Here is a 112,441-nt window from a genome sequence, read left to right as displayed (position 1 = left end):
CTGGCGGGGGCCTACGGCATCGCGGTGACGCTGACCATGCTGATCACCACGGTGCTGACCTTCTTCGTCATCCGCGACGGCTGGGGTCTGCCGGCGCCTCTGGCCGTGGCCGCCACCACCTTCTTCCTGGCGGTGGACGCCCTGCTCGTGGCCGGCTGCGCCATCAAGTTCTTCGATGGCGGCTGGTTGCCGCTCGCCCTGGGCCTGGCGCTGTTCGTGCTGATGAGCACCTGGGCGCGGGGCCGCAAGCTGCTGATGGCGAGCCTGCGCAGCGACGGCCTGGAGCTGCTTCCCTTCATCGAGAGCCTGGCGCCCGACGAGGCGCACCGCGCCCGGCGCACCGCGGTCTACGCCGTGGCCGACCCGACGCTGGTGCCCCAGGCGCTGCTGCACAACCTCAAGCACAACCAGGTGCTGCACGAGACCAACGTCATCCTCAATGTCGCCTTCCACGACCATCCGGTGGTGGACGAGGCGGAGCGCGTGGAGGTCACGGCCCTGTCGCCGGGGTTCTGGCGCGTGCTCGTCCACTACGGCTTCATGGAGGAGCCCGACGTGCCGGCGGCGCTGGCGCTGTGCGGGCCCAAGGGCCTGGCCGTCCAGCCCTTCGAGACCAGCTACTTCCTCAGCCGCGAGACGGTCGTGCCCACGCCGGGCGGCGGCATGGCCAACTGGCGCGAACGCCTGTTCTCGGCCCTGAGCCGCAACTCCAGCGGCGTGGCGGGCTTCTTCAAGCTGCCGGACAACGCCGTGGTGGAGCTGGGAACGCGCGTGCAGATCTGACGCTGGGGGCGCCCGCCCGCGTCAGGCGCCGTCGCCGCGGGCGGCGCGCAGGCGCTCGGCGACGGCGGCGAACAGGTCCTCGCTCTTGAAGGGCTTGGCCAGCACGCGGTGCTGCGGGAACTGCGAGGCCAGCAGGGCGCGGTCCGCGTAGGCGGTGATGAAGAGGATGGGCAGCTCGGGCCGCAGGTGGCAGGTGCGCCGGGCGAGCTCCAGGCCCGACATGCCGGGCATGCCGTTCCTGCTCGCTGCTCAGCTCGCCGTCCACGCGGTCCAGCAGCAGCCGGGTCAGCGCGAGGATGGAGTTCAGCGGCGTGCGGAACTCGTGGCTCATGTGCGAGAGGAAACGCGACTTCATGTCGCTGACGACGCGCAGCTGCTCGGCCTTTTTGGTCGAGCTCCGAGTAAAGGGCCACGACGCCGCGGTTGGTCTCCTCCAGCTCGCGGCTGAGGCGGTCGGCCTCGAGCTGGCGTTCCTGCAGCTCGGCGAGGTTGTCGAGGAGGGCGCGGTCCTGCTCGCGCAGCGCCGCCAGCGCGTCGCCGCCGCCGCGGTCGAGCACCTGGGCGATGGCCTGCTCCACCGAGGCGGGCAGGCGGGGCGAGGCTTGCCAGTGCTGGCGCTGGGCCAGGCGCACCGCCGTGCCCGAGGCGGCGGACTGGATGTGGAACTCGTCGACCAGCCGCCGCGCACTGGCCAGGCCGGCGCCGCGGCCCGGCGCGAAGCTGCGCTGCCCGCTGAGCACGGCCTCCAGGTCGGCAATGCCGGGGCCGCGGTCCTGCACGGTCACGACGAAGCGGCCGGGCAGGACGTCGTCGTCCAGCTCCAGCAGTACCTCGCCGCCGCCGGCGTGGTTGCAGGCGTTGCGGGCGATCTCGGACACCGCCGTGGCGATGCGTGTCTGCCCCTGGCTGTCCAGCCCCAGCAGCTCGGCCACGCGCATGATCTTCTGCCGCGCCGAGGCGACGTCCTCGCCCGAGGCGACCGCCAGCTGGCCGAGCCGGCGCTTCACGGCTGCTCCAGCCGGGTGCCGACGACGGTGGTGTCGTCGCGCCCGCGCGCCTGGTCGCGGTAGAGCACGCCGGCCACCAGGGCTGGGTGGGCGCGCGCCAGGCCGGGATAGCCTTGCAGGCTCCAGTGCCCGCCCATGCCGTCGGTGTGCATGACGAGCAGGGACTGCGGGCCGAAGGGGTAGTCGAAGGCCTGGATCTTGCGCGCGTTGTGGCCGGCCGTGCCGTTGTGCGACACCATGCGCCGGGCCGAGCCGTCCGGCGCCACCACGGCGGCGGCGATGTTGCCCAGGCCCGCGAAGGCGATGGTGTGGCTGGCCCACTGCACGCGGGCTACGGCGACGGCGCCGCCGCGCGTGTGGCGCAGACCCAGATGCAGGCGAGCCACCAGCTCGGCCGGTGGCTCGCCGCCCCATTTGGCGAACAGGGCCAGGGCCTCGCGGGCCGCGACGGCCGCCTCGGTGCCGTGGCCGAGGCCGTCGACCATCATCAGCGTGCGCTGGGCGGCGCCTTCGTGGAGGGCCCAGCCGTCGCCGCAGGCGACCTCGCCGGGCTTGGTCACCATCACCGCGGCGGTCGTGTCGTCGGCCGCGTCGTCGGGGCCGACGTGGGCCTGCACGGCGCTGCCGCGGCCAGGCCAGCTGGCGATCTCGAAGCGCGAGGACAGGCGCCGTGCCGCGCCCAGGCCGTTGCCGGCCGTGCCGGCCGTCGAATAGCCGTCGGCCATGCAGGCCGCCACGTCGGGCATGCCTTTGCCGGTGTCCAGCGCCAGCAGGTCGACGCCGCTGCCGCTGGCCGACAGCAGCAGCCTCCCGCCGCCGCCGTGCTTGACGAGGTTGGACGCCAGCTCGGAGGCCACCAGCGCCACCTGGCCGGCGCCGACCTCGTCCATGCCCAGTCGGGCAGCCAGGGCCGCGGCCTCGCGCCGGGCGAGCGACACGGCGCTCGGGTCGGGCACGAGGACTTCGATGGAGTTAATTTCCAGCGCGCGATCATGATGCGCGTGCCCTGGCCCGGCGCGGAGTCGATGGCGAATTCGCTGGACAGCCGCTTGGCGCCGCCCAGGCCCAGGCCGTTGCCGGTGGTGAAGCCGTCGCGCAGCGCCTCGTCGATGTTGGGAATGCCCGGGCCGTTGTCGACGAAGGTCAGGCGCACGCCGCGACGCGGCGGCGGCATCAGCTCCGCCACCACATGGCCGCCGCCGCCGTAGTCCAGCGTGTTGCGGGCGATCTCGCTGGCCGCCGTGACGATCTTGGTCTGGTCGACCAGGCTCAGCCCGGCCTCGACGGCCAGGGTGCGCACCCGCTGCCGGACGCGCACCACGTCTTCCGAGGTCCGGATGGCGAGCTGTTCAGTCACCGTCGTCGTCGCCGGCAATCAGCTGCGGCCGGATCAGCGCCATGCCGCGGTCGACGTTCAGGGCCGTCTTGACGCCGTTGAGCGACAGGCCGAGTTCCACCAGCGTGATGGCCACGGCCGGCCGCATGCCGACGACGACCGTGTCGGCGTCGAGGATGCGGGAGACCGCCGCGATGTTGTCCAGCATGCGGCCCATGAAGCTGTCGACGATCTCCAGCGCCGAGATGTCGATCAGCACACCGCGGGCGTTGCATTCGACGATGCGGGAGGTGAGGTCTTCTTCCAGCGCGGTGGCGAGCTGGTCGTGCATGTCGACCTGGATGGTGACGAGCAGGGCGTTGCCCAGCTTGAGGATGGGAATGCGGTCCACGGCGTCAGGCCCGCGGCGTGGCGTCGGCCGCCTTGATGCGGGTCACGGTGCGGCCCTGCTTGGACAGGGCCAGCGCGAAGGCGTCCGCGAGCGTCGCCTTGGACACCACGGTCAGCTCCACGCCCAGGTGCACCATGGTCTGCGCGATCTGGGGGCGGATGCCGCTGATGATGCAGTCCGCCCCCATCAGCCGCGCGGCCGACACCGTCTTGAGCAGGTGCTGCGCCGTCAGCGTGTCCACGGTAGGCACGCCGGTGATGTCGATGATGGCGGTGGCCGCGCTCTGCTGCACGATGGCCTCGAGCAGGCTCTCCATGACGACCTGGGTGCGCTGGCTGTCCAGCGTGCCGATCAGCGGCAGGGCCAGGATGCCGTCCCAGAGCTTGATGACCGGCGTGGAGAGCTCGGCGATCTCCTGCTGCTGGCGCACGATGAGGCTTTCGCGCGTGCGCTGGTAGGCCTCCATCGTGAACAGGCCCAGGCTGTCGAGCAGCAGGCCGATGGCCAAGTCCGCCTCCAGCGCGTTGCCACCGGCCGGGGCGTGGCGCTGCAGCACGTCGAACAAGGGCTGCTTCAGCGAGAACACGAACACCGCCGTCTCGCGCGGCGAGAAGCCCTGGGTGGCGCGGCTGGCGGAAAGATCCTCCAGCTGCTCGCGCAGGCTGGCGAAGGCGGCGGAGTCGATCGTCGCCGCGCCGGCTTCCAGCGCGCCGCGCAGCTCCTTCAGGAAGCGGGTGCACTGGCCCTGCAGCTCGCCCTCGCGCAGGCGGTCGCCGGAAAATCCGACATCCGGGCGCAAGCGCTGCAGCCACTCTTTCAGGACTTCGGGTTCGTGGGCGGCAAGCACGGGAAGGATGACCTGGGTGGCGGCATCGGCCATGAGCGGATCCTTGCGGGGAGGGGTGGCCATTCAGGCACGCGACTAACCCGTTAGGTCCTTGCTGCCGGCTGCGTGAACCTAGGGGGTGGAACGCCGTTTGCCCCAATGGAGGCCCACGATCAACTTTGGGGGCAAGGAGGCGAGCATGGCAGACGTTGTGGACGTTCTGGTGGTGGATGACGACCCCGATGTGAGGGAGGTTTTGGGCCTGCTGCTGGAGGCCGACGGCTACCGCGTGCGGCGCGCCGCAGACGCGCAATCGGCGCTGGCTGCCATCGACGAGCAGCCGGCGATGTGCGTGCTGCTCGACCTGGAGATGCCCGGCATGCATGGCGTGGAGCTCGCCCGCGAGCTGCGGGCCCGCGAGGGTGCCAGCCTCGTGCTCATCTCCGTGACCGGCTGGCAGGACGCCAAGCAGCACGAGGCCGCCGAGCGCGCCGGCGTGGACTTCGTGCTCACCAAGCCCCTGGACCCGGCCAAGCTGCGCCTGATGCTTCCGCCTTTGGGCCCGGCTCCCGCGGCCAACGGGCGGGCCCCTGAAGCCTGACGCCCCGGTCGGCGGGCACAAGGCGCGGCGGGGTCGCGCGCAGCGGTGAGAATCGGCGCCTCATCGAATCGACCGGCGCAGCCGGCTCTGCGGAGACCCCGAATGAAGTCCTTGCGAATCGGCCTGGCCCTGGTATGCCTGGCCGCCGCGTTGGCGCCCGCCCAGGCGCAGACCGTCCACGCCCGCGCCGCCACCAAGGCCGCGCCGCGCCCGGCCCAGGTGGCGGCCGCCCCCGCCCGCCCCGTCGCCGTCCGCGCCCTGGGCGGCATCGAGGAGTACCGGCTGCCCAACGGCCTGCAGGTGCTGCTCTTTCCCGACTCAACGCAGACGACCACCACCGTCAACATCACCTACCGCGTCGGCAGCCGCCACGAGTCGCCGGGCGAATACGGCATGGCCCATCTGCTGGAGCACATGCTCTTCAAGGGCACGCCGCGGCAGACCGACATCCCCGGCGCGATGGCGCAGCGCGGCGTGCGCTTCAACGGCTCGACGACGGTGGACCGCACCAACTACTTCGCCTCGTTCAACGCCAACGCCGACACCCTGGCCTTCCTGCTCGACCTCGAGGCCGACCGGATGGTGAACAGCCGCGTCGCCAAGGCCGACCTCGACACCGAGATGACCGTCGTGCGCAACGAGTTCGAACGCGGCGAGAACCAGCCCTTCGCGGTGCTGGCCCAGCGCGTCAACGCCGCGGCCTTTGCCTGGCATCCCTATGGCCACGCCACCATCGGCCCGAAGAGCGACATCGAGAACGTGCCCATCGAGAAGCTGCAGGCCTTCTACAAGCGCTACTACCGGCCCGACAACGCCACGCTGCTGATCGCCGGCGCCTTCGACAAGGCCGCGGCCCTCGACCTGATCGCCAAGGACTTCGGCCCCGTGGCGCGGCCGGCCGAGCCCATGCCCCAGCCCTACACCGTCGAGCCGGCGCAGGACGGCGAGCGCACGGTCGTCGTGCGCCGCGTCGGCGGCCAGCCCATCCTGCTGGCGGCCTACCACGTGCCCGCCGTGACCCACCCGGACACGCCGGCCCTGATGGTCTACGGCCTCTTGATGAGCCTGCAGCCCAGCGGCCAGCTCTACAAGCAGCTGGTCGAGCCCAAGCTCGCCGTGGCGGCGGGCATCGGGGGCCTGGGCGGCGCCGACCCCGGCACCGCCAGCGCCTTCGCGGCCCTGCCACCGGGGGCCGACGTGGCCAAGGTCGAGACCCTGCTGCTGGACCTGGCCGAGGGCCGCGGCGCCAAGCCCTTCGACGAGAGCGAACTCGTGCGCGTGCGCGACATCGCCGTCAACAGCTATCGCCAGCAGATGAAGAACCCCGAGGCGCTGATCCAGCAGATCTCCGGCCTCATCGCCGCGGGCGACTGGCGGCTGCTCTTCCAGCTGATGGAGGACATCCCCAAGGTGACGCTGGCCGACGTGGAGCGGGTGCGCGCGGCCTATTTCCGGCCCGCCAACCGCACGCTGGGCCGCTACCTGCCTGCCGACGCCGTCGAGCGGGTCGCCATCCCGGCCGCACCGCCGCTGGATCAGCGGCTGGCCGGGCTGAAGGGCCCGCCGCAGGTGGAGGAGGGCGAGCAGCTGGAACCGGTGCCGGCGGTGCTGGAGTCGCGCATGAGCCGCACCACCCTGCCCAGCGGCATCTCGCTGCACACACTGCGCCGGCAGACGCGCGGCAACTCGGTGGTGATGCAGATGCAGCTGCGCTGGGGCGAGCGCGACGCCACCTTCGCCCGCAATGGCACCGGCATGGTCGGCCAACTGATGAGCGAGGGCAGCGCGGGCTACGACAAGCAGCAGCTGCAGGACGCTCTCATCAAGCTGCGGGCGGGGCTCAACATCGTCAGCTACGACCAGGGCGCCACCATCTTCCTCAGTGCCGAGCGCGACACCCTGCTGCCGGCCCTGCGCGTGGTGGCCGACACGCTGCGCCGGCCGCAGCTGCCCCAGGACGCCTTCGAGCGCGAGATCAAGGCGGCGATCGCCGGCATCGAGGCGTCGCGCCAGGAGCCGTCGGTGCTGCGCCAGGAGGCCACGCGCGGCCACTACAACCGCGCCCGCGGCGTGAGCCTGGGCCACCCGGACTACGTCATGGGCGTGGACGAGCGCATCGCCAACCTCAAGGCGACGACGCTCGACGACGTGCGGCGCTTCCATGCGGACTACTGGAGCGCCAACGACGCGCAGCTCAGCGTCGTGGGCGCCTTGCCGGACGGCCTGGGCGCCGAGGTCGAGAAGCTCTTCGGCGACTGGAAGAAGCCCTCGGCCCCGGCCTATGTGCGCTACATCCCCCACCACGTCGACATCCCGCCGGCGCGCTTCGACGCCATCGCCCGCGACAAGGCCAACGCCATCCTGCGCCTGCACGAGGCCCTGCCGCTGAACAGCGAGGACGCCGACTACCCCGCCCTGGAGCTGGCCGTACACATCTTCGGCGGCGGCGGGCTGGAGAGCCGGTTGTCCGAGCGCGTGCGCCAGAAGGAGGGCCTGACCTACGGCATCGGCGCCAGCCTGTCGGCCGGCTTCTGGGGCGACGACGGCAACTTCGCCATCCAGGCCAGCTATGCGCCCGACCGGCGCGAGCGCGTCATCGCCGTCGTCAAGGAGGAGCTGGCCCGCATGTCGGCCGAGGGTGTGACGGCCGCGGAGCTGGCGCGGGCCAAGAAAGACATCCTCGAAGGCCGCAAGCAGGGCCGCGCCGACCCCGGCGCCCTGGCCGGCGGCCTCAGCACCCTGGCCGAGCGCGGCGAGACCTGGGCCGCCGCCCAGGCACGTGACGACAAGCTCGCCGCCGTCACCGTCGAGCAGGCCAACGCCGCCTGGCGCCGGCACATCGATCCGGGGCGCTTCGTCATCTCGACGGCAGGGGATTTCAAGACACCTTGACGCGCCGCGGCGCTAGAGTCGTCCATCGTCCATCGCCCTTCGATCAGGAGACCCGCATGAAGATCGAGCCCTACCTCTTCTTCGACGGCCGTTGCGAGGAGGCCATCGGCTTCTACAGCCGGGCCCTCGGCGCCAAGGTGGAGTTCATGATGCGCTACGCCGAAAGCCCCGAGCCGCCGCCCCCCGGCATGCTGCCGCCCGGCTCGGAGCAGAAGATCATGCATGCCTCGCTGCACATCGGCGGCGCCCTGGTGATGATGTCCGACGGCATGTGCGGCGGCGACACCGCCTTCAAGGGCTTCTCGCTGTCGCTGGACTGCCCGGACGCGGACATCGCCCGCGAGGCCTTCGCCGCGCTGTCCGTGGGCGGCCAGGTGACCATGCCCCTGGGCAAGACCTTCTGGGCGCCCCTGTTCGGCATGGTGACCGACCGTTTCGGCGTGGGCTGGATGGTGGGCGTGTCGGCCGACGCGGCGTGACCGGCGCGCCGCGCCTGCCCGCGCACCTGCGGGCCGACTGCTCGGCCTGCGTGGCGCTGTGCTGCGTCACGCCGCCCTTCGACGCCGTGCAGGGCTTCGGCTTCGACAAGCCGGCCGAGACGCCCTGCCGCCACCTCTGCGCTGACCACCGCTGCGGCGTCCATGCCGACCTGATCGGACTCGGTTTTGCCGGCTGCGTCGCCTTCGACTGCCTCGGCGCGGGCCAGCGCCTGACCGCGCAGGCGGTCGAGCGCTTCGGCAGCGCCGACTGGCGCGGGCGGCCGGAGGTGGCGCGCTGGCTGTTCGCGGCCTATCCGCGGGTGCGGCTGGCCCAGGAGTGGCTGGCCCGTTTGACTCTGGCCGCCGACCTGACGGACGCAGCGCCGCTGCGGGCGCTGGCCGCCGAGCTGGAAGCCTCGGCCCCGCACTGGCCCGAGTGGACGGCGGCGGAGCAGGGCGCCTGGCAAGCCCGTGTCGGCGCGGCCCTGGCGCCGCTGGCCGAGAATCGGGCCTCGACGAATTGACGAAAGACCTGGAATGAGTGAGAGGGCGTCCTCCATGCTGGCGACCGCCGGCTCCGCGGCCATGCCGCGCCGCCGGCTGCGGGCCATCCATGGGGTGGCCGTGCTGGCTGCCTTGGTGGCCGCGGGCAGCGTGTTCGGCCTGTTCAACCGCTTCGGCGTCGTCGACGGCCCCGGCCGTGCGGAGCGGCAGCTGATCGCCACCGTGGATCTGCGCATCGGCAACCCGGCCGTCGCCGCCGAGCGGGGCGAGGCCAAGGCCCGCGCCGACCTCGAGGCCGGCCTGCTGCAAGTGCGGTCCTTCGCTGCCGAGGCGCCCAAGGACGCGGACGTGGCGGCCCGCCTCAAGCGCTGGAAGCAGCGCTACGGCATCGAATGGGTCGTCAAGACCGACGAGGCGACGCCCCTGGCCCAGGCCTTCGCCGACGGCTACAACCGCGTCATGCGCGCGGAGATCGAACGCCGCCATGGCCACGAAGTGGCGCAGCGCCTGCAGCGCGAACTGGACGAAGCCTCGGCACGGGCGGCCAGCCTGGCCAGCTCCAAGGAGACCTCATGAAACTCATCGGCATGCTCGACTCGCCCTATGTGCGCCGCGTCGCCATCACGATGCGCGTGCTCGGCCTGCCCTTCGAGCACGCGGCGATCTCGGTCTTCCGCGGCTTCGACGAATTCCGGCGCATCAATCCCGTCGTCAAGGCGCCGACCCTGGTCTGCGACGACGGCACGCGGCTGATGGACTCCAGCCTGATGCTGCAGTACGTGGAGGCGCTCGCCGGCCGCAGCCTGCTGCCAAGCGAGCCGGCCGCGCTGCTGCACGAACTGCGCCTCATGGGCCTGGCCCTGGCGGCCTGCGAGAAGACGGCCCAGATCGTCTACGAGCGCGGCCTGCGGCCCGCCGAGAAGCGCCACGAGCCCTGGGTCCAGCGCGTCAGCGGCCAGCTCGACGCGGCCTACCGCGAATTGGACGACGAGCTGGCAGCCCGGCCGCTGGAGGTGTCCGAGACCCGCCTCGGCCAGGCCGCCATCACCGTGGGCGTGGCCTGGACCTTCACGCAGCTGCTGCTGCCCGAGGTGGTGGCGGCGGACGGCTTCCCGCGGCTCGTCGCCCATGCCGCGGCGACCGAGGCCCTGCCGGTCTTCCGCGCCATCCCCTGCGACGACGGCGTGCAACTGGGCTGATGGCCAAGCACCCTCCCCAGACCGTCTACGTCTTCCAGGGCGGCGGGGCCCTGGGCGCCTATCAGGGCGGCTTCGTCGAGGCCCTTCAGGATGCCGAGCTGCCGCCCGACTGGCTGGTCGGCACCTCCATCGGCGCCATCAACGCGACGCTGATGGCCGGCAATGCGCCGGCCGAGCGCGTGGCGGCCCTGCGCGAGTTCTGGCGCCGCGTGACCCGGCCGAGCTGGTCATCCCAAGTCCCGGCCAGCCCCTGGACCGCTTGGTGGCAGCAGGGCCTGCAGACCTGGCAGACGCTGACCGCCGGCGTGCCGGGCTTCTTCAAGCCGCGCGGCCCGCAGTCCTGGGACATGAACCGCCGGGCGCCCGTCGGCGAACTCGGCTTCTACGACACCACGCCGCTGGCCGACACGCTGCGTGAGTTGGTCGACTTCGACCGCATCGCCGCCGGCCAGACGCGGCTGACGCTGTGCGCCGTCAACGTGAGCTCGGGGGCGCTGGCCCTCTTCGACAACCGCGACGGCCACACCCGCATCGGCCCCGAGCACGTGATGGCCAGCGGCGCCCTGCCGCCCGGCTTCGCGCCCGTGGTCATCGGCGGCGAGGCCTACTGGGATGGCGGCATCTACTCCAACACGCCGCTGGACGTGGTGCTGGACGACGCCGAACGCAAGGACACCCTGTGCTTCATGGTCGATCTCTGGGACGCCAGCGAGAGCGCGCCCCACACCATGGCCCAGGCGCTGACGCGCTACAAGGACATCCAGTACGCCAGCCGCATCTTCGAGCACCTGGACGACCACGAGCGGCTGCAGAACGTGCGCCGCGCCGTGCGCCTGCTCGGCCGCCGCCTGGATGAGAAGACGGCCGCCGACCCGGCCGTGAAGGCCCTGCTGGCCCTGGGCTGCGACTCGCGCATCGACATCGTCCACCTCGTCATGCAGGCCCTGCCGGGCGAGGACTCCTGGCGCGACATCGACTTCAGCGACACCCGGCTGCGGGCGCGCTGGGCGGCGGGCCTGCGCGATGGCCGCCGCGTGCTCGAGCGCGCGGCCTGGCGCGACCCCATGCACGAGCGCGTCGGCATGCGGGTGCACACGCTGGAGGGCCAGGCCTGATGGACGTGATCCGCGCGCTGCGGGACTACAACGCCGGCCGCGACCCCGAGCGGCTGCACATGAAGTTCGCCAAGATGCGCAGGAGCCCCTTCGTCTTCCTGCGCGGGGCGGCCCATCTCTTCCATGCCCGGCTCAGGCGCGGAGCCCTCAAGCCGGCCCCCGTGGCCTGGTGCTGCGGCGACATGCACCTGGAGAACTTCGGCAGCTATCAGGGCGCCAACGGCCTGGCCTATTTCGACATCAACGACTTCGACGAGTCCGCCCTCGCGCCGGCCAGCGCCGACCCCCTGCACCTGCTGACCAGCCTGTGGCTGGCGGCCGACGAACTGGGCCTGGACGAGGGCGATGCCCAGGGCTTCGCCCGCGCGACGCTGGACGCCTATGCCGACGCCATGGCCGGCGGCAAGGCCTACTGGCTGGAGCGCGATACGGCCGATGGCCCGGTGCGCCTGCTGCTCGACCAGGTCGCCACGCGCGAGCAGGCCGGCCTGCTGGAGCGCCGCTGCCAGGGCCGGGGCCGGCGGCTGCGCCTGCGCGTGGACGGCCGCCACGCCCTGCCGGCCAGCGCCGTGCAGCAGGACAGCGTGCGCGCCTTCATGGCCGAGTTCGCCGCCGCTCGGCAGGACGAAACCGGCTTCTTCGAGGTGCTGGATGCGGCCCGCCGCGTGGCTGGCACCGGCAGCCTGGGCCTGGACCGTTATGTGGTGCTGGTGCGTGGCGACGGCGGCGCGGGCGGCGCCCATCTGCTGGACCTCAAGCCGGCGCGGGCCTCGACGCTGGCGCCCATCGCCGGCTGCCGCCAGCCGCCGCTGGGCGACGAGGCCCAGCGCGAGGTGGCCGTGCAGCAGCGCATGCAGGCCGTCAGCATGGGCTTGCTGCAGCCGGTGCGCTGGGCGGGCCGGCCCTATGTGCTGCGCGCCCTGCAGCCCGGCGAGGACCGGCTGGACCTCGGCGCGCTGGACCGGCGCGCCGGCGGCAGCCTGGCCCACAGCCTGCTGACCATGGGGCGGCTGATGGCCTGGGCGCAGCTGCGTTCGGCGGGGCGGCAGGGTTCGGAGCCGGCCGATGCGCTGATCGACTTCGGCCGCCGCGGCCAGGGCCCGGGCAAATGGCGCGACCGCCTCGTGCAGGCCTCGCGCGACATGGCCGGCCAGGTGCGGAAGGACGCCGCCGTGTTCAACGAGGCCTGGGATGACGGTGTGCTGGCGGCCTGAAGTGCAAGCCAAACAAAGCCACAGAGGCACAGAGACACAGAGGCAGCGGGATGCAGGTCTCTCTGTGTCTCTGTGCCTCTGTGGCTGTGTTCTCTTGTCGCACGTCGCTTCGTGTTTCATGCGCCCTGAGTGCCGCATCAGCGGCATGGGCCACTGAAGGAATGATGCGCGCCGACCTGGCCGCCGGACTGTGCGTGGCCGGCCTGCTGTTGCCCGAGGCCGTGGCCTATGCCGGGCTGGCCGGTGCGCCCGTGTCGCACGGCTTCGCCGCCGTGCTCGTCGGCCTCGCCGCCTATGCGCTGCTGGGCCGCAGCCGGGACGCCATCGTGGCGCCCACCTCCTCCAGCGCCAGCCTGGCCGCGGCGGCCGCGGCCGGCCTGGCCGGCATCGGCCATGCGGACGCCCTGATCGCACTGACCCTGGCCACCGGCGCCGTGCTGCTGGTGCTGGCGGCGGCGCGCCAGGGCCAGCTGTCGGCCTTCGTCTCGCGGCCGGTGCTGCGGGGCTTCGCCTTCGCCCTGGCGCTGACCATCGTGATCCGCCAGCTGCCCGACGTGCTGGGCCTGCCGCCGCCACCGGCCCTCGACCCGCTGCGGCTGCTCGGCTGGGTGCTTGCCCGCGCGGATGACTGGCAGGGCCTGAGCCTGCTGGTGGCCGGGGCCAGCGGCGCGTTGATCGCGCTGCTGCGGCGCCGGCCCGCCTGGCCCGCCTCGCTGATTGCGCTGGCCGTGGCCATCGCCGCGACGCGCTGGCTGGACCTGCCGGCCCGCGGCCTGGCCGTCGTCGGTGCCGTGGTGCCGCCGTCGTTCTCGCCCCACCTGCCCAGCCTGTCGAGGGACGCCTGGCTGCGGGTGGCGGAGTTGTCCGTCGGCCTCGTGGTGCTGCTGTTCGCCGAGTCCTGGGGCAGCATGCGCTCCCTGGCCCTCAGGCGCGGCGATGCGCTGAATGCCGACCGCGAGCTGTTCGCGCTCGGTGCCGCCAACCTGGCCAGCGGCCTGCTGCAGGGCATGCCGGTGGGCGCGGGCTTCTCGGCGAGCGCCGCCAACCACGGCGCCGGGGCGCAGAGCCGGCGTGCGGGGCTGGTGGCCTGCCTGGTCGTCGCCCTGGCGATCGCCGTGGCCTTGCCGGCCTTGCAGTGGCTGCCGCGGCCGGTGCTGGGCGTGGCGGTCATCGCGGCGCTGTGGCATGCGCTCTCGCCGCGCCCGCTGGCGGCGACGTGGCGGCTGGGGCGCGACCGCCTCCTCGTCGTGGGCGCCGTGGTGGCGGTGCTGGCCCTGGGCCTGCTGCACGGCATGCTGGCGGCGGTGGCGCTGTCCATCGTCGAGGCGCTGAGGCGCTTCAGCCAGCCGGTGCTGCACGAGCTGGCCGCGTTGCCGGGCACGCGCAACTTCGTCAACCGCATCGACCATCCCGAGGCCGAGGTGGTGGCCGGCGCCCTCATCCTGCGCCCGCAGGAGCCGCTGTTCTTCGCCAGTGCCGAGCGTGTGGTGGCCGAGGCCGCGGCAAGGCTGTCCGCCAGCGGCGCCGGCACGCTGGTGCTGAGCCTGGAGGAGAGTGGCGACCTGGACAGCACGGCCTTCGAATGTCTGCTGGAGCTGGACCTGCGCCTGGCCGGGCGCGGTCAGCGGCTGCTGCTGGCCCGCGTCAAGGAGCCGGTCCGCGCCTTGTTGCAGGCCAGCGCTCCCGCGGGCCTGGGCCGCGAGGAGAGGCTGTTCTGGAGCGTCGCGGACGCCGCCGCCGCCGTCACTTCGACGCCAGCGCGTTGAGCTTCTCGACCGTCGCCCAGTTGCGCGTGGTGCCGCCGTCGCCCAGCTTCTTGAGCAGTTGCACGCCGGCCTTGCTCTCCAGGATGCCCTGGGCGCACCAGAGGTAGGCCGCGTGCGGGGTGACGACGAAGCGCTCGCCGCCCGCCGTGACGATGCCCTCGGCGGCCTTGAGCGTGGCCGCATCGGCGGCGACCGCGACGAGCAGGCGGCTCGGGTCGTCGGCCTCGGGGACGGGCTGCTCGGCGGCGATGGCGGCCCATTCCTCGGCCGTCTTGAGCACGACGCCGGCGTCGACGCCGAGGCGCTCGGCGACGGCCCGGCGGAGCTTGTCGGCGGAGAGCTTCCTGCCGACGTCGAAGACGGCGTTGCCGCTGTTCAGCAGCGTGGACACGTTGGTCGCGCCGAGTTCGGCGAGCAGGGCCTTGAGGTCGGCCATGGCGATGCGCTTGGCCTTGCCGACGTTGATGCCGCGCCAGAGGGCGATGAGGCGCATGGTCAGGGCTCCTGGGGACGGGTGTGGACGAGGCGCCCGCCCACCCAGGTCTGCAGCACCCGGGTCTTGAGCAGGGCGGCGGGCGAGGAGGTGAGCGGGTCGCGGTCGACGAGGATGAAATCGGCCCGATGGCCGGGCGTGAGCGAGCCGACGTCCTGCTCGGCATGGCCCGCGTAGGCGGCGCCGCGGGTGAAGCAGTCCAGGGCCTGCACCGGCGTGAGGGCCTGCTGGCGATACCAGCCGCCCACCGGCCGGCCCTCGGCGTCCTCGCGCGTGACGGCCGCATACAGGCCCGCCCAGGGACTGGGCTCCTCGACGGGGAAGTCCGAGCCGCAAGCCAGGCGCGCGCCGCTCCGGAGCAGCCGCTGCCAGGCGTAGGCGCCCTGGATGCGCTGGGGGCCGACGCGGTCCTCGGCCATGTTCATGTCCGAGGTGGCGTGCGTGGGCTGCACGGAGGCGATGACGCCGTCGCGAGCCAGGCGGGGGATGTCCGCCAGCGCGATCACCTGGGCATGCTCGATGCGGTGGCGCAGCTCCGTGCTGCGCGCGCCCATTTCGCGGCGCAGCGCCTCGAAGCCGGCCAGCACCTGGCGGTTGGCCGCGTCGCCGATGGCATGCACGTTGACCTGGAAGCCCGCCCGAGCGGCGGCGCGCATCTGGGCCTGCAGTTCGGCGTCGCCGTGGAAGAGCAGGCCGCGGGTGGCCGGCGCGTCGCTGTAGGGGTCGATCAGGGCGGCGCCGCGGCTGCCCAGGGCGCCGTCGGCGAACAGCTTGACCGCGCGCAGGCTGTAGTGGCCGGGTTCCGGCCCGGCGGCATCCTTCAGCGGGCCTTCGGCGCGCAGCCGCGCCATGAAGGCGGCATCGCTGCCGCGGGCCATGCCGTAGAGGCGGATCTTGAGCTGGCCGGCCGCGACGCGCCGGCGCAGCAGTTGATCGGCGGCGGCCGAGATGCCGGCATCGTGCACGCTGGTGAGGCCCAGGGCGAGCAGCTCGGCTTCGGCGGTGTCGAGATTGGCGGCCATCTCGGCCGCGTCCTCGGCCGGCACCAGGCGCTCGACCAGGTCCATGGCCGCGTCGACGAGCACGCCGGTGGGCTCGCCCGCCGCATCGCGCTCGATGCGACCGCCGCCGGGGTCGGGCGTGTCGCGCGTGATGCCGGCCAGCCGCAGGGCGCGGCTGTTGGCCCAGCCGGCATGGCCGTCGACGCGGCTGAGCCAGACGGGGCGCGCGCTTTCGGCCGAGTCGAGTTCGGCGGCGGTCGGGAAGCGGCCGAGCTTCCACGCGGCCTGGTTCCAGCCGCCGCCCGTGATCCACGCCGCATCGGGGCGGGCGGCGGCGTGGGCCTTGACGGCGGCCAGCGCCGCGGCGAGGTCGGGGGTGTCGCGCAACTGCAGGCTGCGCCGCGCCGCGCCCAGGGCGAGCACGTGGCCGTGGGCGTCGATGAGGCCGGGCATCAGCACCTGCCCACCCGCGTCGACGCGCCGCGCGTCGCCGGCCTTGGCCGCGACCTCGGCCATGCGGCCGATGGCCTGCACGCGGCCGTCGGAACCGACGCTCATGGCGTCGAAGCGCAGGACGCGGCCCCTCTCGTCGAGCGTCAGGCCACGTGCGTTGTGGACGAGCAGGGCCTCGGCGGAAACGGCGCCGCCGCCGAGGGCGAGCAGGACGATGGCAATGAGTCTTGGCGTTCGCATGCCGGCAGTCTCGGGCATGGGGCCTCGTCGCGCATCCGTTGCTACACGGGGAGGCCGACCTATCGGCGGGTCTCGGATTCACCCGGCGGCGCCCCTCGAGGGGGCCGGCGAAGCCGGTACGGGGTGGGCTATTCCGTCATGCCCTGATGGCGCAGCAGGGCGTCAATGGTCGGCTCCCGGCCGCGGAAGGCCTTGAAGTTGTCGATGGCGTCGCGCGCGCCGCCTTGCTCCAGCACCTCGCGCAGGAAGCGCCGGCCGGTCTCGGGGTTGAACACGCCTTCCTCCTCGAAGGCGCTCCAGGCGTCGGCGCTGAGCAGCTCCGCCCACTTGTAGCTGTAGTAGCCGGCCGCATAGCCGCCCGCGAAGATGTGCGAGAAGCTGTGCTGGAAGCGGTTGAAGGCCGGCGGGATGAGCACCGCCACCTCGGCGCGCACGTCGTCCAGCAGGCGCTGCACCTCGGCCTCGGTGCCGGGCTCGCCGTGCAGCCGCATGTCGAAGAGCGCGAACTCGATCTGGCGCAGCGTCATCAGCCCGCTCTGGAAGTTCTTGGCCGCCGTCATCTTGTCGAAGAGGTCGCGGGGGAGGGGCGCGCCGCCGTCGACGTGGCCGCTGAGCTGCTGCAGCACCTCCCACTCCCAGCAGAAGTTCTCCATGAACTGGCTGGGCAGTTCGACGGCATCCCATTCGACGCCCGAGATGCCCGAGACGCCGAGGTCGTCCACCTGGGTGAGCATGTGGTGCAGGCCGTGGCCGAACTCGTGGAAGAGGGTGATGACGTCGTCGTGGGTGAGCAGGGCGGGTTTGTCGCCCACGGGGCTCGCGAAGTTGCAGGTCAGCAGGGCGACCGGGGTCTGGTGTTCGCCGGTGGGCCGCAGCCAGCGGCTGCGCACCTCGTCCATCCAGGCGCCGGGGCGCTTACCCGGGCGGGCGTAGAGGTCGAGGTAGAACTGCGCCACCAGCCGGCCGTCGCGCCGGAGTTCGTAGAACTTCACCGTGTCGTGCCAGACCGAGGCGCCGGCCTCGTGGATGGACACGTCGAAGAGGCGCTCGATGATGGAGAAGAGGCCGGCGACGACCCTGGGCGCGGTGAAGTACTGCTTCACGGTCTGGTCGCTGAAGGCGTAGCGGGCTTCCTTGAGCTTCTCGCTCCAGTAGGACACGTCCCAGGCTTCCAGCGGCGCGCCGCCGGCGAACTCGCGCAGTTCGGCGAGGTCCTTCTCGGCGAAGGGGCGGGCGCGGCGGGCGAGGTCACGCAGGAAGGCCGTGACTTCCGCCGGGCCGGAGGCCATCTTGGGCGTGAGCGAGACGTCGGCGAAGTTGGCGTAGCCGAGCAGCTGGGCCTCCTCCTGCCGCAGCGCGACGATCTCGCGCATGGCGGCGGTGTTGTCCCACTCGGGCTTGCCGTGCTCGCTGGCGCGCGTGACGTAGGCGCGGTAGAGGGCCTCGCGCAGGGCGCGGTTCTCGGCGTACTGCATGACGGGCAGGTAGACCGGGAAGTGCAGGGTCAGCTTGTGCCGGCCATCGTCCTGGCGCGTGGCGTCGAGCACGTCCTGGGGCACGCCGGCCAGCTCCTGCGCCGTGGCGAAGTGGCTCCAGCCGTCGGTGGCGTCGAGCACGTGTTCGCTGAACTGCTGCTGCAGCTCGGCGCTGCGCTCCTGGATGGCGGCATAACGCTCCCGTGCCGCGCCCTGCAGTTCGGCGCCCGACAGCACGAAGTCGCGGATGGCGTGCTTGAGCAGCTGGCGGCGCGGCGCGCTCAGGCTCTCGCCCTGGGCCGCCATGACGGCCTTGTACTTGGCGAACAGGGCCTCGTTGGCGCCCATGGCCGTGTAGAACTCGGTCACGGCCGGCAGCATGGCGTTGTAGGCCTCGCGCAGGGCCGGCGTGTCGGCCACGGCATTGAGGTGGCCGACGGCGTGCCAGGCCGTGCCCAGGCGCTCGGTGGCAGTGTCGAGGATGCGCGAGAGCGCGTCGTAGTCGGCCGGCGTCTCGGGTTTCACCGCCTCGTCGAGGGCCGTCTTGGCGGCGGCCAGAAGCTCGGTGATGGCCGGCTGGACGTGCTCGGGGCGGATGGCCGCGAAGTCAGGCAGGGCGGCGGTGGAGAGCAGGGGATTGGTCATGGCGGTGTTCAGAGGCGGAAGCTCAGCTGGCGCTGATGTTTGAACGCGAGCAGGACGACACGGTCGTCGCTGTGGGCATAGAGCAGCACATAGGGCTTGATGACGAGTTCCCGAAGGCCGGCCAGGCCGACGGCCCGCGCCTGCGACTGTGCGCGATCGGCAAGTGCCCGGCCCTGGAAGGAGCGGGCCTGGAGGAAGCGGGCGGGGCGGCCGGCATGGGGGTTCCAGCGGAGCAGTTCGCGTGCCTGGCCGAGCTCGGCGAGCAGCCGTGCGTAACGACCTTCGGCGCTGAGGGCATCCTGCTCGCGCATGAATTCACCGCAGGCTCGTACGTCCCGGACGAAGGACTGGGCGGCCTGCAGCCGTGCCTGCGCCGGCAAGGCCATGGCCGCTCAGCCCTTCGGCAAGGCGAGCGCGGCATCGATGGCCGCGTCGTCGATCAGGCGCTCCGCCGCAGCGTCGGCCAGGCCTTCCAGCACGCCCTGGGCCAGCACGAGATGGCCGTGCTCGGCCTCCAGCTCGTGGTAGTAGTCGAGCTTGCGGGCGTCGACGAGGGCGACGTAGCTGCTGCCGTTCTTGGTGAGCACCTTCTCATGGCCGCGGACGACGACATCCTCGGCCAGTTCGGTCAAGCGGGCGCGGGCATCGCTGATGGGCACGACGTCCTGGGTTCGCACGGTCATGACGGTTCCATTAATGAATTCGTGGCGGGATCGTGCAATGCCGGCCGGCAGCGGTCAACCCCGTTCAGCGGATTCCAGCGTATTGACGAGCAGCATGGCAATCGTCATCGGCCCGACCCCACCGGGCACGGGGGTGATCCAGCCGGCCACCTCCTTGACGCCGTCGAAGTCGACGTCGCCGCAGAGCTTGCCCTCGTCGTTGCGGTTCATGCCCACGTCGATGACGACGGCGCCGGGCTTGACCATGTCGGCGGTCAGCACCTTGCGCTTGCCGACGGCCGCGACGACGACGTCGGCCTGGCGGGTCATGGCGCCGAGGTCGGCCGTGCCGCTGTGGCAGACCGTGACGGTGGCGTTGGCGGCCAGCAGCATCAGGGCCATGGGCTTGCCGACGATGTTGCTGCGGCCGATGACGACGGCGTGCTTGCCCTTGAGGTCCTTCATGCCGATGCTCTCGAGCATCTTCATGCAGCCGTAGGGCGTGCAGGCCTTGAAGCCGGGCTCGCCCACCACCAGGGCGCCGGCGCTGGCGACGTGGAAGCCGTCGACGTCCTTGGCGGGTGAGATGGCCTCGATGACCTTGTGGTCGTCGATGTGGCGGGGCAGGGGCAGCTGGACGAGGATGCCGTGGATGGTGGGGTCGTTGTTCAGCGCCTCGACGCGGGCCAGCAGCTCGGCCTCGGTCATGGTGGCGTCGTACTTCTCCAGCACCGAGCGGATGCCGGCCTCCTCGCAGGCCTTGACCTTGTTGCGCACGTAGACCTGGCTGGCCGGGTTGTCGCCGACGAGGATGACCGCCAGGCCGGGCTGGCGGCCCTGGGCGGTGAGGGCGGCGGCGCGGGCGGCGACTTCGGCGCGGGTTTGCTTGGAAAGCACGAGGCCGTCGATCAGTTGGGCGGTCATGATGGGGTTCCCGTAAAGCTGAAGAAACAAAGCCACAGAGGCACGGAGGCACAGAGAAGGTGGTGATCTCTCTGTGTCTCTGTGCCTCTGTGGCTGTGTTCCAAGATCAGAAAGCAAAAAGCCGCTGAGGGTTCAGCGGCCTTTTGGCGGAACGTGGAAATCAAGCCTTGGCGGTCGCGCCCAAGGCAATCTTGAGCAGGTCCGCCACCGTGTTGGCGTTGAGCTTTTCCATGATGTTGGCGCGGTGGGCCTCGACCGTCTTGATGCTGATGCCGAGGTCGTCGGCGATCTGCTTGTTCAGGCGGCCGGCCACGATGCGCTCCAGCACCTGGGCTTCGCGGGTCGTCAGCCGGGCCAGCAGGGCGTCGCGGCTGGCGGCTTCCTGGTGGCTGGAGAAGGCGTCGCGGGCCTGGTCGAGCATGCGTTCCACCAGGGCCAGCAGTTCTTCTTCCTTGAAGGGCTTCTCGATGAAGTCCATCGCGCCCTTCTTCATGGTCTGCACGGCCATGGGCACGTCGCCGTGGCCGGTGATGAAGACGATGGGCAGCGGGCTCTTGCGCTCGATCAGGCGGTCCTGGAGTTCCAGGCCCGTCATGCCTTCCATGCGGATGTCGGCGATGAGGCAGGCGACCTCGCGGGGGTCGTAGCGGGCGAGGAAGGATTCGGCGGAGTCAAAGCATTTGACCCGGTAGTCCTTGCCTTCGAGCAGCCATTGCAGGGAGTCGCGAACGGCTTCGTCGTCATCGACGACATAGACGTTGCCCTTCTTCGGGATCAAGCTCATGGTGTGGTGGGTTCGGTTCTCTGAGCGCTGCCGGCGGCGTCGGTCCGCAGGTGTTCTGAGGTGATGGTGACCGGAATCGTGAATGCGAAACGGCACCCTACGACCAGAGAGCCATTGTAGAGGTTCTCCGCTTTTATCCGGCCCTGGTGGGACTCGACGATGGACCGGCATAACCCTAATCCGATGCCCATGCCGTCGGCCTTGGTCGAGAAGAAGGCCTCGTACATGCGCGACAGCACCTCGTCGGGCAGGCCGGGGCCCATGTCGGTCACCGAGAACTCGATCTGCCCCCCCATCTCGGCGGTGTGCTTGGGCACGACACGCAGTTCGATATGGCGGCGCGAGGTGGGCAGCGAGGCGTTGTCGATGGCCTCGGCGGCGTTCTTGAGCAGGTTCATCAGCACCTGCTCGATGAGGATGGGGTCGACCATCAGCTGGGGCAGCCGCTGGGCGACGTAGGTGTGGATGGCCACGCTGCGCCGGCGTAGCTCGATGCCGGCGAGTTCCACCGCGTCCTCGACGATGTCGGCTGCGTGGGCCGGCTGGCGCTGGGGCTCGCTGCGTTTCACGAAGTTGCGGATGCGGTGGATGATCTGTCCGGCCCGCTGGGCCTGCTTGGCCGTCTTCTCCAGGGCCGCCATCAAGGCGTCCTTGTCGATGCTGTCGTTGCGCACGCGGCTGACCATGCCGTTGCAGTAGTTGGTGATGGCGGTCAGCGGCTGGTTGAGTTCGTGGGCGACGCTGGAGGCCATCTCGCCCATGGTCATCAGGCGGCTCGTCACCTGGGCCTTCTCGGCCTGCAGGGCGGCCTGGGCCTCGGCGTGGCGGCGCATGGTGATGTCGGTGGCGATCAGCATCTGCGCCAGGCGCCCGTCGGTCCATTGCAGGTAGCGGGCGCGCACGTCGAACCACATGGCGAGCGACTCGACGTAGACCTCGCGCGGGTCTGAGCCGATGTCGGTGAGGGCTTCGGCCGGCAGGCCCGAGTAGTCGTCCACCTCGTCGGCGCCGTCGTCCAGGCCGCCGCGGCGGCTCGTCGTGCCGATGAGCTGGCCGCCCGCCAGCAGGGCGTGGCCTGCAGGGTCGGCGCCGAACCAGAGCCGGTAGCTGCGGTTGGCGAAGAGCAGCTCGGGCGGCTGCACCGACAGCACCGACACGGCGGCGTCCAGCCCCTCCAGCACGGTGGTGAAGCGCTCGTGCGAGGCCGAGAGCTGGTCGCGCACGCGCTTGGCCTCGGTGATGTTGGTCATCGAGGTCATCCAGCCGGTCTGCTTGCCCTTGGTGTCCACCAGGGGCGAGACGTAGACGCGGGCGTCGAACTGGCTGCCGTCCTTGCGCTGAATCTTGACCTCGACGCCGCCCGAGGGGCTGCGGCCCTGCAGTTCCTGCTGCAGCAGCCGCGCGTTCTCCTCGCGCCGGTCCGTGGGCCAGAAGGGGTAGGGCGGCGTGCGCCCGACGAGGTCGGCCTCCGAGAAGCCCGTCATCGCGCAGAAGGCGGGGTTCACGTAGGTGATGCGCGTGTCCATGTCCATGGCGCGCATGCCGGTCAGCATGGAGTTCTCCATGGCGCGGCGGAAGTTGGTCTCCAGCGTGAGCGCGTTCTGGATCTGGGTGCGGCGACGCATGTGACGCCAGGTGCCCAGCAGCATCCACACGGTCATGCCGGCCAGGGCCAACACCAGCCAGAACAGGGCGTTGTTGATCAGGCCGATGGAGGTCCGCCAGCCCTGGCCGCGCAGCACCAGGCCGTTGAGGGCGGGGGCCAGCGGCACGTCGTGCAACAGGGCGGCGCGGCGCAGCACCTGGCCGGGCATGGGCGTGACGGTGCTGCTGACCACCTGGTCGCGCGCATCCAGCACGGCGATGCTGTGGCGCGTGGCCACCTCGGTGGGCACGTAGTAGCGCAGCAGCGCCTCGACGGTGTATTCGGCGATCAGCACGCCGGCGAAGCCGCCGCGGTCGATCAGCGGGATGTGCAGCTGGAAGACGGTGGTGCCGTTGGCGTCGGCGAAGGGCGGCGAGTAGACGGGCTGGCGGCGCTCCTTGGCGGCCTCGAAGGCGATCTCCGCGGCGTTGTTCTGGTTGGGCATGGGCATGGAGGGGTCGTCGCCCTCCACGGTCATGAGCCCGTCGGCCTGGAAGCCGGAAGAGCCCACGCTGCTGCGGCGCTCGCGCTTGGGGCCAAGCCAGGTGACGTGGGTCAGCTCGGGCCGCTCGCGGGCGAAGGCCTGGGCCTGGGCCGAGAACTCGTGGGCGTCGATCTGGCGCGTGACCACCTCGCGGGCGATGCGCACGAGCTGCTCCTGGTTCTCGATCAGGCGCAGGCGGATCTGCTGCTGGGCGATCTCGGTGTCGCGCTTGACGGATTCGGTCTCGCGCTCGATCTCCTCGTTGCGCAGATACCAGAAGGCCGAAATGATGGCCGCCAGGAAGAGCAGCACCGACACCAGCGGGCCCAGCGTGGCCAGGCGGTCCTGGCGCGAGGGCGACTGGCGGAACCACCAGGTCGCGATCAGGCGGCGCAGCGGCGCCAGCAGGCGTTGGCCGCGGCTGCGGAGCTCGGGGGCGGGGCGATCGGGGGACATCGACGGATTATCCGGGGGGCTCGGCGATGCAGCTTTTCGCATTAAGAAATTGAATCGCACCATTTGGGAAATGCCCGGCCTTGTGAGACACTCCGCCCGCCCGCAGGCTTGGGGCCTGCGTCTTGCCCCCTGTTAGAACAGCCAACTTCCGCCCGACAGAGGCGGAATTCATCAGTAGGAGACCGGCCATGTCCGCCCAGCCGCAAGAGTTTCTCGGCGCCGCCGCGAACGACAACGATCCGCAGGAAACCCGGGAGTGGCTGGATGCCCTCTCGGCCGTCGTCGGCGAGGAGGGCGGTGACCGCGCCCACTTCCTGCTTGAGACCCTGATCGACCACGCCCGCCAGGCCGGCATCGACGTGCCGTTCTCGGCCACGACGGCCTACGTCAACACCATCCCGCCCGAGCAGGAGGCCCGCTGCCCGGGCAACATCGACATCGAGGAGCGGCTGCGCGCCTACATGCGCTGGAACGCGATGGCGATGGTGGTGCGCGCCAACAAGCACAACCCCGAGGACGGCGGCGACCTGGGCGGCCACATCAGCTCCTTCGCGTCGCTCGCGACCATGCTGGGCTGCGGCTTCAACCACTTCTGGCACGCCGACGACGGCGAGCACGGCGGCGACCTGCTCTACATCCAGGGCCACAGCGCGCCCGGCATCTACGCCCGCGCCTTCCTGGAAGGCCGCATCAGCGAGGAGCAACTGCTCAACTTCCGCCAGGAAGTCGACGGCAAGGGTCTGTCCAGCTACCCCCACCCCAAGCTGATGCCGGAGTTCTGGCAGTTCCCGACCGTCTCGATGGGCCTGGGCCCCTTGATGGCCATCTACCAGGCGCGCTTCCTGAAGTACCTGCACGCCCGCGGCATCGCCGACACGAGCAAGCGCAAGGTCTGGGTCTTCCTGGGTGACGGCGAGATGGACGAGCCCGAGAGCCTGGGCGCCATCGGCCTGGCCGCGCGCGAGAAGCTCGACAACCTCATCTTCGTCGTCAACTGCAACCTGCAGCGCCTGGACGGCCCGGTGCGCGGCAACGGCAAGATCATCCAGGAGCTCGAAGGCGAGTTCCGCGGTGCCGGCTGGAACGTCATCAAGCTGATCTGGGGCTCCTACTGGGACCCGCTGCTCGCCCGCGACAAGGACGAGCTGCTGCGCAAGGTGATGATGGACACCGTCGACGGCGACTACCAGGCCTACAAGGCCAATGACGGCGCCTTCGTGCGCAAGCACTTCTTCGGCAAGCATCCCAAGCTGCTGGAGATGGTGTCCCACATGAGCGACGAGGACATCTGGCGCCTGCAGCGCGGCGGCCACGACCCGCAGAAGGTCTACGCGGCCTACCACAAGGCCGTCAACACCGTCGGCCAGCCCAGCGTGCTGCTCGTGAAGACCGTCAAGGGCTTCGGCATGGGCAAGATCGGCGAAGGCAAGAACACCGCCCACCAGACCAAGAAGCTGCAGGACGACGACATCCGCGCCTTCCGCGACCGCTTCAACATCCCGGTGTCCGACGCCGACCTGCCCAAGCTGCCCTTCTACAAGCCGGCCGACGACACGCCGGAGATGCAATACCTGCAGGCCCGCCGCCAGGCCCTGGGCGGCTACCTGCCCAAGCGCCGCCCGCGCGCCGACGAGCAGCTCAAGGTGCCCGAGCTCTCGGCCTTCCAGGCCGTGCTCGACCCCACCGCCGAGGGCCGCGAGATCTCGACGACCCAGGCCTACGTCCGCTTCCTGACCACGCTGCTGCGCGACAAGGAACTGGGCCCCCGCACCGTGCCCATCCTCGTCGACGAGGCGCGCACCTTCGGCATGGAAGGCCTGTTCCGCCAGATCGGCATCTACAACCCTGCGGGCCAGCAGTACACCCCGGTCGACAAGGACCAGGTCATGTACTACCGCGAGGACAAGGCCGGCCAGATCCTGCAGGAAGGCATCAACGAAGCCGGCGGCATGGCCAGCTGGATCGCCGCGGCGACGTCGTACTCGACGAACAACCGCGTGATGGTTCCGTTCTTCGTCTACTACTCGATGTTCGGCTTCCAGCGCATCGGCGACCTGGCCTGGGCCGCCGGCGACATGCAGGCCCGCGGCTTCCTGCTGGGCGGCACGTCCGGCCGCACGACGCTCAACGGCGAGGGCCTGCAGCACGAGGACGGCCACAGCCACATCCTGGCCGGCACCATCCCGAACTGCGTCAGCTACGACCCGACCTTCGCCCATGAAGTCGCCGTCATCATGCAGCGCGGCCTGAAGCGCATGGTGGAAGACCAGGAGAACGTCTTCTACTACATCACCCTGCTCAACGAGAACTACCCCATGCCCGGCCTCAAGCCCGGCACCGAGGACCAGATCCTCAAGGGCATGTACCTGCTGGAAGAGGCCGACGCGAGCAAGCCCGTCAGCGTCAACCTGCTGGGCTCGGGCACCATCCTGCGCGAGAGCCAGGTCGCCAAGATGCTGCTGGAAGAGGAGTGGGGCGTGGGCGCCAACGTCTGGAGCTGCCCGAGCTTCAACGAGCTGGCCCGCGACGGCCAGAACGCCGAGCGCTGGAACCTGCTGCACCCGACCGAGCTGGCCTGCGTGCCCTTCGTCACCCAGCAGCTCGGCCGCACCCAGGGTCCGGTCATCGCCTCGACCGACTACATGAAGAACTACGCGGAACAGATCCGCGCCTTCATCCCCAAGGGCCGGTCCTACAAGGTGCTGGGCACCGACGGCTTCGGCCGCAGCGATTTCCGCTCCAAGCTGCGCCAGCACTTCGAGGTCAACCGCCACTACATCGTCGTGGCCGCGCTGAAGGCCCTGGCCGATGACGGCGCGATCCCCGTCGAGAAGGTGGCCGAAGCCATTGCGAAGTACGGCATCGACACCAACAAGATCAACCCGCTCTACGCCTGAGCCCCGGGGGAGACAGAACATGGCATTGGTTGAAGTCAAGGTTCCCGACATCGGCGATTTCGACGAGGTCGGCGTCATCGAGGTGCTCGTCAAGGTGGGCGATCGCATCAAGGTCGAGCAGAGCCTGGTGACGGTGGAGAGCGACAAGGCGTCCATGGAGATCCCGTCGTCCACCGCCGGCGTGGTCAAGGAACTCAAGGTCGCCGTGGGCGACAAGGTCAGCGAAGGCAGCGTGCTCGTGGTGGTCGACAGCGAAGGTGCCGCCGAAGCCGCGCCGGCTGCGCAGGCCGCAGCGGCTCCCGCTCCTGCCCCTGCTGCCGCCGCGCAACCCGCGACGGCACCGGCGCCGGCTCCCGCAGCCGCAGCGCCGGCCCAGGGCGGCAGCGTCACCGTCGAGGTGCCGGACATCGGCGATTTCGACGAGGTCGCCGTCATCGAGCTGCTGGTCAAGGTTGGCGACACCGTCAAGCTGGAGCAGAGCCTCGTCACCGTCGAGAGCGACAAGGCCTCGATGGAGATCCCGTCGTCCACGGCCGGCGTCGTCGAGGAACTGCTCGTCAAGGTCGGCGACAAGGTCAGCAAGGGCTCGCCCCTGGCCCGCGTGAAGGCCGCCGGCGGCGCCGCCAGCGCTGCGCCGGCCGCTCCGGCCGCCACGGCGGCAGCCGCGGCTCCCGCCCCGGCCCAGGCCGCCGTGCCTGCCGAGCCCCGCCCCGCGCCGACCGCGGCGCTGCCGCCCCACCAGCCCACGGCGCCGACCGGCAAGCTGCCTCACGCCTCGCCCAGCATCCGCAAGCTGGCGCGCGAGCTGGGCGTGCCCCTGGCCGAGGTCAAGGGCAGCGGCGCCAAGGGCCGCATCACCGAGGCGGACGTGCAGGGCTTCGTCAAGGCCGTGATGTCCGGCAGCGTGCAGACCGCCGCGCAAGAGGCCGCCGCTCCGGCGCCGGCCGCCGGTGGTGGCGGTGGTACAGGCCTGAACCTGCTGGCCTGGCCCAAGGTGGACTTCGAGAAGTTCGGCCCGGTCGAGCGCAAGGAACTCTCCCGCATCAAGAAGATCTCGGGTGCCAACCTGCATCGCAACTGGGTCGTCATCCCGCACGTCACCAACCACGACGATGCCGACATCACCGAGCTCGAGGCCTTCCGTGTCCAGCTCAACAAGGAGAACGAGAAGGCCGGCATCAAGGTCACCATGCTCGCCTTCATGATCAAGGCGGCGGTCGCGGCGCTGAAGAAGTTCCCCGAGTTCAACAGCTCGCTGGACGGCGACACCCTGGTGCTGAAGAACTACTTCCACATCGGCTTCGCGGCCGACACGCCCAACGGCCTCGTCGTGCCCGTCATCAAGGACGCCGACAAGAAGGGCATCTTCCAGATCAGCCAGGAAATGTCCGAACTGGCCAAGAAGGCGCGCGACGGCAAGCTGGGCCCGGCCGACATGAGCGGCGGCTGCTTCTCCATCTCGTCGCTCGGCGGCATCGGCGGCAAGTACTTCACGCCCATCATCAATGCGCCCGAAGTGGCCATCATGGGCGTGTGCAAGAGCTCGATGGAGCCGGTGTGGGACGGCAAGGCTTTCGTGCCCCGCCTGATCCTGCCGCTGTCGCTGTCGTGGGACCACCGCGTCATCGACGGCGCCGCCGCGGCCCGCTTCAACGTCTACTTCGCGTCGCTGCTGGCGGACTTCCGTCGGATCGCGCTGTAAGAGGGAGCTGAACTCATGGCACTCATTGAAGTTCAAGTTCCCGACATCGGCGATTTCGACGAAGTCGGCGTCATCGAGGTGCTGGTCAAGGCCGGCGACACCGTCAAGGTCGAGCAGAGCCTGATCACCGTCGAGAGCGACAAGGCCTCGATGGAAATTCCCTCGTCGGCCGCGGGCGTGGTCAAGGAGCTCAAGGTCAAGGTCGGCGACAAGGTCAGCAAGGGCTCGGTGATCCTGAGCCTGGAATCCGAAGGCGCCGCCGCGCCCGCCCCGGCACCTGTGGCACCGGCCCCTGCGCCGGCCGCAGCCGCCCCGGCAACGGCGCCCGCCGCGGCCACCTACACCGGCAGCGCCGACCAGGCCTTCGACCTCGTCGTCCTCGGCGGCGGCCCCGGCGGCTACTCGGCCGCCTTCCGCGCCGCCGACCTGGGCCTGAAGGTGGCGCTGGTCGAGCGCTACGCCACGCTCGGCGGCGTCTGCCTCAACGTGGGTTGCATCCCGTCCAAGGCGCTGCTGCACGTGGCGGCCGTCATGGACGAGGTCAGCCACATGGCCGACCTGGGCGTCGCCTTCGGCGAACCGACGGTCGACATCGACAAGCTGCGCGCCCACAAGAACAAGGTGACGGGCAAGCTGACCGGCGGCCTGGCGGCGATGGCCAAGATGCGCAAGGTCACCGTACTGCGCGGTTATGGCACGCTGCTTGATGCCCAGCACCTGAAGGTCGAAGCCACCGAGGGCACCGGCCAGGCCAGGACGGGTGCCGCGCAGACGGTGGCCTTCAAGCGCCTCATCATCGCGGCCGGCTCGCAGGCCGTGCGCCTGCCCTTCCTCCCGGACGACCCGCGCATCGTCGACTCCACCGGTGCGCTCGAAATGGGCGTCAGGCCGCAGAAGATGCTCATCGTCGGCGGCGGCATCATCGGCCTGGAGATGGGCACGGTTTACTCCACGCTGGGCGCGCGGCTCGACGTCGTCGAGATGCTGCCCACGCTGATGACCGGCGCCGACCGCGACCTCGTCAAGGTCTGGCAGAAGTTCAACCAGGGCCGCTTCGACAACATCATGTTGAACACCAAGACGGTGGCGGCCGAGGCCCGGCCCGACGGCATCTACGTGAGCTTCGAAGGCGAGGGCGCCCCCAAGGAGCCCCAGCGCTACGACCTCGTGCTGCAGGCCGTGGGCCGCACGCCCAACGGCAAGAAGATCGGCGCGGAGAACGCCGGCGTCATCGTCGGCGACCGCGGCTTCATCCCGGTCGACGTGCAGATGCGCACCAACGTCGCCGGCATCTTCGCCATCGGCGACATCGTCGGCCAGCCCATGCTGGCCCACAAGGCGGTGCACGAGGGCCACGTGGCGGCCGAAGTCTGCGCGGGCGAGCTGCTGGGCGACGAGAAGCTGACCAGGAGCCAGTTCGACGCCCGCGTGATCCCGAGCGTGGCCTACACCGACCCCGAGGTCGCCTGGGTGGGCATGACCGAGGACGAGGCCAAGGCCAAGGGCGTCAAGGTCACCAAGGGCCTCTTCCCCTGGACGGCCTCGGGCCGCGCCATCGCCAACGGCCGCGACGAGGGCTTCACCAAGCTGCTCTTCGACGAGGAGAGCCACCGCATCATCGGCGGCGGCATCGTCGGCACCCATGCCGGCGACATGATCGGCGAGATCGCCCTGGCCATCGAGATGGGCGCGGACGCCGTGGACATCGGCAAGACCATCCACCCGCACCCGACGCTGGGCGAGAGCCTCGGCATGGCGGCCGAGGTGGCGCACGGCTCCTGCACGGACGTGCCGCCCGCGCGCAAGCGCTGACGCGGCCTGCCGTGTGAGAAGGCCCCGCCCCGGTTCGCCGGGCCGGGGCCTTCGTCGTCATGACGGCCGGGTCAGCGGGTCTCGTCGCCGTGGTGTTCGCGGCGCTCCTCGTCAGGGCGCGACGGCTTGCGAGGCGTCTCGGGCCCCTCGTGCCGCGCTGGCGCCGGCGCGTGCTGCGCAGGCTGCGGGTGGACCTGGGGTTGAGCCTGGGCGTGGGGGGCTTCGTGCGGCGGCTGCTGAGGCGGCTGCTTCGCTGCAGCCGGATGGGCCTCGCCCTCGTGCGGGGGCATGGCGGCACGGGCGGCCGGAAGCATGGCGTGCTCCATCGGCGGCGCGGCGTGCGGGGCTGGCATCGGCGGCGGCGTGGAGCTGGCCGCCATCGCAGCCGGCGGTCGCGCTGGTGCCGGGGGCGGGGGCTCCGCGACGCGTACCGGCGGCGGCGCCACGTGCGCGTCCTGGGCGCCGGCATGCGGCAGCACCGCAGGCGCGGCCTGTGCGGTCGGCTCCAGGCGCACCGGCTGCGCCGGCGGCAGGGCCGGGCGGGCCTGGCGTGGGCTGAAGGTGGGCAACGCGGCCGTGCTGGCCGGGCGTGGCGCCTCGGCGTGCACGACGGCTGGCAGGGCCGCCGCCAGATGCGCCTGGGCCGGCACCTCGTGCTGGTAGGCCTGGCCGTTGGCGGTCGCGCCGGGCGGCGCCACGACGGTCACCTGGGTGATGCGGGTCACGTTGGTGATGTTGTTGATCGTCGTGACGTTGTGGCTGTCGATCTGGGTGACGTTGTTGTTCGTCACCCGCATGCCCACCTTCACCACCGGCGGTGCGCTCACCACCACGGCCGGCGGCGTGCCGATGGGCGCGGGCACGATCAGCCCCGGCCGCGATCCCGGCGGCGGCGGGATGAACACCCCCGGGGGGCCGACTGGCGGTTCGCCGCCTCCGATGGACACCTGCAGCGACAGGTGCAGGCCCGGTGCCGGCGGCGCGAACGCCATGCCGGCGGCGGCCCAGTGGCCCGCCACGTAGACCACGGCGCCGTCGCGGTGCTCGTAGTAGGGCTGAGCCCAGTGATAGCCGGGTTCGGGCGGGCGCAGCCAGCGGCCCGCGCACCAGACCCACTGGCCTTGCCAGCCCCAGTAGCCGCCCACCCAGACGGCCTCGGGCCAGGGCGGCGGCGGCGGCGCTTCCACCAGCATGGGCGGCGGTGCCACGTTCACGAGCACCGGCTCCGGCTGCGCGAGCGGCGGCTCGACGTAGACGCTGATGGCCGGTGGCGGGGGTGGCGGCACCCAGGCACGAACCGGCGCATCGAAGCCGACCTCGGCCCGCACGTCGGCATGGTGCGGGGGCTGGGCACAGCCCGCCAGCAGCGCGGCGGCCAGGCCGGCCGCCAGGGGCAGTAAGCGGAACTTCACGAACGACATGGCTAACCTCGCAGCCGTGGAGAGGCCTGCACAATGCCGCGGCGCCGTGGCGGGTTGACGAGGCGGCCCGCCGTGACGGCGAGCAGCAAGCCAGTAACCAAACATTCGCAGGCCTCGGCGCGCCGGGTTTACCCGCCGTGACGAATCGCCGGGCGGCATGGCCGGTGCGCCAATGGCCGCATGGCGGCAAGCGCTTCGCGATGGCAAAGGCTGGTGATGCTGCGTCCCGGCGAGGGACGGGCGCTGCTGTGGGCCGCCGGCTACTTCTTCTGCCTGCTGCTCGCGCTCTACCTGCTGCGGCCGGTGCGCGAGGCGATGGGCATCGCCCGCGGCGCGGACAAGCTGCCCTGGCTGATGACGACCACCCTGGTCGTCATGCTGGTGGCCAACCCGCTCTACGCCGCGCTGGTGTCGCATCTGCGGCGGCGGCGCTTCATCCCGCTCGTCTCGCACTTCTTCGCCGCCAACCTGCTGGTGTTTGCCGCGCTGTTCTTCTCCCTGCCCGAGCACGGCGGCAGCAGCCTGGGCTATGCCTTCTACGTCTGGCTGAGCGTCTTCAACCTCTTCGTCGTCTCGGTGTTCTGGAGCCTGATGGCCGACGTCTTCAGCGAAGACCAGGGCAAGCGCCTCTTCGGCATGGTGTCGATGGGCGGTTCGCTGGGAGCGGTCGTCGGCGCGGCGGTCACGGAGGGCGTCAGCAGCGGCCGCTGGGGGATCAAGGTCGAGCCCGCGGGGCTGATGCTGCTGGCCGCCCTGGGCCTGGAGCTGGCGGTGTTGTGCATGCTGCGGCTGGCCGCCCGCTTCGGACTGTCGTCGTCGGGCGAGGGCCAGCGCTCGCGCGAGCCCGGGCCGGACTTCAAGGCCGGCCTGCGCGAGATCGGGCGTTCGCGCTACCTGCAGCTGATCTGCGCCTACATGCTGCTGTTCACGATCACGTCGACCTTCCTGTACCTGATGCAGGGAGACATCGTGGCGACGAGCTTCGCCAGCGGCGCCGAGCGCACGGCGGCCTTCGCCCGGCTGGACTTCTGGACCAACGTGCTGACGCTCAGCGTGCAGTTGCTGCTGACGAGCCGGCTCATCGGCGCGGTCGGGGTGTCGGGCGTGCTGCTGGTGCTGCCGCTGCTGACGACGGCTGGCTTCGGCGCGCTCGCGCTGTGGCCGGGCTTCGCGGTGCTGGCTCTGGTGCAGGTGCTGCGCCGCGGCTTGCACTACGCTGTGGACCGGCCGGCCCGCGAGATCCTCTACATCCCGCTGGGGCCCGAGGAGCGCTACAAGTCCAAGGCCTTCATCGACACCTTCGTGTTCCGCGGCGGCGATTTCCTCGGCGTCTGGGCGCCGGCCTTCTTCAGCGCCCTGGCCGTGCCGGTGACACTCGCGGCGCTGGGCTGCTCGGCCGCGTGGCTCGCCGTGGCGGGCTGGCTCGGCCAGCTCGTGAAGCGCAGCCACGCCCCCGCCGCCGACCGGCCGCCGCATGGCGCGCCGCCCCTGTCCCGATGGAGCCAGAAGGAGATCCCATGAACCACCGCCTCTCGCGCCGCCACGTCCTGCAGATGGGCGCGGCCCTCCTGCCCGCCTGCGCCTGGGCCGCCGAGCCCAAGCGCATCCTCATCCTCGGCGGCACGGGCTTCCTCGGCCCGGCCATCGTCGAGGCGGCCCGGGCGCGCGGCCACACACTGACTCTGTTCAACCGCGGGCGCACGCGGCCCGGCCTCTTCCCCGACATCGAGAAGCGCCAGGGCGACCGCGACCCGCTCAAGGGCGAGGGCCTGAAGTCGCTCGAGACCGGCGAGTGGGATGCCGTCATCGACGACTCGGGCTACTACCCACGCATGGTCGGCGCCTCGGCGCAGCTGCTGGCGCCGCGGGTCAGGCAGTACATCTACATCTCCAGCGTCAGCGCCTACAAGGAGCCCAACCCCGTGCACGGCGACGAGGACGCCCCGCTGGCGGTGCTGGCCGACCCCAAGGTCGAGGAGATGGGCAAGGGCTTCGCCAACTACGGCGGCCTCAAGGCGGCCTGCGAGGCGGCGGCCGAGGCGGCGATGCCGGGCCGCACGACGGTGGTCCGCCCGGGCTACATCGTCGGCCCCGACGACCCGACCGGCCGCTTCACCTACTGGCCCGTGCGCTTCGACCGGGGCGGCGAGGTGGTGGTGCCCGGCGCGCCGACCGACCCCTTGCAGCTCATCGACGTGCGCGACCTCGCGGAGTGGCTGGTCCTGCTCGTCGAGCAGCGCACGACCGGCCGCTTCAACGCCGTGGGGCCCGACAAGCCCATGAGCTGGGGCCGCGTCGTCGCGGCCTGCCAGAAGGCCACCGCCACGCCGAGCACCGTCACCTGGGTGCCCGGCGAGTTCGTCGCCAAGCAGGAAGACATCGACTTCCCCATCTGGGCGCCCTACGTCGGCGACACCCAGGGCTTCCACACCTGGCGCAACCAGCGGGCGGTGCAGGCCGGCCTGCGTTTCCGCCCCGTCGAGCAGACGGCCACCGACACCCTCGCCTGGTACAAGGGGCAGCTCAAGGAGGAGAAGGGCCGCACCAAGCTCGCCTTCACGCCGGAGCAGGAGGCCGAGGTGCTCAAGCGCTGGAAGGCTGCCAGGCCGGGATGACCCCGGGCTTGCCGCAGTCCTGGCCGGCCGCGGTCATGGCCACAATGCCGGCATGACGGTCTTCTACTGGTTCATGGTGGTGGTGATGCTCGCCACCCTGCTGCCCTCGGCGCTCTACATGGGCATCTACGTCTTCACCGGCGAGGACGAGGCCCTGCAGCGGGCGCGCAAGATGTGGAACTTCCTGCGCGTGTTCACGCTGCTGGGCTTCAACATCACGCTGTGGGGCCACGTCGTCGTCGGCTTCTGGCAGCTCGTCCGCTAGCTGCGCTACAGGTCCGACGGATACATGCGAGGGCAGTCGGCCGTGCCGAAGCGGTCCACCGGCACGCGAAAGCGCATGCCCGGGCGCAATTGCTTCCAACGCTCCAGGTCGACCCGGCAGGTCCAGGTGCGGTCCTTGCGGTCGCGCAGCTCGATCTCGTAGTAGGCCTCGCGGCGCCCCAGTCGTTCGCTGCCCGGCTGGCCGGGCGGTGCCACCCGCAGCGGTGGCCGCGGCCAGTCGGGCGTCGTCTCGGGGCCGCCCTCGCTGCGGGCGATCCACTGGCGGCGCCAGACCAGGGCGGTGTAGCGGCAGTGCTCGGCCGGCTCGGCGCGCCGCCCGGTGGGGTCGGCCGCGACGCGGCGGCTGATGTCGTAGGCGCCCGGCGGCAGTTCGTCGCACCAGTCCGAGCCGGTTTCGGGCTTGAGCCGCTCCACGACGATCTCCATGCGCCAGCTGCGCCGTGTCAGCTCGACGAAGACGCCAGGCGGCCCGAAGATCCACCAGCCCACGGTCGCTAGGGAGGCCACGATCATGGCCACCAGCACCAGGACGCGCAGGCGCGGCAGCCGCATGGCGGGCTCAGTCCGCTTCGAACTGCGCGATGACGGCCTCTTCCCAGTGCGCCAGTTCGTCCCAGCCGATGTGCAGCCAGTCCATGGCCGCCTGGTGGTGGGCGGCCCAGTCGGCATCCTCGGGCAAGCCCTCGTGGCGGCGCATCAGGTGGTCGGCGATCAGCCCGGCGGCCACCAGGGTGTGGACCTCGGGTTCGATGTCGGCATGGCCCAGGGCGGCAAAGTCGTGGTGCAGGCGGATGGCCGCCATCAGCACCGGCGGCAGGTTCCACACCCGCACCACCAGGGCGCCTACGACGGCATGGTCGGTCTTGTGGTTGGCGTTCTCGGTGGCGATGTAGGGGCGATCGATGCGGGCGGCGGCCTCCACCATGGTGGCCCCATAGCCGCGCACGCTCTGCAGCAGCACCGGCATGCCGACGTGCAGGAACAGGCCGAAGGTGTGGGCCAGGTCGGGCGACAGCCCGGGCAACTGCTGGGCGACGGTGGCCATGGCGACGGCGCGCTTGGTGCTGCGCTCCCAGAAGCGCGCCAGCTGCGGCGCGTTGACGGGGATGGCATGCCGGGCCAGGAAGCCGGTCATGACGGCCACGCTCTCGCGCAGCCCGATGCGGTTCATCGCCTGGCCGACGTTGGTGCAGGGCTGGCCGACGGGCTTGAAGAGCGGCCCGTTGGCGATACGCAGCAGCGTGGCGGACATGGCCACGTCCGCGGAGGCGATGCGCGCCACGGCGTTCAGGTCCGGCTCGGGCTGCGCCATGGCCTGCTGCAGCTGGGCCAGCAGCTCGGGGCAGGGCGGGATCTGGATGTGCTGCAGCGGCCCGCGGCGGCGCGACTGGTCGAGATCGTCGCGGATCTGCTGCGTGCGCGAGCCTTGGGCGTGAGAGGAGACCGGGTTCTGCATGATCCGAAAATCTTAGGCGGGCTGGCGCCGGGTACAGTGAATCGAATCCTTGAGCGCCGTCAATCTTGCCCACTTCGCCCAGTCAAGTCGTTCGGATCGCACGCTCGCGCGGGTGGTGGCTGGTGGCCGTGCTGGCCGCCTTGCCCTGGCTGGCGCTGGCGGCCTACGACGCGGCCCGGGTGCTGGAGGTGGCGGCTGGCCGTGGCCCGCGCGTGGCCGAGCAGGCCCAGGCCCTGGTGCAGCAGATCGAGCGCAGCAGCGCCCTGGACGAGCCCCAGCGGCTGCGCGAGGTCAACGACTTCTTCAACCGGCGCCTGGCCTTCAAGGACGACAGCGTGACCTGGGGCGTGCCGGACTACTGGGCCACGCCCCTCGAAAGCCTGGAAAAGCGCGCCGGCGACTGCGAGGACTACGCCATCGCCAAGTACTTCAGCCTAGCGGCCTCGGGCGTGCCGACGGCGCGGCTGCGCATGGTCTACGTGCGGGCGCGCCTGGGCGGCCAGTCGCTGGCCCACATGGTGCTGGCCTACTATGCCCAGCCGGACGCCGAGCCGCTGATCCTGGACAACCTGCGCCCCGAGGTGCTGCCCGCCTCGCAGCGGCCCGACCTGACGCCGGTGTTCAGTTTCAATACCGAGGGGCTGTGGCAGGGCGTGGGGCCGGTGACGGCGGGCGACCCGCTGGCGCGGTTGTCGCTGTGGCGCGAGCTGGTGGCCAAGGCCAGGGCTGAAGGATTCTTGTGAGCCCCTCGTCCAAGGAGTACCTTGGCCGGTCCCCCGAGGGGACGGCGATGCTTCCCGGCTCGACCGGCAAGCACATCGCCGGAGCGGGCCGGCTTGGGAGCGGCCCGGCGCTCGGTCCGCGAGCTGTCATGGGTGTGGCATAGGGCAATTGATATGAGGAACCTGACATGTCGTTGATGCGGCAGATCGCCTGGCTGGTGCTGGGGGTGGTGCTGGCGGCGCTGGTGGGCGCGGTCGGCCTGTCCACGCTGTCGGCCCGCCAACTGATGCTCACCCAGCTGGAGCTCAAGAACGCCGACAACGCCCAGGCCCTGGCCCTGGCCTTGTCGCAGCAAAAGGGCGACGGCGAGTTGATCCGGCTGCTGGTGTCGGCCCAGTTCGACACCGGCGCCTACCAGTTCGTGCGCTGGCGCGGCGCTGGCGGCGAGACCCTGTTCGAGCGCGCCGAGGCGCCTCGGCCCGGCCAGGCGCCGGACTGGTTCCGCGCCCTCGTGCCCATCGAGGTGGCGCCGGGCGTGGCCCAGGTGTCCAACGGCTGGAATGCCATCGGCTCCGTCGAGTTGAAGAGCCATGCCAGCTACGCCCACGACGCGCTGTGGCTGGCCACGCGGCGGCTGATCGCCTGGCTGCTGGTCGTCGGCATCGGCGCGGCGGTGGTGGCGTGGGCGGGGCTGCGCCGCATCCGCCGCCCGCTGGATGCCGCCGTGTCCCAGGCCGAGGGCGTGCTGGCGGGGCGCTACGGCCAGGTCATCGAGCCGCGCGTGCCCGAGCTGCAGCGCCTGACCCGTGCGATGAACGCCATGGTGCAGCGGGTGAAGGAGCTGTTCGAGGCCCAGGCCGGCCAGCTGCTCGTGCTGCGCGAGCAGGTCCATCACGATTCCCTGACGGGGGTTTCCACGCGCCGCCATTTCCTGGCCGAGCTGGATGCCGCCCTGCAGCGCGATGACGGCCCGGTCATCGCCGGCCTCGTCCTGGTGCGGCTGCGCGATCTGGCCGGCCTGAATGCGCGCCTGGGGCGTGCGGCGGTCGACGACGTGTTGATGACCGTGGTCACGGCGCTTCAGGCCTACCCCGAGTCGGTCCCCGGCTGCCGGGTCGGCCGGCTCAACGGCGGGGACTTCGCGCTGTGGCTGCCCGCCGAGGGCGTGGCTGCCGAGACGGCCCATGCCCTGGCCGACGCCTTGCGCGCCAGCCTGCCGGCCTTCGGTCCGGGCGTGCAGGTGGCGCTGGGTGCCGTGGAGCTGCCGCGCGAACGGCCCGGCAATGTCTGGCTCGGCGAGGCCGATGCGGCCCTGGCCAGGGCCGAGCACCTCAGCGAGGCCCGCGGCGGCATCGCCGTCGAGGTCGTCGCGGACCCGGGCGTGGGCCGCGAGCAGGGCGAGGCGCTGTGGCGGGCCCAGCTGCAGCAGGCCGTGGCCGAGCGGCGCGGTCGCCTCGTCGAGTACCCGGTGCGGGACCGTGCCGGCCAGCTGCTTCACCTGGAGTGCCCGCTGCAGCTGCGGCTGGACGAGGAGTTCCTGCCGGCGGCCAGCTGGCTGCCCCTGGCGGCGCGGGCGCGCATGACGGCGCAGGTCGACCTGTTCGCCGTCGAGCTGGCGCTGAAGGCCATCGCCGCCGACGGCCAGGCGCGTTGCATCAACATCGCCCCGGTGTCGCTGGGCGACGCCGGCTTCCTGCCGCAGCTGCGCGAGCTGCTGGGCCATTCGCCACGAGAGGCGCAGGCGGTGCTGCTCGACTTGTCCGAGATCGCGGCGACCGAGCACTTCGAGCGCCTGCTGGAGCTCGGCCGCCAGCTGCGGCCCCTGGGCGTGAAGCTGGGGCTGGAGCATGCGGGGGCCGGCCTGGCCCATGTGGAGAGGCTCTATCAGGCGGGCCTGGACTACGTGAAGTTGGACGCCTCCGTCCTGCTCGGCGTGGCCAGCGACGCCGGCCGCGCGGCCTTCGTGCGCGGCATGGTCATCATGCTGCGCAGCCTGTCGCTCAAGGTCTACGGCGAAGGGGTGGTGGATGCCATGGATGCGCAGGCCTTGTGGGACTGCGAGCTGGATGGGTTGACGGGGCCGTGGGTGACGGCGAGTCAGAAGGGGTGAGGTTGCGTTTGGCGTGAGCCTTTCGACTCGGTGCTTTTGTGTTGGGTTGCTTTTGCGTCGAGCCTTTTCCACTCTCTGCACCGCCGCGGGAATCCGCCCCGCGAGGGCGGGTAACTTTCTTCTGTCGCGCCAGAAGAAAGTCACCAAAGAAGAGGCGCTATAAACCCAGCGCCTTGATGCGTTGAACGCCAAGAAACGCCCCGAGGCGACCCGCTTCGCTCTCGCTGCTGTCCCTATCCAGACCACCAAGCATCGGACCTTCATGCCGGTTAACGCCGGCTGCACGCCGGGCTCACCAATGAAGGCACCACACCCCACGACGCGCCGCCCGAGCGGCGCTTGGCTTGCTTGGTTTTCGACTCGTGAGCACGGCGTGCAGCCGCGCGTTAGGGAAGGTCTGCATAAACCCCGGGCAAGTCTGCTACCGGGAGGGCTGAGCGGCGGAGATGATGGAGGCCATGAAGCAGACGAGTCTGGGGCTGGGCCAATCGAGCAAACGCACGCGTCGGCGGATGTTCCTGGAAGAGATGGACGCCGTGGTGCCCTGGCCGGAGCTGGTGGCGCTGATCAGCCCGTTCATGCCCGAGGGCCGACGCGGCCGCCCACCATTCGCGGTGGAGGTGATGCTGCGGGTTCACTTCATGCAGCAGTGGTTCAACCTGAGCGACCCGGCGATGGAAGAGGCGCTGCACGACATGGCGTTGTTCCGCGACTTCGCAGGCCTGGGCGGCTGGGATGAGCGTGTGCCCGACGAGAGCACCATCCTGCGCTTCCGTCGCGTGCTGGAGAAGCACAAGCTGGCGCCGCAGATCCTGCAGACCATCAACGACTTGCTGCGCGGCAAGGGGCTGATGCTGCGAGCCGGCACGGTGGTGGATGCCACGCTGATCGCCGCGCCCAGTTCGACCAAGAACGCCAGTGGCGAGCGCGACCCCGAGATGAAGCAGAGCAAGAAGGGCAATCAATGGTTCTTCGGCATGAAGGCCCACATCGGCGTGGACGCCGAGTCGGGCCTGGTGCACACGGTGCGGGGCACGGCCGGCAGCGTCAATGACGTGACCGAGGCCAACGCGCTGCTGCATGGTGAAGAGACCGAGGCCTTTGGCGATGCGGGCTATCAGGGCGCAGGCAAACGCCCTGACGCCAAGCCCGAGGTGCGCTGGAACATCGCCATGCGCCCCGGCAAGCGCCGCGCGCTGGACAAGACGTGGGAGTCGAACCGGTTGATCGACGAGCTGGAGCGCTTGAAGGCCAGCATTCGGGCCAAGGTGGAGCACCCGTTCCGGGTGATCAAGCGCCAGTTCGGCCACGTCAAGGTTCGCTATCGCGGGCTGGACAAGAACACGGCGCAGCTGCACACGCTGTTCGCGCTGTCCAACCTGTGGATGGTGCGTCGGCAGCTGGGTGCGGTGCAGGCATGAGTACGCCTGCAAAGCACGACATGCGCCGTGACGGCGGCAAAGATGCCGCCAAACGAGGCAATACCCCACGCCGATAAGAGCATCGGCCTCAACACCACACCTCAGGTCGAGGTCAGTACGACGAATGGGCGTGCTTTGTGCAGACCTTCCTTAGGCGGCCATGCGGTGCGATGGATGGTGCTCGGCATAAGGACAGCAGCGAGAGCGAAGCGGGTCGCCTGTAGCCCAGTTCGAGTGGTCAGCGAACGAGCGGGCTCGCTTTAAAGCGCCTCTTCTTTGGTGACTTTCTTCTGGCGCCGACAGAAGAAAGTTACCCGCCCTCGCGGGGCGGATTCCCGCGGCGGTGCACCGAGTCGAAAGGCTCGACGCAAAAGCCCCCTACGACACAACGCACCGAGTCAAAACGCTCTGAGCAAAAGCAGCCCGCCCAAAACCCAATCTCAAATCTTCATCTCGCACCGCACCTGCCACTGCGTATAGCTCGGCCCCCCACTGCGCGAAGTGATGACCGCCTTGTCGGTCGTGATGACGCTGCCGGTGAAGTAGTCCAGCGGCGCCAGGTTGGCCGCCGACACCCGCACCCCCAGCGTCGGGCTGAACGTCCACAGCGCGAACGCGTCGGCGACGCGCTTCTTGTCCAGCTCGGTCAGTTGCAACTCCGTCTGTTGGATCTGGTAGGCGGGCGTGTAGTTGAGGTCGCCGCCCAGCGTCAGCGGCAGGCTGCGCAGCCGGTAGTCGAAACCCAGGTTGGCCGTGCCGCGAGGCTGCTGGTCCAGCGTGTTGTGAGGGCCGGGGATGCGGTCGACACGGGAATGGAACAGGCTCAGGTTGGAGCGCACGTTGACCGGCAGCGCGCCGGCCATGAACTGGTCGAGGCGGAACTTGGCTTCCAGCTCGACGCCATAGGTCGTCGCCCCGCCGATGTTGCGCGGGCGGGCAACCCAGCGCGGCACGCTGGCCCAGCTCACCGTCTCCAGCTCGGTCTCCACGCGGATCAGGTCCTGGATGCGGCGGTAGAAGGCATTGACGCTCAGGATGCCGCCCAGGCTCAGGTAGTTCTCGTAGGCCAGCTCCAGGCCGCGGGCCACTTCGGGCTTGAGGTCGGGGTTGCCCATGCGGTCCGGGTAGTTGATGAGGTTGGCGCCGCAGGGAGCGTTGTCAGGGCAGGCGTACTGGGAGTTGATGCTGGGCCGCGCGATCAGGTCCTGCAGGTTGGGACTGCGGTAGGAACGGGTCAGGCTGGCGCGGATCTGGTCGCGGCTGGCCTCGTTGAACTTCCAGACCGCATGCAGCAGCGGCGTCCAGACCGAGGAGCGGTTGCGCACGGGGTTGCCGGCGCTGCTGCCGGAGGTCTCGATGCTCTCGCCGCGCAGCCCGGCGTAGAAGCTCCAGCGCTTGCCCACGCTCCATTCGTCCTGGGCGTAGTAGGCATAACGGCGCGTCGAGGCGGACAGGTTGTCGCCGAAGTCCTGCAGGGCCGGCAGCGGCCGGCCGTTCTGCAGCGTCACGCGTGTCTGGTCGAGGTCCTGGCCCTCGGCTTCCAGGCCGCCGACCAGGCTGTGCTCGCTCGCCATCTGGTGGGACAGCTTGGCCGCCGCGCTCCAGGAGTCGTGGTGGCTGTCGGTCGTGTCGTCCTGGGTGCGGTAGACGGCGCCGTGCATGCTCTCCTCGCGCTCGCTGTGGCCGTGGGCGTTCATGCGGCCCAGGGCACCGCGCAGCTCGAGCCGCGTGCCCTCGCCGAGGCGGTGCTGCCACTGCCCGTGCAGCCGGCCCATGGCCGAGCGGTTGCGGCTGCCGGTGTCGGCGTGGTCGTAGTTCAGGCAGCGGATCTGGCTGGCGGGGTCGCTGCTGCAGGCGCTCTGCGTCTGGGCGAAGACGTTGTCGCCCGAGCTGCGGCTCACGACGATGAAGGGCTGCAACGAGAAGCTGTCGCCATCGGGCTCGCGCCATTGAAGGCGCGCATTCAGGTTCAGCGATTCGTTGGACGCGTTGTTGCGGCCGTGGTTGATGACGGTGCTGTCCTGGCCGGTGGCCAGCAGATGCGTGGTGCTGGTGCTGTTGAAGTCGTCGATGCGCGCGTTGCGCGTGGCGTTCAGCGTGATGTTGTAGGCCCCTGCTTGGCCGAGCTTGTCGTTGCGCGTCCAGCCGATGTTGGGCCGCAGCTTGCCGCGCTCCTCGGACAGCTGCAGCCGCAGGTCGTTGACGCGCTTTTGCAGGGCCTCACGCAGCACGATGTTGATGGTGCCGGCGATGGCGCGGGCCCCGTATTCGGCGGTGGGCGCGCGCAGCACCTCGATGCGCTCGACCTGGTCGGGCGGCAGCTGGTCGAGCGAGAAGCCGGGCGGCATGCGCTCGCCGTTGACGAGCACCTGGGTATAGCCGCCGCCCATGCCGCGCATGCGGATGTCGCCGCCGCGGCCGGGCCGGCCGCCCGTGGTCACGCCCGGCAGGCGCTTGATGACTTCGCCGATCGTGGAATCGCCGTAGCGGTCGATCTCCTCGCGGGTGATGACGATCTTGCTGGCGGTGGAGGCGCGGCGCATGGATTCGTCGCTGGCCCGGCCGTCGACCTCCACGCGGTGGAGCTGCTCCTTCCGCGCTCGGCCCGCGGGGTCGTCGGCCGGCCGGGCCGGGCGCGCAGGGGCGGAGGCGGCGGCATCTGGCGCCGCGGGTTGGGCCTGGGCGAAGGCGGCGGACGCGGACAAGCCGCCGCAGGCCACCAGCGCGGCGGCCGCAGGGACACGGAGGAGTTGCATGGCCGTCAGCTTGCCATGTGCGCTGCGCCCGCCTGTGGCTGGTCGGTCAACGCAAATCTTCTTTACCCGGGCGGGGCCAATCAATCACCGGCGTGACGATTTCGCGGGTCACGCGCAGGAACGCTAAAGCGCGAGTTGCACGGACAGGTAGCCGCCCGTCTGGCGCCTGGGCTGCACGCCCGGGGCGATGCGCCCCAGGTCCACCCAGGCGGCCGTCAGCGAGACATGCTTGTTGGGCGCCCAGGCGACGAAGACGTCCTTCCAGTCGTCTTCCTTCAGCGCGCCGTGGCCGAGGACGGAGTCGGCGAGGTTGTCGGGCTTGGCGCGGTATTCGAGGCCGACGGCCAGGTCCCTGCGCAGCAGCCGGGCCAGCGACAGCTCGGGCTCGAGCCTGCGTCCGCCGCCCTGGGCGCCGCCGAAACCCAGCAGGCCGTTCTGGTTGGCGCGGGTGACCCGCAGCGTCAGGTTGGCGAGCAGGCCCTGGGCCAGCCACAGCTTGGTGGCGCTGATGTAGGCGTCGTGGCCCGACGCGCGGGCGCCGAGCGGGCCGAAGAGGGTGGGACCGAGCGCGCCAGCATGGGTCTTCTTGTGCTGCAGGCCGATGGCGACCTGGGGCATGAACCGGTCGCTGTCGAGGATGGCCTCGCCCGCGACGCGGAGCTTGAGGCCGACGATGTCTTGGCGCAGGTGCAGGCCGGCCAGGCCGAGGGGCGCCAGGTTGGCGCCGGTGTCGAGGTCCTGGCGGGCGAGGCTGAGCTCCAGGCGGTCCCAGGCCGAGACGGCCAGGCCCTGGTCCGTCAGCCCGTAGTCGCCGGTCCGCACCCGCGTGGCGAAGGCCGTGACGCCGACTTCGCCGGTCGTCGCGTAGCTGCCGGTCAGGGCCCAGGGCGTCAGGCCGCCTCCGGCTGCGCCGTCGATGCTGGAGACGCCGCCGGTCAGCAGCAGCTTGCCGTCGCCGGCCCGGGCGGCGCCCATGGCCGCCACGCCCAGCAGGGCGGCGGTGGCGAACAGCAGGGCAGGGCGCGGCATGCAGGGCGTCTCCGGCGAGTGGATCGGCGCACTCTACGCACAAACCTTTCAACTACCTGCCATGCAGCCGGCCGCTAGACTGCCCGCTTCGTCTCCCCGTGAACTCCTGCCTGCCATGACCGCCATCACCGAAGCCCAGCTTCAACCCCTGCTGCAAGCCGTCGTCGACCCCGGCAGCGGCCGAACGCTGGGCGAGGCCAGGGCGATCAATTCGGTCAAGGTCGAGGGCGCCGACGTGGCCATCGACGTCGAGCTGGGCTATCCGGCCGCCAGCCTGCATCCGGCCCTGCGGGCGGCCCTGGTGGCCGCGGCCCGCGGCGTGCCCGGCGTGGGCAACGTCAGCGTCGCCATCGCCACCCGGGTCGTCGCCCATGCCGTGCAGCGCGGCGTGCAGCTGCTGCCCGGCGTGAAGAACATCATCGCCGTCGCTTCCGGCAAGGGCGGCGTGGGCAAGAGCACCACGGCCGCCAACCTCGCCCTGGCCCTGGCTGCCGAAGGGGCGCGCGTCGGCGTGCTCGACGCCGACGTCTACGGTCCCAGCCAGCCGCTGATGCTGGGCGCCAGCGGCCGGCCGGAGACCCTGGACGGCCAGACCATGGAGCCCCACGTCGCCCACGGCCTGCAGGTCAACTCCATCGGCTTCCTGGTGGACGACGACCAGGCCATGATCTGGCGCGGCCCCATGGCCACCCAGGCGCTGGAGCAACTGCTGCGCCAGACCCGCTGGCAGGAGCTGGACTACCTCATCGTCGACATGCCCCCGGGCACCGGCGACATCCAGCTGACGCTGTCGCAGCGCGTGCCCGTGACCGGGGCCGTCATCGTGACGACGCCGCAGGACATCGCCCTCATCGATGCCAAGAAGGGCCTGAAGATGTTCGAGAAGGTGGGCGTGCCCATCCTCGGCATCGTCGAGAACATGGCCGTGCACATCTGCTCCAACTGCGGCCACGTCGAGCACATCTTCGGCGCCGAGGGCGGCCAGAAGATGGCGGCCCAGTACGGCACCGAGCTGCTGGCCTCGCTGCCCCTGGCCATGAGCATCCGCGCCCAGGCCGACTCCGGCACGCCCACCGTGGCGGCCGAGCCCGACGGCGAGGTGGCTGCGCTCTACAAGGCGCTGGCCCGCAAGGTGGCCGCCAAGATCGCCGCGCAAGGCAAGGACTATTCGTCCAAGTTCCCCAGTATCTCCATCTCCAAGTCCACCTGACGCCGCGTCTGCCTGACGCGGAACTGACGGTTCCACATGTCCGAGCGGTTTGGTCCCCCGGATTGCCCTCAATGGACAAGGCGGCGTCTTTGTGAAGAAATCGCGGGGCGGCGGCCATCGAGGGTCGCAGGCTTCTTTTCTTCCACGAGCGGGCGAGGGTCCGCAGGAGACAGCCGAATGGACATGAACCGGAGGCAATTCTTCCGGGTGAGCGGTGCGGGGCTGGCGGCGTCCAGCCTGGTGGCCCTAGGGTTCTCGCCGACGGCGGCCCTGGCGGAGGCGCGCAACTTCAAGCTCTCCCGGGCGACCGAGACCCGCAACACCTGCCCCTATTGCTCGGTGGGCTGCGGCATCATCATGTACAGCCTGGGCGACAAGGCCAAGAACGTCGCCTCCAGCATCATCCACATCGAGGGCGACCCCGACCACCCGGTCAACCGCGGCACCCTCTGCCCCAAGGGCGCCGGCCTGCTGGACTTCGTCCACAGCCCCAACCGCCTGAAGTACCCCGAGATCCGCGAGCCCGGCGCCAAGGAGTGGAAGCGCGTCAGCTGGGACGAGGCGCTGAACCGCGTCGTCAAGCTCATGAAGGCCGACCGCGACGCCAACTTCCAAGCCACCAACGCCGACGGCAAGACCGTCAACCGCTGGCTCACCACCGGCATGCTCTGCGCGAGCGCATCCTCCAACGAAGCGGGCTACATCACCCACAAGGCGATGCGCTCGATGGGGCTGCTGGCATTCGACAACCAGGCACGTGTCTGACACGGCCCGACGGTGGCCAGTCTGGCCCCGACGTTCGGCCGCGGCGCGATGACCAACCACTGGGTGGACATCAAGAACGCAGACCTTGTCCTGATCATGGGCGGCAATGCCGCCGAGGCCCACCCCTGCGGGTTCAAGTGGGTCATCGAAGCCAAGCAGCACAACAAGGCCAAGCTGCTCGTCGTCGACCCGCGCTTCACGCGCTCGGCGGCCATGAGCGACTACTACGCGCCCATCCGCGCGGGGTCGGACATCGCCTTCCTGGGCGGCGTCATCAACTACCTGCTGACGCACAACAAGATCCAGACCGAGTACGTCAAGAACTACACCAACGCCAGCTTCATCGTCGGCGAGGACTACAAGTTCCAGGACGGCATCTTCAGCGGCTACGACGAAGCCAAGCGCCGCTACGACAACAAGAGCTGGGGCTACGAGCTCGACGACAAGGGCTTCGCCAAGGTCGACCCGACGCTGGAACACCCGCGCTGCGTGCTCAACGTGATGAAGGCGCACTACTCGCGCTACACGCCCGAGCAGGTCAGCAAGATCACCGGCACGCCGCAGGACAAGTTCCTGAAGGTGTGCGAAATGATCGCGGAGACCTCGCGGCCGGACAAGGTGATGACCATCATGTACGCCCTGGGCTGGACGCAGCACAGCTACGGCTCGCAGATGATCCGCACCGGCGCCATCATGCAGCTGCTGCTGGGCAACATCGGCCTTCCGGGTGGCGGCATGAACGCGCTGCGCGGCCACTCCAACATCCAGGGCCTGACCGACCTGGGCCTGCTGTCCACGTCGCTGACGGGTTATATGAGCCTGGCCCGCGACGGCGAGCAGGACCTCGACACCTACTACAAGACCCGCGCCCTCAAGCCCCTGCGGCCGGGGCAGATGAGCTTCTGGCAGAACTACCCCAAGTTCTTCGTGAGCCAGCAGAAGGCCTGGTGGGGCAAGGCCGCGACGGCCGAGAACGAGTGGGCCTTCCACTACCTGCCCAAGTGGGACAAGGGCTACGACGTCCTGCAGACCTTCGAGCTGATGAACCAGGGCAAGCTCAACGGCTACATCTGCCAGGGCTTCAACCCGGTGGGCAGCTTCCCGAACAAGAAGAAGGTCGTCGACGGGCTGTCCAAACTGAAGTTCCTCGTCGTCATCGACCCGCTCAACACCGAGACTGCCGAGTTCTGGAAGAACCACGGCGAGCACCATGACGTGAAGAGCGAGGAGATCCAGACGACGGTCATCCGCTTCCCGAGCACCTGCTTCGCCGAGGAGGACGGCTCGCTCACCAACTCCGGCCGCTGGCTGCAGTGGCACTGGAAGGGCGCCGAGCCCCCGGGCGAGGCCAAGGGCGACCCGGAGATCATCGCCCAGCTGTTCACCCGCATGCGGGCCGCCTACGCCAAGGAAGGCGGCGCCTTCCCCGATCCCATCCTCAACCTCACCTGGCCCTACCTGCAGCCCACCAACCCCTCGGCCGAGGAGCTGGCCAAGGAGTACAACGGCAAGGCCCTGGCCGACGTCACCGACCCCAAGGACCCGACCAAGGTGCTGGTCAAGGCCGGCGAGCAGCTCGCCGGCTTCGGCCAGTTGCGCGACGACGGCTCCACGTCCTGCGGCTGCTGGATCTACTCCGGCGCCTGGACCCAGGCCGGCAACCAGATGGCCCGCCGCGACAACGCCGACCCCTACGGCATCGGCCAGACGCTGAACTGGGCCTGGGCCTGGCCGGCGAACCGGCGCGTGCTCTACAACGCGGCCTCCTGCGACCCCACTGGCAAGCCCTGGAACGCCAAGCGCCGGCTGGTGGCCTGGAACGGCGAGAAGTGGGGCGGCTCCGACGTGCCCGACATCCGGCCCGATGCCAACCCGACGGACGCCGATGCCGTGCGGCCCTTCATCATGACCTCGGAAGGCGTGGCCCGCCTCTTCGCGCCGAGCGGCATGGTGGACGGCCCGCTGCCCGAGCACTACGAGCCCTTCGAGTCGCCGCTGCCGGCCAACCCCATGCACCCGAACAACGCCAAGGCCAAGTCCAACCCGGCCGCGCGCGTCTTCAAGAGCGACATGGAGGCCTTCGGCAAGCCCAAGGACTTCCCCTACGTGGCCACCAGCTACCGGCTGACCGAGCACTTCCACTACTGGACCAAGAACGTGCGCACCTCGGCCATCGTGCAGCCGCAGCAGTTCGTCGAGATCGGCGAGGAGCTGGCCAAGGAGAAGGGCGTGGCCAACGGCGACTGGGTCAAGGTGACGAGCAACCGCGGCTTCATCAAGGCCGTGGCCGTCGTCACCAAGCGCATCGCCTCGCTGGACGTCGACGGCAAGCGCGTGCACACCGTGGGCCTGCCCAACCACTGGGGCTTCGTCGGTGTGGCCAAGCCCGGCTACCTGGTCAATACGCTGACCCCCTTCGTGGGCGACGCGAACACCCAGACGCCGGAGTTCAAGGCCTTCACAGTGAACCTGGAAAAAGCCTGAGGAGGGACGATGTCATCACTTCAATCCCTCGACATCGCCGCGCGCTCGGCGACCACGACCCAGCCGCCTGAGGCGCGCCGCCACGTCGCCGAGGTCGCCAAGCTCATCGACGTGTCCTCCTGCATCGGCTGCAAGGCCTGCCAGGTGGCCTGCATGCAGTGGAACGACCTGCGCGACGAGGTCGGCGAGAACCACGGCACCTACGACAACCCGCGCGACCTGACGCCGCAGAGCTGGACGGTCATGCGCTTCTCGGAGGTGGAGGTCGAGAAGGACCGCCTCGAGTGGCTGATCCGCAAGGACGGCTGCATGCACTGCGAGGACCCGGGCTGCCTCAAGAGCTGCCCGGCGCCCGGCGCCATCGTGAAGTACACGAACGGCATCGTCGACTTCATCTCCGAGCACTGCATCGGCTGCGGCAACTGCGTCACCGGCTGCCCCTTCGACGTGCCGCGCCTGTCCCAGGTCGACAACAAGGCCTACAAGTGCAGCCTGTGCTCCGACCGTGTCGGCGTCGGCCTGGAGCCGGCCTGCGCCAAGGCCTGCCCGACGGGCGCCATCCGCTTCGGCACCAAGGACGACATGCTCGACTTCGGTGCCGGCCGCGTGGCCGACCTGAAGGAGCGCGGCTATGCCAACGCGGGCGTCTACGACCCCCAGGGCGTCGGCGGCACCCACGTCGTCTACGTGCTGCAGCATGCCGACAAGCCCGAGCTTTACCATGGCCTGCCGGCCGATCCCAAGATCAGCCCGCTGGTGTCCTTGTGGAAGGGCGCCGCCAAGCCCCTGGCCGTCGCGGCCATGATCGGCGCGGCGGTGGCCGGCTTCTTCCACTACATGAAGGTCGGCCCCGTCGAGGACCCGGACGGGGCGGACGCCAAGGCCACCGACGAGGCCGACCAGGCCGACGCCTGAAGGAGGGCACGATGGCAACCCGTTTCCTGCAGCGCTACAGCGACAGCGAGCGCATGAACCACTGGTTCATCGCCCTGCTGTTCTTCCTCGCCGCCCTGTCGGGGCTGGCCTTCTTCCACCCCAGCCTGTTCTTCTTCAGCGGCCTGTTCGGTGGCGGCGTCTGGACGCGCATCCTGCACCCCTTCTTCGGGGTGGCCATGGTGCTGGCCTTCGCCGTGATGTTCTTCCGCCTGTGGCGCCAGAACGTCCTCGTCCCGGTGGACCGCGAGTGGGTGGCCCACAGCGCCGACATGCTTCGCGGCAACAAGGCCGCCATGCCGCCGGTGGGCAAGTACAACGCCGGCCAGAAGGGCGTGTTCTGGCTGATGAGCGTCTGCCTGCTGCTGCTGCTCGTCACCGGCTTCATGTTCTGGCAGCCCTGGTTCGCCAACGCCTTCCCCATCCTGCTGCGCCGCATCGCCGTGCTCGTGCATGCCGCCAGTGCCTTCGCCCTGGTGCTCGGCGTCATCATGCACGTCTACGCGGCCATCTGGGTCAAGGGCACCGTCCGGGCCATGACGCGCGGAACGGTGACCGAAGGCTGGGCGCGCCAGAATCACGCTCTTTGGCACCGCGAGATGACAGGAAAGCAGTGACCGCGAGCCCCTCCCAGAAACTCCTCAGCCCCGAAGAGATCGCCGTCCGTGCCGGCGAGCAACTGAGCTTCCTGCACCTGCCCGAGCCCGGCGTCTTCGCCGAGCGCGCCCTGCGCCTGCGCGCCCTCGCCGAGGGGCATGCGATGCGCGACTTCCTGCTCTTCGTGGCCGAGCTGGCGGACGCCCAGCACCGTGCCCTGTCGGCCGGCGTCAACCTGCCCCTGCCCACGCCGGACGACGTCGAGGCCGCGGCCCGCGCCGGCCTGCCGCTGCTGCCGGCCGACGGCCCCGCGCCCTGGCCGCGCGCCGCCGTGTGGCGCGACGCCCTGCGCGGCCTGCTCGCCGACCTCGCCCGTCACGTCGCCCCCGGCCCGGCCCAGGAGACGGCCCGTCAGCTCGCAGCGGCAAGCGACGAGCATCTCGAGACTCAGGCCGGCCGCCTGCTGTCCGGCGTCATGCTGGGGCTGGACCTGGCCGCCGCACCGCTGATCGCCGCCGGCCTGCAACTGCACTGGGTGCGCCTCGTCCAGCAGGCGGCCAAGGCCCACGCCCAGGGCCCCATCGCGCCCTTCGGCCGCACCGATGATCCCACGCTCTGCCCCTGCTGTGGTTCGCGGCCCGTGGCCTCGGTGGAGAGGCTGGGCGGGGAGGGCGCCCGCTACCTGGCCTGCGGCCTGTGCGCGGCCCAGTGGCACTACGTGCGCGTCAAGTGCACGCACTGCCAGGGCACCAAGGGCATCTCGCTGCAAAGCCTGGTGGCGCAGGACGAGGCCGTGGCCAACACCCAGCCCGCCGTGCAGGCCGAGTGCTGCGGTGAATGCGGCCACTACCTCAAGCTCATGCACCCGGCGCGCGACAACGGCCTGGAGCCCGTGGCCGACGACCTCGCCACCGTGACGCTCGACCTGCTCGTCAGCGAGTCGGGCCTGCAGCGCCACGGCGTCAACCTGCTGCTGCTCTTCGGCGAACCCGACGAGGCTCCGCCTCCCGGACGGGAGCACTGATGACGGCGCCTGACGAATCCGTGGTCCACGGTTCCAAGGCCCAGGACAAGGCGGCCCCCAAAGACCTGCCGGCCCTCGACCGGCTGTTGCGCGACTGCGCGCCGCTGGTGGTCGAGCACGGGCACACGCTGGTGGCCGCGGAGGGCCGGGCCCTGCTCGACGCGCTGCGCACCCGGGCCCTCGCCGGCCAGCTCCCTCTCGCCGAAGTCGCCACGCTGCCGGCGGCCCTGGCGGCGAGGGTGGCGGCCCGGCTGCAGCCCTCGATGCGCGCCGTGGTCAACCTGACCGGCACCGTCATCCACACCAACCTCGGCCGCGCCCTGCTGGCCGATGCCGCCCTGCAGCAGGTGCTGGCCCTGATGGGCTCGCCCAACAACCTCGAGTTCGACCTCGCCACGGGCAGCCGTGGCGACCGCGACGAGCTCATCGAAGGCCTGCTCTGCGAGCTGACCGGCGCCGAGGCCGCCACGGTCGTCAACAACAACGCCGCTGCCGTGCTGCTCGGCATCGCGGCCCTGGCCCGCGGCAAGGAAGCCATCGTCTCGCGCGGCGAACTGGTCGAGATCGGCGGCGCCTTCCGCATGCCCGACGTGATGGCCGCGGCCGGCGCCACCCTCGTCGAAGTGGGCACCACCAACCGCACCCATCCACGCGACTACGAGCAGGCCATCACACCGCGCACGGGCCTGGTCGTCAAGGTGCACACCAGCAACTACCAGGTGCAGGGCTTCACGGCCTCGGTGGACGAGGCCACGCTCGCCCCCATCGCCCACCGCGCCGGCCTGCCGCTGATGACCGATCTCGGCAGCGGTGCCCTCGTCGACCTGTCGAAGTGGGGCCTGCCGCCCGAGCCTCTGCCGCAGGCCATGCTCAAGGCCGGCTGCGACGTAGTGACCTTCAGCGGCGACAAGCTGCTGGGCGGCCCGCAGGCCGGCCTCATCGTCGGCAGCCGCGAGGCCGTCGGCCGCATCCGCAAGTTCCCGATGAAGCGGGCGCTGCGCCTGTCCAAGCTGCCCTTCGCGGCGCTGGAAGCCACGCTGCGCCTGTACCTGCGGCCCGAGCGCCTGGTGCAGGACCTGCCGACGCTGCGCCTGCTCACGCGCCCTGCCGAGCAGATCGCGGCGCTTGCCCGGCAACTGCTGCCCGAGGTGGCGGCGGCCGTGTCGCCGCGCTTCGCCGTCGAGGCCGTGGCCTTGCAGAGCCAGATCGGCTCGGGCTCGCTGCCGGTCGAGCGCCTGCCTTCGGCCGGCCTGGCCCTGACCGCCGCCGACGGGCGTGGCCGCACGCTCGAAGCGCTCGCCACCGCGCTGCGCGAACTGCCTCGGCCGGTCATCGGCCGCATCCAGGACGACCGCCTGCTGCTCGACCTGCGCTGCCTGGAAGAGCCGACGCTGCTGACGTCACAGCTGGGCGTGTTGAAGGAGGCGCTGGCGTGATTAGCAGCCATCGCATTCAACACGGCCACAGAGGCACAGAGACACGGAGGCGCTCGGATGAAGCGCAGCCTCTCTGTGCCTCTGTGCCTCTGTGGCCGTGTTCATCGCCCCTGGAGGCAGCACCGTGATCGTCGGTACCGCCGGCCACATCGACCACGGCAAGACCACGCTCGTGCACGCCCTCACCGGCGTCGACACCGACCGCCTGCCCGAGGAGAAGGCCCGCGGCATCAGCATCGAGCTGGGCTATGCCTACCTTGACGTGCCCATGCTGGACGAGCGACCTGGCGCCCGGCCGCCCGAAGCCGGGGCGCTGCCCCCTCGGGGGGCGGACGGTATTCCCGCCCGGGGACTTGATCGAATCGGCTTCATCGACGTGCCGGGTCACGAGAAGCTCGTCCACACCATGCTGGCCGGCGCTAGCGGCATCGACTTCGCCTTGCTGCTCGTGGCCGCCGACGACGGCGTCATGCCCCAGACGCGCGAGCACCTGGCCGTGCTCAGCCTGCTCGGCATCACCCGGGGCGCCGTCGTCATCACCAAGGCCGACCGTGCCGAGCCCGGCCGCATCGATGCGCTCAGGCAGGAGGTCAGGGCGCTGCTGGCCGGCTCGGGCCTGGAGGCCGCGCCGGTGCTCGTCGTGTCGGCGCCGACAGGGCAGGGTGTGCGCGAACTGCGCGAGCTGCTGTTCGCCGCCGCCCGCCAGCAGCCGCCGCGCGCCTCGGAGGGGCTGGCCGCCCGCCTGGCCGTGGACCGGGCCTTCAGCCTCGCCGGCGTGGGCACCGTCGTCACCGGCACCCTGCACGCGGGCGAGATCGCCATCGGCGACGAACTCGCGCTGCAGGGCCGGCGGGCGCGAGTGAAAAGCCTGCACGCCCAGAACCGCGCCGTCGAGCGGGCCCGGGCCGGGCAGCGCTGCGCCGTGGCCCTGGCTGGCATCGACCGCGACGAGGCCCCGCGCGGCCAGTGGCTGACGGCGCCCGCCGCGGCCCTGGCCACCGACCGCTTCGACGCGCAGCTGCGCCTGTGGCCGGGCGAGGCCCGCGCACTGCGCTCGGGTGCGCGCGTGCACCTCCACCTCGGGGCGCAGTCGGTCATGGCCAGCGTGGCCGTGCTGTCCGAGGGCGACGCCATCGAGCCCGGCGGCAGCGGCCTCGTGCAGATGGTCTGCCAGGCAACCGTCGGCGCCTGGCGCGGCGACCGCCTCGTGCTGCGCGATGCCGGCGCCACCCGGACGCTCGCCGGCGGCGTGGTGCTCGACCCCTTCGCGCCGGCCCGCTACCGCCGCACGCCCGAGCGCCTGGCCGAACTCGCGGCCTGCCAGTTGCCCACGCTGGCCCGGCGCCGCGAGCGCCTGCTGACGCTGTCGCCGCTGGGCCTGGACCTGGCCCGCTTTGCCCAGGCCGAGGGCTTGGCCGAGCCGCTGCAGGGCTGGGCCCTCGGCGAGGCGCCGCGCGCGGCGCTGACGGCCCGACTGCTGGCCACGCTGGCCGATTTCCATGCCCGTTCGCCCGACGAACTCGGCCCCGAAGCAGGCCGGCTGCGCCGCCTCGTCGCGCCGCGCCTGGCCGAGCCGCTGTGGCGCGATCTGCTGGACGAGGCGCGCGCGGGCGGCCGGGTGGTGATGCGCGGCGGCTTCGTCCACCTGCCCGAGCATGGCGTGCAGCTCTCCGCGGTCGAGCAGCGCATCGCGCAGAAGATCGCCCCCCGCCTGGCTGCCGCCGGAGCCGAAGGCGCCTGGGCGCGCGACCTCGCCAAGGACTGCGGCGAGCCCGAGCCGCTGGTGCGCGCCACCCTGGCGCGGCTTGCGCGGCAGGGCGAACTGCATCAGGTCGTGAAGGACCTCTACTGCGACAAGGCGACGATGAACCTGCTGGCCGCCATCGCGCGGCGGCTCGCCGACGAGCACGCCACGGTCACCGCCGCGGCTTTTCGCGACGCGACCGGCCTGGGCCGCAAGCGCGCCATCCAACATCTGGAACACTTCGACCGTGTCGGCCTGCTGCGGCGGGTCGGCGACGAACATCGGCTGCGCGCCGACAGCGCGCTCTTCGCCGAGAACTCGTCATGAATACCTGGAGGGGCAACGACACCGGTGTGTCGGCCGGGCTTCAAACCCGGTGGGTGATGCCACGCATCGCTGGGTGGGTTCGACTCCCACGCCCCTCCGCCGTTGGGCATTCAATCGGCTGCTGCGCGGCCACATCTGGGTCCTGCAGTGCTCGCCGTACGGGAGTACGGCCGCGCGCTTCGAACCCACCTGAGGCCGCTCGCGACGCCGACTGAACGCCCAACGTGGCGATACTGGAGCTGACCCCTCAACCCTTGGAGAACTGCATGAACCTGTCTCGAATCGTCGCCAGTCTGGCGCGTGGTGTGATGTTGTCGCTGGCCATCGCCGGTGCCGCCCAGGCGCAGCAGGTGCTGCGCGTGACCGCCATCCCCGACGAGTCGCCCACCGAGCTGGCCCGCAAGTTCGCGCCGCTGGGCCAGTACCTGGAGAGCAAGCTCGGCATGAAGGTCGAGTGGACGCCGGTGACCGACTACGCCGCTGCGGTGGAGACCGTGGTCAACAAGAAGATCGACCTGGCCTGGTTCGGCGGCTTCACCTTCGTGCAGGCCAATGCGCGTTCCGGCGGCAAGATCATCCCGCTCGTGCAGCGCGAGGAGGACGAGAAGTTCCGCTCCGTCTTCATCACCGAGGCCAGGAGCGGCATCCACAAGCTCGAAGACCTCAAGGGCCGCACCCTGTCCTTCGGCTCGCAGAGCAGCACCTCGGGCCACCTGATGCCGCGCAGCTACCTGCTGGCCGCCAAGATCAACCCCGACACCGACCTCAAGCGCGTGGCCTTCAGCGGCGCGCACGACGCCACCATCGCCGCGGTGGCCAGCGGCAAGGTCGACGCCGGTGCGCTCAACATCTCGGTCTGGGAGAAGTTCCTGGCCGAGAAGAAGGTGGACCCGGCCCAGGTCAAGGTCTTCTACACGACGCCCACCTACTACGACTACAACTGGAGCGTCCACGCCGACATGCCCGAGGCCCTGCGCGAGAAGATCAAGGCCGCCTTCCTGGCGCTGGACCCGAACACGCCCCAGGGCAAGGAGATCCTCGGCCTGCAGCGCGCCACGCGCTTCATCCCCACCAAGCCCGAGAACTACACCGGCATCAAGGCCGCCGCCGAGAACGCGGGCCTGTTGAAGTGAAATCAAAGGCAACCACAGAGACACGGAGGCACAGAGCAAACACCGAGAAGACTCCTCTCCGTGGCTCTGTGCCTCTGTGGTTGCATTTCCGCATTCGTTTCATCCGCTGCGGGTGCCGCGCGGCTCTGGAGAACTGAAGTGCACCCCTCAAGCCTCGACGCCCTGCTGACGCGCTATTCGGTCGGCCCCAAATACCTCGTCGAGCCCGGGCCGAGCGACGCCCAGCTCGCGCTGATGGCCGAGGCCGCCCTGCGCGCGCCCGACCACGCCGAACTGGTGCCCTACCGCTTCAAGCTGGTGCGTGGCGCGGCGAAAGAGGGCATGGCCGCCCTGTTTGCCGACGCCGCCCGCGCGGCCGGCAAGGGCGAGGAGGGCGCCGCCCTCGATGCGGAACGGGCCCTCAAGCCGCCCCTGACCGTCGCCGTCGTGGCCCGCATCGACCTGGGCCATCCGCAGGTGCCGGCCCACGAGCAATGGGCGGCCCTGGGCGGCGCCCTCGCCAGCTTCATGACGGCGGCCCACGCCCTGGGCTTCGGCGGCAAGATGCTCAGCGGCGCCAAGGTGCGCAACCCGCAGATCTCGGCGGCCTTCTGCGAGCCGGGCGAGACCCTGGTGGGCTGGATCGCCCTGGGCACGCCGGCCCGCACGCCCACCGGCCCTTCGCGCAAGCCGGCTGCGGCTGACGTGCTGGTCGACTGGCATCCCCCTTGCAAAGCCTGAAGCCATGGAACTCTCTCCCCGAGAACGAGACAAGCTGCTGCTCTTCACCGCCGCCTTGTTGGCCGAACGCCGCCGTGCGCGGGGCCTGAAGCTCAACTACCCCGAGGCCGTGGCCTTCATCAGCGCCGCCATCCTCGAGGGCGCGCGCGACGGCAAGACCGTCGCCCAGCTGATGAGCGAGGGCCGCGAGATCCTGGCCCGGGCCGACGTGATGGACGGCGTGCCCGAGATGATCCCGGAGATCCAGGTCGAGGCCACCTTCCCCGACGGCACCAAGCTCGTCACCGTCCACCAACCGATCCCATGAGGTCCGCCATGCGCACGATGCTGCTGCTCCTGCCCCTGATCGCCTGCGCCTCCGCCCTGGCCCACGACGGCCACGGTGCGCCGGCCCTGCACCTGCATGGCTGGGATGGCACGGCCCTCTCGGCCCTGGCGGCGGTGGCCGGCCTGGCCCTGTGGTGGCTGGTGAAGGGACGCAAGTGATGATTCCCGGCGAACTCCTCACCGCGGACGGCGAGATCGAGCTCAACCCCGGCCGCCGCACGCTCACCCTCAAGGTGGCCAACGCCGGTACGCGGCCCATCCAGGTCGGCTCCCACTACCACTTCGCCGAGACCAACGCCGCGCTCGCCTTCGACCGCGAGGCCGCGCGCGGCATGCGGCTGAATATCTGCAGCGGCACGGCCGTGCGCTTCGAGCCCGGGCAGACGCGCACCGTCGAGCTCGTCGACCTGGCCGGCGACCGCACGGTCTACGGCTTTCGCGGTTTGGTCCAAGGCAAGCTATGAAGATCTCCCGCAGGGCCTATGCCGAGATGCTCGGCCCCACCGTCGGCGACAGGCTGCGCCTGGCCGACACCGCCCTCGTCATCGAGATCGAACAGGACCTGACGCTGCGTTCGGGCGGCTACGGCGAGGAGGTGAAGTTCGGCGGCGGCAAGACCGTGCGTGACGGCATGGGCCAGTCCCAGCGCCCCAACGGCCCGGGCGCGGGCGACGCGGTGGACACCGTCATCACCAACGCCGTCATCCTCGACCACTGGGGCATCGTCAAGGCCGACATCGGCCTGCGCGGCTGCCGCATCGCCGCCATCGGCAAGGCCGGCAACCCCGACGTGCAGCCGGGCGTGGACATCGTCATCGGCCCCGGCACCGAGATCATCGCGGGCGAGGGCTACATCGTGACGCCCGGCGCCATCGACACCCACATCCACTTCATCTGCCCGCAGCAGATCGAAGAGGCGCTGATGAGCGGCGTGACGACGATGATCGGCGGTGGCACTGGCCCCGCCACCGGCACGCTGGCCACCACCTGCACGCCGGGGCCCAGCCACATCGCCACCATGCTCAAGGCCGCCGAGGCCTTCCCGATGAACCTGGGCTTCATGGGCAAGGGCAACGCGAGCCGGCCCGAAGGCCTGATGCAGCAGGTCGAGGCCGGCGCCATCGGCCTGAAGCTGCACGAGGACTGGGGCACCACGCCGGCCGCCATCGACAACTGCCTGGCCGTGGCCGAGGCGACCGACGTGCAGGTCGCCATCCACACCGACACCCTCAACGAGAGCGGTTTCGTCGAGGACACGATCGCCGCCTTCAAGGGCCGCACCATCCACAGCTTCCACACCGAGGGTGCGGGCGGCGGCCATGCACCGGACATCATGAAGGTGGTGGGCTTGCCAGAAGTGCTGCCCAGCTCCACCAACCCGACGCGCCCGTTCACCGTCAACACGCTGGACGAGCACCTCGACATGCTCATGGTGTGCCACCACCTGGACGCCGGCATCGCCGAGGACCTGGCCTTCGCCGAGAGCCGCATCCGCCGCGAGACCATCGCGGCCGAGGACATCCTGCACGACCTCGGCGCCATCAGCATGTTCTCGTCCGACAGCCAGGCCATGGGCCGCGTTGGCGAGGTGTCCCTGCGCTGCTGGCAGACGGCGCACAAGATGAAGGTCCAGCGTGGCGCCTTGCCCGGCGACGGCGACGGCAACGACAACGCGCGGGTCAAGCGCTACCTCGCCAAGCTCGCCATCAATCCGGCCCTGGCCCACGGCATCAGCCACGAGGTGGGCAGCATCGAGGTGGGCAAGTGGGCCGACCTCGTGCTCTGGAAGCCGGCCTTCTTCGGCGTGAAGCCCGCGCTGATCCTGAAGGGCGGCTTCATCGCCGCCGCGGCCATGGGCGACCCCAACGCCTCCATCCCCACGCCCCAGCCGGTGCACTACCGCCCGATGTTCGGCGCCTTCGGCGGCGCGCTGGCCCAGGGCTCGCTCACCTTCGTCAGCCAGGCGGGGCAGGGCGCTGCTGCCAAGCTGGGCCTGGCCAAGACCCTGGTGCCGGTGAAGGGCTGCCGCTCGGTCAGGAAGGCCGACATGGTGCACAACCACTACCTGCCGACCATGGACATCGACGCCCAGACCTACGAGGTGAGGGCCGACGGCGTGCTGCTGACCTGCGAGCCGGCCAAGGAGTTGCCAATGGCGCAGAGGTATTTCTTGTTCTGAGCGTGCGCATTCGCAAGGTGGGGGGAGCCGGCTAACCCCGACGTTTGACGGCCGCAGCCCGTTGGGGTTCACTGCGTTCACCGCAACCTGCCGGGCTCCCTCCGATGCGAGCGCTTCAGCAAACCCTCATCCCCCTCATGGTCACCCTGGCCCTGGCCGCCACGGGCCCGGCCGTGGCCGAAGAATCCATGCCTCGGGGCTGCCCCACCGCGGGAGCGCCGGCCCAAACCCAATCCAGCATGAGCCGTCACCCCACAGCATCGGCGGACTCGCCGGACCAGCAGGCGATCCGGAAAACCATCGAGGAATACCTGCGCGGCCATGCGCAGGCGTCCGCGGCAGCGATGCGCAATGCCTTCCTGCCAACCGCCCACGTCGAGGGCAACCGCCAGGGCAAGTTCACGTCGTGGACGCTGGACGACTACGCGGGCCTCTTCACCGGGGCCGTGGCGGCGGACGAGGCGTCGCGGGTACGGACCATTGACTGGATCGATGTCCAAGGCGATGCCGCCGCGGCCAAGGCCACGCTGGTTCATGGCCCCACCACGTTCACGGACTATTTCGTGCTGCTCAAGGTGAACGGCGAATGGCGGATCGCCAACAAGGTCTATCACGGCGGGCCCACGCTGCAGCAGTGACCGTGGTGCTGCTTGGCCTTTCGTGCGCCGTTCAGGCAGGGTCGGGGGCTGACTCGGAGAACAACCCAGCCTCCGGCCAGGCGATGGAGCCCAGGCGCCGCGTCGAGATGCTCTTGGCTTCGTCGGGAGGCAGGCCGAGAGCGCGCAGCGCCGCCGCCGCGGTCTGCTCGGCGAAGTCCTTCTCGCAATCGTCGTAGAGCATGCAGCGTGAGGCGCCGAGCACGGCGCCGGCGGTGATGTTCAGGGCCAGCGTGATGGGCATGCGCACGAACCGCCGCTGGCGAATCCCGGCGGCGAGGTCTCGCCGCACGAAGTCCAGCAGCATGTCGGGCCCCCGCACGTCGGGCCAGCCCAGCCTCACGAGAAAGGCCGCCACCGCCGGCCGCTCGACCGCGGCCCGCGACACCAGCCGGATGCCGCCGGCGACGCGCTCGGCCGGGTCGTCGAACTGCTGAACCACGGGCTCGGCCAAGCGGATGATTTCGTTGGCGATCTGCGTCGCCACCTCGGTGAGCAGTGCATCGATGGACGGGAAGTACTTGTAGAAGCTGCCCCGGGCGACCTCCGCGCCCACCACGATGTCGTCGATGGTGAGCGCGGCCGGGCCCTTCTCGGCGCCGATGCGCACCGCCGTGCCGAGCAGCCGCATCCGCATCCGCTCCCGCCGCTCGGCGGCGACCCGCGGGCGGTGATCTTCCATGGACATCGTTCTTGCCTTTCGCGTCTCGGGCCGGAGGGTCGGCCCCGTTCATTGTGACGCCGCCGTCATCGTGACAACTCGTCGACATGACGCCCCGTGCCAGACGCGGTGGCCTAGGGTAAGCCCGGAACACGCAAAGCGAACGTCAATGTCATGATGACAATATCGTCATTTTGACGAGGATCAAGCGGCATCCAAAGAGATGCCAGCTCACGACACACCGGAGACAACATGCCCCACCGACCCTTCCCGATCTCTGCCGTCCTGGCCGGCGCCCTGTGCCTGCCGGGCGCGGCGTTGGCCATCAACGGCGCCCAGCTCGGAGGCAATGGCGTCCGAAACGCCTCGATGGGCGGTGCGTCCATCGCGCTGCCGCTGGATGCGAACGCCGCGGCGAACAATCCGGCCGGCATGGCCTTCGTGCCGACCTCGGCCACGCTGGACCTGCAGGTCTTCCGCGGGCACTCGACGGCCGACTACGTGTTGCCGGGCAACCGGCTCGAGAACCGGCAGACCATCGCCGGCCCTCAAGGCGGCCTGAACTGGCAGCTGTCGTCCGGCCTGGCGGTGGGCTTCAGCGTTTCGGGCGGCGGCTCGGGGTCGGACTACCGCCAGGCGGCGCTGCCCGTGCCCGGCGCCGGCAAGGCCAGCTCCACGCTGCGTGTCGCCGAGTTCGTCCCCACGCTGGCCTGGAAGCCCGCTCCAGGCCTCGCCGTCGGCTTCGGCCTGACGCTGGCCCGCCAGCAATTCGAGGCCGATGGCGTGATCGTGCCGGCACCGGTGCCGGGCGGCCTGCTGCCGCTGCAAGGGCATGGCTCGCAGAGCTCCACCGGCGCGGGCTGGCGCGTCGGCGCCCTGTGGAAGCCCGTCGAAGCGGTGACGTTGGGCGCCAACTACAAGGCCCGCACCCGCATGGGCAAGCTGGATGGCTACGACGCCGACCTGCTCGCCTACAGCGCCGGTCGGCTCGATGTACCCGAGCAATACGGCGTCGGCGTCGCATGGCAGGCCAGCCCGGGCGTGACGATCGCCGCGGACTGGCTGCGCATCCTCTGGGGACAACTCAAGGTCATGCAGGACCCCAACGGCTTCGGCTGGCGCAACCAGCCGGTGCTGCGCATCGGCGTCTCCTGGCAGGCCGACGAGCGCCTTACCTTGCGCGCCGGCTTCAGCCGCAACCACGCTCAGATCGACAGTTCGCGCGCCACGCAGAACCTGCTCGTGCCCGCCATCCATGACAAGGCCTTCACCGTGGGCCTGTCCTGGGCGCTCGACCCGAAGTCCGAGCTGAGCCTGGGCTACGAGTTCAACCCGCGCACCACGCTCACCGGCACTGGCGCCAGCACGGGTACCAATCTCACCAGCCAGGTACAGATGTTCATGGCCGGCTGGCAACAACGCTTCTGATCGGGAGGTCCGATGAGTTCCATCCACCGCGCGGTGCTGCGCCAAGCCGAGGCGACCCCGGAAAGCCGCCTGCCGCCAGGCATCCAGCCACTGCCCCGGCCGCCGGCGATGGGCCGCGCCGTCGAACTGGCCTTCCTGCGCTGGGAGAAGCGCGACCTGGTCTCGACGGAGAACTTCTGGCGGGACTTCGGCCTGCACATCGTGAGCCGGTCGGCTGACGCCCTGGTCGCGCGGGGCACGGGCACCTCGGCCTGCATCTCGATCGCCACGAAGGGGAGGGTGAACCGCTTCGTCGGCCCGGCCTTTCGCATGTCAGACGGCACCGACCTCGAGCGCTTCGTGCGTGACATGGGCGCGAGGCCCATCCCGCCCGATCGCATTCCCGGCGGCGGGAGGGGCGTCGAATTGGCCGACCCGGCGGGCCGCAGCGTCTGGCTCCTGCAAGGCCAGACCCCGGTGGACGCGTTGCCCGTCCGCGAGCCCCTCGTCGCGGACATGAACACGGCCTTCTTCGCGCCACGGGTCAATCGCACCATCCGCGCGCCCCTCGAGCCCGCGCAGGTCGTCAGGCTGGGCCATGTGGTGATGCAGACCGTGGACTTCCCGCGCCTGGCGGACTGGTACCAGCGGGTGCTGGCCATCATCCCCACCGACGTGCAATACCTGGCCGACGGCAGCCCGGCCCTGGCCTTCTTCCGCCTCGATCTCGGCGACCAGCCGGCCGACCATCACACCGTCGTGATCGTCGGCGGCATCGAGGAGAAATACGAGCACAGCGCCTACGAAGTCGTCGACCTGGACGCCCTGGGCCAGGGGCAGCAGGTGCTGCGCGCGCAAGGGCACCGGCACATGTGGGGCATAGGCCGCCACGTCCTCGGCAGCCAGCTGTTCGACTACTGGATCGACCCCGACGGCTTCGAGTACGAGCACTACACCGACGGCGACCTGTTCACCGCCGACTTCGAGACGGCGTACTCGCCGCTGGAGTTCGGCGGGATCTGGGCCTGGGGCGACGACGCACCCGCCTCCATGAAGCCCAGGAAGACCGTCGGCACCCTGCTGCGGGTGCTCGGCCTGCTGCGCCGTAAGGCCATCACGCCGCAGCGACTGAAGCTGCTCGGCGAGGCACTCGACGCCCCCGCCCGACCCTGGGCCTGAACTCCTCCACACGACGCCATGCCACGCACCCTCATCCGCTACACCGCCAACGACGACGCCAGCGCCACGCCCGCCTGGGGCGTGTCCTTCGGCAGCGCCATCGCGCCCCTCGGCGTGGGCGATCTTTCCACCGGGCGCCTGCTCACCGACCACTGGGACCGGATCTGGTCTCTGCCTCCCGCGCAGGCGAGCCTGCCGCGCGCCCGCGTCCGCCTGCTGGCGCCGGTCACGACGGACCAGCAGTTCATCTGCCAGGGCATCAACTACCGCAGCCACGTCGAGGAGTCGGGGCTGCAGCTGTCGCAGTTCCCGTTCAACACCCTCTTCACCAAGGCCCCGTCGTGCATCACGGCTGCTGACGCCCCGGTCGTGCGGCCCGCGCACGTCCGGTTGCTGGACTACGAGATCGAACTCGGCCTGGTGCTGCGGCGCAGCCTACCGGCCGGTGCCCGCGTGAGCGCCGACGACCTCGGCCAGTGGCTGGGCGGCGTGACCATCGTCAACGACCTGTCCGCCCGGGACGTGCAGCTGCCCCAGGGGCAGTTCTACAAGGGCAAGAGCTACCGCGGTTTCGGCCCGGTCGGCCCGGGGCTGGTGCTGCTGACGCCCGAGGAGTGGCGCCGCTGGCCCGAGCTGCACATGCGCCTGGCGGTCAACGGACAGACGCGCCAGCAGGCCTATTGCCGCGAAATGATCCACCCGCCGGCGGCCACGTTGACGGAGCTGGCCGGCCTGCACGACGTCCATGCGGGCGACCTGATCGCCACCGGCACGCCGGCGGGCTGCGCCGCGCGCGCACCCGGCCGGGCCGCCATGTTCCTGGCCCGCCACCTGCTGAGCGATGCGCGCAAGTGGCAGCTCTTCATCCGCAAGGGCCTGTCCAACCCGGCCTACCTTCGCCCCGGCGACCGCCTGCACCTGTCGATCCGCACCGATGACGGCGCCATCGACCTGGGCGAGCAGACCACGGTCATCACCGGCCCCTGACTCCGCCTACCGAGGTTCCTCATGTCTTTTCGATCCACGTCCCTGCCGGCCTCCTCGGCGGCGGGCAGCGTCGACACCGACGTCATCGTCGTCGGCCTGGGGCCGGTGGGTGCGGCCCTGGCCGTGCTGCTCGGCCGTTATGGCGTGCGCGTGCTGGCCATCGACAAGGCCACCGACATCTTCACCAAGCCGCGCGCGATCGCCCTCGACAACGAGGCCCTGCGCATCCTGCAGCTGGTGGGGCTGCAGGACGGCGAGCTGTCGACGGTGGCCATCCCGCAGGTGCAATACCACTCGCCGCTGTTCGGGCGCTTCGCCCGCGTCGGCACGGCCGGCATCATCGACGGCCACCCCATGCTGGTGACCTTCTACCAGCCCGAGCTGGAGCGGCTGCTGCGCGCCAGGCTCGCGGCCAGCGCCAGCGTGGAGATGCGCCTGGGCGTGGAGATGGAGGGCCTGGCCGACGACGGGCGGCAGGTGCAGGCCAGCCTGCGGGACGCCGACGGTCGCGCCTGGCAGGCGCGGGCGCGCTTCCTCGTCGGCGCCGACGGCGCCAACTCGCTGGTGCGCCGACTGCTCGGGCTGGAGTTCGAAGGCCGCACCTTCGCGCAGGACTGGCTGATCGTCGACGCCCTCGACGTGCCTGAGCCGATCGATCACATCGAATTCATCTGCGACCCGCGGCGGCCGACGCCCCGCATGGTGGCGCCGGGTGGCCGGCAGCGCTGGGAGTTCATGCTCCACCCCGGCGAAGACGCCCAGGCGATGGAGCGTCCGGAGTCGGTGCGCCGGCTGCTCGCCCCCTGGTGCGACGTCGACAAGGTCCGCATCGAGCGCACGGCGGTCTACCGCTTCCACGCCCGCGAGGCCAGGGCCTTCTCCAAGGGGCGGTGCTTCCTGGCCGGCGACGCGGCGCACATCACCCCGCCCTTCGCCGGGCAGGGCCTTGTCGCCGGGCTGCGGGACGTGGCCAACCTGGCCTGGAAACTGGCCTGGGTGGTCAAGGAGCGTGCCGACGACCGCATCCTCGACAGCTACGACGCCGAGCGCCGGCCGCATGCCCGCAAGATCATCAACCTGGCGCGCTTCCTGGGCGCCCTGGTGATGCCGGGCAACCGAGCCGCCGCCTTCCTGATGCACGGGCTGATCCGCACCCTGCGGCTGCTGCCCAAGGGCAGGGCGCTGTTCGACGACCTGAAGATCAAGCCGGAGAACACCTTCGACACGGGGCTGTTCTGGCGTGACCGCCGCCACGAGCGCCTGCGTGCCGGCTCGACGCTGCCGCAAGGCTGGGTGCGCCCCGCCGGCGGCGCTCCGGTGTTGAGCGACGACGCCTTCGGCCTGCATTGGGCCCTCGTGGGCGTGGGCGTGGACCCCACCCCCCGGCTGCGGCCCGATCAACTGCACAGTTGGCAGCGGGCCGGCGGCAAGGTCTGGCAATGGTGCCAGCGCGCACAGGCCCAGCACCTGGCGGCCACGGACCAGCGCCTGGAGGCGCTGGACGAGACGCTGCTGCCCCGTCGCGTGCCGCTCGGTTGGGTCGTCATCGTGCGCCCGGACCGCTGCGTGATGGCCGAGGGGCCCGTGGAGCGCGTGCGGGAGATGCTCGACGAGGCCCTGCGCCGCGTCACCCCCGAGGCCGGTCGGCAGCCCGAGCAGGGCGCTTCGCTGAGCCCGCGAGGCGCCTAGGATGCGACGCGAACTGGTCTGCCTGCGGCCCTCGGTGCCCGCAGCGCTGCAGGTGCGGCAGACGCCCCTGCCCGAGCCTGGGCACGGCGAGGTGCGCGTGCGGGTCCAGGCCACCTCGGTCAATCCCATCGACGCCAGGCGCGCCAGCGGCTACGGGCAGCGGCTGCTTTCCCTCAAGGGCGCCGGCCGCTTCCCGCTGGTGCTCGGCAACGACCTGGTCGGGCATGTCCAAGCCCTGGGCGCGGGCGCCACCGGATTCGCCGTGGGCGAGCGCGTGTTCGGCCTCGTCGGCACCGGCCGCAGGGGCGGCGCGCATGCCTCCCACGTCGTCGTGCCTGAAGCCTGGCTCAGGCCTGCGCCGGCCGGCATGGCTGCCGCCGCGCTGGCGGTGCTGCCGTATGCCTTCACGACGATGTGGCAGGCGGTGCGCGCCGCCGGCCTCCACCCTGGCAACGCCGCCGGCCGGAAGGTGCTGGTCCTCGGCGCCGCCGGGGCGCTGGGGCGCCTGTCGCTGCAACTGTTGTCGTCCTGGGGGTGCTCCGTCACGGCCGTAGCCTCGGCCGGCTCGGCCGCGGAGTGCCAGGCCCTCGGCGCGAGCATGGCCCTGGAACGAGGGCCGGCCGTCCTCGGCCAGTTGCCCGACGATTTCGACGTGGCCCTGAACTTCGCGAGCTGGGACGAGGACATCGCACTCGCTTCCCGCCTGGGCACCACGGCCCTCGGCCAGGCCACCACGGTGCATCCGCTGCTGGGCCACTTCGACCGCCTCGGCTGGCTGAAAGGGGCGCTCGCCTGCCAGCATGACAAGCAGCAGGTCCAGGCTGTGGTTCGCCAGCGCTGCCCCACGGCCCGCTACGCCTGGACAATCTTCAAGCCCGATGCCCAAGCGCTGGACGAGCTGGCGACGCGCGTGGCCGCGACACGCATCTCCCTTCCCGTGGGCCTCTGCACGGGCCTGGAGCAGGCGGATAGCGCCTTCGCCCACGTCGCAGCGGGCCGGCCGGGTCGTGCCGTGCTCATTCCGTGACCGCCATGCGCGTGCGTCCTGCATTTCAAGACCGGTGACCCCGATGCCCCAAGTTGCCCCTTCTCAAACCGCCCAGCCGCACGGCTTCGCCGGCGTCCGCCAGCTGCGAGACGTGCTGGCCATCGAAGCCGACGTGCCCGACCCCGTCGGGGTGCTGCGCAACACCTACGAGCTGCTGCAGCGCGGCGCCGCCCTCGACCCCGAGGCGCCGGCGCTCAGCTTCTTCCTGCGCACGGAGGACCAGGACAGGCCCTTCGTCTGGACGCACCGCGAGTGGATGGCCCGCATCACGCAGGCGGCCAACGCCTTCCGGCAACTGGGCGTGGAGCGCGACGACGTCATCGCCTTCATCCTGCCCAACCTGCCCGAAACCCACTGGACCATCTGGGGCGGCGAGGCGGCCGGCATCGTCTTCGCCATCAACCCGCTGCTGGAACCTGCCTTGATGACTGAGCTGATGAACGCCGCGCGGCCCAAGGTGCTGGTCACGCTGGCCCCAACGCCCGGCGCCGACGTCTGGCAGAAGGCCTCGCAGGCGGCCCGCGGCGTCGCCAGCCTTCGGCACGTGCTCACGGTCAGCCCGCTCTCCTACCTCCGCCATCCACTGGCACCCGTGTTGCGCGGGATCTCGCGCCTGAAGACGCCGCGCCGGCTGGCGCAGGCCCGGGTGAGGCCCCTCGCTCCGCTGCTCGACGCCGCGCCCGCGCAGGCCCTGGCCTTTGCGCCGCCTTCGCTGGACGACCGGGCGTCGTACTTCTGCACTGGCGGTACCACCGGCCTGCCCAAGATCGCGGTGCGAACCCACCGCACGGAGGTGGCCAATGCCCTCGAACTGGCGGCCACCTTCGGCCCCGAGATCGAGGGCCGCGGGCGCACGCTCTTCTGCGGCCTGCCGCTGTTCCACGTCAACGCCCAGATCGGCACGGGGCTGACGCCCTGGTCCGTCGGCGCCCATGTCGTGCTGGGCACGCCCCAGGGCTACCGCGCACCGGGTCTGATCCCCCGCTTCTGGGACATCGCCGCCCACCATCGCATCCTGTTCTTCTCGGGCGTGCCCACGGTGTACTCGGCCCTGCTGCAGCATCCGCCCAGGGGCCAGGACCTGAGTCAGCTCAAGTACGGCGTCTGCGGGGCGGCGCCCATGCCGGTGGAGCTCTTCCACCGCTTCCAGCAGGAGACCGGCGTCAAGATCCTGGAGGGCTATGGCCTGACGGAGGGCGGCTGCGTCTCCAGCATCAACCCGCCGCACGGCGAGGTGCGGCTGGGCTCGATCGGCATTCGCCTGCCCTGGCAGCAGATGATGGCCTTCGTCCTCGACGAGCAGGGGCGCTGGCAGCGGGACGCCGCCTGCGACGAGGTCGGCGTGCTGGGCATCCGCGGCCCCAACCTGTTCGAGGGCTATCTGCACGCCTCCCACAACGAGGGCCTGTGGATCGAACGGCCCGATGCGCACGGCGAGATGCAGCGCTGGCTCAACACCGGCGACCTCGGGCGGCAGGATGCGCAGGGCTACTTCTGGCTCACCGGCCGCAAGAAGGAACTGATCATCCGCGGCGGCCACAACATCGACCCCAAGCTCATCGAGGAGGCGCTGCACGCGCACCCCGCCGTGGCCCTCGCGGCGGCCGTGGGGCGGCCCGACGCGCACGCCGGCGAAGTGCCCGTGGTCTATGTGCAGCTGCGCGAGGACCGGACCGCGACCGAGGCAGCCTTGATGCAGCATGCGCAGGCGCAGGTGGCCGAGCGGGCCGCGTGGCCCAGGCACATCCACGTCGTCGAATCGCTGCCCACCACGGCCATCGGCAAGATCTTCAAGCCGGCGCTGACGCTCAGGGAACTGGAGTCCGTCGTGCGCGAGGAAGCCAGGGCCGTCGGCGCCGAACTGGCCAACTGCGAGGCCGTGCAGGACCCGGGAGCCGGCATCCTGGTGCGGTGGCGGGCCACCGAGAAGGGCGAGGAGCTGGGCGCCCGGCTGGCGCGGTATACCTTCAAGCAGGAGCGGGTGGACTGAGTCGGCCACCTCTTGCTGTCGTCGCGTCGAGCGCCTCGCCGAGCCGTGGTCCGACAAAGTCGATGAAGGCCCGCACTGCCGGCGAGGAACGGGCGCTGCTGGCATAGAGCGCGAAGACGCCGATGTCCGGCGTGACGCGCCAGCCTGGCAGCACGTGGCGCAGCTGCCCCGTGGCCAGCGCGTCCTGGACGAGGAAGGCGGGCAGCACCGTGAAGCCCAGGCCGTCAACGGCGGCGCGCATCAGCAGGTCGCCGTTGTTGGAGCACACCGGCCCGCGCACGGGCACGCTGACGGGCCGAGTCTCGGCCCCCTCGGCCGGCTCGAAATGCCAGAGCGAGGTGGAGGCCGCCTCACCGTAGTGCAGGCAGGCGCGGCTGGTCAATTGTTCGGGCTCACTGGGCTCGTCCCCCGCCGCCAGATGACCCGGCGAGGCCACCAGCCAGCGCGGCGCGACGGCGATCGGGCGTGCCACCAGGTCCAGCTGTTCGGGAAGGTGGGCGATGCGCAGCGTCACGTCGGCACCGCTCCTGACGGGGTCCACGAAGCTGTCGTCCAGGTCCAGGCGCAGGTACACCTCGGGGTAGGCGGCGTGGAAGGCCGCGATCAACGGCGCCAGGTAGCGTTGGCCGAAGCTCATCGGCGCGTTCACGCGCAGCGGGCCGCGCGGCGCCTGGCTCAGGCCGCGCACCTCGCCGAGGGCCTCGTCCACCATGGCGACGATGGCCTCGGCCCGCCCGAGCAGGGCTTGGCCGGCGCTGCTGAGCGTGACGTTGCGGGTGCTGCGTGCGAACAGCGGAGAGCCGACCTCGGCTTCCAGCGCGGCGATCTGCTTGGAGGCCTGGTCGCGCGTGAGGCCCAGCTTGCGGGCGGCGGCCGAGAAGCTCGCCAGGCGCGCAGCCTCGACGAACAGGCGGAGGTGGCTGATTCGGTCCATGGCGGCGCATTGTCTGCAACTCGGCGACACCGAGTTGCCCGCTGGCCGTCTACCCGGGGCGGCGCGGCCTGCAAAGAATGCGGGGCATCCCCACCCCTCCCCGGAGCCACCCGTGAACAAGTCCAAACTCGAAGTGCTGACCCCGCAGAACTCGCAGCTGATCTTCATCGACCAGCAGCCCCAGATGGCCTTCGGCGTGCAGTCCATCGACCGCCAGGCGCTGAAGAACAACGTCGCCGCCCTGGCCAAGGCCGGCAAGGCCTTCGGCATCCCGACGACGATCACCACCGTCGAGACCCTGGGCTTCTCCGGCCCCACCTTCCCCGAGTTGCTGGCCGTCTTCCCCGAGGCGCCGCTGCTGGAGCGCACCTCCATGAACTCCTGGGACGACCAGAAGGTGCGCGACGCGCTGGCCCGCCACGCCGCACAGGGCCGCAAGAAGGTCGTCGTCTCGGGCCTGTGGACCGAGGTCTGCAACCTGAGCTTCGCGCTGTCGGCCATGCACGACACCGACTACGAGATCTACATGGTGGCCGACGCCAGCGGCGGCACCAGCAAGGACGCACATGACTACGCCATGCAGCGCATGATCCAGGCGGGCGTCGTGCCGGTGACCTGGCAGCAGGTGCTGCTGGAGTGGCAGCGCGACTGGGCCCGCAAGGACACCTACGAGGCCACCACCACCATCGTGCGCGAGCACAGCGGCGCCTACGGCATGGGCATCGACTACGCGGTCACCATGGTCCACAAGGGCCCCGAGCGTGCGGCCCACGGGCCCACGCTGCCGCCCCAGGCCGCGCGCTGAGGGGGGAGACGGTCATGAAGGTCTACCTGCTGTCGCTGGGGGCGGGCATCCTCGTCGGCGTCATCTACGCCCTGCTGCAGGTGCGCTCGCCCGCGCCGCCGGTCATCGCCTTGCTGGGCCTCCTGGGTATGCTGGTCGGCGAGCAGGTGGTGCCGCTGGCGCGCCGCGCACTCAGCGACGAGCCGCTCACCCTCGGCTGGTTCCATCAGGAATGCACGCCGAAGATCACTGGCGTGATGCCCTCGCGCAAGGACGACGCATGACCACCGCCGCTGTTGCCGACCTCATCATCCACAACGCCCGCATCACGACACTGGACCCGAGCCGGCCCGAGGCCAGCGCCGTGGCCGTCAAGGACGGCCGCTTCACCGCGGTCACCTCCGATGTCGAGCGGCTGATGGCGGGCCGGGGTCCCCGCACCCGCGTCATCGACGCACGCGGCCGGCGCCTCGTCCCCGGCCTCATCGACAGCCACACGCACCTGATCCGCGGTGGCCTGAACTTCAACCTGGAACTGCGCTGGGAGGGCGTGCCCACGCTGGCCGACGCCATGGCCATGCTGAAGGAGCAGGTCGGCCGCACGCCGCCGCCGCAGTGGGTGCGCGTGGTGGGCGGCTTCACGGAGCAGCAGTTCGCCGAGAAGCGCCTGCCCACGCTGGACGAGCTCAACGCCGCAGCTCCGCACACGCCGGTCTTCATCCTGCACCTCTATGACCGCGCCCTGCTGAACGCAGCCGCCCTGCGCGCCGTGGGCTACGGCAAGGACACCCCCAACCCACCCGGCGGCGAGATCCAGCGCGACGCCGCGGGGAACCCGACGGGACTTCTGCTGGCCCGGCCCAACGCCTTCCTGCTCTACGCCGCGCTGGCCCAGGGCCCCAGGCTCTCGCCCGACGACCAGATCAACAGCACGCGGCTTTTCATGCGCGAGCTCAACCGTCTTGGCATCACCAGCGTCATCGACGCCGGCGGCGGATTCCAGAACTACCCCGACGACTACCGGATCATCGACCGGCTGGCGCGCGACGGCGAACTGACGGTGCGCATCGCCTACAACCTGTTCACGCAGAACAAGGGCGCCGAGCTGGGCGACTTCCAGCGCTGGACCGACCTGCTCGCCCCGCTGGCCGGCAGCGAGACCTACCGCCACAACGGCGCGGGTGAGATGCTGGTCTTCAGCGGCGCCGACTTCGAGGATTTCCGCGAGCCCCGACCCGACCTGCCACCCGGCATGGAGCCCGACCTGGAGGCCGTCGTGCGCCTCCTCGTCACCAAGCGCTGGCCCTTCCGCATGCATGCCACCTACGAGGAGACCATCAGCCGCGCGCTGGACGTCTTCGAGAAGGTGGACCGCGAGATCCCCTTCGCCGGCCTGCACTGGTGGTTCGACCATGCCGAGACGGTGAGCCTGCGCTCCATCGACCGCATCAAGGCCCTGGGTGGCGGCATCGCCGTGCAGCACCGCATGGCCTTCCAGGGCGAGTACTTCGCCGCCCGCTACGGCGCCCAGGCTGCCGAGCAGACGCCGCCCATCCGCCGCATGCTGGACGCCGGCCTGCCCGTGGGCGCCGGCACCGACGCCACCCGCGTTGCCAGCTACAACCCCTGGACGAGCCTTGCCTGGCTCGTCACCGGCAAGACCGTGGGCGGCATGCGGATGTACGGCGAGGCCAACCTGCGGGACCGCCACACCGCACTGCGCCTGTGGACCCAGGCCAACACCTGGTTCAGCCACGACGAAGGCCGCAAGGGCCAGATCGCGGCGGGCCAGTTCGCCGACCTGGCGCTGCTCAGCCGCGACTACTTCGCCGTGCCTGAAGACGAGATCGGCGAGCTGTACGCTGAACTCACCGTCATGGGGGGCCGCATCGTGCACGCCGCCGGCGACTTCGCCGACCAGGCGCCGCCGCTGCCGCCAGCCTCGCCGGACTGGTCGCCCGTCAACCGCTTCGGCGGCCACTGGCATCGCAACCCGGCGGCCGGCTTGTTCACGCGGCCGGGCGGCGCCTCTCTGGCTGCCGCCTGCTGCGCCGCGCCCTGCGGCGTGCATGGCCACGGCCATGCGCAGGCGCTGGCCTCCTCGGTGCCGGCCGACGGGGCCGGCTTCTGGGGGGCGCTCGGCTGCGCCTGCTGGGCCTTCTGAGAATGCCATGACCACTTCCCTGACGCTGCGCCCCTGGCGCACCCTCGCGCTGCTGGCCCTGCTGCTGCCCTATCTCATCAGCGGCGCGCTCAAGCTGCTGGACTTCAACGGCGCGCGCGCCGAGGTGGGCGGGCTGAGCGGCCTGGCCGCACCCGCCCTCGTCACCATGCTGGCCGCCGCGGTCGTCGTCACGCAACTGGGCGGCAGCCTGCTGCTGCTCAGGGGCGGCCGCTGGGCGCCGCTGGGCGGGCTGGCGCTGGCGGGCTTCACGCTCATCGCCACCTTCCTGGCGCACACCTGGTGGGCGCTGCCGCAGGGGGCGGAGCGGGTCCAGGCCTTCAATGGCTTCTGGGAGCACATCGCCCTGGCCGGCGCGCTGGGCTTCGCGGCCGCAGTCGCCCACGGCGAGGCCGGCCGATGACGCCGCGCCGCCGCGCCGCCCTGCTGGCCCTGGCCGCAGCCTATGTGGACACCTGCGGCTTCATTGGCCTGTTCGGCCTCTTCACGGCCCACGTGACCGGCAACTTCGTGCTGATCGGCGCCGAGCTCGTGAGCCGGCACGACGCGATCCTCACCAAGCTGCTGGCGCTGCCCGTCTTCCTCGCCAGCGTGCTGCTGACGGCCCAGGCCGAGGTCGGGCTGCAGCGCCGCAGCCGTGCGGCGGCAGCCTGGCTGCTGGGCATGGAAGCGGTCCTCCTCGGCGTGGCGGCGCTGGCCGCCTGGCGCCTTCCCGCGCCGGGCCATGCCGACGACGCGTCGACGATGACCATTGGCTTCCTGCTGATCGCTGCCATGGGCGTGCAGAACGCGCTGATGCGCACCAGCCTGGCCGGCCCGGTGCAGACGACGGTGATGACGGGCAACGTCACCCAGATCGCCATCGACCTGCTGGCCCGCGCCACCGGCCGTGCCGACGCAACGACGCGCACCCGCATTGCCAACGCCTGGCCCGCCATCCTCGCCTTTGCGGCCGGCTCGGCCCTGGGTGCGGCGGGCTATGCCTGGCTGGGCTTTGATTGCCTGTGGGCGGCAGTAGCTCTCGCGCTGGCCGCCGCGTTCGCGGTGCGTTAGCGCATCGGTGGGCCGCCACGGCCTCACCGCCGCGCACACCGCCTGCGCGTCAACATCACCGGCAGTCCCACCGCCAACATCCACGCCGCCGGCATCTCCGGCACGGTGGTCACGCTCAGCAGCCCGTCGCTTGCGAGCTGGCGGGTGTCCCAGGCCAGGCCTGCGGGCAGCGGGGCAGCGTGGCTGTCCAGGGCCAGGAACCGGCCCGTGATGGCGCCGCCGTTGGCGAGGGTGGGAGTGAAGAGCCGGTACTGTTGGCCCACGGCGGGGCGGAAGCCGTCCAGGCCGACGAGTTCGAGGGTGCCGTCCAGGTGCAGTTCCTTGCCCAGGGCCAGTTGGTCGGCCGCGCCGCTCGCGCCCAACTCCAGGCGCAGGCGGCTCGACGCACCCAGGAGCAGCCGCCCTTCGAATTCGAACTTCGCCAGCCCCGCGCCGGTGGCGAAGCTGCCCTGGGCGATCAGGTCGCCCGGGCCGGACAGTTGCGCCGCGGCGTCGACGACCATCGCGCCGGCCACGGTGATGCTCGACACCAGGTCGATGCGGGTCGTGGACCCCGCGGCAAAGGTCGCGTCGCCACCGACCCGCAGGCTGCCCATGCGTTCCAGCGTCAGGCTGCCGCCTTGCTGCAGCGTGGTGGCCGCCCCGGTCCCGCCGTCGAGCTTGATGAGGCCCTGGTTGTCGACGGCGCCGAGCTCGGCGAGACTGGCGAAGCTGGCGCTGCCGCGGTTGACCAGGCCTTCGTACAGGGACAGGTGCTGGTAGGCCCCGCGCACGAAATTGCGCCCGGCGCCGATGCGCAGCGTGTCCAGCGCCACTGCGTTGCCGTTGAGCGCCAGGCTGCCGGACTGCCAGTCCAGCGTGCCGCGCCCGCCGCCGTTGACGACCGAGCCCACCACCGTCAGCGAGCCGCCGTTGACGACCATCTCACCCTCGCCGAGCGTGAGATTGCCGTTCACGTACATCGTGCCGCCGCGGGCCTGCACGTGGGCGCCGTGGTCGAGCATCAGCTGCGTGCCCACGCTGACCTGGCCGCCGCCCTGCACGAACTGCCCGCCGTCCACCGACAGCACGCCCGTCGTGGCGATGCGGCCGGCCGACTGCGAGAGCAGGGCCTGGTCCACCACCGAGACGCTGTACGTCTGTGTGAGCGCATCGCCCACCCTCAGCTCGCTTTGGCCGCCGGCCTGCAGGATCAGGCCCTGCACGGTGGTGCCGCCCTGCAGCGACAGCAGCCCGCGATTGCCCACGGCCATCACGCGGGCGTTCACGGTCGTCCCCTGGTTGAGCACCAGCTGCATGTTGCTGCCCGCGGCCACCGCGACGCGAAGCGTGTCCAGCGTCATGTCGCCATGGGGGAGGAAGCTGCCGCCATCGAGCTGCAGCTCCAGCGGGCTGCTGTTGATCAGCCCCAGTTCGAGGGTGCCCCCGGCGAGCCGGTAGACCGGCAGGTGGTAGTCGCCCGGCGCCTGCCGGCCGCCGAGGCCACCGGTGATGCGGACCTGGCCGCCCGACTGCGTCAGGCTGGCACCGTCCAGCAGCATGTCGCCGACCTGCGCGTCGAGCCCGGCGTGGAAGGTCCAGTACGCGGCGGGGTCGCTGCCACTGATCACGAGCCGGCCCACCTGCTGGATGCTCGGCGTCTTGAGGACGGCCGAGGGGCCGATGCGCACTTCGGACAGGCCCGCGCCACCCACGATGCCGGCCGGCGCGAAGAGTTCGCCGCCCTGGAGGTCCAGCGTGCCCGATCCGCCGCCCAGCTGGCCCAGCATCAGCGGCTGGTTGACCGTGGCCTTGCCGCCCGTCATCGTCCATCGGCCGGTGCCGCCCATGCCCACCACCACGCCCGTCAGGTTGGCCTGCCCGCCGGCCGTCGTCAGCTCGCCGTGGCTGCCCGTCACCTCGGCCAGCGTCAGGCCCTGGCCGGTGGTCAGCGTGCCGCCTTGCTGCGTGTAGCTCGCCCGGCCCAACACGCCCAGGGTCAGCGTGCCGTCGAAGCCAACCTGCTGGCCGGCCGACTGCGCGAAGCTCACCGCTGCCCCGCCGTTGGCGCCGAAGCTGGCGCTGTGCAGGTAGGACTGCGCGCCCAGCGCGAGGCTGCCGCCGTCCCACTCCAGCAGGCTGTTGCCTCGGGCGGAGGTGCTGCCGGTCACCGTCAGGCTGCCCGACTGCAGCTGGTAGCGCGAGATGGCGGCGTCGGTGAGGCCGAGCACCAGGGTGTCGGTGCGGACGGCGGCGCCCTGCTGGCGCACGTTGGCTTCGCCGCGCACTCCGGCGACGAGGGTGGAGGCCGTCACGCTGTAGCCGGCACCCCACACGGCGGTGGCCGAGGAGCCGGCCGATTCGGCCAGCGTCAGGCTGCCCTTGACCGCCAGCTCGCCGCCCCGGCCCGACCAGGTGGCGTTGCCGGCCGAGGCGATGATGGCGGCGTCGGCAAGCAGCCGGCCCGACAGCTGCTCGAAGGTCAGCATGCGGCTGGTGCCGGCGAGCTGCAAGGCGGCCACGGTGGCGTCCGGGCCGGCGAAGGTGACGGTGGTCGAGAAGGCGGCATTGCCCGTGATGAAGGCCGATTCCGCCGGCCCCGGCGCGCCGACGAGTGCCACCGAGTTGGGCTGCGAGGTCCAGCAGGTGTTCCACCACGACGCCGTGTGGCACAGCATGCTCGACCAGTAGCGGTCGGCGCTGGCGGGCAGGGGCGCCGCCAGCGTCGCCAGGCACAGGCTGCCGGCCAGCAGGCGGCGGGCCTTCGGTGCGCAGAAGGGGCTGGGGACGGGGCGGGCTTGGCGCATGGCGGTGATCTCCTGCCCGGCATTGTTCGAGGCCCGCACGCGCCGCGGGGTCATCCAGACGGATGAGTTCGGGAGCATGCGGCGCACCCCCGGCCTCCCGCAGAATCGCCGCATGAACGCCACCCCCTTGCAGGCCGAATGCGTGCGCACGCTGTACGGCGGCGCGCCGCACGCTGTGCTGGGCATGCTCGTAGGCAGCACGGGGTTGGCGGTGCTGCTGGCCAGGCATGTGCCCGCCGCGGCGCTGGGGGGCTGGTGGGCGCTGATGCTGCTTCAGGCCGTGCCGCGTTGGTGGCAGGTGCAGCGGTTCCGCCGGCTCGCGGCCGGGCTGGGCGACGACGGCGTGTTGCGCTGGGGGCGGCGCTTCCTGCTCGCCCATGCGCTGACGGGCCTGTGCTGGGGCAGTGCCGCGTGGTGGCTGCTGCCGGCGGGTCCGCACGAAGCGCAGCTGCTGCTGGTGGTGGCGCTGCAGGTGGTCTGCCTCGTGGTGCTGGTGCAGTCGGCCGCGTGGTTCGCGGCGGCGGCCTGCCTGGTGCTCGCCTGCCAGGCCCTGGTGCTGGCGCGGCTGCTGCTGCACACGGACCCGGCCGTGCATCAGCTGGCCTGGCTCGTGGTCGCCGCCACGCTGGCCATGGGTGTGCTCGGCCGGCGCGTCAGCCAAGTGGTCGTGGCGTCCATCGCACTGCGCTACGAGAACCGGGAGCTGCTCGGGAAGCTGCAGGCCCGCACGCAGGAGGCCGAGCAGGCCAACCTCGCCAAGACGCGCTTCCTGGCCATGGCCAGCCACGACTTGCGCCAACCCCTGCATGCGCTCGGGCTGTTGGTCGGCGCCCTGTCCCACGCCGGGGCCCAGCGTCCGCGGCTGGAAGCGGGCATCGCCAGCGCCGTGGCGTCGCTGCAGTCCCTGCTCGGCGCCTTGCTCGACATCTCCCGGCTCGACGCGCAGGCCGTCCGAGCCCGGCCCCAGCCCGTGGCTCTGCAGCCGCTGTTCGACCGGCTGGGCCTGGAGTTCGCGCCCGTGGCCGACGCACGGGAGCTGCAGCTGCGGGTGAGGCCGACGCCCCTCGTCGTCCATGCCGACCCCGCCCTGCTCGAGCGCATGCTGCGCAACCTGCTGGCCAATGCCCTCAAGTACACGGAGCGCGGCGGCGTGCTGCTGGCCGCGCGCGCCAGGGCCGGCGGCGTGTGCGTGCAGGTGTGGGACACCGGCATCGGCCTGGACGGGGCGGACCAGCAGCGCATCTGGGGCGAGTTCGTGCAGCTCGGCAACCCCGACCACGACCGCGAGCGCGGCCTGGGGCTCGGCCTGTCCATCGTGCAGCGGCTGGCCCGCCTGCAGGGTCAGGGCCTGGCCCTGCGGTCGGTGGCCGGGCGGGGCAGCTGCTTCGCGGTCGAGCTACCGCGCGTGGCGGGCGGGGCCGTGGGGGCTGCCGTCCGGGCCGCGCCGCCGGCCGGGGTGTTCCCGCTGCTCGGGCGGCGCGTGCTGGTGCTGGACGACGAAGCCTCCGTCCGCCACGCCACCCAGGCCCTGCTAGGCGCCTGGGGCGCGCAGGTGGATCTGGCCTCCACGCTCGAACAGGCGCTGGCGGCCGAACGGCCCGACGCCCTGGTCTGCGACGGGCAGCTGGATGCACGCGACGTGGCGGCAGGCGGCAGCCTGGAATTGGGCCCGCTCCTGGGCAGCCTGCGGGGCCGCTTCGGCGCCGACCTGCCGGTACTGGTGATCACGGGCGAGGTGCGTGCGCCCGACGTGGCGCCCGGCTTGCCGGGCGTGACCCGGCTGCACAAGCCGGTGGAGCCGCAGCGGCTGCTGGAGGCGCTTCAGTCGGCCTTCTGAAGCAGCACCACGGCCTCGACGCGGTTGCGTACGCGCAGCGCCCTGAAGACGGCCGCGAGGTGGGTCTTCACCGTGGGCTCCGACAGGCCCAGGATGCGGGCGATGTCCTTGTTGCCGTGGCCCTGGCGCAGGCAGCCGAGCACGTCGCGCTGGCGGGGCGTGAGGGCCTGCAGCAGGTCCTGGCCGCTGGGGGGCCGGGCCAGCATCGGCGGCAGGTAGCTGCCGCCGCTGAGCATGACCCTCAGGGCCGACTCCAGCTGCTCGGCCTGGCTGGACTTGGGGATGAAGCCCGCGGCGCCGGCGTCCATCGCCGCCCGGGCGAGGTCCGGGTCTTCCTGGGCCGACAGGATGGCCACCCGCGCCTCCGGGCATTCGCGCCGCAGCAGGTGGAAGAGGGCGAGGTCGCGGTTGTCGGGCAGGCCCAGGTCCATCAGTACCCAGCCCGGCAGGGGCGGCTCGCGCAAACGCTGCAGGGTCTGCTCGCGGCTGGCTGCCTCGACGATGTCCGCGCGGGGCATGAGCTGCTCGATCAGGGCCCGCGTCGCCTGGCGGATCAGCACATGGTCGTCGACCAGCAGGATCTTCATGGTCGCCAGCATACGCAGCGGCATGCCCGGCAGGGCTCATCCGATGGGATGAGGGGGGCTTCGCCGCCGGCCAAGGGCGGGCGCGCCAGATGCGGATGGACTCGCCCGCGCGCCGGGCCGCACACTGGGCGGCATGCCTGAACCCGCCGCCCCGCATCCCGCCGCCCTCGCCAGCCTCAAGGTCATCGAACTCGGCCAGCTCATCGCCGGCCCCTTCGCCGCCAAGACCCTGGCCGACTTCGGCGCCGACGTCATCAAGATCGAGCCGCCCGGCACCGGCGACCCGCTGCGCCGCTGGCGGCTGTTGCTGGACGGCACCTCGGTGTGGTGGCAGGTGCAGTCGCGCAACAAGCGCTCGCTGGCGCTGGACCTGCGCACCCCCGAGGGGCAGGACGTGGTGCGACGCCTCGCGGCCGAGGCCGACGTGCTGATCGAGAACTTCCGCCCCGGCGCCATGGAGGCCTGGGGCCTGGGGCCGGACGCGCTGCTGGCCGCCAACCCGCGCCTCATCATGCTGCGCGTGAGTGGCTACGGGCAGACAGGCCCCTACCGCGACCGGCCCGGCTTCGGCGTCGTGGCCGAGGCCATGGGCGGGCTGCGCCACCTCACCGCCGAGCCGGGACGCGTGCCGGTGCGCGTGGGCGTGAGCATCGGTGACACGCTGGCCGCGCTGCACGGTGTCATCGGCATCCTGCTGGCCCTGCAGCACCGCCACGCCACCGGCCAGGGCCAGGTCATCGACGTGGCCCTGTACGAGGCCGTCTTCAACTGCATGGAGAGCCTGCTGCCCGAGTACAGCGCCTTCGGCGTGGTGCGCGAGGCCGCGGGCAGCGCCATGCCCGGCATCGCGCCCACCAATGCCTACCGCTGCCAGGACGGCGGCTATGCCCTCATCGCCGGCAACGGCGACAGCATCTTCCGCCGGCTGATGGCGCTGATCGGCCGCGACGACCTCGGCCAGGACCCCGCCCTGGCTGACAACGCCGGGCGCGTGGCCCGCGTGGCCGAGATCGATGCCGCCATCGGCGACTGGGCCGCGCAGCGGCCGGTCGACGCCGTGCTGCGGGCGCTGGACGGGGCCGGCGTGCCGGCCGGCCGCATCTACACCGTCGCCGACATCGCCGCGGACCCGCACTACCAGGCTCGCGGCATGCTGCAGGAAGTGCAACTGCCCGACGGGCGCGCCCTCGCGGTGCCGGGCATCTGCCCCAAGCTCTCGGCCACGCCCGGCGGCCACCGCCGCAATGCGCCCAGCCTCGGGCAGGACTCGGAAGCCGTGCTGCGCGAGCTGGGCCTGAGCGCGGCGCAGATCGCGCAATTGCGGGCGCAGGGCATCGTCCACTGAGCCTTCGGGCGTGGCGGGCCGGCGCAAAATCGGCGCGTGACGACTCCCGCCTGCGCCCTCGGCGCCCCCGCCCTCAGCCTGCGCCACTACGGCCCCTCCCGCGGCAGCCATTCGCACGACCACGCCCAGGTGCTGTGGGCGCTGGACGGTGCGCTGGAGCTGGCGGTGGACGGCCGCGGCCAGCGGCTGGCGGCAGGGCAGGGCCTGTGGATCCCTCCCCAGGCCGTGCACGACTTCGAGGCCCCGCAGGGCAGCCGATGTCTGGTGCTGGACACGGCCGACCCCGCCTGGCTCGACCGCCCACCGAGCCCAACGCATACGCAGCTGGTGGACCACCTGGCCCGCTTCCTGGCCGCGTCGCTGGAGCAGGGCCTGCCGCTGCCCAGGGCGCTGGGTGCGCAGTTGCTGGCCGAGGCCTGGGCGCCAGGTGGCGCCGGCGCGATGCGGCGTGGCGGCCGGGCCATCGACTGGGCGGGCCTGCAGCGCTGGCTGCAGACGCGGCTGGCCGCGCCGCTGACCGTGGCCGACCTGGCGGCCCGCGCCGGCCTGGCCGAGAGCCAGTTCCGCGCGCGCTGCCTCGCGGCCACGGGGCTCACGCCCATGCAATGGCTGCGTGCCCAGCGGCTGGCGCGCGCCCGCGCGCTGCGCGCCAGCGGGCTGCCGGTGGCCCTGGTGGCGCAGCGCGTGGGCTACGACTCGCCCTCGGCGCTCACCGCCGCGCTGCGCCGCGAAGGCCGGCCGCGCGGCGGCTGACCGTCGGCGCGCGACGGTCGGCCGGCGTTGCGCGACGAGGCCGGCCCGAGACTGCCGGCATGCCCACCCGTGCCGACCTGCTCGCCCTTGCCGCCATCGCCCTGTGGGCCAGCCTCGCCGCCCTGGGCGTCACGCTGGCCCACGTGCCGCCCTTCCTGCTGACCGGGCTGGGCCTGCTGGTCGGCAGCCTGCTGGCGCTGCCGCTGTCGCGCTTTCGCCTGCGCGCCTGGGCCGTGCCGCCGGCCACCCTGGCGCTGGGCGTCTACGGCCTCTTCGGCTTTCACCTGCTGCTCTTCAGCGCGCTGCGCACCGCGCCGGCGCTGCAGGTCAACCTCGTCAACTACCTCTGGCCGCTGGGCATGGTGGTCCTGGCGCCGCTGATGCTGCCCGGCCTGCGCTGGCAGGCGGCGCAGCTCGCGGCCGCGCTGCTGGGCTTTGCCGGCGCGGCGGTGGTCATCCTCGGCGGCGCGGGGACGGGCGCGGGAAATGGCCGTGGCGTGCTGGCGGGCGGCTGGCATGCGGGCTATGCCCTGGCCCTGGGGTCGGCCTTCGTGTGGAGCACGTATTCGCTGGCGCTGCGGCGCGTGCCCGCCTTCCCGACGAGCGCCGTGGGCAGCTTCGCGGCGGTGTCGGGCGTGCTGTCGCTGGCCTGCCATGCGGCGTGGGAGCCGGCCGTGCAGTTGAGCCCACGCGACTTGGCCTTGATCGCCGCGCTGGGCCTGGGGCCGCTCGGGGGCGCCTTCTTCCTGTGGGACGCCGCGCTCAAGGCCGGCGATCCCCGGCGCATCGGCCTGCTGGCCTTCCTGACGCCGCTGCTGTCCACCGCCGTCGTGCTGGCGGTGACGGGCCAGGCCCTGTCGACCTCCCTCGTGCTGGGCGGGCTGATGATCGTGGCCGCGGCGGCCTGGGGCAGCCGGGCGACGACGGTTCGCCGTTAGCGCGACACCATGATCCGCAGGCCCAAGCCGATGAAGACCGTGCCGGCCAGCCGGTCCAGCCAGGGGCCGACGGCGGGGCGGCGGTTGAGCCAGGCGCCGACCCGGCCCGAGAACCAGCCCAGCAGCCCGAAGAGCAGGGCGGCCTGGGCGGTGAAGAGCAGGCCCAGCAGCCCCAGCTGCATCGGCACCGGCCCCTGGCCCGCCACGACGAACTGCGGCAGGAAGGCCAGGAAGAAGAGCACCACCTTGGGGTTGATGGCATTGGCCGCCAGCCCCTTGGCGAACAGCCGGCGCAGCGGCGCCGCGCCGCCCGACGCGTCGCCCATGCGCACGCGGCCGGCATGACGCCAGGCCTGCACGCCCATCCACACCAGGTAGAGCCCGCCCGAGAGCTTGAGCAGCGTGAAGGCCAGCGGCGAGGTCGCCACCAGCGCGCTGACGCCCACCACGGCCAGCAGCGTGTGGCTGAGGCAGCCCAGGGCGCATCCCAGGCCGAAGGCCATGCCCGCCCGCCGGCCGCGCGACATGCCCATGCTCAGCACCATCAGGTTGTCGGGCCCCGGCGTGGCCGTGAGCACGGCGGCGGTGGCGAGGAAGGCGAGGGTCTGGGCGAGGCTGAGCACGGGCGTGGGCAGGAGCTGAGGGCGGCGCGGCGATTGTGGACGCGCTTGCAGAACGCAAATATTTCGATGAAAATGGAAATATGGAAGAAACAGACGTCATCCGCAGCCTCGCGGCCTTGGCCCAGCCCTTGCGGCTGCAGGTCTTCCGGGCCCTGGTCGTCGTCGGCGACGCGGGACTGACCCCCGGCGCCATCCACGACGCCCTTGGCGTGCCGCCCGCCACCCTGTCCTTTCACCTGAAGGAACTCGTCAATGCCGGCCTGGTGACGCAGGAGCGCGCCAGCCGCAACCTCATCTACCGCGCCAACTACGAGCGCATGAACGGCCTGCTGGGCTACCTCACCGAGAACTGCTGCCAGGGCGCGGCCTGCGTCAAGAAAGACGCCGGCCGCGCCTGCGGCTGCTGAACCCCATGACCACACACGTCCTCATCCTCTGCACCCACAACTCCGCCCGCAGCGTGCTGGCCGAAGGCATGCTCAACCACTGGGCCCGCAAGCTCGGCTGCGACGTGCAGGCCCACAGCGCCGGCAGCGCCCCCAGCGGACGCGTCAACCCCTTCGCGCTGCAGGCGCTCAACGACGCCGGCATCGACACGAGCGGCTACCGCAGCAAGAGCTGGGACGAGTTCAGCGGGGAGGGCGCGCCGCCGCTGTCCCTCGTCATCACCGTGTGCGACAGCGCCGCCGCCGAGGCCTGCCCCGTGTTCTTCGGCGCGGCCGGCGAGCCGGTCAAGGTGCACTGGGGCTATCCCGATCCCTCCAACGCCGAGGGCGGTGACGAAGGGCGGCGCCGCGCCTTCGAGCTGACGCGGCAGGCCATCGGCTACCGCATGCTGCAGTTGCTGCAGCTGCCGCTGGACACCCTGGGCAAGGCCGAGCTCCAGCAGGCGGCGGCCGGCATCGCCCGGAGCTGACGCGATGACGCCGTTGCGCCCCCTGCTGGCCGAGGCGATCGGCACCGCGCTGCTGCTGGCCGTCGTCATCGGCTCGGGCGTCATGGCCGAGCGCCTGGCGGGGGGCAACGTGGCGCTTGCGCTGCTGGCCAACACCCTCGCCACGGTGGGCGGGCTGTATGTGCTGATCGAAATCTTCGGCCCCGTCAGCGGCGCCCATTTCAATCCGGCCGTCAGCATGGTCATGGCCTGGCGCGGCGAGCTGCGCGCGGCGGCGCTGCCCGGCTACGTCGCCGCTCAGCTGCTGGGCGCCATGCTCGGCGCCTGGCTGGCCCATGCCATGTTCGACATGAGCCTGCTGCAGTTCTCCACCAAGGTCCGTGGCGGCACGGGCCAGTGGATCGCCGAGGGCGTGGCCACCTTCGGCCTGCTGCTGGCCATCCTGCGCGCCCCCGCGGGCCGGGCGTCGGCCATGGTGGCGGCCTACATCGGCGCCGCCTACTGGTTCACCGCCTCCACGTCCTTCGCCAACCCCGCGGCCGTGTTCGGCCGCCTGTTCAGCGACAGCTTCGCCGGCATCGCGCCCGCCAGCGCACCGGCCTTCGTCGTCGCGGAACTGCTGGGTGCGGCCCTGGCCGTGGGGGTCGACCGTGCATTGAAGGAGCAGGCCCGAACATGAACACACCCATCACGTTGCGTCAGGCCGGCGCGTCCGACTGGCCCGCCGTCGAGGCCCTGCTGCGGGCCCACAAGCTGCCCACCGAGGGCGCCCGCGATCACCTCGCCACCTACCTGCTGGCCGTCAGCGGCTGGGAGGTGGTGGGTTGCGCCGGCGCCGAGATCCACGGCAGCGTGGCGCTGCTGCGCTCCGTGGCCGTCGCCCCCGGCCTGGCCGGGCAGGGCATCGGCCGCCTGCTGGTGGAGCGCCTGCTGCAGGAGGCCCGCGCGCGGGACCTCGCGGCGATCTACCTGCTGACCGTCACGGCGCCGGAATACTTCGCCCGGTACGGCTTCAAGCGCATGAAGATCGAGGACGCGCCCCGGGCCCTCAAGGCCTCGGCGGAGTTCCAGGGCGCCTGCCCCGCCTGCGCCGCGCTGATGGCGCTGCCCTTGCGGTCCGCCCCGGCGGCCGAGCCCGGCCTGCCGGTGGCGGTGCTGGGGGCCGGCCCGGTAGGCCTGGCGGCGGTGGCGCAGCTGGTCGAGCGTGGCCTGCCCTTCGTCGTGCTGGAGGCCGGCGAGCAGGTGGGCGCCAACCTGAGCGACTACGCCCACGTGCAGCTGTTCTCGCCGTGGCGGTTCGACGTCGACGCCGCCATGGCGCGGCTGCTGGCGCCCACCGGCTGGTCGCCCCCGCCCGACGCGGAGCTGCCGCGGGCCGGCGAGGTCGTCGAGCGCGTGCTCAAGCCCTTTGCCGCCCTGCCGCAGGTGGCTGCCTCGCTCAAGCTCGGTGCCCGGGTGACGGCCGTCAGCCGCGAGGGGCTGGACAAGGTCAAGACCGCCGGCCGCGAAGCTGCCGCCTTCCTGGTGCGTTATGTGCAGGACGGCCGGGAACAGGAACTGCGCGCCCGCGCCGTCATCGATGCCACCGGCACGTGGAACCAGCCCAATCCCCTCGGCGCCAACGGCCTGAAGGCCCTCGGCGAGGCCGAAGCGGCGGACCGCATCTTCTACGGCATCCCGGACGTGGCCGGTGCCCTGCGCAGCCGCTACGAGGGCAAACGCACGCTGGTCGTGGGCGCCGGCCATTCGGCCGCGAACGCCTTGCTGGCCTTGGCCGAACTGGCGAAGTCGTCGCCGGGCACGCGCCTGGCCTGGGCGGTGCGTTCGCCGGTGCTGCAGCGCGTGTTCGGCGGCGGCAGCGCCGACGCCCTGCCGGCTCGCGGCGCCCTGGGGGCCTCGTTGCGGCGGCTGCGCGACAGCGGCGCGCTGGAGTTCTTCGGCGGCCTGCGCATCGATCGCGTCGAGCGCATGGGCGACCGCTTGCGCGTGAGCGGCCTGGATGCGCAGGGGCAGCCGGTCGCCGTCGAGGACATCGACGAGATCGTCTGCGCCACCGGGCAGAGGCCCGACCTGTCGCTGACCGCCGAACTGCGCCTGAAGCTGGATCCATGGCTGGAGTCGACGGAGGCCCTGGGGCCGCTGGTCGACCCCAACCTGCACAGCTGCGGCACGGTACGCCCCCACGGCCACCGCGAGCTGGCCCATCCAGAGCCCGGGTTCTACACCGTCGGCGTGAAGAGTTATGGGCGCGCGCCCACCTTCCTGATGGCCACCGGCTTCGAGCAGGCCCGCTCGGTCGTCGCGGCGCTGGCCGGCGACCTCGCGGCGGCTGATCGCGTCGAGCTGGAGCTGCCCGAGACCGGCGTGTGCTCCGCCGGTCCGGCCGAGGCGGGCACGGCTTCGGGCTGCTGCGGGCCGGCACCGGCCGTCGCGGCCTTGCCGAAGGTGGTGGCGGCCCCGCGCTGCTGCGGTTGAAGTGATGGGCTCCACCCGGATGCGCGTCGTCGCTTCGCTGGGCGTCGCCCAGACCCTGGCCTGGGCTTCGTCGTATTACCTGCCGGCCCTGCTGGCGCGGCCGACGGCGCGCGAGCTGGGCGTGGCCGAGCCGACGGTGTTCGCCGCCTTCTCGGCGGCCCTCGTCGTGTCGGCCCTGGTGGGGCCGCACTCGGGCCGGCGCATCGACCGCTGGGGCGGCCGGCCCGTGCTGATGGCCACGAGCTGCCTGTTCGCGCTGGGCCTGGCGGCCATGGCGCTGGCCAGCGGGCCCGTGAGCCTGTTTGCCGCCTGGCTGGTGATGGGCGCGGCCATGGGGAGCGGCCTGTACGAGGCGGCGTTCGCGTCGCTGGTGCGCCTGTACGGCCACGAGGCACGCGGCGCCATCACCGGCATCACCCTCATCGCCGGCTTCGCCAGCACGGTGGGCTGGCCGCTGACGGCCGCGCTCGAGCACATCTGGGGCTGGCGCGGCGCCTGCTGGGCCTGGGCAGCGCTGCATCTCGTCGTGGGCCTGCCGTTAAATGCCTGGCTGCCGCGCGCCGGGGCAGCCGCGGAGCCCGCCCGGAGCGAGCTGCCACCGCCCCGGGCGGATGCACCGCCGCCATTGCGGACCGCCGCGCTGCTGGCCTGGGTGTTTGCGGTGACCTGGTTCGTCAGCACCGCCATGGCCGCCCACCTGCCGCGCCTGCTCGACGCCTTGGGCGCCGCGCCGGGGGCGGCGGTGGCCATCGGCGCGCTGGTGGGGCCGGCCCAGGTGGCGGGGCGGCTGCTGGAGTTCGGCGTGCTGCGGCGCCTGCACCCGCTGCACTCGGCCCGGGCGGCGGCCCTCATGCACCCGCTGGGCGCGGCGCTGCTGGCCCTGCTGGGTGCGCCAGCGGCGGCGGCCTTCGCGCTGCTGCACGGTGCCGGCAACGGCATCCTCACCATCGCCAAGGGCACGCTGCCGCTGGCCCTCTTCGGTGCTGCGGGCTACGGGCAGCGCCAGGGGCTGCTGGTGATGCCGGCGCGCCTGGCCCAGGCCCTGGCGCCCTGGCTGTTCGGCCTGCTGCTCGTGCGCTTCGGCGCCGCCGCGCTGTGGTGCTCAGCCGCGCTGTCCCTCAGCGCGCTGGCGGCCCTGGCGTTCATCCGGGTGGGCGGCCGGCACGCCGACGCGCCGCCCGCGGCGGCCTGAGCTCAGTCGCGGAAGCTCGGCGCCGCGCCCTTGCCGGCCATCATGGCCTGGGTGAGGTCCTCGCTCATCAGCATGGCGGCGTTCCAGGTGGCGATGTAGTTGAGGCCGTCGGCCACGGAGTGGTCGCGGGCGTAGTTCAGCTGCTCCTTGGTGCCGCGGATGGACAGCGGCGACTTCGCGGCGATGGCCGCTGCCACCTCGCGCACGCCGGCCTGCAAGGCCTCGCGGCTGTCGAACACGCGGTTGACCAGGCCGATCTCGCGCGCCTCGGCCGCCTCCACGCGACGGCCGGTGTAGGCCAGCTCGCGCACCAGGCCCTGGCTGCCTATGAGCTTGGGCAGGCGCTGCAGCGTGCCGACGTCGGCCACCATGCCGATGTCGATCTCCTTGATGGAGAAGTAGGCGTCGGCGCTGCAGTAGCGCATGTCGGCGCAGCAGACGAGGTCGATGCCGCCGCCCACGCAGGCGCCGTGGATGGCCGCGAGCACCGGCTTGCGGCAGCGCTCCAGGCTGGTGAGGGTGTCCTGCATGTCGAGGATGACGCGGCGCAGGGCCTCGCGGGTGCGGCCGTCGCAGGGGTCCTGGATCTGCGGCGCCAGGCCCATCATCATCGACAGGTCGATGCCGGCCGTGAAGTGGCGGCCTTCGCCCTCCAGCACGGCCACGCGCGCCTCGGGCTGGGCGTCGACCCAGTCGAAGGCGCGGCGGATGTCCTGCCACATCGTGGCGTTCATGGCATTGGCCTTGTCGGGGCGGTTCAGGCGCACGGTGGCGATGCGGTCCTGGACGGAGACGGTGAGGGTGTCGAGCTGCATGGGGTCGGGTCAGCGGGCAGAGGTGTGCTCGCGCAGCCAGCGCGCGAGGGTGGGTTCGTCGGTGTCGCCGGCGGCGACGGCGAGCATGGTCAGGGTGGCGTCCGCCTGGGACGCTGTCAGGCGCCTGCCGTTCAGGAAAAGGAAGAGGCCGATGGCCAGGAATGCGGCGCGCTTGTTGCCGTCGACGAAAGGATGGTTCTTGGCCAGGCCCACGCCGTAGCTGGCGGCGAGGTCGAACACGTCCGGCTCGCCGTAATGCGCGAGGTTGCCGGGGCGGGCGAGGGCGGATTCGAGCAGGCCCTCGTCCCGCAGCCCCGCCGCGCCGCCATGCTCGCGCAGGCTTTCGCCGTGCAGCAGTTCCAGCGCTCGACGATCAATCCAGACCCAGCTCATTTGGCGAGTTGGTGAAAGGTGTCGCGGAATTCGCGCATGAATTCGCGGCCCGCTTCGATCTGCTCTTCGACACTCGGGTCGTAAGGCGTCAGGGTCACGCCGTTGGCGGCCTCGGTCAGGTAGAGCACATCCCCCTTCTCCACCTTCAGCCGCGCCAGCACCTCCTTGGGCAGGATGACGCCGACCGAGTTGCCGATCTGGGTGAGTTTCAGTGCGCTCATGGATTGACTCCGTTATAACGTCTGTAATACTAACCTTCGCCTTCCCCGACCACAAGCGTCCCCCACCGACATGAAACGCCGCAACTTCCTGAGCGCCGCGCCGGCCTTGTCGGCGGCCACGGCCGCCACCGCCGTCATGACCACGCCCGACTTCCGCTGGCCCGAGCTGACGGCCGCCGACGCCCGCCGCGAGATGGCCGAGGGGCGGCTCACGGCGCTGACGCTGACGCAGGGCTACCTGTCCCGCATCGCCGCGGTGGACCGAGACGGCCCGCGGCTGAACAGCATCATCGAGCTCAACCCGGACGCCGAGGCCATCGCCGCCGAGCGCGATGCCGAACGCGCCGCCGGCAAGCTGCGCGGCCCGCTGCATGGCCTGCCGGTGCTGGTCAAGGACAACATCGCCACCCACGACCGCATGGCCACGACGGCCGGCTCCATCGCCCTGGCCGGTGTGCCCGTGCCCCGGGACGCCACGCTGGTGGCGCGGCTGCGCGAGGCCGGTGCCGTGCTGCTGGGCAAGACCAATCTCTCGGAGTGGGCCAACTTCCGCGGCAAGGCCTCGGTCAGCGGCTGGAGCAGCCGCGGCGGCCAGACCCTCAACCCCTATGCGCTCGACCGCACGCCCAGCGGTTCGTCGTCGGGCACCGGCGCGGCCCTGGCCGCCAACCTCGCGCTGCTGGGCGTGGGCACCGAGACCGACGGCTCCATCACCTCGCCGGCGGCCGTGCAGGGCCTGGTGGGCGTGAAGCCGACGCTGGGCCTGGTCTCGCGCCACGGCGTCATCCCCATCGCCTTCTCGCAGGACACGGCCGGCCCCATGTGCCGCACGGTGGCCGACGCGGCCCTGCTGCTCTGGGCCCTGGCCGGCGTCGACCCCGCCGACCCGGTGACGGCCTCGCAGCAGGGGCGTTTCGACCGCGACGCGCTGCTGCAACTGCCCGCCGGGGCGCTCAAGGCCAAGCGCCTGGGCGTGGCCGTCAACCTGGTGGAAGGCCACAACCGCGCGACGGTCGCGCTGTTCGACGCCGCCTGCCAGACGCTCGAGGCCGCCGGCGCGACCCTTGTGCGCGAACCGCTGCCGCAGGTGCCGGCCATGGGTGCGGGCGAACTGGACGTCCTGGTGCACGAGATGGCCGCCGCCATGGCGGGCTACCTGCGCGACTTCGCCCCCACCGGCCCCTTCAAGACCATCGCCGACCTCGTTGCCTTCAACCAGGCCCATCCCGAAACCCTGGCCCTGTTCGGCCAGGAGTGGTTCGAGGCCGCGGCGGCCTCGGTCCAGGCAGGTGGCCTCAAGGCGCCCAAGTACCTGAAGTCGCTCGCCGCAGGCCAGCGGGCCGCGCGCGCCCAGGGCATCGACGCGATGCTGAAGAAGCACCGGCTCGACGCCATCGTCGCGCCCACCTCGGGCCCCGCCTGGCTCATCGACCCCGTCAAGGGCGACCAGGACACCACGCCCTCGGCCACCACGCCGGCCGCCGTGGCCGGCTATCCGCACGTGACCGTGCCCATGGGCCAGGTCAGTGGCCTGCCGGTGGGCCTGTCCTTCTTCGGCACGGCCTGGACCGATGCGCAGTTGCTGGCCCTGGCCGCCGACTACGAGCGCCGTTCGCCCCTGCGCCGCCAGCCGCTTTTCAAGCCCACGGCCGCGGCCTGACCCCGCCGTCGTGCACACTGCCGCCATGATCCACGCCTCTAAACGCATCGTCGGCGGGTCCGGCCTCGCCGCCGTGCTCGTCAAGCGCGCCCCCGTCCTCGAACTCGACTGGGACACGCGCAGCAAGAGCCGCTTCTCCGCCACCGACTCCACCGGCCGCGAGATCGGCGTCGTGCTGCCGCGCGGCACCGCCCTGCGCGGCGGCGACGTGCTCGTCGCCGAGGACGGCACGCTGCTGCGCATCGTCGCGTCGGCCCAGCCCGTCATGCAGGTGCGCCACTGCACCGAGCACGGCTCGCCCTTCGACCTGCTGCGCGCCGCCTACCACCTTGGCAACCGCCACGTGCCGCTGGAGTTGCAAGCCGGGCTGCTGCAGTTCGAGCCCGACCCCGTGCTGGCCGACATGCTGCGCCGGCAGCACCTCGTCGTGACCGAAACCCGGGCCGCCTTCGAGCCCGAGGGCGGTGCCTACGGCGAAGGCGCCGGCCATGGCCATCACCACGGCCACGCCCATGCCGAACCTCCCGCCGGCAAGCCGGTGGCCATCCCGGTCCACGTGCACGGCCCCGGCTGCGGCCATGACCATGGCCACGATCACCCGCACGGCCACGGCCACGACCACGGGCATGGCCATTCCCACTGAGCCCGCCCTGCTGCACCTGCTCTGGCTCGCCTCGCCGGCCCTGCCGGTGGGCGGCTTCAGCTACTCGGAGGGCCTGGAGGCGGCGGTCGAGGCCGGCCTCGTCGACGGCGAGGCCAGTGCCGGGGACTGGCTGCTGAGCCAGCTCGAACTCGTGCAGGCCCGCGCCGAACTGCCGGTGGTCGCGGCAGCCCACGCCGCCGCCCTGGCGCTCGACGGCCCCCGCCTTGCCGAGCTCAACGCCTGGGTGCTGCAGACGCGCGAGACCAGCGAAAGCCTGCAGCAAGCCCGCCAGATGGGCCGCAGCCTGCTCGTCTGGATGCAAGGCCTGGTGCCCGACGCCGCCGTGCTGCCGCTGCTGCAGGCCCTGGCCCCGGCGACGGCCTGGCCCGTCGCCATGGGGGCGGCCGCCGCGGCGCGCGGTGCCGCGCTGGAACCGGCCGTCACCGCCGTCGCCTTCGGCTGGGCCGAGAACCTCATGCAGGCGGCCGTGCGCTGCGTGCCCCTGGGCCAGACGGCCGGGCAGCGGCTGCTGGCACGCCTCGTGCAAGCCATCCCGCAGGCCGTGGCGACGGCGCTGGCCGCGCCCGAACCCCTGGCCTTCGCGCCCCTGCTCGGCATCCATGGCGCCCGCCACGAAACGCAGTACTCCCGACTCTTCCGCTCATGAACATGCACGCCATCCCCCACCGCAGCAAGAAGCTGCCCCCGCTGCGCGTCGGCGTCGGCGGCCCGGTCGGCTCCGGCAAGACCACCCTCGTCGAGATGCTCTGCAAGACGATGCGCGAGCGCTGGGACCTCGTCGTCGTCACCAACGACATCTACACCAAGGAAGACCAGCGCCTGCTGACCGTGGCCGGCGCGCTCGAGCCCGAGCGCATCATGGGCGTGGAGACCGGCGGCTGCCCCCACACCGCCATCCGCGAGGACTGCTCCATCAACCTCGAGGCCGTGGACCGCATGCTGGAGAAGTTCCCCGACGCCGACATCGTCTTCGTCGAGAGCGGCGGCGACAACCTCGCCGCCACCTTCAGCCCCGAGCTGTCGGACCTCACCATCTACGTCATCGACGTGGCGGCCGGCGAGAAGATCCCCCGCAAGGGCGGCCCCGGCATCACCAAGAGCGACCTCTTCGTCATCAACAAGACCGACCTGGCGCCCCACGTGGGCGCCGACCTCGACGTGATGCGCAGCGACACCGCCCGCATGCGCCCGACCAAGCCCTGGGTCATGACCAACCTCAAGACCCGCGAGGGCCTGGACGAGGTGGTGCGCTTCATCGAGACGCGGGGCCTGCTCGTTGGCTGACGCCATTCGCTGGCCGGCGCGGCTGGCCCTCAGGGCCGAGCGCGATGCCGGCGGCGCGACCCGCGTGCAGGCGCGCCACGACGGGCCGCTGCGGCTGCTCAAGACGCTGTACCCGGAGGGCGGGGCGGTCGCGCATGCCGTGCTCGTGCATCCCCCCGGCGGGCTCGTCGGCGGCGACCGCCTCGACGTCGATCTCGACGTGCAGCCCGGCGCCCACCTGCTCGTGACGACGCCGGCTGCCACGCGCTTCTACCGCTCCACCGCGGGCGAGGCCACCCAGGCCGTGCGTGCGCGCGTGGGCACCGGCGCCCGCCTCGAATGGCTGCCCCAGGAGACCCTGGCCTACCCGGGCTGTCTGGCGCACAACGAGGTGAGGCTCGGCCTGGCGCCGGGCGGCAGCCTTTTCGCCACCGAGGTGCTGGGCCTGGGCCTGCCGGCCGCGGGCCAGCCCTTCGACGCGGGGCGGCTGCTGCAGCATCTGGAGATCGAGGGCCTGTGGCTGGACCGCGGCCGGCTCGACGCCGCGGACCGGGCCCTGCTCGACGGCCCCTGCGGCCTCGCGGGCCGGCGCGTGCTCGGCACCCTGGTCTATGCCCAGACCGAGGCGCTGCCCGACGCCGAGGTGCTGCTGGCCGACAGCCGGGCGCTGCCAGCCCTGGCGCCGATGTCGGGCGTGACCCATCTCGCCAGCCCGGCCGGGGCGCTGCTGCTGGCCCGCGTGGCCGGCGACGACATCGAGACCGTGACCCTTGCGCTGCGCCAGCTCAGGGTCTTGTGGCGTGAACGGCTGTGGGCCCTGCCGGCCTGTGCGCCGCGCATCTGGGCGACCTGATCAGGCGTAGCGCGTCGCGCGGCCCTCGCGCACGAAGGCCCAGAGCTGCAGGCCCAGGCGCTCGGCCGTGGCGACGGCCAGGCTGCTGGGCGCCGACACGCAGGCCAGCAGGCCGATGCCAGCCATCGCCGACTTGTGCACCAGCTCGTGGCTCGCGCGGCTGGACATGGCGACGAAGCCCGGCTCATGCGCTCCGCGGCGCACCGCCTCGCGGGCACGGGCGCCGATGAGCTTGTCCAGGGCGTTATGCCGGCCGACGTCCTCGCGCGCCAGGCGCAGCGTGCCGTCGGGCGCGCACCAGGCGGCGCCGTGCAGGCCGCCGCAGCGGGCGTTCAGGACCTGGGCTCGCGGCAGGGCGGCCATGGCACGGCCGAGGGCACCCGGGGCCAGCGCGGGTGCCTGCACCGGCGGCGGCTGCAGGGCGGAAAAATCGGCCAGGCTCTCCAGGCCGCACAGTCCGCAGCCGGTACGGCCGGCCAACTGGCGGCGGCGCAGCTTCAGGCCCTGCTCGCGGGCGGCGGTCAACGTCAGGGCCAGCTCGATGCCGTCGGCGCGGGCCTCGACCTCGAGGTCGACCAGCTCGTGGGGCTGCGTGATCCAGCCCTCGGCCAGCGCAAAGCCGAGGGCGAAGTCCTCCAGGTCGGCCGGCGACGCCAGCATGACGGCCTGGGACACGCCGTTGACGGTCAACGCGACGGGCAGTTCGACGGCGACTTCCTCGTCGGCGGCAGCGCCCACCGGACGCAGCTTGAGCAGGGCCTCGGTCACGGCAGAAGCGGGGTGCGGTACATGGCCGCGGATGATAGGAGCTGGCCCGCACCTCGCGAGCCATGAGGCCATGGCATGACAACGGCGGGCGCCGCTGCGGCGCCCCTCCTCGGGGCGGCTGGGCGATGATGGCGCCCCAACTTGGACTGCTCCGGGATCGCTCCGTGTACCTGCCCGCCCACTTCAAATCGGTCGATTACGACCTCGCCCTGCGCCTGATCGCCGAGCAGCCGCTGGCACTGCTGATCGGCCCCGACGCCCAGGGCGAGAGCTTCGGCACCCATGTGCCGCTGGTGGCCCTGCCGGGCGAGGGCCTGGTGCTGGAGGGGCACATGGCGCGCGCCAACCCGCACTGGGGATGGCTGTCGGCCCAGCGGCGCGTGCTGGCCGTCTTCAGCGGGCCCGATGCCTACGTGAGCCCGAGCCACTACGACTCGGTGAAGAACGTGCCCACCTGGAACTACGCGGCCCTGCATGCTTACGGCGAGGTCGAGCTGATCGACGGCGGCCCCGACAAGGACGCGCTGCTCAAGCGCCTGATCGGCCGCTTCGAGCCTGACTATGCCGAGCAGTGGCGCGGCCTGCCGGAGGACTACCAGCACAAGCTGCTCGGCGCCATCGTCGGCTTTCGCATCCGCGTGACGCGCTGGGAGCTCAAGCTCAAGATGAGCCAGAACCGCGCCGCCGTGGAGCGCCAGCGCATCCGCGAGGCCCTGGCGGCCTCAGACCGCGCCGCCGACCGCGACACGGCCGAGTGGATGGCCCGGCTGGAGGGCTGATCAGCCTTCCACCGTCTCGCCCAGGGCCCGCCGCAGGGCCATGGCTGCATGCGGCGCGCGCTCCTTGGCGCCGCTGATGAAGTAGACGAAGACGTCTCGCGGGCCGCTGGCCTGGGCGGGTGCCGGCTCGATGCGCGGCAGGCCCTCGGGTTCGCCGCCCTCGGCCCAGGCCCGGGCCGACGCGGCCAACTGCGGGAAGACCTCGGGCTTGCAGCCCAGCGGCTCGTCGCCGTGGGTGCGCATGATGCGGGTGTAGACGAAGTCGCCGGTCGCTTCGGCGATGGCGGGGTAGTCGTCCGATTCGGTGAACACCGTCGCGGCCTTGTAGCGGCGGGCCAGGGCCAGGTACTCCGGGCACTGGAAGCTGGCGTGGCGCACGTCCAGGGCGTGGCGCAGCTTCAGGCCGCCGACCTCGGCGGGCAGCAGGTCCAGGAAGGCGCGCAGGTCGGCCGCGTCGAAGCGGTGCGTCGGCGCCAGCTGCCAGACGATGGGGCCGAGCTTGTCGCCCAGCTCGGCGATGCCGCTGTCGACGAAGCGGCGGATGGAGTCGGCGCCGTCGGCCAGCACGCGGCGCTGCGTGGCGAAGCGGATGGCCTTGAGCGAGAAGACGAAGCCCTCGGGCGTCTCCTGCCGCCACTTGGCGAAGGTGGCGGGCTTCTGGGCGCCGTAATAGGTGCTGTTGATCTCGATGGCCGTGAGGCGCCGGCTGGCGTACTCCAGCTCGCGCGCCTGCGGCCAGCCCTTGGGATAGAAGTTGTCCCGCCAGGGCTCGAAGTTCCAGCCGCCGATGCCGACCCTGATCTTTCCTGCGCTCACGGTGCCTCCGCCGATGACTGGATGGAAATCCAGTCTATCGGTCAGTGCGATGGCGAGGCAAGCGCGCTTACATGCCGGCGTAGTTCGGCCCGCCGCCACCCTCGGGCGTGACCCAGACGATGTTCTGCGTCGGGTCCTTGATGTCGCAGGTCTTGCAGTGCACGCAGTTCTGGGCGTTGATCTGCAGGCGCTCGCCGCCCTCGGCCGGCACGAATTCGTAGACGCCCGCCGGGCAGTAGCGGCTCTCGGGGCCGGCGTACTTCGCGAGGTTGACCTGCACCGGCACCGCGTCGCTCTTGAGCGTCAGGTGCGAGGGCTGGTTCTCCTCGTGGTTGGTATTGGAGATGAAGACCGAGGACAGGCGGTCGAAGCTCAGCTTGCCGTCGGGCTTGGGGTAGGCGATGGGCTGGCACTCGGCCGCAGGACGCAGGGCGGTGTGGTCGGCCTTGTGGTTGTGCAGCGTCCACGGCGGGTTGGCGACGCCCAGCTTGGGCAGCAGCCATTGCTCGATGCCGGTCATCAGCTGGCCGGTGGTCTTGCCCTTCTTGAACCAGAGCTTGAAGTTGCGCGTCTGCTGCAGCTCCTCGTTCAGCCAGCTCTTCTCGAAGGCCTCGGGGTAGGCGGTGAGCTCGTCCTGCGCACGGCCAGCTTCCAGCGCCGGAGCCAGGGCCTCGGCGCAGAGCATGCCGCTCTTGATGGCCGCATGGCTGCCCTTGATGCGGGCGGCGTTGAGGTAGCCGGCGTCGCAGCCCACGAGGGCGCCGCCCGGGAAGACGGTCTTGGGCAGGGCCTGGGGCGTGCCGTTGTTGATGGCGCGGGCGCCGTAGCCGATGCGCTTGCCGCCCTCGATGTGGGCGCGGATGGCCGGGTGGGTCTTCCAGCGCTGCATCTCCTCGAAGGGGCTGAGGAAGGGGTTGTCGTAGTCCAGGCCGATGACGAAGCCCAGGGTCACCTTGTTGTCGGCCAGGTGGTAGAGGAAGCCGCCGCCGAAGGTGTCGCCCTGCATGGGCCAGCCGGCCGTGTGCACCACCTTGCCGGGCTGGGCCTTGTCCGCCGGGATCTCCCACAGTTCCTTGACGCCGATGGCGAAGGTCTGGGTGTCGCGGCCCTCGGCGAGGCGGTACCTGGCCAGCAGCTGCTTGCCGAGGTGCCCGCGGGCACCTTCGGCAAAGATGGTGTACTTGCCGAGCAGCTCCATGCCGAGCTGGAAGTGGTCGGTCGGCTCGCCGTCCTTGCCCAGGCCCATGTTGCCGGTGGCCACGCCCTTGACGCGGCCTTGCTCGTCGTAGAGCACCTCGGCCGCGGCGAAGCCCGGGAAGATCTCGACGCCCAGGGCCTCGGCCTGGCCGGCCATCCACTTGACCACGTCGGACAGGCTCACGACGTAGCAGCCGTGGTTGTGGAAGTTGCGCGGCACCAGCCAGTCGGGCGTGCGCTTGCTGTCGCCTTCGCCCAGGAAGAGCACGTCGTCGCCCGTGACGGGCTGGTTGAGCGGCGCGCCGAGTTCCTTCCAGTCTGGCAGCAGCTCGGTCAGGGCGCGCGGGTCCATCACGGCGCCCGACAGGATGTGGGCGCCGGGCTCCGAGCCCTTCTCGAGCACGACGACGCTGGCATCGGGCCTGAGCTGCTTGAGCCGGATGGCCGTGGCCAACCCCGCCGGACCGCCGCCGACGATGACCACGTCGTATTCCATGGACTCGCGGGGGCCGAACTGGGCGAGGATTTCTTCGGGCGTCATGCAGGTCTCCGGCATAGTGAATTGCGCGCGATTCTAGAGAGGCTGGGCCACGAATCGAACGATCGTGCTTTTTTAGTGCCCAGGCTCTAGCCCGGTAGGATCGCTGCAATCCATCCACAAGGCAGTCCCATGAGTTACTCCATCAACCTCGAGGGCCGCGTGGCCCTGATCACCGGCGCGTCCAGCGGCCTGGGCGAGCAGTTCGCCAAGACCCTGGCCCAGGCCGGCGCCTGCGTCGTGCTGGCGGGCCGCCGCGTCGAACGCCTGAAGGACCTGCGCGCGGAGATCGAGGGGCAGGGCGGCGATGCCCACGTCGTGCAGCTGGACGTCACCGACGTGGCGAGCATCAAGGCGGCCGTCGCGCATGCGGAGACCGAGGTCGGCACGCTGGACATCCTGATCAACAACTCCGGCGTCAGCACGACGCAGCGCCTCACCGACGTCACCGAGAACGACTACGACTACGTGATGGACACCAACACCCGCGGCGCCTTCTTCGTCGCGCAGGAGGTGGGCAAGCGCATGCTGGCGCGGGCGCGCGGCGCGGCGCCGGGCACCTTCATCGGCGGGCGCATCGTCAACATCGCCTCGATGGCGGGGCTGCGCGTGCTCGGCCAGATCGGGGTCTACGCGATGAGCAAGGCCGCCGTCATCCACATGACGCGCGCCATGGCGCTGGAGTGGGGCAAATACGGCATCAACGTCAACGCCATCTGCCCGGGCTACATCGACACCGAGATCAACCATCACCACTGGGGCACCGAGCAGGGCAGGAAGCTCGTCGAGCTGCTGCCGAGGAAGCGTGTCGGCCAGCCCAAGGACCTGGACACCGCGCTGCTGATGCTCTGTGCCAACGAAAGCCACTTCATCAACGGCGCCGTCATCCAGGCCGACGACGGCTTCGGCGTCTGACCGGCGATGCTGAAGCGAGACCTGACCCCGCTGGAGGCGCGCGTCCTGGCCGTCCTCGTCGAGAAGGAAAGCACGGTGCCCGACAGCTATCCGCTGTCGGCCAATGCGCTGACCGCCGGCTGCAACCAGAAGACCGCCCGTGATCCGGTGATGGACGTGTCCGAGGCCGAGGTGCTGGCGGCCGTGGAGGAGCTGAAGTCCCTCAGCCTGGTGAACACGGTGAGCGGCAGCCGCGTGGTGCGCTACGAGCACAACTTCGCGCGCGCCGCCGGCGTGCCGGGCGCGGCCGCGGCCCTGCTCACGCAACTGATGCTGCGCGGCCCGCAGACGGCCGCCGAACTGCGGCAGAACACCGAGCGCCTGCACCGCTTCGCCGACGTGTCGTCGGTCGAGGGCTTCCTGGACGAGCTGGCGCAGCGCGAGCCGCCGTTCGCCGTCAAGCTGCCCAAGGCGCCCGGGGCGCGTGAAGCGCGCTGGGCCCACCTGCTGTGCGGGCCGGTGTCGTCCGTCGAGCAGGCCAGCGCCGCGGCGGTGCCGCGCGACGAGGAGCTGGCCCTGCACAAGGCCGAGCTGGCGGCCCTGAAGGCCGAGGTGGCGTCGCTGCGCCAGCTCGTCGAGCGCATGGCCGCGGAACTGGGCATGGCGCCATGAGATACGCCGTCCCTGCCGACAAGAAGCTCACCTACGAGTGCCGCATCCCCATGCGCTGGGGCGACATGGATGCGATGGGCCACATCAACAACACGCTCTACTTCCGCTACCTGGAGATCGCGCGCGTCGACTGGCTCGCCAGCATCGGCGCGCCGCCCAACCCGGGCGGGCAGGGGCCGGTCATCGTCAACGCCTTCTGCAACTTCTATCGCCAGCTGAAGGCGCCCGGCGAGGTGCTGGCACGGCACTACGTCAGCGACCCGGGCCGCACCAGCTTCGAGACCTGGATCACGCTGGAGCGCACGGACGAGCCCGATGTCATCTACGCCGAGGGCGGCGCGACGACGCTGTGGTTCGACGCGGCGACCGACAAGGCCATCGCCTTGCCGGACTGGGTGCGGGAGATCGTCGCTTGATCAGCGGAAGGTGTACTTGGCGCTGACAAGCGAACCCAGCGCCAAAGCACGCTTGGCCTGGACAAGGTACACGATGGCAAGTGACCCCCGCAGCTTTGCGTGGTCGATACCAGAGCGCGCGCTGCCACGGACACGCTTCGAAGCAGTGTGTCCATCCAAGCGAGATTTCTAACGGCGCGGGTAATCACTGCGAGATGTCACCGTCGTCAATAGATATTGGTCTGGTATTAATTACCAGTTCTTGGGCGCGAGGGTGGCCTGGGTTGGTCTAGCATCACTTGGCCTAGAAATAGGCAGTTTGTTTGACTATATTGGGAGAGTAAAGTGAGATGGTTTAAGACATTAAATCGCAAGATTGTTTTTGTTTCCTTACTGTCCGTGTCCTTGTGGGCCTTGGCTAAGGTTTGGGGGCCGTTCTTTGTTGCGGCGGCGGGGGCGGGTTATGAGCAAACTACCTTAGGAAGCGATTCTGGAAACGAGTATGAGGCCGCACAAAAGCTGGCGAACATGTATCTTGCGCCTGCGCTGAATACGCCGGTGGCGATTTACAGGGCGTTGCGCGACGACTATGTGCGGGTCGTTTACTACGACGGGCAAATCGCTGATTTCAAGATCAAGCGGTGGCCCAGCACGATGCCGGTGGATTTTGACAAAACGGTACCAACCGTGGATACAAAGAGAAAGCCCGCCAGTGGTGGCGGTGGAAAGGATTATTGTAGAAATGGGAAATCCTATACCGACTATCGGACAGGATACTGGGGGGTCGAATCTGACGGGCCGACCTCTGGCCCCCCAGCTCCACTGGTAACAATCACCGTGCGCTGGATTTCCACTGGAGTGCAAACCGTATCCAATGGCTTTCGAAATGATTGTGTTAAATAATTGAAGACGCGCGACAAGGTGATTAAATTGACGAAGCGAAATTACCTGATTGCATTGGTGCTGTCTCTGGCTGCCGGAGGTATATATTTTGCGTCGGCGGGAGATGAGGCCAAGCTTGCCGACTCAAGCCTTGTCGCGATCCAAGGGAAGACTGGCAGTCCTGGAAAGTCGTTACAGACAGATCGGGAAGGTACTGAAGTGCAGGTGCTGCCTTCTCGTGCGGTCTCGCTGAACCCCGCCAAGCGTCCAGTTGACATCATGGAAAGGGCAGTTGCGGCGCAAAAAAGCAGCGATCCGATCGAGGTATATACGGCACTTCAGTTGGCGAGTGAATGCCAAGGCGTGCTGAATATGCAGGAACAGTTTCAGCTCTTCGCGGCGGGCCCCGGCATCAAAACGTTACTTGGGGGGCAATACAGCGAAAGCCGCCGAAAGGCCGTCGAGGCCCTGTTGGGCCGATGTGGAAAATTCATACAAGCCGGTAAGGTTTTTACATCGCGCCTTGTTGTGGCTCTCAAGGGCAGAGGAAAGCAGCTTTCGGAGGATTTTGTGACTGCGCCGAAGGACGAGGTGGAAGTCGGGCGGCGCGGATTGAAGATGATTCAGTCAGGTGAACCGGTGGTCGCGGACATTGGGTTAGCTTCAATACTTCCTGCCGTGAAGATCGTTGCGGTTGAAAGTGATTCTCGAACTGCCCATATTGTGTCCTTGGCGATGCTAGGGGCGGTATGCGACTTTGGGGTCGACTGCTCAAGCGGTGGCGTCAAGATGGCAACGATGTGTGCTCTTTCTGGCATATGTGAAACCGATTGGACGGAATTTTTGCTGGCTGACCTGAGTGAGTCTGAAAAACCGCAATTTTACCGCGCCAAGGAGCAGTATGTTAACTGGCTTAAGACCCTTGACGCGGAAGGGTCTGGGAAGCTTGAATTCAAGCCGAATACGTAGATCTGATCGCGCGCGCCGCGCGGTGTGGGTTTCTGACATGCCTACTACGCGTATGGACGACGGCGCCGAGTGCCTGTCTCCGTAGTCAGACCTGCAAAATCAATTTCCACGAGATTCGCTGACGGGACGGCCACGGCGAGCGGTCATGACGGGCGGAGCAGCGACTGGCGCGATTGAGCGGCATTGGCGCCGAGAACACCGTTGAACCCCGCCATGGCCGCTGCCAGCCCGGCCACCCATACGGCGATCAAGGCCGAATAAACGTGCTTCAGACTGCCGGCCAGCAATTGGCGCCGCAGCGCCCGCAGCAGCCAGCGGATGTTGAAGCCGGCCGCGCACAGCACCGCGTGCAACGCGTCCCCTTCGCTGCCCTTGAGCCAGCACTTGTCCATCCGGTGGTCGTGCTTGGCGTGGCCGATGGTCGGCTCGATGGCCTGCCGGCGCTTGAGCCAGCGCCGCTGCAGCGCATTCAGCGACTTGTACTTGCCCCGGTGGATCAGCTCCACCGGGGCGATGTCGGCATCGACACCGCGATAGCCCAGGTCGACGACGGCCACCTTGGGCTTGACGCCGAGGTCTTGCAGCAAGGTGCTGGTCTGCTCAAGCTGTGCGCTGAGCGTGTGGCCGTCGAAGGGGTTGCCGGGGAAGCTACGGGCGCCCACGATGAGGCCGCTCTTGTGCGCCACGGCCAGGCTGACCTTCACGCCGAACTCGTATGGCCGTCTCGCTTTCCCCTTGGAGATGCATTCGACCTCGGGCGCGTGCAGGGCGTAGAGCTTGTTCTTGTCGTGAGGCCGCTGGCTGCGGATGCGCTCGGCACGTTCCAGCCAGGGCTCGAGCTGGTCCTGTGCGGCCTGCGCCAGCATCGACATCTTGCGCTGCACCTCGCGCAGCAGCACGCCCAGGATCGTGCGCTGGCGGCGCACCACCTGGCGAAGTCGCTTGAACTGCTTGGCATGGGCGTAGCCGCCGGCACGACGGCGCAAGCTCTGGCCCTCACGCTCGTGCGTCATCTTGAGCTTCAGGCCCGCTCGCTTGGCCAGGCGGGCGATCTTGGCCCGTGCAACCTCCAGCAATCGGCTGTCCGTCGGGTGAGCGATGGCCTTTTCCTGGACCGTGGTGTCGACCGTCACGCGCTCCAGTTCGACGGGCTTGACCGCCTTCATCACGACCGCCGCTTCGATGGTGGTCTTGAGCAACTGCTCCACGCCGGCTTCGCCCAGCACGCGTCGGAAGCGACCGAGCTGCGTGGCGTCGCAGGGCAGCTTGCTCTGGTAGTACTCCATGCCGCTGAAAAGCTGCCACACCACGTTCTCGCTCCAGCGTTCGACCACCGATTCGTCGCTCTCGTTGAACGCGTGCTTGAGGTACAGCAGCGAGACCATCAACCGGATCGGCAGGCGCGGCCGACCCGCGCGGCTGACGCCGCCGGCAGCCACCACCCGCGTGGGGCCAAACATGTCAGCGTCCTCGCGGGACTTGCCCATGCGAGCCTTGCGTGCGAACAACGGGGCGAGCGACGCTTCAATCTGCGACCAGGGCATGCGCCGGCCGAGAACTGCGAGCGGGTGGCGGGGATCCACCATGCCATCCAGCCGCGCACGGAAGAAGTCGTCGGTCGCCATCGCCTGCCCTCCAGAACTCCCAGGAATCAATGGCCATTGAATTTGATTCTGGGAGTTCTGACCATCGGCATTCACCCCGCATCACCAGTGTTCATGCGGGTTGCGGGCGTTTTGCAGGGCCGACTCCGTAGTGCGCACCGTAGTGAACACTAGTGCGTTAGTTTGTCGGTGATGGCGCCAGTAGTACCTTTTGTGTGGCGCGTCAGTGGAAGATGTATTTCATACTCGCGTAGGCGAAACGGCCGCGCGGGTCGGTGTAGCTGGGGTCGTAGCCGGACAGGAAGAAATAGGCCTGCTGGGAGAACGGCGGCGACTTGTCGAAGAGGTTCTGCACGCCCGCGCGCAGCGTCAGCGCCTTGGTGGCTTCCCAGCCGGCCGACAGGTTCCACAGCGAGTACGAGCCCACGCGGCGGTCGGTCTTGCCGATGACGTGCTGGTCATCGTAGGCGGACAGGTAGCTGTTGGACAGCGTGGCCGAGAAGGGGCCGTCGTCCCAGTCCAGGGCCAGGTTGTGGCGCCAGCGCTGCACGACGCCGTCGTTGATGAAGACGCCCAGGTTGCTGACGAAGGGATCGCCGTCGCCGGTCTGCTGCTGGGACTTGAGCGTCAGCGTGCCGTTCAGACGCAGGCCGAACTGGCCGAGGCCGGTCTTGAGGTTGCTCAGCGCGATGCCGAGGTCCAGGCCGGAGATCTTCTGCTTGCCGCGGTTTTCCTTGATCAGGTCGATGGTGTCGATCTTGTCGTTGGGCCGGCGGTGCACCAGGCCGCCGTACTTGGCGAGGTTGCCGAGGATGACGTCCACGCCCAGCGTGCTGATGAGATTGGTCTTCTGGATGTTCCAGTAGTCGACGTTGAGGCTGACGCCGCGCCGCGGCTCGAAGACCATGCCCAGGGAGTACTGGCGTGACTTCTCGGGCTTGAGCTTGGCGTTGCTGTAGTTCAGCGTGGTCCAGATGTCGGAACAGTCGGTGACGGTGTTTTCCGGGTCCGCGGCCAGGCAGACCGGGTCCACCAGCGTGGCCGACGAGCCCTGCGTGACGGGGCGGTAGAGGTCGGACAGGCTGGGCGCGCGGAAGCCGCGGCCGACCGAGGCCCGCACCAGCAGCTCCGGCATGGGCACGTACTTCAGCCCGAGCTTGGGGCTGGCCGCGCCGCCGCTGACCTGGTAGTGCTCGTAGCGCAGCGCTGCGTCCAGCTCGAGCTGCTTGGTCACGGGCGCGCTGATCTCGGCGAACGCGGCGCCGACCCTGCGCGACTTGCCGAAGTCCGAGTCCGGGCCTTGCGAGGTCTCGCCGAGGATGAGGTCGTTCTTGAGCGCGTCGGATTGGTGGTAGTCCTGCTTCTCGCGGCGCAGCTCGCCGCCGAAGGCCAGGGCCAGATCGCCGCCGGCCAGCTGGCCGATGGCCTTGGAGGCCTTGAAGTCCAGGCTGTCCATGGTGCCGGTGGCGTGGCGCACCTCGCCGCGGATCTGCGCCTGCTCGTACAGCGCCAGGCCCGTGGCGCTGGACGGCCCGAACGCGTTCAGCGTGCCGGCGGCGAAGCCGTCCATGACCATCTGCTCGTTCAGGTAGCCCTGGTGGTCGCGGTCGGACACCTTGCTGGTGCTGTGGTTCAGCGCCCATTCGTAGTCCCACCCGCCCAGCAGTCCGGTGGTGCCCGCCACGAAGCGGCTGGTCGAGGCCACCAGTTCGCTGGTGCGCAGGCCCGCCTCTGCCAGTCGGGTGCGCACGACGATGATGCGGCGCTTGTCGCCGGCGTCGAACGCGGCCAGGCCGGTGTTCTTCAGCGCGGGCACGAGGGAGACGTCCATCTCGGCGTCGACGCGGTTGGGCGTGCCCGTGTAGTAGGTGCGGGCGCGCGCAACCGCGGCCTCGACGAAGAACTGGTGGCCGGCGCCGAGGTTGAAGATGCCGCGGCCGAAGGCGCTGCTCTTGTTGGACTTCGGGTACAGCTCGATGTCGCGCATGTAGTCGAAGGTGCAGCCGTCCACGCCCCCGATGCCGTCGGGCAGATAGAGGTTGGCCGGCGGGTTGCAGCCGTTGGCCGCCGCGGGGTTGATCGTGTAGCTGCTGATGACGTCGCGGCCATTGGCCTTGAAGCCTTCGGCGATCAGGAGGTCGCGCTGCTCGGAGCCGTCCAGGTTCTGGTCCAGCTTGATGTTGCCCGGAAAGGTGGCGCTGGACAGCAGGTCCGGCAGCCGCCCCGGGATGTCCAGCGCCTTGATGAACTTGCGGCGCGAGGCGTTCAGGCTGCTGGTGGTCTGCACGTCCAGCACGCCGAAGAGGTTGAAGCCGTCGCGGCCGAAGTCGCCCGCGCCGCCCGCCAGCGTCGCGGAGCGCTTGTTGGCGCCGCCGCCCTCGGTCGTGTTGCCGGCCAGGACGTTGAGGTCGATGCCGGAGAAGTCCTTGCGCGTGATGAAGTTGATGACGCCGCCGATGGCGTCGGAGCCGTACAGCGAGGACGCGCCGTCCAGCAGGATCTCCACGCGCTGGATGGCCGCGGCCGGGATGCTGTTCAGGTCCACGCCCGCGGCGTCTCCCGGCGAGGCGAAGTTGGCCATGCGCCGCCCGTTGAGCAGCACGAGGGTGGACGACACGCCCAGGCCGCGCAGGTTGGCCGCGTTGAAGCCCATCTGGTCGCGAAAGCCCCCATAGGCCACGCTGCCGCCGTCGGTGAGGTTGTTGGCGCTCGCGGCCACGCGGGCCACCAGCTCCGCCGCCGTCGTGACACCGGCCTTGTCGATCTCGGCCCGCGTGATGACCTGCACCGGCAGCGCCGTCTCGCCCTCGATGCGCTTGATGGCCGAACCCGTCACCTCGACGCGTTCGAGGGTGCTCTGGGCCTGCGCCTGGGCGGCGCCCAGCAGCATCAGCGTGGCGGCGAGGGCGGTGCGGGAAACGCGGGGTGTCTTCATCGACGGGGCTCCGTTCATGGGTCGCCCGAGTCTAGGCATGGCTTCGTCAGCCGCCTGTCCCCTGCAGGAAGAATCGTCTCGCGCGCGCCACGCCGGCCGTCGTCCCGATTGGGGGCAAAACCGACACGCCGGCTCTGTCATCATGCGCGGTCTGGACCAAGGAGGGTTGTGGGCATGAGGGCATGGATCTGGCGCGTGGGGGCGGCGATGGCCGCGATGGCTGTGGCGATGGGCGCGCAGGCAGCACCGGCGACGGTCGCGCCGGCCGCCAGCGTGCCGCAGGCGCGACAGCCGCGCGCCGCCGCACCCTCCGCTGCGGCGCGCCCGGCCGCGTCCGCGCCGGCCCCGGCCGCCCCGCGGCCCACGCATACCGAGGGCGGGGCCCTGTTGCCCGAGCCCGACTCGACCATCCGCGGCTATGCCGTGCCCATCGGCGGCGCCCTCAAGGCGGACAACGAGGAGGTCTGGCAGCGCATCGTGCAGCTGGCCGGCGGCAAGGGCGCACGCTTCGTCGTTTTCGGCACGGCCAGCGAGGATCCCGAAGCCAGCGCCAAGCAGGTGGTGGACCTGCTGCAGCGCCGCGGCGCCGTGGCCGAGGCGCTGCCGGTGGCGCCGCGCTTCCTGTGGGTGGACCTGAACAAGGTCGTGCGCGATCCGGCCCTCATCGCCAAGGTCAAGGCCGCCAAGGGCATCTTCTTCACGGGCGGCGTGCAGGAGCGCATCGTCGACGTGCTGCAGCCCGGCGGCCAGAGCACGCCCATGCTGGAGGCCATCTGGGAGGTCTACCGCAAGGGCGGCGTCGTGGCCGGTACCTCGGCGGGCGCGGCCATCATGAGCACCATCATGTTCCGCGACGCGCCGAGCGTCGTGAACATCCTCAAGGGGCGCTTCGTCGACGGCAAGCAGGTGGACCGCGGCCTGGGCTTCGTCGGCCCCAACCTGTTCGTCGACCAGCACTTCCTCAAACGCGGCCGGTTCGGCCGCATGATCCCGCTGATGATGGCCAAGGGCTACAAGATCGGACTGGGCGTGGACGAGAACACGGCGGCCATCATCCGCGGCGACGAGATCGAGGTCATTGGCGACCGTGGCTGCATGATCGTCGACCTGACCGAGGCCAGGTCCGATCCGTCGCTCGGCGCCTTCAACGTTCAGGGCGCGCGCCTGTCCTACCTCGAGCATGGCGACCGCTACCACCTGCGGGCCCGCTCCACCACGCCCTCGGCCCCCAAGCTGCGCGGCGATCTGCACGACGCCGAGTCGCCCAACTTCCGCCCCTACTACACCGACGACGTCTTCCACCTCGACATGCTGGGCGACTCGACCATCTCCGGGGCGATGAGCCGGCTGATCGACAGCGTGCGCAAGGAGGTCAAGGGCCTGGCCTTCGACGTGCTGCCGCGCCAGGGCGACCCGCTCGCCGAACTGGGCTTCCTGTTCCGCCTCTACAAGGGGTCCGACTCCCTCGGCTGGAGCACCGAGGAGTTCGGCGGCGAGCAATTCACCGTCGTCAACCTCTACCTGGACATCAGCCCGGTGCGCCTGCCCATGCCCTTGTACGGCGGCTGGACGCCGCCCAGGGCGGCTGCCGCACCGGCCTCGGCGCCGTCCGCACCGGCCTCCTCGCCGCCCTGACGCTCACGGCTTGCAGCGTTTGTTGACGGGCGCTTGCGATTCTTCGGGACCGACCCGCTGTCGCGGCGGGCGCCGAGCTGCCAAGATGCCAGGTTCCTGATTTCCCCACGCCCGGCCGGCCCGCCGGGCTCCCACGCCGATCTTGATTTCCAACGCCCCCACCGGCACCGTCGTCCTCATCGGCGGCGCCCTCCAGGCCGGCAGCGACGCCGTGTGGCAGCGCATCGTCGATGAAGCCGGCGGCCCAGGTGCGCCCATCGCCGTCTTCCCGACGGCGGCCCACGACCCCGAGCGCATCGGCGCCCACATCGTGGCGGCGCTGAACCGCTGCGGCGCCCGTGCCGAGGCCGTGCCGGTGGCGCCCCATCTCGAAGGCGTGGACCTGCAAGCCCGCCTGCACGACCCGGACCTCGTCGCCCGTGTCGCCGCCAGCCGCGCCGTCTTCTTCTCGGGCGGTGCCCAGGAACTCATCGTCGACACCCTGCAGCCGGGAGGCCGAGCGACGGCCATGCTCCAGGCCATAAGCGCCGTCTTCGAGGCCGGCGGCGTCATCGCCGGCACCAGCGCCGGCGCGGCGGTCATGAGCCGGCTGATGTTCCGCGACGCCATGGACAACCTCGCCGTGCTCAAGGGCCAATGGCGCGCCGGCCACGAGTACGACCAGGGCCTGGCCTTCGTCTCTCCTGACCTGCTCGTCGACCAGCATTTTCTCAAGCGCGGGCGCATCGGCCGCCTGCTGCCGGCCATGCGCGCCCTGGGCTACCGGCACGGGCTGGGCGTGGACGAGAACGCGGCGGTGGTCATCAAGGGGGCCGCGCTCGAAGTCATCGGCGGCAGCGGCGCCGTGCTCGTCGACCTGGCCGAGGCGAGCGCCGATGCCGAGCTGCCCGCCTTCAACCTGCGCGGCGCGCGGCTGTCCTACCTCGATGCGGGCGACCGCCACGACCTGGCCAGCGGCGTGACGACACCCTCGCAGCGCAAGCTGCAGGGCAGGCGCGTCGACCCGGCCGCCGCCGGCTTCACGCCCGGCCTGCCGTCCGACCGCTATTTCCTCGACATCCTCGGCGACGGCTGCATCCTCGGCGCCATGACGCAGTTGCTGGACGGCCCCGCCGCCGAGGTCCGGGGCCTCGCCTTCCGCGCCAACCCCCGGGCGGGCGATCCGGCGCCGGAGCTGGGCTTCGAGTTCCAGCTGCGGCGCGGCCCGGGGCTGGTGGGCTGGCAGGCTCAGGCCGTGGGCAGCGACGACTACACGGTGCTGGGCGTCGAGCTGGACGTGGTACCCGTGCGCGTCGCCAACCCCTTGTTCACGCCCTTGGCCGCGCTGCCGCGGCCCGTGGTCGAATCGGTGCTCGCGGGCCGCGGCGGCCCCAAGGAGAACGGCGATGGCGACGGTCAGCGGTGAATTCAGCGTCGGCATGGCGGCCCAGGCCGCGGAGGAGGGCTACCCAGGCGTCGGCCGCATGGTGCTGGACAAGCGCTACGAAGGCGCACTCGACGCCCACGGCGCCGGCCAGATGCTGGCCACGCACGGCAGCGTGGCCGGTTCGGCCGCTTACGTGGCCATCGAGACGGTGACGGGCCGGCTGCAGGGGCGCGAGGGCAGCTTCGCCCTCGTCCACCACGGCCTCATGACGCGTGGTCAGCCGTCGCTGGACATCGGCGTGGTGCCGGACTCGGGCACCGGCGCCCTGGCCGGGCTGACCGGGCGCATGCGCATCCGGGTCGAGGGACACCGGCACTTCTATGATTTCGACTACGACTTGCCGCAAGGCTGAACTGGAGGAGAGGATGATGACCCGCAAGATTTCCCTATTGGCCGCAACGGCCCTGACCCTGCTGGCCGGCGCCGCCCAGGCCACCGACGTGGGCGTGTCCGTCCAGGTCGGACAGCCCGGCTTCTACGGCCGCATCGACATCGGCAACACCGCGCCGCCGCCGGTCGTGGTGGCCCAGCCGGTCTGGGTGCAGCGCCAGCCCGTGCGCGTTGCCCCGGTCTACATGCGCGTGCCGCCGGGCCACCAGAAGCACTGGGACAAGCACTGCGCCGAATACAACGCCTGCAACGTGCCGGTCTACTTCGTCCGCGAGGAGTGGTACCAGCAGCGCTACGGCGACGCGGCCCCGGCGGGCGGCGAGCATGGTGAGGGCCATGGCAAGGGCAAGGGCCACGGCAAAGGCCACGGCAAGGGCCACGACCGCGACTGAAATGAGTTGCCCCCGGCCCAACCCCGCGCGCTGAACGCGCCGCGTGTCTGGTCCGCCCCCCGTGGGGGCGGCGATGCTTGCGGCATCAAGCCGCAAGCATCGCCAGCGCGGGCCGGCTCGGGAGCGGCCCAGCGCTCGGCCCGCAGTTGCCTCGTTTCGTCGGCTGCGTATGGTGCGCAGCATCATGGATAAGCCGGGCCGCGACACAATCGCGGCCATGGCTGACACCGAGATCCGACCCGAAGGCTTCCAACGCGTCAGTGCCGCCCTGGCGGCGCTGGCCCATCCGCACCGGCCCCTGTGGCTCGACGTCGCCGCGCGCACGGCCCAGGAGGCGGCCGACGCGCTGGGCGTCACCCTCGGGCAGATCGCCAAGTCCGTCGTCTTCCGCCGCAAGGCTGACGACTCCGCCGTGCTGGTCATCACCTCGGGCGACCGGCGCGTCGACGAGGGCAAGCTCAAGCCCCATACCGGGCCGCTGGGCCGGGCCGACGCGGACTTCGTCAAGGCGCGTACCGGCTTTTCCATCGGCGGCGTCTCGCCCGCGGGCTTCGCGCCTGTCGATGGCGGGCCATCGCCCCAGCTCTTCATCGACCGCGACCTGTTCCGCTTCGACGTCATCTGGGCGGCGGCAGGACACCCGAACGGCGTGTTCAAGCTGACCCCGGCGGAACTCGAACGGCTCACCGGCGCGCCGGTCATCGACGTCGTGCAGGGTTGACGGCCGTGGCGGCATCTCCCTGCGTCAACGTCTGCCGGATGGACGCCGACAGCGGCTGGTGCCGGGGCTGCGCACGCTCCCTGGACGAGATCGCCGGCTGGGGTGGCGCTTCCGACGAGCGCCAGCGCCACATCCTGGCGCAGCTGCCCGCCCGCCAGGCCGAATTGCGGCGCCGCGGCCTGTGGCTCGACCCGGCGCCCGGCTCGGAGAGCGCGTCATGAAGCGGCTGACCTTCTATTTCGACCCCATCTCGCCCTATGCGGCCCTGGGCTTCGAGGCCCTGCCCGAGGCGCTGGCGGGACACAGCGTCGAGGTCGTCTACCGGCCCATCCTGTTCGCGGCCTTGCTGCAGGCCCTGGGGCAGAAGGGGCCGGCCGAGATCGAGGCCAAGCGGCGCTGGACCTTCCGCCAGGTCGCCTGGCTGGCGCACCGCCAGGGCGTGGTGCTCGACCCGCCGGCCCAGCATCCCTTCAACCCACTGCCGCTGCTGCGCCTGGCCTGGGCCTGTGCGGCGCCGGAGGGTCAGCCGGGCGACACGCCGGGGCGCTGGGTGGCCGAGCAGCTCTTCCACCACGTCTGGCGCGGCGCGGGCGCCGATGCCAACGACCCTGGCCGCCTGACTGAGCTGACCGTGCGGCTCGCCCCCCAGCAGGACCCGTCCAGCGAGGCCGTCAAGCAGCGGCTGCGCACCGAGACGGAGGCGGCCCTGGCCCGTGGCGTGTTCGGCGTGCCCACCATCGAGCTGGACGGCCGCCTGTTCTGGGGCCAGGACGCCCTGCCCATGGTGCGCGCCGCGCTGGAGAACGACCCGTGGTTCCGCAGCGGCATCTGGGAAGACGCCGCCAGGCCGCGCCCCGGCATCGCGCGCCGCCACTGACCGCGGCGTTCGCACGCGCTGCCACGCCACGGCGCCCTGTCGAAACAGGGCTCGGGACTTACCCGTGATGCCCCTCGGGTCTCGCATTGAGAAATGCTGACTGCGGGTTCTTGCGGAGTTTGTCAGCCTCGATTCAGACTGGCGTCAGAACACGGTCAGAGGTCCTCGCAATAGTCACGCCGCAAGGGCTGCGCGGGCGGCCCTACAACAGACGGAGACTTTTCATGGCAACTGCAGCATCCGCAGCGACGCCGATGACGCGCGAGGAGAAGAAGGTCATCTTCGCCTCGTCGCTGGGCACGGTGTTCGAGTGGTACGACTTCTATCTCTACGGCTCGCTGGCGGCCATCATCGCGAAGCAGTTCTTCGCGGGACTGGACCCCCAGGCCGCCTTCATCGCCTCGCTGCTGGCCTTTGCCGCGGGCTTCATCGTGCGACCCTTCGGCGCCCTGGTGTTCGGCCGCCTGGGCGACATGATCGGCCGCAAGTACACCTTCCTGGTCACCATCCTGATCATGGGCCTGTCGACCTTCATCGTCGGCGTGCTCCCCGGCTACGCGACCATCGGCGCGGCGGCCCCCGTCATCCTGATCGGCCTGCGGCTGCTGCAGGGCCTGGCCCTCGGCGGCGAGTACGGCGGCGCGGCCACCTACGTGGCCGAGCATGCGCCGCACGGCAAGCGCGGCGCCTACACGTCCTGGATCCAGACCACCGCGACCCTGGGCCTGTTCCTGTCGCTGATGGTCATCCTCGGCACCCGCACCATGCTGGGCGAGAAGGACTTCGGCGAATGGGGCTGGCGCGTGCCCTTCATCGTCTCCATCCTGCTGCTGGGCATCTCGGTGTGGATCCGGCTGTCGATGAACGAATCGCCCGCCTTCCAGAAGATGAAGGCCGAGGGCAAGACCTCCAAGGCGCCGCTGTCCGAATCCTTCGGTCAGTGGAAGAACCTGAAGATCGTGCTGCTGGCCCTCTTCGGCCTCGTGGCCGGCCAGGGCGTGGTCTGGTACTCCGGCCAGTTCTATGCGCTGTTCTTTCTGACCTCGGTGCTCAAGGTCGACGCCTCGACGGCCAACATCTGGATCGCCATCGCGCTGGTCCTGGGTACGCCCTTCTTCGTCGTGTTCGGCACGCTGTCCGACAAGATCGGCCGCAAGCCCATCATCATGGCTGGCCTGCTGCTCGCGGTGGTGACCTACTTCCCGTTGTTCAAGGCGCTGACCGAGGCGGCCAACCCCGACCTGGCCCGCGCCCAGGCGACCTCCAAGGTCACGCTGACCACCAGCACCGCCACCTGCTCCTTCCAGGGCAGCCCGACGGCGCGTGAGGTGGACTTCACCAGCGCCTGCGACATCGCCAAGCGCGCCCTGGCCCAGTCGTCCGCCAGCTCCGAGACCGTCGAGGCCGCTCCCGGCGCCCCGACCATCGTGCGCGTCGGCGACAAGGAGATCACGGTCCCGACCGCCAGCAAGCTGACCGAGCACAAGTTCGACGAAGCCAGCACCAAGGCCATCGCCGCCTTCAAGAAGGAACTGGGCGATGCGATGAAGGCTGCCGGCTACCCGGCCAAGGCCGATCCGGCCAAGGTCAACGTGCCCATGGTCATCGCCGTGCTGTTCGTGCTCGTCGTCTACGTGACCATGGTCTACGGCCCCATCGCCGCCATGCTCGTGGAGATGTTCCCGACCCGCATCCGCTACACCTCGATGAGCCTGCCGTACCACATCGGCAACGGCTGGTTCGGCGGCCTGCTGCCCTCCATCACCTTCGCGATGGTGGCCCAGAACGGCAACATCTATCACGGCCTCTGGTATCCCATCATCATTTCCGGCATGAGCTTCATCATCGGCATGCTGTTCGTCCGCGAGACCAAGGACGTGGACATCTACGCCAAGGACTGAGCCCCTCGCCCAGTCGAGCCTGGCTGGACGCCGGCTCGTCTGGTCGGTCCCCCGAGGGGACGGCGATGCTTGCGGCATCGAGCCGCAAGCACATCGCCGGCGCGGGCCGGCTTGGGGCGGCCCGGCGCTCGGCCCGAACAGCCCACATCCGAAGGCCGGCATCCGCCGGCCTTTTGCGTTGTGCGCCCAGCATGGGCGCACCCCTACGGGTGCAAGTCCCGTCGTAAGTTGATCACGACGAACGAAGCGAAGCGCAACTGCATGAGGGAGACCGAGTGTGGGAAGGAAGCGTGGAGCGT

At 70.8% G+C, this 112,441-nt stretch carries 102 protein-coding genes, 1 tRNA gene and 3 pseudogenes (1 of these 106 cut by a window edge); 73 read left to right on the top strand and 33 right to left on the bottom strand.

Annotated elements, in window-relative coordinates:
* On the top strand, positions 1-783 hold the 3' end of the coding sequence (locus LXT12_RS00530; RefSeq protein WP_233388419.1) for a potassium transporter Kup. It extends 1,095 nt beyond the left edge of the window; the window shows 783 of its 1,878 coding nt (coding positions 1,096-1,878); its start codon lies off the left edge, out of view; it ends in the stop codon at positions 781-783.
* A gap of 21 nt (positions 784-804) precedes the next feature.
* On the opposite strand, the gene LXT12_RS00525 is transcribed toward LXT12_RS00530, so the two are convergent.
* The 7 genes and pseudogenes from LXT12_RS00525 to LXT12_RS00495 form a co-directional block, all read right to left on the bottom strand.
* Positions 805-1,014, bottom strand: a complete 210-nt coding sequence (locus LXT12_RS00525) for a response regulator (protein WP_233388417.1) — start codon at positions 1,012-1,014, stop codon at positions 805-807.
* Between the two features lie 52 nt (positions 1,015-1,066).
* Positions 1,067-1,114, bottom strand: a pseudogene (locus tag LXT12_RS00520) (hypothetical protein); the annotation flags it as partial.
* A 352-nt stretch (positions 1,115-1,466) separates the two neighbouring features.
* Positions 1,467-1,721, bottom strand: a pseudogene (locus tag LXT12_RS27105) (ATP-binding protein); the annotation flags it as partial.
* Between the two features lie 65 nt (positions 1,722-1,786).
* Positions 1,787-2,746, bottom strand: a complete 960-nt coding sequence (locus LXT12_RS27005) for a SpoIIE family protein phosphatase (protein ID WP_233388413.1) — start codon at positions 2,744-2,746, stop codon at positions 1,787-1,789.
* Positions 2,747-2,775: 29 nt separating this feature from the next.
* A pseudogene (locus LXT12_RS00505) lies at positions 2,776-3,090 on the bottom strand (ATP-binding protein); the annotation flags it as partial.
* Between the two features lie 49 nt (positions 3,091-3,139).
* A complete protein-coding gene (locus LXT12_RS00500; protein WP_233388411.1) occupies positions 3,140-3,517 on the bottom strand; it encodes an STAS domain-containing protein in 378 nt (125 codons plus the stop codon).
* Positions 3,518-3,521: 4 nt separating this feature from the next.
* Positions 3,522-4,397: an STAS domain-containing protein gene (locus LXT12_RS00495; protein ID WP_233388409.1), complete on the bottom strand. Its 876-nt coding sequence runs from the start codon at positions 4,395-4,397 to the stop codon at positions 3,522-3,524.
* Between the two features lie 145 nt (positions 4,398-4,542).
* Here LXT12_RS00495 and LXT12_RS00490 point away from each other — a divergent pair, with 145 nt between their 5' ends.
* The 9 genes from LXT12_RS00490 to LXT12_RS00450 all read left to right on the top strand — a co-directional run bounded on the left by LXT12_RS00490 (position 4,543) and on the right by LXT12_RS00450 (position 14,113).
* Positions 4,543-4,944 (top strand): response regulator, encoded by a 402-nt coding sequence (locus LXT12_RS00490; RefSeq protein ID WP_233388406.1) that lies wholly within the window; start codon positions 4,543-4,545, stop codon positions 4,942-4,944.
* 102 nt (positions 4,945-5,046) lie between these two features.
* The gene (locus LXT12_RS00485) at positions 5,047-7,836 is read left to right on the top strand and encodes a M16 family metallopeptidase (protein WP_233388404.1); all 2,790 of its coding nucleotides are present in this window, start codon (positions 5,047-5,049) and stop codon (positions 7,834-7,836) included.
* A 56-nt stretch (positions 7,837-7,892) separates the two neighbouring features.
* Positions 7,893-8,315: a VOC family protein gene (locus LXT12_RS00480; RefSeq protein WP_233388402.1), complete on the top strand. Its 423-nt coding sequence runs from the start codon at positions 7,893-7,895 to the stop codon at positions 8,313-8,315.
* Positions 8,312-8,839 carry a hypothetical protein gene (locus LXT12_RS00475; RefSeq protein WP_233388400.1) on the top strand — a complete coding sequence of 176 codons (528 nt, stop codon included), beginning with the start codon at positions 8,312-8,314 and terminating at the stop codon, positions 8,837-8,839. The genes LXT12_RS00480 and LXT12_RS00475 overlap by 4 nt, the downstream gene beginning before the upstream one ends.
* A 34-nt stretch (positions 8,840-8,873) precedes the next feature.
* Entirely contained in the window at positions 8,874-9,395 is a 522-nt protein-coding gene (locus LXT12_RS00470; protein WP_233388398.1) for a hypothetical protein, read from the top strand.
* Positions 9,392-10,018 carry a glutathione S-transferase gene (locus LXT12_RS00465; RefSeq protein WP_233388396.1) on the top strand — a complete coding sequence of 209 codons (627 nt, stop codon included), beginning with the start codon at positions 9,392-9,394 and terminating at the stop codon, positions 10,016-10,018. The genes LXT12_RS00470 and LXT12_RS00465 overlap by 4 nt, the downstream gene beginning before the upstream one ends.
* Entirely contained in the window at positions 10,018-11,133 is a 1,116-nt protein-coding gene (locus LXT12_RS00460; protein ID WP_233388394.1) for a patatin-like phospholipase family protein, read from the top strand. The genes LXT12_RS00465 and LXT12_RS00460 overlap by 1 nt, the downstream gene beginning before the upstream one ends.
* Positions 11,133-12,347 carry a DUF2252 domain-containing protein gene (locus LXT12_RS00455; RefSeq protein ID WP_233388392.1) on the top strand — a complete coding sequence of 405 codons (1,215 nt, stop codon included), beginning with the start codon at positions 11,133-11,135 and terminating at the stop codon, positions 12,345-12,347. Before LXT12_RS00460 ends, LXT12_RS00455 begins: the two co-directional genes overlap by 1 nt.
* Before the next feature lie 161 nt (positions 12,348-12,508).
* On the top strand, positions 12,509-14,113 hold the full coding sequence (locus LXT12_RS00450; RefSeq protein WP_233388390.1) for a SulP family inorganic anion transporter: 1,605 nt from the start codon (positions 12,509-12,511) through the stop codon (positions 14,111-14,113).
* On the opposite strand, the gene LXT12_RS00445 is transcribed toward LXT12_RS00450, so the two are convergent.
* The 8 genes from LXT12_RS00445 to LXT12_RS00410 all read right to left on the bottom strand — a co-directional run bounded on the left by LXT12_RS00445 (position 14,091) and on the right by LXT12_RS00410 (position 23,375).
* Positions 14,091-14,606, bottom strand: coding sequence for a DUF1697 domain-containing protein (locus LXT12_RS00445; protein WP_233388388.1), 516 nt, complete (start codon positions 14,604-14,606; stop codon positions 14,091-14,093). The two genes, LXT12_RS00450 and LXT12_RS00445, sit on opposite strands and share 23 nt — an antisense overlap.
* Before the next feature lie 2 nt (positions 14,607-14,608).
* Positions 14,609-16,300 carry an amidohydrolase gene (locus tag LXT12_RS00440; RefSeq protein ID WP_233388387.1) on the bottom strand — a complete coding sequence of 564 codons (1,692 nt, stop codon included), beginning with the start codon at positions 16,298-16,300 and terminating at the stop codon, positions 14,609-14,611.
* Positions 16,301-16,428: 128 nt separating this feature from the next.
* Entirely contained in the window at positions 16,429-18,420 is a 1,992-nt protein-coding gene (locus tag LXT12_RS00435) for a M3 family metallopeptidase (protein ID WP_233388385.1), read from the bottom strand.
* A gap of 8 nt (positions 18,421-18,428) precedes the next feature.
* Complete coding sequence (locus LXT12_RS00430) at positions 18,429-18,806, bottom strand: type II toxin-antitoxin system RelE/ParE family toxin (RefSeq protein WP_233388383.1); 378 nt, start codon at positions 18,804-18,806, stop codon at positions 18,429-18,431.
* 6 nt (positions 18,807-18,812) lie between these two features.
* Entirely contained in the window at positions 18,813-19,103 is a 291-nt protein-coding gene (locus tag LXT12_RS00425; protein ID WP_233388381.1) for a type II toxin-antitoxin system Phd/YefM family antitoxin, read from the bottom strand.
* A gap of 54 nt (positions 19,104-19,157) precedes the next feature.
* Positions 19,158-20,006, bottom strand: coding sequence for a bifunctional methylenetetrahydrofolate dehydrogenase/methenyltetrahydrofolate cyclohydrolase FolD (gene folD, locus LXT12_RS00420; protein WP_233388378.1), 849 nt, complete (start codon positions 20,004-20,006; stop codon positions 19,158-19,160).
* Positions 20,007-20,166: 160 nt separating this feature from the next.
* A complete protein-coding gene (locus LXT12_RS00415; RefSeq protein ID WP_233388376.1) occupies positions 20,167-20,790 on the bottom strand; it encodes a response regulator transcription factor in 624 nt (207 codons plus the stop codon).
* Positions 20,787-23,375: a PAS domain-containing sensor histidine kinase gene (locus tag LXT12_RS00410; protein WP_233388374.1), complete on the bottom strand. Its 2,589-nt coding sequence runs from the start codon at positions 23,373-23,375 to the stop codon at positions 20,787-20,789. Before LXT12_RS00410 ends, LXT12_RS00415 begins: the two co-directional genes overlap by 4 nt.
* Positions 23,376-23,563: 188 nt before the next feature.
* On the opposite strand from LXT12_RS00410, the gene aceE reads away from it, so the two are divergent.
* From aceE to lpdA, 3 genes are read left to right on the top strand one after another with little or no spacing between them, the layout of a single operon-like run.
* Positions 23,564-26,272, top strand: coding sequence for a pyruvate dehydrogenase (acetyl-transferring), homodimeric type (aceE, locus tag LXT12_RS00405; RefSeq protein WP_233388372.1), 2,709 nt, complete (start codon positions 23,564-23,566; stop codon positions 26,270-26,272).
* Positions 26,273-26,291: 19 nt separating this feature from the next.
* Positions 26,292-27,974, top strand: coding sequence for a dihydrolipoyllysine-residue acetyltransferase (gene aceF, locus LXT12_RS00400; protein WP_233388370.1), 1,683 nt, complete (start codon positions 26,292-26,294; stop codon positions 27,972-27,974).
* 15 nt (positions 27,975-27,989) lie between these two features.
* Positions 27,990-29,786 carry a dihydrolipoyl dehydrogenase gene (gene lpdA, locus LXT12_RS00395; RefSeq protein WP_233388368.1) on the top strand — a complete coding sequence of 599 codons (1,797 nt, stop codon included), beginning with the start codon at positions 27,990-27,992 and terminating at the stop codon, positions 29,784-29,786.
* Positions 29,787-29,857: 71 nt separating this feature from the next.
* Here lpdA and LXT12_RS00390 read toward each other — a convergent pair whose 3' ends face one another.
* Complete coding sequence (locus tag LXT12_RS00390; protein ID WP_233388366.1) at positions 29,858-31,198, bottom strand: hypothetical protein; 1,341 nt, start codon at positions 31,196-31,198, stop codon at positions 29,858-29,860.
* A 225-nt stretch (positions 31,199-31,423) separates the two neighbouring features.
* Between LXT12_RS00390 and LXT12_RS00385 the strand changes: the two genes are divergently transcribed.
* From LXT12_RS00385 to LXT12_RS00375, 3 genes are read left to right on the top strand one after another with little or no spacing between them, the layout of a single operon-like run.
* Positions 31,424-32,728 (top strand): NTP/NDP exchange transporter, encoded by a 1,305-nt coding sequence (locus LXT12_RS00385; RefSeq protein ID WP_233388364.1) that lies wholly within the window; start codon positions 31,424-31,426, stop codon positions 32,726-32,728.
* Positions 32,725-33,822 carry a Rossmann-fold NAD(P)-binding domain-containing protein gene (locus LXT12_RS00380; protein WP_233388362.1) on the top strand — a complete coding sequence of 366 codons (1,098 nt, stop codon included), beginning with the start codon at positions 32,725-32,727 and terminating at the stop codon, positions 33,820-33,822. The genes LXT12_RS00385 and LXT12_RS00380 overlap by 4 nt, the downstream gene beginning before the upstream one ends.
* Before the next feature lie 52 nt (positions 33,823-33,874).
* Positions 33,875-34,087, top strand: a complete 213-nt coding sequence (locus LXT12_RS00375) for a hypothetical protein (protein WP_233388360.1) — start codon at positions 33,875-33,877, stop codon at positions 34,085-34,087.
* Positions 34,088-34,092: 5 nt separating this feature from the next.
* Here LXT12_RS00375 and LXT12_RS00370 read toward each other — a convergent pair whose 3' ends face one another.
* A complete protein-coding gene (locus LXT12_RS00370; RefSeq protein ID WP_233388358.1) occupies positions 34,093-34,659 on the bottom strand; it encodes a hypothetical protein in 567 nt (188 codons plus the stop codon).
* Between the two features lie 7 nt (positions 34,660-34,666).
* Positions 34,667-35,563, bottom strand: a complete 897-nt coding sequence (locus LXT12_RS00365) for an HDOD domain-containing protein (protein ID WP_233388356.1) — start codon at positions 35,561-35,563, stop codon at positions 34,667-34,669.
* Positions 35,564-35,628: 65 nt separating this feature from the next.
* Between LXT12_RS00365 and LXT12_RS00360 the strand changes: the two genes are divergently transcribed.
* The 3 genes from LXT12_RS00360 to LXT12_RS00350 all read left to right on the top strand — a co-directional run bounded on the left by LXT12_RS00360 (position 35,629) and on the right by LXT12_RS00350 (position 39,817).
* The gene (locus tag LXT12_RS00360) at positions 35,629-36,306 is read left to right on the top strand and encodes a transglutaminase-like cysteine peptidase (protein WP_233388354.1); all 678 of its coding nucleotides are present in this window, start codon (positions 35,629-35,631) and stop codon (positions 36,304-36,306) included.
* A 167-nt stretch (positions 36,307-36,473) separates the two neighbouring features.
* The gene (locus LXT12_RS00355; RefSeq protein ID WP_233388352.1) at positions 36,474-38,396 is read left to right on the top strand and encodes a bifunctional diguanylate cyclase/phosphodiesterase; all 1,923 of its coding nucleotides are present in this window, start codon (positions 36,474-36,476) and stop codon (positions 38,394-38,396) included.
* 458 nt (positions 38,397-38,854) lie between these two features.
* Positions 38,855-39,817 (top strand): IS5 family transposase, encoded by a 963-nt coding sequence (locus LXT12_RS00350; protein WP_233388351.1) that lies wholly within the window; start codon positions 38,855-38,857, stop codon positions 39,815-39,817.
* Positions 39,818-40,257: 440 nt separating this feature from the next.
* On the opposite strand, the gene LXT12_RS00345 is transcribed toward LXT12_RS00350, so the two are convergent.
* Together LXT12_RS00345 and LXT12_RS00340 are read right to left on the bottom strand one after the other, a co-directional pair.
* Positions 40,258-42,573, bottom strand: coding sequence for a TonB-dependent receptor plug domain-containing protein (locus tag LXT12_RS00345; protein ID WP_233388349.1), 2,316 nt, complete (start codon positions 42,571-42,573; stop codon positions 40,258-40,260).
* 123 nt (positions 42,574-42,696) lie between these two features.
* A complete protein-coding gene (locus tag LXT12_RS00340; protein ID WP_419964753.1) occupies positions 42,697-43,602 on the bottom strand; it encodes a DUF3034 family protein in 906 nt (301 codons plus the stop codon).
* A gap of 115 nt (positions 43,603-43,717) precedes the next feature.
* Between LXT12_RS00340 and apbC the strand changes: the two genes are divergently transcribed.
* The 15 genes from apbC (at position 43,718) to LXT12_RS00265 (ending at position 59,119) form a co-directional block, all read left to right on the top strand.
* Positions 43,718-44,812 (top strand): iron-sulfur cluster carrier protein ApbC, encoded by a 1,095-nt coding sequence (gene apbC, locus LXT12_RS00335; RefSeq protein WP_233388347.1) that lies wholly within the window; start codon positions 43,718-43,720, stop codon positions 44,810-44,812.
* Positions 44,813-44,989: 177 nt separating this feature from the next.
* Positions 44,990-48,061, top strand: a complete 3,072-nt coding sequence (gene fdnG, locus LXT12_RS00330; RefSeq protein WP_233388345.1) for a formate dehydrogenase-N subunit alpha — start codon at positions 44,990-44,992, stop codon at positions 48,059-48,061.
* 9 nt (positions 48,062-48,070) lie between these two features.
* The gene (gene fdxH / locus LXT12_RS00325; RefSeq protein ID WP_233388343.1) at positions 48,071-48,976 is read left to right on the top strand and encodes a formate dehydrogenase subunit beta; all 906 of its coding nucleotides are present in this window, start codon (positions 48,071-48,073) and stop codon (positions 48,974-48,976) included.
* Positions 48,977-48,987: 11 nt separating this feature from the next.
* Positions 48,988-49,611: a formate dehydrogenase subunit gamma gene (locus LXT12_RS00320; protein ID WP_233388341.1), complete on the top strand. Its 624-nt coding sequence runs from the start codon at positions 48,988-48,990 to the stop codon at positions 49,609-49,611.
* Positions 49,608-50,615 (top strand): formate dehydrogenase accessory protein FdhE, encoded by a 1,008-nt coding sequence (gene fdhE, locus LXT12_RS00315; protein ID WP_233388339.1) that lies wholly within the window; start codon positions 49,608-49,610, stop codon positions 50,613-50,615. Before LXT12_RS00320 ends, fdhE begins: the two co-directional genes overlap by 4 nt.
* A complete protein-coding gene (gene selA / locus LXT12_RS00310; protein ID WP_233388337.1) occupies positions 50,615-52,051 on the top strand; it encodes an L-seryl-tRNA(Sec) selenium transferase in 1,437 nt (478 codons plus the stop codon). The genes fdhE and selA overlap by 1 nt, the downstream gene beginning before the upstream one ends.
* Before the next feature lie 124 nt (positions 52,052-52,175).
* Positions 52,176-54,122, top strand: a complete 1,947-nt coding sequence (gene selB / locus LXT12_RS00305) for a selenocysteine-specific translation elongation factor (protein WP_233388335.1) — start codon at positions 52,176-52,178, stop codon at positions 54,120-54,122.
* Positions 54,123-54,128: 6 nt separating this feature from the next.
* Positions 54,129-54,221 (top strand) — tRNA-Sec (locus LXT12_RS00300).
* A 167-nt stretch (positions 54,222-54,388) separates the two neighbouring features.
* The gene (locus LXT12_RS00295) at positions 54,389-55,255 is read left to right on the top strand and encodes a putative selenate ABC transporter substrate-binding protein (RefSeq protein ID WP_233388333.1); all 867 of its coding nucleotides are present in this window, start codon (positions 54,389-54,391) and stop codon (positions 55,253-55,255) included.
* Positions 55,256-55,393: 138 nt separating this feature from the next.
* On the top strand, positions 55,394-55,975 hold the full coding sequence (locus LXT12_RS00290; protein WP_233388332.1) for a nitroreductase family protein: 582 nt from the start codon (positions 55,394-55,396) through the stop codon (positions 55,973-55,975).
* 4 nt (positions 55,976-55,979) lie between these two features.
* Complete coding sequence (locus LXT12_RS00285) at positions 55,980-56,282, top strand: urease subunit gamma (RefSeq protein ID WP_233388330.1); 303 nt, start codon at positions 55,980-55,982, stop codon at positions 56,280-56,282.
* A gap of 8 nt (positions 56,283-56,290) precedes the next feature.
* Positions 56,291-56,461: a hypothetical protein gene (locus tag LXT12_RS00280; RefSeq protein WP_233388329.1), complete on the top strand. Its 171-nt coding sequence runs from the start codon at positions 56,291-56,293 to the stop codon at positions 56,459-56,461.
* Positions 56,461-56,766, top strand: a complete 306-nt coding sequence (locus LXT12_RS00275; protein WP_233389655.1) for an urease subunit beta — start codon at positions 56,461-56,463, stop codon at positions 56,764-56,766. Before LXT12_RS00280 ends, LXT12_RS00275 begins: the two co-directional genes overlap by 1 nt.
* Positions 56,763-58,481, top strand: coding sequence for an urease subunit alpha (ureC, locus tag LXT12_RS00270; RefSeq protein ID WP_233388327.1), 1,719 nt, complete (start codon positions 56,763-56,765; stop codon positions 58,479-58,481). Before LXT12_RS00275 ends, ureC begins: the two co-directional genes overlap by 4 nt.
* A gap of 137 nt (positions 58,482-58,618) precedes the next feature.
* A complete protein-coding gene (locus LXT12_RS00265; protein WP_233388325.1) occupies positions 58,619-59,119 on the top strand; it encodes a nuclear transport factor 2 family protein in 501 nt (166 codons plus the stop codon).
* A 31-nt stretch (positions 59,120-59,150) separates the two neighbouring features.
* On the opposite strand, the gene LXT12_RS00260 is transcribed toward LXT12_RS00265, so the two are convergent.
* Positions 59,151-59,819 (bottom strand): TetR/AcrR family transcriptional regulator, encoded by a 669-nt coding sequence (locus LXT12_RS00260; RefSeq protein ID WP_233388324.1) that lies wholly within the window; start codon positions 59,817-59,819, stop codon positions 59,151-59,153.
* A 231-nt stretch (positions 59,820-60,050) separates the two neighbouring features.
* On the opposite strand from LXT12_RS00260, the gene LXT12_RS00255 reads away from it, so the two are divergent.
* Genes LXT12_RS00255 through LXT12_RS00230 form a run of 6 tightly spaced genes read left to right on the top strand, consistent with a single transcriptional unit; the run spans position 60,051 to position 68,098 of the window.
* Positions 60,051-61,226: an OmpP1/FadL family transporter gene (locus LXT12_RS00255; protein ID WP_233388322.1), complete on the top strand. Its 1,176-nt coding sequence runs from the start codon at positions 60,051-60,053 to the stop codon at positions 61,224-61,226.
* 12 nt (positions 61,227-61,238) lie between these two features.
* A complete protein-coding gene (locus tag LXT12_RS00250; RefSeq protein ID WP_233388320.1) occupies positions 61,239-62,384 on the top strand; it encodes a VOC family protein in 1,146 nt (381 codons plus the stop codon).
* 18 nt (positions 62,385-62,402) lie between these two features.
* Positions 62,403-63,371: a fumarylacetoacetate hydrolase family protein gene (locus LXT12_RS00245; RefSeq protein ID WP_233388317.1), complete on the top strand. Its 969-nt coding sequence runs from the start codon at positions 62,403-62,405 to the stop codon at positions 63,369-63,371.
* A gap of 21 nt (positions 63,372-63,392) precedes the next feature.
* On the top strand, positions 63,393-65,060 hold the full coding sequence (locus tag LXT12_RS00240; protein ID WP_233388315.1) for a bifunctional 3-(3-hydroxy-phenyl)propionate/3-hydroxycinnamic acid hydroxylase: 1,668 nt from the start codon (positions 63,393-63,395) through the stop codon (positions 65,058-65,060).
* Between the two features lies 1 nt (position 65,061).
* Positions 65,062-66,087 (top strand): alcohol dehydrogenase catalytic domain-containing protein, encoded by a 1,026-nt coding sequence (locus tag LXT12_RS00235; RefSeq protein WP_233388313.1) that lies wholly within the window; start codon positions 65,062-65,064, stop codon positions 66,085-66,087.
* Between the two features lie 43 nt (positions 66,088-66,130).
* Positions 66,131-68,098, top strand: coding sequence for an acyl-CoA synthetase (locus LXT12_RS00230; protein WP_233388311.1), 1,968 nt, complete (start codon positions 66,131-66,133; stop codon positions 68,096-68,098).
* Here the strand turns inward: LXT12_RS00230 and LXT12_RS00225 are convergent.
* Complete coding sequence (locus LXT12_RS00225; protein WP_233388309.1) at positions 68,076-69,032, bottom strand: LysR family transcriptional regulator; 957 nt, start codon at positions 69,030-69,032, stop codon at positions 68,076-68,078. The genes LXT12_RS00230 and LXT12_RS00225 overlap by 23 nt on opposite strands.
* A gap of 112 nt (positions 69,033-69,144) precedes the next feature.
* Here LXT12_RS00225 and LXT12_RS00220 point away from each other — a divergent pair, with 112 nt between their 5' ends.
* The 5 genes from LXT12_RS00220 to LXT12_RS00200 are packed head-to-tail and all read left to right on the top strand — an operon-like array spanning position 69,145 to position 73,051.
* On the top strand, positions 69,145-69,837 hold the full coding sequence (locus LXT12_RS00220) for a hydrolase (protein WP_233388307.1): 693 nt from the start codon (positions 69,145-69,147) through the stop codon (positions 69,835-69,837).
* A 14-nt stretch (positions 69,838-69,851) separates the two neighbouring features.
* Entirely contained in the window at positions 69,852-70,100 is a 249-nt protein-coding gene (locus LXT12_RS00215) for a XapX domain-containing protein (RefSeq protein WP_233388305.1), read from the top strand.
* Positions 70,097-71,980 carry an amidohydrolase gene (locus LXT12_RS00210; protein ID WP_233388303.1) on the top strand — a complete coding sequence of 628 codons (1,884 nt, stop codon included), beginning with the start codon at positions 70,097-70,099 and terminating at the stop codon, positions 71,978-71,980. The genes LXT12_RS00215 and LXT12_RS00210 overlap by 4 nt, the downstream gene beginning before the upstream one ends.
* 7 nt (positions 71,981-71,987) lie before the next feature.
* On the top strand, positions 71,988-72,401 hold the full coding sequence (locus tag LXT12_RS00205; protein ID WP_233388301.1) for a DoxX family membrane protein: 414 nt from the start codon (positions 71,988-71,990) through the stop codon (positions 72,399-72,401).
* On the top strand, positions 72,398-73,051 hold the full coding sequence (locus LXT12_RS00200) for a YoaK family protein (protein WP_233388300.1): 654 nt from the start codon (positions 72,398-72,400) through the stop codon (positions 73,049-73,051). Before LXT12_RS00205 ends, LXT12_RS00200 begins: the two co-directional genes overlap by 4 nt.
* A 23-nt stretch (positions 73,052-73,074) precedes the next feature.
* Here the strand turns inward: LXT12_RS00200 and LXT12_RS00195 are convergent, their stop codons facing one another.
* Entirely contained in the window at positions 73,075-75,837 is a 2,763-nt protein-coding gene (locus LXT12_RS00195; protein ID WP_233388298.1) for a hypothetical protein, read from the bottom strand.
* A gap of 112 nt (positions 75,838-75,949) precedes the next feature.
* Here LXT12_RS00195 and LXT12_RS00190 point away from each other — a divergent pair, with 112 nt between their 5' ends.
* On the top strand, positions 75,950-77,674 hold the full coding sequence (locus LXT12_RS00190; RefSeq protein WP_233388296.1) for an ATP-binding response regulator: 1,725 nt from the start codon (positions 75,950-75,952) through the stop codon (positions 77,672-77,674).
* On the opposite strand, the gene LXT12_RS00185 is transcribed toward LXT12_RS00190, so the two are convergent.
* Positions 77,659-78,285: a response regulator transcription factor gene (locus tag LXT12_RS00185; RefSeq protein ID WP_233388294.1), complete on the bottom strand. Its 627-nt coding sequence runs from the start codon at positions 78,283-78,285 to the stop codon at positions 77,659-77,661. The two genes, LXT12_RS00190 and LXT12_RS00185, sit on opposite strands and share 16 nt — an antisense overlap.
* Positions 78,286-78,394: 109 nt before the next feature.
* On the opposite strand from LXT12_RS00185, the gene LXT12_RS00180 reads away from it, so the two are divergent.
* Genes LXT12_RS00180 through LXT12_RS00170 form a run of 3 tightly spaced genes read left to right on the top strand, consistent with a single transcriptional unit; the run spans position 78,395 to position 81,297 of the window.
* Positions 78,395-79,606 carry a CaiB/BaiF CoA transferase family protein gene (locus tag LXT12_RS00180; protein WP_233388292.1) on the top strand — a complete coding sequence of 404 codons (1,212 nt, stop codon included), beginning with the start codon at positions 78,395-78,397 and terminating at the stop codon, positions 79,604-79,606.
* A 36-nt stretch (positions 79,607-79,642) separates the two neighbouring features.
* Entirely contained in the window at positions 79,643-80,359 is a 717-nt protein-coding gene (locus LXT12_RS00175) for a helix-turn-helix domain-containing protein (protein ID WP_233388290.1), read from the top strand.
* Between the two features lie 59 nt (positions 80,360-80,418).
* A complete protein-coding gene (locus tag LXT12_RS00170) occupies positions 80,419-81,297 on the top strand; it encodes a DMT family transporter (protein WP_233388288.1) in 879 nt (292 codons plus the stop codon).
* Here LXT12_RS00170 and LXT12_RS00165 read toward each other — a convergent pair.
* Positions 81,294-81,920 carry a LysE family translocator gene (locus LXT12_RS00165; protein WP_233388286.1) on the bottom strand — a complete coding sequence of 209 codons (627 nt, stop codon included), beginning with the start codon at positions 81,918-81,920 and terminating at the stop codon, positions 81,294-81,296. The two genes, LXT12_RS00170 and LXT12_RS00165, sit on opposite strands and share 4 nt — an antisense overlap.
* A gap of 80 nt (positions 81,921-82,000) precedes the next feature.
* On the opposite strand from LXT12_RS00165, the gene LXT12_RS00160 reads away from it, so the two are divergent.
* The 5 genes from LXT12_RS00160 to LXT12_RS00140 are packed head-to-tail and all read left to right on the top strand — an operon-like array spanning position 82,001 to position 86,482.
* On the top strand, positions 82,001-82,327 hold the full coding sequence (locus LXT12_RS00160) for an ArsR/SmtB family transcription factor (protein ID WP_233388285.1): 327 nt from the start codon (positions 82,001-82,003) through the stop codon (positions 82,325-82,327).
* 5 nt (positions 82,328-82,332) lie between these two features.
* Entirely contained in the window at positions 82,333-82,836 is a 504-nt protein-coding gene (locus LXT12_RS00155; protein WP_233388282.1) for an arsenate reductase ArsC, read from the top strand.
* A gap of 4 nt (positions 82,837-82,840) precedes the next feature.
* Positions 82,841-83,494: an aquaporin gene (locus LXT12_RS00150; RefSeq protein WP_233388280.1), complete on the top strand. Its 654-nt coding sequence runs from the start codon at positions 82,841-82,843 to the stop codon at positions 83,492-83,494.
* A complete protein-coding gene (gene arsN2, locus LXT12_RS00145; protein ID WP_233388278.1) occupies positions 83,491-85,290 on the top strand; it encodes an arsenic resistance N-acetyltransferase ArsN2 in 1,800 nt (599 codons plus the stop codon). Before LXT12_RS00150 ends, arsN2 begins: the two co-directional genes overlap by 4 nt.
* Positions 85,291-85,294: 4 nt before the next feature.
* A complete protein-coding gene (locus tag LXT12_RS00140) occupies positions 85,295-86,482 on the top strand; it encodes an MFS transporter (protein ID WP_233388275.1) in 1,188 nt (395 codons plus the stop codon).
* Between the two features lie 2 nt (positions 86,483-86,484).
* Here LXT12_RS00140 and LXT12_RS00135 read toward each other — a convergent pair whose 3' ends face one another.
* Genes LXT12_RS00135 through LXT12_RS00125 form a run of 3 tightly spaced genes read right to left on the bottom strand, consistent with a single transcriptional unit; the run spans position 86,485 to position 87,911 of the window.
* Entirely contained in the window at positions 86,485-87,297 is an 813-nt protein-coding gene (locus LXT12_RS00135) for a crotonase/enoyl-CoA hydratase family protein (protein WP_233388274.1), read from the bottom strand.
* Positions 87,298-87,306: 9 nt separating this feature from the next.
* On the bottom strand, positions 87,307-87,690 hold the full coding sequence (locus tag LXT12_RS00130) for a type II toxin-antitoxin system death-on-curing family toxin (protein WP_233388272.1): 384 nt from the start codon (positions 87,688-87,690) through the stop codon (positions 87,307-87,309).
* Complete coding sequence (locus tag LXT12_RS00125; protein ID WP_233388270.1) at positions 87,687-87,911, bottom strand: AbrB/MazE/SpoVT family DNA-binding domain-containing protein; 225 nt, start codon at positions 87,909-87,911, stop codon at positions 87,687-87,689. Before LXT12_RS00125 ends, LXT12_RS00130 begins: the two co-directional genes overlap by 4 nt.
* Positions 87,912-87,981: 70 nt before the next feature.
* On the opposite strand from LXT12_RS00125, the gene LXT12_RS00120 reads away from it, so the two are divergent.
* From LXT12_RS00120 to LXT12_RS00100, 5 genes are read left to right on the top strand one after another with little or no spacing between them, the layout of a single operon-like run.
* The gene (locus LXT12_RS00120; protein WP_233388269.1) at positions 87,982-89,571 is read left to right on the top strand and encodes an amidase; all 1,590 of its coding nucleotides are present in this window, start codon (positions 87,982-87,984) and stop codon (positions 89,569-89,571) included.
* Between the two features lie 25 nt (positions 89,572-89,596).
* Positions 89,597-90,214, top strand: a complete 618-nt coding sequence (gene ureE, locus LXT12_RS00115) for an urease accessory protein UreE (protein WP_233388267.1) — start codon at positions 89,597-89,599, stop codon at positions 90,212-90,214.
* Positions 90,156-90,881, top strand: coding sequence for an urease accessory protein UreF (locus LXT12_RS00110; RefSeq protein WP_233388265.1), 726 nt, complete (start codon positions 90,156-90,158; stop codon positions 90,879-90,881). Before ureE ends, LXT12_RS00110 begins: the two co-directional genes overlap by 59 nt.
* A complete protein-coding gene (gene ureG / locus LXT12_RS00105) occupies positions 90,878-91,519 on the top strand; it encodes an urease accessory protein UreG (RefSeq protein WP_233388263.1) in 642 nt (213 codons plus the stop codon). Before LXT12_RS00110 ends, ureG begins: the two co-directional genes overlap by 4 nt.
* On the top strand, positions 91,512-92,351 hold the full coding sequence (locus LXT12_RS00100; RefSeq protein WP_233388262.1) for an urease accessory protein UreD: 840 nt from the start codon (positions 91,512-91,514) through the stop codon (positions 92,349-92,351). Before ureG ends, LXT12_RS00100 begins: the two co-directional genes overlap by 8 nt.
* Here LXT12_RS00100 and fdhD read toward each other — a convergent pair whose 3' ends face one another.
* The gene (fdhD, locus tag LXT12_RS00095; protein ID WP_233388260.1) at positions 92,352-93,119 is read right to left on the bottom strand and encodes a formate dehydrogenase accessory sulfurtransferase FdhD; all 768 of its coding nucleotides are present in this window, start codon (positions 93,117-93,119) and stop codon (positions 92,352-92,354) included. It lies immediately after the preceding gene.
* A 164-nt stretch (positions 93,120-93,283) separates the two neighbouring features.
* Between fdhD and LXT12_RS00090 the strand changes: the two genes are divergently transcribed.
* Complete coding sequence (locus tag LXT12_RS00090; RefSeq protein WP_233388258.1) at positions 93,284-93,898, top strand: FMN-binding negative transcriptional regulator; 615 nt, start codon at positions 93,284-93,286, stop codon at positions 93,896-93,898.
* On the opposite strand, the gene LXT12_RS00085 is transcribed toward LXT12_RS00090, so the two are convergent.
* Both LXT12_RS00085 and LXT12_RS00080 read right to left on the bottom strand, forming a co-directional pair.
* Entirely contained in the window at positions 93,899-94,747 is an 849-nt protein-coding gene (locus LXT12_RS00085) for a DUF72 domain-containing protein (protein WP_233389653.1), read from the bottom strand.
* Between the two features lie 34 nt (positions 94,748-94,781).
* Positions 94,782-96,452, bottom strand: coding sequence for an electron transfer flavoprotein-ubiquinone oxidoreductase (locus LXT12_RS00080; RefSeq protein WP_233388255.1), 1,671 nt, complete (start codon positions 96,450-96,452; stop codon positions 94,782-94,784).
* A 129-nt stretch (positions 96,453-96,581) separates the two neighbouring features.
* On the opposite strand from LXT12_RS00080, the gene LXT12_RS00075 reads away from it, so the two are divergent.
* The 5 genes from LXT12_RS00075 (at position 96,582) to LXT12_RS00055 (ending at position 100,261) form a co-directional block, all read left to right on the top strand.
* The gene (locus tag LXT12_RS00075) at positions 96,582-97,364 is read left to right on the top strand and encodes an SDR family oxidoreductase (protein ID WP_233388254.1); all 783 of its coding nucleotides are present in this window, start codon (positions 96,582-96,584) and stop codon (positions 97,362-97,364) included.
* Positions 97,365-97,370: 6 nt separating this feature from the next.
* Complete coding sequence (locus LXT12_RS00070; protein WP_233388251.1) at positions 97,371-98,015, top strand: YceH family protein; 645 nt, start codon at positions 97,371-97,373, stop codon at positions 98,013-98,015.
* A complete protein-coding gene (locus tag LXT12_RS00065; protein ID WP_233388250.1) occupies positions 98,012-98,431 on the top strand; it encodes an acyl-CoA thioesterase in 420 nt (139 codons plus the stop codon). The genes LXT12_RS00070 and LXT12_RS00065 overlap by 4 nt, the downstream gene beginning before the upstream one ends.
* Positions 98,432-98,755: 324 nt before the next feature.
* On the top strand, positions 98,756-99,313 hold the full coding sequence (locus tag LXT12_RS00060; RefSeq protein ID WP_233388248.1) for a hypothetical protein: 558 nt from the start codon (positions 98,756-98,758) through the stop codon (positions 99,311-99,313).
* Positions 99,314-100,261, top strand: a complete 948-nt coding sequence (locus tag LXT12_RS00055; protein ID WP_233388246.1) for a hypothetical protein — start codon at positions 99,314-99,316, stop codon at positions 100,259-100,261.
* A 143-nt stretch (positions 100,262-100,404) separates the two neighbouring features.
* Here LXT12_RS00055 and LXT12_RS00050 read toward each other — a convergent pair whose 3' ends face one another.
* Together LXT12_RS00050 and LXT12_RS00045 are read right to left on the bottom strand one after the other, a co-directional pair.
* Positions 100,405-101,886, bottom strand: coding sequence for an IS5 family transposase (locus tag LXT12_RS00050; protein WP_233389651.1), 1,482 nt, complete (start codon positions 101,884-101,886; stop codon positions 100,405-100,407).
* A 202-nt stretch (positions 101,887-102,088) separates the two neighbouring features.
* Positions 102,089-104,800 carry a TonB-dependent receptor gene (locus LXT12_RS00045; RefSeq protein WP_233388244.1) on the bottom strand — a complete coding sequence of 904 codons (2,712 nt, stop codon included), beginning with the start codon at positions 104,798-104,800 and terminating at the stop codon, positions 102,089-102,091.
* A 174-nt stretch (positions 104,801-104,974) separates the two neighbouring features.
* Between LXT12_RS00045 and LXT12_RS00040 the strand changes: the two genes are divergently transcribed.
* From LXT12_RS00040 to LXT12_RS00005, 8 genes are all read left to right on the top strand, one after another.
* Positions 104,975-106,435, top strand: coding sequence for a cyanophycinase (locus tag LXT12_RS00040; protein ID WP_233388242.1), 1,461 nt, complete (start codon positions 104,975-104,977; stop codon positions 106,433-106,435).
* A 142-nt stretch (positions 106,436-106,577) separates the two neighbouring features.
* The gene (locus LXT12_RS00035) at positions 106,578-107,840 is read left to right on the top strand and encodes a cyanophycinase (RefSeq protein ID WP_233388240.1); all 1,263 of its coding nucleotides are present in this window, start codon (positions 106,578-106,580) and stop codon (positions 107,838-107,840) included.
* Entirely contained in the window at positions 107,821-108,213 is a 393-nt protein-coding gene (locus LXT12_RS00030; RefSeq protein ID WP_233388238.1) for a DUF3224 domain-containing protein, read from the top strand. The genes LXT12_RS00035 and LXT12_RS00030 overlap by 20 nt, the downstream gene beginning before the upstream one ends.
* 16 nt (positions 108,214-108,229) lie before the next feature.
* Positions 108,230-108,643, top strand: coding sequence for a hypothetical protein (locus LXT12_RS00025; RefSeq protein ID WP_233388236.1), 414 nt, complete (start codon positions 108,230-108,232; stop codon positions 108,641-108,643).
* A 217-nt stretch (positions 108,644-108,860) separates the two neighbouring features.
* Positions 108,861-109,364, top strand: a complete 504-nt coding sequence (locus tag LXT12_RS00020; protein WP_233388234.1) for a YbaK/EbsC family protein — start codon at positions 108,861-108,863, stop codon at positions 109,362-109,364.
* A gap of 5 nt (positions 109,365-109,369) precedes the next feature.
* Positions 109,370-109,585: a DUF1289 domain-containing protein gene (locus tag LXT12_RS00015; protein WP_419964752.1), complete on the top strand. Its 216-nt coding sequence runs from the start codon at positions 109,370-109,372 to the stop codon at positions 109,583-109,585.
* The gene (locus LXT12_RS00010; RefSeq protein WP_233388232.1) at positions 109,582-110,241 is read left to right on the top strand and encodes a 2-hydroxychromene-2-carboxylate isomerase; all 660 of its coding nucleotides are present in this window, start codon (positions 109,582-109,584) and stop codon (positions 110,239-110,241) included. The genes LXT12_RS00015 and LXT12_RS00010 overlap by 4 nt, the downstream gene beginning before the upstream one ends.
* 224 nt (positions 110,242-110,465) lie before the next feature.
* Entirely contained in the window at positions 110,466-112,142 is a 1,677-nt protein-coding gene (locus LXT12_RS00005) for an MFS transporter (protein WP_233388229.1), read from the top strand.
* Positions 112,143-112,441: the final 299 nt, after the last annotated feature.

The sequence above is a fragment of the Pelomonas caseinilytica genome, assembly GCF_021353235.1.
In the GTDB taxonomy this organism is placed as follows: Bacteria; Pseudomonadota; Gammaproteobacteria; order Burkholderiales; family Burkholderiaceae_C; genus Pelomonas; species Pelomonas caseinilytica.
The sequence above is the reverse complement of the archived record's forward strand: the minus strand, read 5'-3'. Positions and strand labels throughout refer to the sequence as shown.

Excerpts from the sequence above, each read along its gene's own strand:
- LXT12_RS00255 (WP_233388322.1), top strand. The coding sequence starts at position 60,051 with ATGCCCCACCGACCCTTCCCGATCTCTGCCGTCCTGGCCGGCGCCCTG.
- LXT12_RS00110 (WP_233388265.1), top strand. The coding sequence starts at position 90,156 with ATGGCCACGATCACCCGCACGGCCACGGCCACGACCACGGGCATGGCC.
- ureE (WP_233388267.1), top strand. The coding sequence starts at position 89,597 with ATGATCCACGCCTCTAAACGCATCGTCGGCGGGTCCGGCCTCGCCGCC.
- LXT12_RS00250 (WP_233388320.1), top strand. The coding sequence starts at position 61,239 with ATGAGTTCCATCCACCGCGCGGTGCTGCGCCAAGCCGAGGCGACCCCG.
- LXT12_RS00490 (WP_233388406.1), top strand. The coding sequence starts at position 4,543 with ATGGCAGACGTTGTGGACGTTCTGGTGGTGGATGACGACCCCGATGTG.
- LXT12_RS00425 (WP_233388381.1), bottom strand. The coding sequence starts at position 19,103 with ATGACCGTGCGAACCCAGGACGTCGTGCCCATCAGCGATGCCCGCGCC.
- LXT12_RS00070 (WP_233388251.1), top strand. The coding sequence starts at position 97,371 with ATGCTGAAGCGAGACCTGACCCCGCTGGAGGCGCGCGTCCTGGCCGTC.
- LXT12_RS00295 (WP_233388333.1), top strand. The coding sequence starts at position 54,389 with ATGAACCTGTCTCGAATCGTCGCCAGTCTGGCGCGTGGTGTGATGTTG.
- LXT12_RS00065 (WP_233388250.1), top strand. The coding sequence starts at position 98,012 with ATGAGATACGCCGTCCCTGCCGACAAGAAGCTCACCTACGAGTGCCGC.
- LXT12_RS00140 (WP_233388275.1), top strand. The coding sequence starts at position 85,295 with ATGGGCTCCACCCGGATGCGCGTCGTCGCTTCGCTGGGCGTCGCCCAG.
- LXT12_RS00265 (WP_233388325.1), top strand. The coding sequence starts at position 58,619 with ATGGTCACCCTGGCCCTGGCCGCCACGGGCCCGGCCGTGGCCGAAGAA.
- LXT12_RS00350 (WP_233388351.1), top strand. The coding sequence starts at position 38,855 with ATGAAGCAGACGAGTCTGGGGCTGGGCCAATCGAGCAAACGCACGCGT.
- LXT12_RS00340 (WP_419964753.1), bottom strand. The coding sequence starts at position 43,602 with ATGCCGCGCCCTGCCCTGCTGTTCGCCACCGCCGCCCTGCTGGGCGTG.
- LXT12_RS00200 (WP_233388300.1), top strand. The coding sequence starts at position 72,398 with ATGACGCCGCGCCGCCGCGCCGCCCTGCTGGCCCTGGCCGCAGCCTAT.
- folD (WP_233388378.1), bottom strand. The coding sequence starts at position 20,006 with ATGACCGCCCAACTGATCGACGGCCTCGTGCTTTCCAAGCAAACCCGC.
- LXT12_RS00455 (WP_233388392.1), top strand. The coding sequence starts at position 11,133 with ATGGACGTGATCCGCGCGCTGCGGGACTACAACGCCGGCCGCGACCCC.
- LXT12_RS00285 (WP_233388330.1), top strand. The coding sequence starts at position 55,980 with ATGGAACTCTCTCCCCGAGAACGAGACAAGCTGCTGCTCTTCACCGCC.
- ureC (WP_233388327.1), top strand. The coding sequence starts at position 56,763 with ATGAAGATCTCCCGCAGGGCCTATGCCGAGATGCTCGGCCCCACCGTC.
- LXT12_RS00435 (WP_233388385.1), bottom strand. The coding sequence starts at position 18,420 with ATGACCAATCCCCTGCTCTCCACCGCCGCCCTGCCTGACTTCGCGGCC.
- LXT12_RS00185 (WP_233388294.1), bottom strand. The coding sequence starts at position 78,285 with ATGCCGCTGCGTATGCTGGCGACCATGAAGATCCTGCTGGTCGACGAC.
- LXT12_RS00170 (WP_233388288.1), top strand. The coding sequence starts at position 80,419 with ATGCCCACCCGTGCCGACCTGCTCGCCCTTGCCGCCATCGCCCTGTGG.
- aceE (WP_233388372.1), top strand. The coding sequence starts at position 23,564 with ATGTCCGCCCAGCCGCAAGAGTTTCTCGGCGCCGCCGCGAACGACAAC.
- LXT12_RS00460 (WP_233388394.1), top strand. The coding sequence starts at position 10,018 with ATGGCCAAGCACCCTCCCCAGACCGTCTACGTCTTCCAGGGCGGCGGG.
- LXT12_RS00245 (WP_233388317.1), top strand. The coding sequence starts at position 62,403 with ATGCCACGCACCCTCATCCGCTACACCGCCAACGACGACGCCAGCGCC.
- LXT12_RS00210 (WP_233388303.1), top strand. The coding sequence starts at position 70,097 with ATGACCACCGCCGCTGTTGCCGACCTCATCATCCACAACGCCCGCATC.
- LXT12_RS00205 (WP_233388301.1), top strand. The coding sequence starts at position 71,988 with ATGACCACTTCCCTGACGCTGCGCCCCTGGCGCACCCTCGCGCTGCTG.
- LXT12_RS00190 (WP_233388296.1), top strand. The coding sequence starts at position 75,950 with ATGAACGCCACCCCCTTGCAGGCCGAATGCGTGCGCACGCTGTACGGC.
- LXT12_RS00385 (WP_233388364.1), top strand. The coding sequence starts at position 31,424 with ATGCTGCGTCCCGGCGAGGGACGGGCGCTGCTGTGGGCCGCCGGCTAC.
- LXT12_RS00365 (WP_233388356.1), bottom strand. The coding sequence starts at position 35,563 with ATGCAGAACCCGGTCTCCTCTCACGCCCAAGGCTCGCGCACGCAGCAG.
- LXT12_RS00130 (WP_233388272.1), bottom strand. The coding sequence starts at position 87,690 with ATGAGCTGGGTCTGGATTGATCGTCGAGCGCTGGAACTGCTGCACGGC.
- LXT12_RS00320 (WP_233388341.1), top strand. The coding sequence starts at position 48,988 with ATGGCAACCCGTTTCCTGCAGCGCTACAGCGACAGCGAGCGCATGAAC.
- LXT12_RS00495 (WP_233388409.1), bottom strand. The coding sequence starts at position 4,397 with ATGGCCGATGCCGCCACCCAGGTCATCCTTCCCGTGCTTGCCGCCCAC.
- fdxH (WP_233388343.1), top strand. The coding sequence starts at position 48,071 with ATGTCATCACTTCAATCCCTCGACATCGCCGCGCGCTCGGCGACCACG.
- LXT12_RS00215 (WP_233388305.1), top strand. The coding sequence starts at position 69,852 with ATGAAGGTCTACCTGCTGTCGCTGGGGGCGGGCATCCTCGTCGGCGTC.
- LXT12_RS00440 (WP_233388387.1), bottom strand. The coding sequence starts at position 16,300 with ATGCGAACGCCAAGACTCATTGCCATCGTCCTGCTCGCCCTCGGCGGC.
- LXT12_RS00275 (WP_233389655.1), top strand. The coding sequence starts at position 56,461 with ATGATTCCCGGCGAACTCCTCACCGCGGACGGCGAGATCGAGCTCAAC.
- LXT12_RS00380 (WP_233388362.1), top strand. The coding sequence starts at position 32,725 with ATGAACCACCGCCTCTCGCGCCGCCACGTCCTGCAGATGGGCGCGGCC.
- aceF (WP_233388370.1), top strand. The coding sequence starts at position 26,292 with ATGGCATTGGTTGAAGTCAAGGTTCCCGACATCGGCGATTTCGACGAG.
- LXT12_RS00160 (WP_233388285.1), top strand. The coding sequence starts at position 82,001 with ATGGAAGAAACAGACGTCATCCGCAGCCTCGCGGCCTTGGCCCAGCCC.
- LXT12_RS00430 (WP_233388383.1), bottom strand. The coding sequence starts at position 18,806 with ATGGCCTTGCCGGCGCAGGCACGGCTGCAGGCCGCCCAGTCCTTCGTC.
- LXT12_RS00450 (WP_233388390.1), top strand. The coding sequence starts at position 12,509 with ATGATGCGCGCCGACCTGGCCGCCGGACTGTGCGTGGCCGGCCTGCTG.
- LXT12_RS00345 (WP_233388349.1), bottom strand. The coding sequence starts at position 42,573 with ATGCAACTCCTCCGTGTCCCTGCGGCCGCCGCGCTGGTGGCCTGCGGC.
- apbC (WP_233388347.1), top strand. The coding sequence starts at position 43,718 with ATGACCGCCATCACCGAAGCCCAGCTTCAACCCCTGCTGCAAGCCGTC.
- LXT12_RS00485 (WP_233388404.1), top strand. The coding sequence starts at position 5,047 with ATGAAGTCCTTGCGAATCGGCCTGGCCCTGGTATGCCTGGCCGCCGCG.
- arsN2 (WP_233388278.1), top strand. The coding sequence starts at position 83,491 with ATGAACACACCCATCACGTTGCGTCAGGCCGGCGCGTCCGACTGGCCC.
- LXT12_RS00120 (WP_233388269.1), top strand. The coding sequence starts at position 87,982 with ATGAAACGCCGCAACTTCCTGAGCGCCGCGCCGGCCTTGTCGGCGGCC.
- LXT12_RS00050 (WP_233389651.1), bottom strand. The coding sequence starts at position 101,886 with ATGGCGACCGACGACTTCTTCCGTGCGCGGCTGGATGGCATGGTGGAT.
- LXT12_RS00370 (WP_233388358.1), bottom strand. The coding sequence starts at position 34,659 with ATGCGGCTGCCGCGCCTGCGCGTCCTGGTGCTGGTGGCCATGATCGTG.
- LXT12_RS00125 (WP_233388270.1), bottom strand. The coding sequence starts at position 87,911 with ATGAGCGCACTGAAACTCACCCAGATCGGCAACTCGGTCGGCGTCATC.
- LXT12_RS00525 (WP_233388417.1), bottom strand. The coding sequence starts at position 1,014 with ATGCCCGGCATGTCGGGCCTGGAGCTCGCCCGGCGCACCTGCCACCTG.
- LXT12_RS00155 (WP_233388282.1), top strand. The coding sequence starts at position 82,333 with ATGACCACACACGTCCTCATCCTCTGCACCCACAACTCCGCCCGCAGC.
- LXT12_RS00040 (WP_233388242.1), top strand. The coding sequence starts at position 104,975 with ATGAGGGCATGGATCTGGCGCGTGGGGGCGGCGATGGCCGCGATGGCT.
- LXT12_RS00230 (WP_233388311.1), top strand. The coding sequence starts at position 66,131 with ATGCCCCAAGTTGCCCCTTCTCAAACCGCCCAGCCGCACGGCTTCGCC.
- LXT12_RS00010 (WP_233388232.1), top strand. The coding sequence starts at position 109,582 with ATGAAGCGGCTGACCTTCTATTTCGACCCCATCTCGCCCTATGCGGCC.
- LXT12_RS00075 (WP_233388254.1), top strand. The coding sequence starts at position 96,582 with ATGAGTTACTCCATCAACCTCGAGGGCCGCGTGGCCCTGATCACCGGC.
- LXT12_RS00260 (WP_233388324.1), bottom strand. The coding sequence starts at position 59,819 with ATGGAAGATCACCGCCCGCGGGTCGCCGCCGAGCGGCGGGAGCGGATG.
- LXT12_RS00080 (WP_233388255.1), bottom strand. The coding sequence starts at position 96,452 with ATGACGCCCGAAGAAATCCTCGCCCAGTTCGGCCCCCGCGAGTCCATG.
- LXT12_RS00240 (WP_233388315.1), top strand. The coding sequence starts at position 63,393 with ATGTCTTTTCGATCCACGTCCCTGCCGGCCTCCTCGGCGGCGGGCAGC.
- ureG (WP_233388263.1), top strand. The coding sequence starts at position 90,878 with ATGAACATGCACGCCATCCCCCACCGCAGCAAGAAGCTGCCCCCGCTG.
- LXT12_RS00415 (WP_233388376.1), bottom strand. The coding sequence starts at position 20,790 with ATGAGCTTGATCCCGAAGAAGGGCAACGTCTATGTCGTCGATGACGAC.
- LXT12_RS00280 (WP_233388329.1), top strand. The coding sequence starts at position 56,291 with ATGCGCACGATGCTGCTGCTCCTGCCCCTGATCGCCTGCGCCTCCGCC.
- LXT12_RS00235 (WP_233388313.1), top strand. The coding sequence starts at position 65,062 with ATGCGACGCGAACTGGTCTGCCTGCGGCCCTCGGTGCCCGCAGCGCTG.
- LXT12_RS00410 (WP_233388374.1), bottom strand. The coding sequence starts at position 23,375 with ATGTCCCCCGATCGCCCCGCCCCCGAGCTCCGCAGCCGCGGCCAACGC.
- LXT12_RS00180 (WP_233388292.1), top strand. The coding sequence starts at position 78,395 with ATGCCTGAACCCGCCGCCCCGCATCCCGCCGCCCTCGCCAGCCTCAAG.
- LXT12_RS00465 (WP_233388396.1), top strand. The coding sequence starts at position 9,392 with ATGAAACTCATCGGCATGCTCGACTCGCCCTATGTGCGCCGCGTCGCC.
- LXT12_RS00195 (WP_233388298.1), bottom strand. The coding sequence starts at position 75,837 with ATGCGCCAAGCCCGCCCCGTCCCCAGCCCCTTCTGCGCACCGAAGGCC.
- LXT12_RS00375 (WP_233388360.1), top strand. The coding sequence starts at position 33,875 with ATGACGGTCTTCTACTGGTTCATGGTGGTGGTGATGCTCGCCACCCTG.
- LXT12_RS00020 (WP_233388234.1), top strand. The coding sequence starts at position 108,861 with ATGGCTGACACCGAGATCCGACCCGAAGGCTTCCAACGCGTCAGTGCC.
- LXT12_RS00225 (WP_233388309.1), bottom strand. The coding sequence starts at position 69,032 with ATGGACCGAATCAGCCACCTCCGCCTGTTCGTCGAGGCTGCGCGCCTG.
- LXT12_RS00025 (WP_233388236.1), top strand. The coding sequence starts at position 108,230 with ATGACCCGCAAGATTTCCCTATTGGCCGCAACGGCCCTGACCCTGCTG.
- LXT12_RS00045 (WP_233388244.1), bottom strand. The coding sequence starts at position 104,800 with ATGAAGACACCCCGCGTTTCCCGCACCGCCCTCGCCGCCACGCTGATG.
- LXT12_RS00355 (WP_233388352.1), top strand. The coding sequence starts at position 36,474 with ATGTCGTTGATGCGGCAGATCGCCTGGCTGGTGCTGGGGGTGGTGCTG.
- LXT12_RS00470 (WP_233388398.1), top strand. The coding sequence starts at position 8,874 with ATGCTGGCGACCGCCGGCTCCGCGGCCATGCCGCGCCGCCGGCTGCGG.
- LXT12_RS00150 (WP_233388280.1), top strand. The coding sequence starts at position 82,841 with ATGACGCCGTTGCGCCCCCTGCTGGCCGAGGCGATCGGCACCGCGCTG.
- selA (WP_233388337.1), top strand. The coding sequence starts at position 50,615 with ATGACGGCGCCTGACGAATCCGTGGTCCACGGTTCCAAGGCCCAGGAC.
- LXT12_RS00480 (WP_233388402.1), top strand. The coding sequence starts at position 7,893 with ATGAAGATCGAGCCCTACCTCTTCTTCGACGGCCGTTGCGAGGAGGCC.
- lpdA (WP_233388368.1), top strand. The coding sequence starts at position 27,990 with ATGGCACTCATTGAAGTTCAAGTTCCCGACATCGGCGATTTCGACGAA.
- LXT12_RS00030 (WP_233388238.1), top strand. The coding sequence starts at position 107,821 with ATGGCGACGGTCAGCGGTGAATTCAGCGTCGGCATGGCGGCCCAGGCC.
- LXT12_RS00005 (WP_233388229.1), top strand. The coding sequence starts at position 110,466 with ATGGCAACTGCAGCATCCGCAGCGACGCCGATGACGCGCGAGGAGAAG.
- LXT12_RS00135 (WP_233388274.1), bottom strand. The coding sequence starts at position 87,297 with ATGCAGCTCGACACCCTCACCGTCTCCGTCCAGGACCGCATCGCCACC.
- LXT12_RS00445 (WP_233388388.1), bottom strand. The coding sequence starts at position 14,606 with ATGCGCCTCATCGCCCTCTGGCGCGGCATCAACGTCGGCAAGGCCAAG.